The 113,455-nt window shown below is 66.8% G+C and carries 114 protein-coding genes, 6 pseudogenes and 1 other annotated feature (1 of these 121 cut by a window edge); of the genes and pseudogenes, 69 read left to right on the forward strand and 51 right to left on the reverse strand.

Annotated elements, in window-relative coordinates; genetic code table 11:
- The 12 genes from NL1_RS04245 to NL1_RS04300 all read left to right on the forward strand — a co-directional run.
- A partial coding sequence (locus NL1_RS04245; RefSeq protein ID WP_218024351.1) for a helix-turn-helix transcriptional regulator occupies positions 1–1,559 on the forward strand: 1,559 nt, incomplete at its 5' end.
- Positions 1,560–2,036: 477 nt separating this feature from the next.
- A complete protein-coding gene (locus NL1_RS39875) occupies positions 2,037–2,165 on the forward strand; it encodes a hypothetical protein (RefSeq protein WP_281180774.1) in 129 nt (42 codons plus the stop codon).
- A gap of 730 nt (positions 2,166–2,895) precedes the next feature.
- On the forward strand, positions 2,896–3,714 hold the full coding sequence (locus NL1_RS04250; protein WP_067834511.1) for an SDR family oxidoreductase: 819 nt from the start codon (positions 2,896–2,898) through the stop codon (positions 3,712–3,714).
- Positions 3,715–3,726: 12 nt separating this feature from the next.
- Positions 3,727–4,398, forward strand: coding sequence for a carboxymuconolactone decarboxylase family protein (locus NL1_RS04255; RefSeq protein WP_067834513.1), 672 nt, complete (start codon positions 3,727–3,729; stop codon positions 4,396–4,398).
- Between the two features lie 110 nt (positions 4,399–4,508).
- The gene (locus NL1_RS04260; protein WP_084510295.1) at positions 4,509–5,447 is read left to right on the forward strand and encodes an alpha/beta fold hydrolase; all 939 of its coding nucleotides are present in this window, start codon (positions 4,509–4,511) and stop codon (positions 5,445–5,447) included.
- A gap of 206 nt (positions 5,448–5,653) precedes the next feature.
- The gene (locus NL1_RS04265; RefSeq protein ID WP_067834517.1) at positions 5,654–6,799 is read left to right on the forward strand and encodes an FAD-dependent oxidoreductase; all 1,146 of its coding nucleotides are present in this window, start codon (positions 5,654–5,656) and stop codon (positions 6,797–6,799) included.
- 25 nt (positions 6,800–6,824) lie between these two features.
- Positions 6,825–7,595, forward strand: a complete 771-nt coding sequence (locus NL1_RS04270; RefSeq protein ID WP_067834519.1) for a hypothetical protein — start codon at positions 6,825–6,827, stop codon at positions 7,593–7,595.
- A gap of 1 nt (position 7,596) precedes the next feature.
- A complete protein-coding gene (locus NL1_RS04275; RefSeq protein ID WP_067834522.1) occupies positions 7,597–8,580 on the forward strand; it encodes a zinc-binding dehydrogenase in 984 nt (327 codons plus the stop codon).
- Positions 8,577–9,473, forward strand: coding sequence for an LLM class flavin-dependent oxidoreductase (locus NL1_RS04280; protein ID WP_067834524.1), 897 nt, complete (start codon positions 8,577–8,579; stop codon positions 9,471–9,473). The genes NL1_RS04275 and NL1_RS04280 overlap by 4 nt, the downstream gene beginning before the upstream one ends.
- Before the next feature lie 438 nt (positions 9,474–9,911).
- The gene (locus NL1_RS04285; protein ID WP_067834526.1) at positions 9,912–10,490 is read left to right on the forward strand and encodes a DUF5753 domain-containing protein; all 579 of its coding nucleotides are present in this window, start codon (positions 9,912–9,914) and stop codon (positions 10,488–10,490) included.
- A 181-nt stretch (positions 10,491–10,671) separates the two neighbouring features.
- Positions 10,672–11,274: a TetR/AcrR family transcriptional regulator gene (locus NL1_RS04290; protein WP_067834527.1), complete on the forward strand. Its 603-nt coding sequence runs from the start codon at positions 10,672–10,674 to the stop codon at positions 11,272–11,274.
- An 824-nt stretch (positions 11,275–12,098) separates the two neighbouring features.
- Complete coding sequence (locus NL1_RS04300) at positions 12,099–13,082, forward strand: site-specific integrase (RefSeq protein WP_067834531.1); 984 nt, start codon at positions 12,099–12,101, stop codon at positions 13,080–13,082.
- A gap of 23 nt (positions 13,083–13,105) precedes the next feature.
- On the opposite strand, the gene NL1_RS04305 is transcribed toward NL1_RS04300, so the two are convergent.
- Positions 13,106–13,312, reverse strand: coding sequence for a hypothetical protein (locus NL1_RS04305; RefSeq protein WP_067834533.1), 207 nt, complete (start codon positions 13,310–13,312; stop codon positions 13,106–13,108).
- 1,012 nt (positions 13,313–14,324) lie between these two features.
- A complete protein-coding gene (locus NL1_RS04315; protein WP_067834537.1) occupies positions 14,325–15,104 on the reverse strand; it encodes an alpha/beta fold hydrolase in 780 nt (259 codons plus the stop codon).
- A gap of 59 nt (positions 15,105–15,163) precedes the next feature.
- On the opposite strand from NL1_RS04315, the gene NL1_RS04320 reads away from it, so the two are divergent.
- Both NL1_RS04320 and NL1_RS37225 read left to right on the forward strand, forming a co-directional pair.
- A complete protein-coding gene (locus tag NL1_RS04320) occupies positions 15,164–16,930 on the forward strand; it encodes a GNAT family N-acetyltransferase (protein ID WP_067834539.1) in 1,767 nt (588 codons plus the stop codon).
- Between the two features lie 117 nt (positions 16,931–17,047).
- Positions 17,048–17,236, forward strand: coding sequence for a hypothetical protein (locus NL1_RS37225; protein WP_156094650.1), 189 nt, complete (start codon positions 17,048–17,050; stop codon positions 17,234–17,236).
- A gap of 222 nt (positions 17,237–17,458) precedes the next feature.
- On the opposite strand, the gene NL1_RS04325 is transcribed toward NL1_RS37225, so the two are convergent.
- The 3 genes from NL1_RS04325 to NL1_RS04335 all read right to left on the reverse strand — a co-directional run bounded on the left by NL1_RS04325 (position 17,459) and on the right by NL1_RS04335 (position 20,410).
- Positions 17,459–18,865, reverse strand: a complete 1,407-nt coding sequence (locus NL1_RS04325) for a selenium-binding protein SBP56-related protein (RefSeq protein WP_067834541.1) — start codon at positions 18,863–18,865, stop codon at positions 17,459–17,461.
- Positions 18,866–19,241: 376 nt separating this feature from the next.
- Positions 19,242–19,436, reverse strand: coding sequence for an FAD-dependent oxidoreductase (locus tag NL1_RS04330; protein WP_067834543.1), 195 nt, complete (start codon positions 19,434–19,436; stop codon positions 19,242–19,244).
- 56 nt (positions 19,437–19,492) lie between these two features.
- Positions 19,493–20,410: a LysR family transcriptional regulator gene (locus NL1_RS04335; protein ID WP_067834545.1), complete on the reverse strand. Its 918-nt coding sequence runs from the start codon at positions 20,408–20,410 to the stop codon at positions 19,493–19,495.
- A 193-nt stretch (positions 20,411–20,603) separates the two neighbouring features.
- Here NL1_RS04335 and NL1_RS04340 point away from each other — a divergent pair, with 193 nt between their 5' ends.
- Genes NL1_RS04340 through NL1_RS04355 form a run of 4 tightly spaced genes read left to right on the forward strand, consistent with a single transcriptional unit; the run spans position 20,604 to position 23,220 of the window.
- On the forward strand, positions 20,604–20,936 hold the full coding sequence (locus NL1_RS04340) for a hypothetical protein (protein WP_156094651.1): 333 nt from the start codon (positions 20,604–20,606) through the stop codon (positions 20,934–20,936).
- Complete coding sequence (locus NL1_RS04345) at positions 20,933–21,433, forward strand: nuclear transport factor 2 family protein (protein ID WP_218024352.1); 501 nt, start codon at positions 20,933–20,935, stop codon at positions 21,431–21,433. Before NL1_RS04340 ends, NL1_RS04345 begins: the two co-directional genes overlap by 4 nt.
- A 54-nt stretch (positions 21,434–21,487) precedes the next feature.
- Complete coding sequence (locus NL1_RS04350) at positions 21,488–22,405, forward strand: alpha/beta hydrolase (protein ID WP_156094652.1); 918 nt, start codon at positions 21,488–21,490, stop codon at positions 22,403–22,405.
- Positions 22,402–23,220, forward strand: a complete 819-nt coding sequence (locus NL1_RS04355; RefSeq protein ID WP_067834551.1) for an NAD(P)H-binding protein — start codon at positions 22,402–22,404, stop codon at positions 23,218–23,220. Before NL1_RS04350 ends, NL1_RS04355 begins: the two co-directional genes overlap by 4 nt.
- Before the next feature lie 381 nt (positions 23,221–23,601).
- Here NL1_RS04355 and NL1_RS04360 read toward each other — a convergent pair whose 3' ends face one another.
- The 4 genes and pseudogenes from NL1_RS04360 to NL1_RS40130 all read right to left on the reverse strand — a co-directional run.
- Entirely contained in the window at positions 23,602–24,042 is a 441-nt protein-coding gene (locus tag NL1_RS04360; RefSeq protein WP_084510296.1) for a peptidase inhibitor family I36 protein, read from the reverse strand.
- 66 nt (positions 24,043–24,108) lie between these two features.
- Entirely contained in the window at positions 24,109–25,077 is a 969-nt protein-coding gene (locus NL1_RS04365; RefSeq protein WP_067834555.1) for an AraC family transcriptional regulator, read from the reverse strand.
- Between the two features lie 165 nt (positions 25,078–25,242).
- Complete coding sequence (locus NL1_RS39255) at positions 25,243–25,470, reverse strand: GntR family transcriptional regulator (RefSeq protein WP_245673085.1); 228 nt, start codon at positions 25,468–25,470, stop codon at positions 25,243–25,245.
- A gap of 22 nt (positions 25,471–25,492) precedes the next feature.
- Positions 25,493–25,660: pseudogene (locus tag NL1_RS40130) on the reverse strand (FCD domain-containing protein); the annotation flags it as partial.
- A gap of 621 nt (positions 25,661–26,281) precedes the next feature.
- On the opposite strand from NL1_RS40130, the gene NL1_RS04375 reads away from it, so the two are divergent.
- The 3 genes from NL1_RS04375 to NL1_RS04385 all read left to right on the forward strand — a co-directional run bounded on the left by NL1_RS04375 (position 26,282) and on the right by NL1_RS04385 (position 27,814).
- Complete coding sequence (locus tag NL1_RS04375) at positions 26,282–26,641, forward strand: ArsR/SmtB family transcription factor (RefSeq protein ID WP_067834557.1); 360 nt, start codon at positions 26,282–26,284, stop codon at positions 26,639–26,641.
- The gene (locus NL1_RS04380; protein WP_067834559.1) at positions 26,638–27,120 is read left to right on the forward strand and encodes an SRPBCC family protein; all 483 of its coding nucleotides are present in this window, start codon (positions 26,638–26,640) and stop codon (positions 27,118–27,120) included. Before NL1_RS04375 ends, NL1_RS04380 begins: the two co-directional genes overlap by 4 nt.
- Positions 27,121–27,196: 76 nt before the next feature.
- Entirely contained in the window at positions 27,197–27,814 is a 618-nt protein-coding gene (locus tag NL1_RS04385; RefSeq protein WP_067834561.1) for a maleylpyruvate isomerase family mycothiol-dependent enzyme, read from the forward strand.
- Here the strand turns inward: NL1_RS04385 and NL1_RS04390 are convergent.
- Positions 27,803–28,087, reverse strand: a pseudogene (locus tag NL1_RS04390) (MFS transporter); the annotation flags it as partial. The gene NL1_RS04385 and the pseudogene NL1_RS04390 sit on opposite strands and share 12 nt — an antisense overlap.
- Before the next feature lie 131 nt (positions 28,088–28,218).
- Between NL1_RS04390 and NL1_RS39265 the strand changes: the two are divergent.
- Both NL1_RS39265 and NL1_RS04395 read left to right on the forward strand, forming a co-directional pair.
- A pseudogene (locus NL1_RS39265) lies at positions 28,219–28,516 on the forward strand (FAD-dependent monooxygenase); the annotation flags it as partial.
- 205 nt (positions 28,517–28,721) lie between these two features.
- The gene (locus NL1_RS04395) at positions 28,722–30,137 is read left to right on the forward strand and encodes a serine/threonine-protein kinase (RefSeq protein WP_245673088.1); all 1,416 of its coding nucleotides are present in this window, start codon (positions 28,722–28,724) and stop codon (positions 30,135–30,137) included.
- 732 nt (positions 30,138–30,869) lie between these two features.
- Here NL1_RS04395 and NL1_RS04400 read toward each other — a convergent pair.
- Together NL1_RS04400 and NL1_RS04405 are read right to left on the reverse strand one after the other, a co-directional pair.
- Positions 30,870–31,757 carry a hypothetical protein gene (locus tag NL1_RS04400; protein WP_067834566.1) on the reverse strand — a complete coding sequence of 296 codons (888 nt, stop codon included), beginning with the start codon at positions 31,755–31,757 and terminating at the stop codon, positions 30,870–30,872.
- A complete protein-coding gene (locus NL1_RS04405; protein WP_067834568.1) occupies positions 31,754–32,182 on the reverse strand; it encodes a hypothetical protein in 429 nt (142 codons plus the stop codon). The genes NL1_RS04400 and NL1_RS04405 overlap by 4 nt, the downstream gene beginning before the upstream one ends.
- A 30-nt stretch (positions 32,183–32,212) precedes the next feature.
- Here NL1_RS04405 and NL1_RS04410 point away from each other — a divergent pair, with 30 nt between their 5' ends.
- Positions 32,213–36,898: a CHAT domain-containing protein gene (locus NL1_RS04410; protein ID WP_067834569.1), complete on the forward strand. Its 4,686-nt coding sequence runs from the start codon at positions 32,213–32,215 to the stop codon at positions 36,896–36,898.
- Between the two features lie 96 nt (positions 36,899–36,994).
- On the opposite strand, the gene NL1_RS04415 is transcribed toward NL1_RS04410, so the two are convergent.
- On the reverse strand, positions 36,995–38,323 hold the full coding sequence (locus NL1_RS04415) for a hypothetical protein (protein ID WP_067834571.1): 1,329 nt from the start codon (positions 38,321–38,323) through the stop codon (positions 36,995–36,997).
- Positions 38,307–38,621, reverse strand: coding sequence for a hypothetical protein (locus NL1_RS04420; protein WP_067834573.1), 315 nt, complete (start codon positions 38,619–38,621; stop codon positions 38,307–38,309). Before NL1_RS04420 ends, NL1_RS04415 begins: the two co-directional genes overlap by 17 nt.
- Before the next feature lie 35 nt (positions 38,622–38,656).
- Between NL1_RS04420 and NL1_RS04425 the strand changes: the two genes are divergently transcribed.
- The gene (locus NL1_RS04425) at positions 38,657–38,968 is read left to right on the forward strand and encodes a hypothetical protein (protein WP_156094653.1); all 312 of its coding nucleotides are present in this window, start codon (positions 38,657–38,659) and stop codon (positions 38,966–38,968) included.
- Positions 38,929–39,057 (forward strand) — a sequence feature (AL1L pseudoknot). (Overlaps the previous gene by 40 nt.)
- 22 nt (positions 39,058–39,079) lie before the next feature.
- Here the strand turns inward: NL1_RS04425 and NL1_RS04430 are convergent.
- Complete coding sequence (locus NL1_RS04430) at positions 39,080–39,742, reverse strand: response regulator (RefSeq protein WP_067834577.1); 663 nt, start codon at positions 39,740–39,742, stop codon at positions 39,080–39,082.
- On the reverse strand, positions 39,739–40,854 hold the full coding sequence (locus tag NL1_RS04435) for a sensor histidine kinase (protein WP_067834579.1): 1,116 nt from the start codon (positions 40,852–40,854) through the stop codon (positions 39,739–39,741). Before NL1_RS04435 ends, NL1_RS04430 begins: the two co-directional genes overlap by 4 nt.
- A 216-nt stretch (positions 40,855–41,070) precedes the next feature.
- Here NL1_RS04435 and NL1_RS04440 point away from each other — a divergent pair, with 216 nt between their 5' ends.
- The 8 genes from NL1_RS04440 to NL1_RS38705 all read left to right on the forward strand — a co-directional run bounded on the left by NL1_RS04440 (position 41,071) and on the right by NL1_RS38705 (position 49,042).
- Positions 41,071–41,484: a DUF6223 family protein gene (locus NL1_RS04440; protein ID WP_067834582.1), complete on the forward strand. Its 414-nt coding sequence runs from the start codon at positions 41,071–41,073 to the stop codon at positions 41,482–41,484.
- A gap of 331 nt (positions 41,485–41,815) precedes the next feature.
- A complete protein-coding gene (locus NL1_RS04445) occupies positions 41,816–42,331 on the forward strand; it encodes a GNAT family N-acetyltransferase (protein ID WP_067834584.1) in 516 nt (171 codons plus the stop codon).
- A gap of 238 nt (positions 42,332–42,569) precedes the next feature.
- Complete coding sequence (locus NL1_RS38900) at positions 42,570–43,415, forward strand: hypothetical protein (protein ID WP_218024354.1); 846 nt, start codon at positions 42,570–42,572, stop codon at positions 43,413–43,415.
- 169 nt (positions 43,416–43,584) lie between these two features.
- Positions 43,585–44,775, forward strand: coding sequence for an NAD(P)/FAD-dependent oxidoreductase (locus NL1_RS04455; protein WP_067834588.1), 1,191 nt, complete (start codon positions 43,585–43,587; stop codon positions 44,773–44,775).
- Positions 44,776–44,785: 10 nt separating this feature from the next.
- Positions 44,786–45,724, forward strand: a complete 939-nt coding sequence (locus NL1_RS04460) for a sigma-70 family RNA polymerase sigma factor (RefSeq protein WP_067834765.1) — start codon at positions 44,786–44,788, stop codon at positions 45,722–45,724.
- Positions 45,725–46,112: 388 nt separating this feature from the next.
- Positions 46,113–47,303 carry an NAD(P)/FAD-dependent oxidoreductase gene (locus NL1_RS04465; RefSeq protein WP_067834590.1) on the forward strand — a complete coding sequence of 397 codons (1,191 nt, stop codon included), beginning with the start codon at positions 46,113–46,115 and terminating at the stop codon, positions 47,301–47,303.
- Between the two features lie 103 nt (positions 47,304–47,406).
- Complete coding sequence (locus NL1_RS04470) at positions 47,407–48,363, forward strand: RNA polymerase sigma-70 factor (protein WP_084510298.1); 957 nt, start codon at positions 47,407–47,409, stop codon at positions 48,361–48,363.
- Between the two features lie 166 nt (positions 48,364–48,529).
- Complete coding sequence (locus NL1_RS38705) at positions 48,530–49,042, forward strand: hypothetical protein (protein ID WP_174553390.1); 513 nt, start codon at positions 48,530–48,532, stop codon at positions 49,040–49,042.
- On the opposite strand, the gene NL1_RS37235 is transcribed toward NL1_RS38705, so the two are convergent.
- On the reverse strand, positions 48,997–49,221 hold the full coding sequence (locus tag NL1_RS37235; RefSeq protein ID WP_156094654.1) for a hypothetical protein: 225 nt from the start codon (positions 49,219–49,221) through the stop codon (positions 48,997–48,999). The two genes, NL1_RS38705 and NL1_RS37235, sit on opposite strands and share 46 nt — an antisense overlap.
- Positions 49,222–50,063: 842 nt before the next feature.
- On the opposite strand from NL1_RS37235, the gene NL1_RS04480 reads away from it, so the two are divergent.
- Together NL1_RS04480 and NL1_RS38905 are read left to right on the forward strand one after the other, a co-directional pair.
- Positions 50,064–50,831, forward strand: a complete 768-nt coding sequence (locus tag NL1_RS04480) for a hypothetical protein (protein ID WP_067834592.1) — start codon at positions 50,064–50,066, stop codon at positions 50,829–50,831.
- A gap of 166 nt (positions 50,832–50,997) precedes the next feature.
- Positions 50,998–51,126, forward strand: a pseudogene (locus tag NL1_RS38905) (IS21-like element helper ATPase IstB); the annotation flags it as partial.
- Between the two features lie 9 nt (positions 51,127–51,135).
- On the opposite strand, the gene NL1_RS37245 reads toward NL1_RS38905, so the two are convergent.
- From NL1_RS37245 to NL1_RS04495, 4 genes are all read right to left on the reverse strand, one after another.
- Positions 51,136–51,399: a hypothetical protein gene (locus NL1_RS37245; protein WP_156094655.1), complete on the reverse strand. Its 264-nt coding sequence runs from the start codon at positions 51,397–51,399 to the stop codon at positions 51,136–51,138.
- Positions 51,400–51,429: 30 nt separating this feature from the next.
- On the reverse strand, positions 51,430–51,960 hold the full coding sequence (locus tag NL1_RS04485) for a DinB family protein (RefSeq protein ID WP_067834594.1): 531 nt from the start codon (positions 51,958–51,960) through the stop codon (positions 51,430–51,432).
- Positions 51,961–52,498: 538 nt separating this feature from the next.
- Positions 52,499–53,458: a phosphotriesterase family protein gene (locus NL1_RS04490; protein ID WP_067834596.1), complete on the reverse strand. Its 960-nt coding sequence runs from the start codon at positions 53,456–53,458 to the stop codon at positions 52,499–52,501.
- Positions 53,455–54,966: an AMP-binding protein gene (locus NL1_RS04495; protein WP_067834598.1), complete on the reverse strand. Its 1,512-nt coding sequence runs from the start codon at positions 54,964–54,966 to the stop codon at positions 53,455–53,457. Before NL1_RS04495 ends, NL1_RS04490 begins: the two co-directional genes overlap by 4 nt.
- Before the next feature lie 398 nt (positions 54,967–55,364).
- On the opposite strand from NL1_RS04495, the gene NL1_RS36205 reads away from it, so the two are divergent.
- The 6 genes from NL1_RS36205 to NL1_RS04520 all read left to right on the forward strand — a co-directional run bounded on the left by NL1_RS36205 (position 55,365) and on the right by NL1_RS04520 (position 60,956).
- Positions 55,365–55,532, forward strand: a complete 168-nt coding sequence (locus NL1_RS36205; protein ID WP_307621937.1) for an MspA family porin — start codon at positions 55,365–55,367, stop codon at positions 55,530–55,532.
- Positions 55,533–55,614: 82 nt separating this feature from the next.
- Positions 55,615–56,574, forward strand: coding sequence for an ABC transporter ATP-binding protein (locus tag NL1_RS04500; protein WP_067834600.1), 960 nt, complete (start codon positions 55,615–55,617; stop codon positions 56,572–56,574).
- Positions 56,574–57,563, forward strand: coding sequence for an oligopeptide/dipeptide ABC transporter ATP-binding protein (locus NL1_RS04505; protein WP_067834602.1), 990 nt, complete (start codon positions 56,574–56,576; stop codon positions 57,561–57,563). Before NL1_RS04500 ends, NL1_RS04505 begins: the two co-directional genes overlap by 1 nt.
- Positions 57,560–59,092, forward strand: coding sequence for an ABC transporter substrate-binding protein (locus NL1_RS04510; RefSeq protein ID WP_067834604.1), 1,533 nt, complete (start codon positions 57,560–57,562; stop codon positions 59,090–59,092). The genes NL1_RS04505 and NL1_RS04510 overlap by 4 nt, the downstream gene beginning before the upstream one ends.
- On the forward strand, positions 59,089–60,066 hold the full coding sequence (locus NL1_RS04515) for an ABC transporter permease (RefSeq protein ID WP_067834606.1): 978 nt from the start codon (positions 59,089–59,091) through the stop codon (positions 60,064–60,066). The genes NL1_RS04510 and NL1_RS04515 overlap by 4 nt, the downstream gene beginning before the upstream one ends.
- Positions 60,063–60,956: an ABC transporter permease gene (locus tag NL1_RS04520; protein ID WP_067834608.1), complete on the forward strand. Its 894-nt coding sequence runs from the start codon at positions 60,063–60,065 to the stop codon at positions 60,954–60,956. Before NL1_RS04515 ends, NL1_RS04520 begins: the two co-directional genes overlap by 4 nt.
- A gap of 213 nt (positions 60,957–61,169) precedes the next feature.
- Here the strand turns inward: NL1_RS04520 and NL1_RS04525 are convergent, their stop codons facing one another.
- Complete coding sequence (locus NL1_RS04525) at positions 61,170–61,931, reverse strand: crotonase/enoyl-CoA hydratase family protein (RefSeq protein ID WP_067834610.1); 762 nt, start codon at positions 61,929–61,931, stop codon at positions 61,170–61,172.
- 279 nt (positions 61,932–62,210) lie between these two features.
- Here NL1_RS04525 and NL1_RS04530 point away from each other — a divergent pair, with 279 nt between their 5' ends.
- A complete protein-coding gene (locus tag NL1_RS04530; RefSeq protein WP_067834612.1) occupies positions 62,211–63,428 on the forward strand; it encodes an acetyl-CoA C-acetyltransferase in 1,218 nt (405 codons plus the stop codon).
- Positions 63,429–63,780: 352 nt separating this feature from the next.
- Here the strand turns inward: NL1_RS04530 and NL1_RS04535 are convergent, their stop codons facing one another.
- Entirely contained in the window at positions 63,781–64,596 is an 816-nt protein-coding gene (locus NL1_RS04535) for an enoyl-CoA hydratase-related protein (protein ID WP_067834614.1), read from the reverse strand.
- Positions 64,597–64,648: 52 nt separating this feature from the next.
- The gene (locus tag NL1_RS04540) at positions 64,649–65,302 is read right to left on the reverse strand and encodes an HAD family hydrolase (protein ID WP_245673089.1); all 654 of its coding nucleotides are present in this window, start codon (positions 65,300–65,302) and stop codon (positions 64,649–64,651) included.
- Positions 65,303–65,483: 181 nt separating this feature from the next.
- Here NL1_RS04540 and NL1_RS37250 point away from each other — a divergent pair, with 181 nt between their 5' ends.
- The 3 genes from NL1_RS37250 to NL1_RS04550 all read left to right on the forward strand — a co-directional run bounded on the left by NL1_RS37250 (position 65,484) and on the right by NL1_RS04550 (position 67,211).
- Complete coding sequence (locus NL1_RS37250) at positions 65,484–65,684, forward strand: TetR-type transcription factor C-terminal domain-containing protein (protein WP_281180775.1); 201 nt, start codon at positions 65,484–65,486, stop codon at positions 65,682–65,684.
- 109 nt (positions 65,685–65,793) lie between these two features.
- A complete protein-coding gene (locus tag NL1_RS04545; protein ID WP_067834616.1) occupies positions 65,794–66,690 on the forward strand; it encodes an SCO6745 family protein in 897 nt (298 codons plus the stop codon).
- Between the two features lie 11 nt (positions 66,691–66,701).
- Entirely contained in the window at positions 66,702–67,211 is a 510-nt protein-coding gene (locus tag NL1_RS04550) for a thioesterase family protein (protein WP_156094656.1), read from the forward strand.
- A 92-nt stretch (positions 67,212–67,303) separates the two neighbouring features.
- Here NL1_RS04550 and NL1_RS39880 read toward each other — a convergent pair whose 3' ends face one another.
- On the reverse strand, positions 67,304–67,429 hold the full coding sequence (locus tag NL1_RS39880; RefSeq protein WP_281180776.1) for an alpha/beta fold hydrolase: 126 nt from the start codon (positions 67,427–67,429) through the stop codon (positions 67,304–67,306).
- Positions 67,430–67,654: 225 nt separating this feature from the next.
- Between NL1_RS39880 and NL1_RS37255 the strand changes: the two genes are divergently transcribed.
- The 4 genes from NL1_RS37255 (at position 67,655) to NL1_RS04570 (ending at position 71,307) form a co-directional block, all read left to right on the forward strand.
- The gene (locus NL1_RS37255; protein ID WP_156094657.1) at positions 67,655–68,194 is read left to right on the forward strand and encodes a hypothetical protein; all 540 of its coding nucleotides are present in this window, start codon (positions 67,655–67,657) and stop codon (positions 68,192–68,194) included.
- Between the two features lie 391 nt (positions 68,195–68,585).
- A complete protein-coding gene (locus NL1_RS04560) occupies positions 68,586–69,527 on the forward strand; it encodes an NAD(P)-dependent alcohol dehydrogenase (RefSeq protein ID WP_245673090.1) in 942 nt (313 codons plus the stop codon).
- 279 nt (positions 69,528–69,806) lie between these two features.
- Positions 69,807–70,454, forward strand: a complete 648-nt coding sequence (locus tag NL1_RS04565; RefSeq protein WP_156094658.1) for a hypothetical protein — start codon at positions 69,807–69,809, stop codon at positions 70,452–70,454.
- A 268-nt stretch (positions 70,455–70,722) separates the two neighbouring features.
- Positions 70,723–71,307: an SDR family NAD(P)-dependent oxidoreductase gene (locus NL1_RS04570; RefSeq protein ID WP_084510302.1), complete on the forward strand. Its 585-nt coding sequence runs from the start codon at positions 70,723–70,725 to the stop codon at positions 71,305–71,307.
- A 256-nt stretch (positions 71,308–71,563) separates the two neighbouring features.
- Here NL1_RS04570 and NL1_RS04575 read toward each other — a convergent pair whose 3' ends face one another.
- A complete protein-coding gene (locus tag NL1_RS04575; RefSeq protein ID WP_218024355.1) occupies positions 71,564–72,031 on the reverse strand; it encodes a MarR family winged helix-turn-helix transcriptional regulator in 468 nt (155 codons plus the stop codon).
- Between the two features lie 88 nt (positions 72,032–72,119).
- Here NL1_RS04575 and NL1_RS04580 point away from each other — a divergent pair, with 88 nt between their 5' ends.
- Positions 72,120–72,443 (forward strand): rhodanese-like domain-containing protein, encoded by a 324-nt coding sequence (locus NL1_RS04580; protein WP_067834629.1) that lies wholly within the window; start codon positions 72,120–72,122, stop codon positions 72,441–72,443.
- Between the two features lie 340 nt (positions 72,444–72,783).
- On the opposite strand, the gene NL1_RS04585 is transcribed toward NL1_RS04580, so the two are convergent.
- From NL1_RS04585 to sigJ, 3 genes are all read right to left on the reverse strand, one after another.
- The gene (locus NL1_RS04585) at positions 72,784–73,419 is read right to left on the reverse strand and encodes a hypothetical protein (protein WP_067834631.1); all 636 of its coding nucleotides are present in this window, start codon (positions 73,417–73,419) and stop codon (positions 72,784–72,786) included.
- Positions 73,420–74,480: 1,061 nt separating this feature from the next.
- Complete coding sequence (locus NL1_RS04595; protein WP_067834635.1) at positions 74,481–75,263, reverse strand: cysteine hydrolase family protein; 783 nt, start codon at positions 75,261–75,263, stop codon at positions 74,481–74,483.
- Between the two features lie 241 nt (positions 75,264–75,504).
- Positions 75,505–76,395 carry an RNA polymerase sigma factor SigJ gene (gene sigJ / locus NL1_RS04600; protein WP_067834637.1) on the reverse strand — a complete coding sequence of 297 codons (891 nt, stop codon included), beginning with the start codon at positions 76,393–76,395 and terminating at the stop codon, positions 75,505–75,507.
- Between the two features lie 175 nt (positions 76,396–76,570).
- Between sigJ and NL1_RS04605 the strand changes: the two genes are divergently transcribed.
- The 3 genes from NL1_RS04605 to NL1_RS40135 all read left to right on the forward strand — a co-directional run bounded on the left by NL1_RS04605 (position 76,571) and on the right by NL1_RS40135 (position 78,402).
- The gene (locus NL1_RS04605) at positions 76,571–77,155 is read left to right on the forward strand and encodes an NADPH-dependent FMN reductase (RefSeq protein ID WP_067834639.1); all 585 of its coding nucleotides are present in this window, start codon (positions 76,571–76,573) and stop codon (positions 77,153–77,155) included.
- A 10-nt stretch (positions 77,156–77,165) separates the two neighbouring features.
- The gene (locus tag NL1_RS04610; RefSeq protein ID WP_067834641.1) at positions 77,166–77,801 is read left to right on the forward strand and encodes a DoxX family protein; all 636 of its coding nucleotides are present in this window, start codon (positions 77,166–77,168) and stop codon (positions 77,799–77,801) included.
- Positions 77,802–78,105: 304 nt separating this feature from the next.
- Positions 78,106–78,402: a hypothetical protein gene (locus NL1_RS40135; RefSeq protein WP_373862522.1), complete on the forward strand. Its 297-nt coding sequence runs from the start codon at positions 78,106–78,108 to the stop codon at positions 78,400–78,402.
- A gap of 45 nt (positions 78,403–78,447) precedes the next feature.
- Here NL1_RS40135 and NL1_RS04620 read toward each other — a convergent pair whose 3' ends face one another.
- Entirely contained in the window at positions 78,448–79,524 is a 1,077-nt protein-coding gene (locus NL1_RS04620; RefSeq protein WP_162272685.1) for an alpha/beta hydrolase family protein, read from the reverse strand.
- A 302-nt stretch (positions 79,525–79,826) separates the two neighbouring features.
- On the opposite strand from NL1_RS04620, the gene NL1_RS04625 reads away from it, so the two are divergent.
- Positions 79,827–80,036, forward strand: coding sequence for a hypothetical protein (locus tag NL1_RS04625; protein WP_156094659.1), 210 nt, complete (start codon positions 79,827–79,829; stop codon positions 80,034–80,036).
- 15 nt (positions 80,037–80,051) lie between these two features.
- On the opposite strand, the gene eutC is transcribed toward NL1_RS04625, so the two are convergent.
- The 6 genes from eutC to NL1_RS04655 all read right to left on the reverse strand — a co-directional run bounded on the left by eutC (position 80,052) and on the right by NL1_RS04655 (position 87,187).
- On the reverse strand, positions 80,052–80,843 hold the full coding sequence (eutC, locus tag NL1_RS04630; protein ID WP_067834648.1) for an ethanolamine ammonia-lyase subunit EutC: 792 nt from the start codon (positions 80,841–80,843) through the stop codon (positions 80,052–80,054).
- The gene (locus NL1_RS04635) at positions 80,840–82,252 is read right to left on the reverse strand and encodes an ethanolamine ammonia-lyase subunit EutB (RefSeq protein ID WP_067834650.1); all 1,413 of its coding nucleotides are present in this window, start codon (positions 82,250–82,252) and stop codon (positions 80,840–80,842) included. The genes eutC and NL1_RS04635 overlap by 4 nt, the downstream gene beginning before the upstream one ends.
- Complete coding sequence (gene eat / locus NL1_RS04640) at positions 82,249–83,682, reverse strand: ethanolamine permease (protein WP_067834652.1); 1,434 nt, start codon at positions 83,680–83,682, stop codon at positions 82,249–82,251. Before eat ends, NL1_RS04635 begins: the two co-directional genes overlap by 4 nt.
- A 25-nt stretch (positions 83,683–83,707) precedes the next feature.
- On the reverse strand, positions 83,708–84,265 hold the full coding sequence (locus NL1_RS04645; protein WP_067834653.1) for a DUF779 domain-containing protein: 558 nt from the start codon (positions 84,263–84,265) through the stop codon (positions 83,708–83,710).
- Positions 84,265–85,788 carry an aldehyde dehydrogenase gene (adh, locus tag NL1_RS04650; RefSeq protein WP_067834771.1) on the reverse strand — a complete coding sequence of 508 codons (1,524 nt, stop codon included), beginning with the start codon at positions 85,786–85,788 and terminating at the stop codon, positions 84,265–84,267. The genes NL1_RS04645 and adh overlap by 1 nt, the downstream gene beginning before the upstream one ends.
- A 91-nt stretch (positions 85,789–85,879) precedes the next feature.
- Positions 85,880–87,187: a sigma-54-dependent transcriptional regulator family protein gene (locus tag NL1_RS04655; RefSeq protein WP_067834655.1), complete on the reverse strand. Its 1,308-nt coding sequence runs from the start codon at positions 87,185–87,187 to the stop codon at positions 85,880–85,882.
- 1,049 nt (positions 87,188–88,236) lie between these two features.
- Here NL1_RS04655 and NL1_RS04665 point away from each other — a divergent pair.
- Complete coding sequence (locus NL1_RS04665) at positions 88,237–88,386, forward strand: hypothetical protein (RefSeq protein WP_174553391.1); 150 nt, start codon at positions 88,237–88,239, stop codon at positions 88,384–88,386.
- A gap of 125 nt (positions 88,387–88,511) precedes the next feature.
- On the opposite strand, the gene NL1_RS04670 is transcribed toward NL1_RS04665, so the two are convergent.
- From NL1_RS04670 to NL1_RS04680, 3 genes and pseudogenes are all read right to left on the reverse strand, one after another.
- Positions 88,512–89,225 (reverse strand): cutinase family protein, encoded by a 714-nt coding sequence (locus NL1_RS04670; protein WP_067834661.1) that lies wholly within the window; start codon positions 89,223–89,225, stop codon positions 88,512–88,514.
- 283 nt (positions 89,226–89,508) lie between these two features.
- Positions 89,509–89,766: pseudogene (locus tag NL1_RS39270) on the reverse strand (alcohol dehydrogenase catalytic domain-containing protein); the annotation flags it as partial.
- 73 nt (positions 89,767–89,839) lie between these two features.
- Positions 89,840–90,565: an SDR family NAD(P)-dependent oxidoreductase gene (locus NL1_RS04680; RefSeq protein ID WP_067834665.1), complete on the reverse strand. Its 726-nt coding sequence runs from the start codon at positions 90,563–90,565 to the stop codon at positions 89,840–89,842.
- 102 nt (positions 90,566–90,667) lie between these two features.
- Between NL1_RS04680 and NL1_RS04685 the strand changes: the two genes are divergently transcribed.
- The 3 genes and pseudogenes from NL1_RS04685 to NL1_RS40375 all read left to right on the forward strand — a co-directional run.
- Positions 90,668–91,510 (forward strand): LysR family transcriptional regulator, encoded by an 843-nt coding sequence (locus NL1_RS04685; protein WP_281180778.1) that lies wholly within the window; start codon positions 90,668–90,670, stop codon positions 91,508–91,510.
- A gap of 63 nt (positions 91,511–91,573) precedes the next feature.
- Positions 91,574–91,891 (forward strand): hypothetical protein, encoded by a 318-nt coding sequence (locus NL1_RS04690; protein WP_067834667.1) that lies wholly within the window; start codon positions 91,574–91,576, stop codon positions 91,889–91,891.
- A 92-nt stretch (positions 91,892–91,983) separates the two neighbouring features.
- Positions 91,984–92,115, forward strand: a pseudogene (locus NL1_RS40375) (IS982 family transposase); the annotation flags it as partial.
- Between the two features lie 182 nt (positions 92,116–92,297).
- On the opposite strand, the gene NL1_RS04695 reads toward NL1_RS40375, so the two are convergent.
- Positions 92,298–92,696: a DUF4870 domain-containing protein gene (locus NL1_RS04695; protein ID WP_067834669.1), complete on the reverse strand. Its 399-nt coding sequence runs from the start codon at positions 92,694–92,696 to the stop codon at positions 92,298–92,300.
- A gap of 424 nt (positions 92,697–93,120) precedes the next feature.
- On the opposite strand from NL1_RS04695, the gene NL1_RS36215 reads away from it, so the two are divergent.
- Complete coding sequence (locus NL1_RS36215; protein ID WP_218024358.1) at positions 93,121–93,333, forward strand: hypothetical protein; 213 nt, start codon at positions 93,121–93,123, stop codon at positions 93,331–93,333.
- 279 nt (positions 93,334–93,612) lie between these two features.
- Here NL1_RS36215 and NL1_RS04700 read toward each other — a convergent pair whose 3' ends face one another.
- The 5 genes from NL1_RS04700 to NL1_RS04720 form a co-directional block, all read right to left on the reverse strand.
- On the reverse strand, positions 93,613–93,858 hold the full coding sequence (locus NL1_RS04700; RefSeq protein WP_218024359.1) for a hypothetical protein: 246 nt from the start codon (positions 93,856–93,858) through the stop codon (positions 93,613–93,615).
- A 49-nt stretch (positions 93,859–93,907) separates the two neighbouring features.
- Entirely contained in the window at positions 93,908–94,318 is a 411-nt protein-coding gene (locus tag NL1_RS04705) for an arsenate reductase ArsC (RefSeq protein WP_067834671.1), read from the reverse strand.
- A gap of 15 nt (positions 94,319–94,333) precedes the next feature.
- Entirely contained in the window at positions 94,334–95,077 is a 744-nt protein-coding gene (locus tag NL1_RS04710; protein WP_067834673.1) for an aquaporin, read from the reverse strand.
- The gene (locus NL1_RS04715; protein ID WP_067834675.1) at positions 95,074–95,442 is read right to left on the reverse strand and encodes an ArsR/SmtB family transcription factor; all 369 of its coding nucleotides are present in this window, start codon (positions 95,440–95,442) and stop codon (positions 95,074–95,076) included. Before NL1_RS04715 ends, NL1_RS04710 begins: the two co-directional genes overlap by 4 nt.
- 69 nt (positions 95,443–95,511) lie before the next feature.
- Entirely contained in the window at positions 95,512–96,369 is an 858-nt protein-coding gene (locus NL1_RS04720) for a helix-turn-helix domain-containing GNAT family N-acetyltransferase (protein ID WP_067834775.1), read from the reverse strand.
- Between the two features lie 101 nt (positions 96,370–96,470).
- Here NL1_RS04720 and NL1_RS04725 point away from each other — a divergent pair, with 101 nt between their 5' ends.
- The 8 genes from NL1_RS04725 to merB all read left to right on the forward strand — a co-directional run bounded on the left by NL1_RS04725 (position 96,471) and on the right by merB (position 104,363).
- Entirely contained in the window at positions 96,471–97,823 is a 1,353-nt protein-coding gene (locus NL1_RS04725) for an NAD(P)-binding domain-containing protein (protein WP_067834677.1), read from the forward strand.
- A 4-nt stretch (positions 97,824–97,827) separates the two neighbouring features.
- On the forward strand, positions 97,828–99,045 hold the full coding sequence (locus NL1_RS04730; RefSeq protein ID WP_067834679.1) for an MFS transporter: 1,218 nt from the start codon (positions 97,828–97,830) through the stop codon (positions 99,043–99,045).
- An 18-nt stretch (positions 99,046–99,063) separates the two neighbouring features.
- Positions 99,064–99,600 carry an NAD(P)-binding domain-containing protein gene (locus tag NL1_RS04735; protein WP_084510308.1) on the forward strand — a complete coding sequence of 179 codons (537 nt, stop codon included), beginning with the start codon at positions 99,064–99,066 and terminating at the stop codon, positions 99,598–99,600.
- Between the two features lie 111 nt (positions 99,601–99,711).
- Positions 99,712–100,638, forward strand: a complete 927-nt coding sequence (locus tag NL1_RS04740) for an ABC transporter ATP-binding protein (protein ID WP_067834681.1) — start codon at positions 99,712–99,714, stop codon at positions 100,636–100,638.
- Positions 100,635–101,447 (forward strand): ABC transporter permease, encoded by an 813-nt coding sequence (locus tag NL1_RS04745; RefSeq protein ID WP_067834683.1) that lies wholly within the window; start codon positions 100,635–100,637, stop codon positions 101,445–101,447. The genes NL1_RS04740 and NL1_RS04745 overlap by 4 nt, the downstream gene beginning before the upstream one ends.
- A 476-nt stretch (positions 101,448–101,923) precedes the next feature.
- Positions 101,924–102,553 carry a sigma-70 family RNA polymerase sigma factor gene (locus NL1_RS04750; RefSeq protein ID WP_067834685.1) on the forward strand — a complete coding sequence of 210 codons (630 nt, stop codon included), beginning with the start codon at positions 101,924–101,926 and terminating at the stop codon, positions 102,551–102,553.
- Between the two features lie 413 nt (positions 102,554–102,966).
- Entirely contained in the window at positions 102,967–103,368 is a 402-nt protein-coding gene (locus tag NL1_RS04755) for a MerR family transcriptional regulator (protein ID WP_067834687.1), read from the forward strand.
- Entirely contained in the window at positions 103,365–104,363 is a 999-nt protein-coding gene (merB, locus tag NL1_RS04760) for an organomercurial lyase (protein ID WP_067834689.1), read from the forward strand. Before NL1_RS04755 ends, merB begins: the two co-directional genes overlap by 4 nt.
- Here the strand turns inward: merB and NL1_RS04765 are convergent.
- Positions 104,349–104,882: a DinB family protein gene (locus tag NL1_RS04765; RefSeq protein ID WP_067834691.1), complete on the reverse strand. Its 534-nt coding sequence runs from the start codon at positions 104,880–104,882 to the stop codon at positions 104,349–104,351. The genes merB and NL1_RS04765 overlap by 15 nt on opposite strands.
- A 539-nt stretch (positions 104,883–105,421) precedes the next feature.
- On the opposite strand from NL1_RS04765, the gene NL1_RS04770 reads away from it, so the two are divergent.
- The gene (locus NL1_RS04770) at positions 105,422–106,945 is read left to right on the forward strand and encodes an FAD-binding oxidoreductase (RefSeq protein ID WP_067834693.1); all 1,524 of its coding nucleotides are present in this window, start codon (positions 105,422–105,424) and stop codon (positions 106,943–106,945) included.
- Positions 106,946–107,092: 147 nt separating this feature from the next.
- Here NL1_RS04770 and fxsT read toward each other — a convergent pair whose 3' ends face one another.
- Positions 107,093–109,372, reverse strand: a complete 2,280-nt coding sequence (gene fxsT, locus NL1_RS04775) for an FxSxx-COOH system tetratricopeptide repeat protein (protein WP_084510309.1) — start codon at positions 109,370–109,372, stop codon at positions 107,093–107,095.
- 17 nt (positions 109,373–109,389) lie between these two features.
- Here fxsT and NL1_RS04780 point away from each other — a divergent pair, with 17 nt between their 5' ends.
- The gene (locus tag NL1_RS04780) at positions 109,390–109,839 is read left to right on the forward strand and encodes a hypothetical protein (RefSeq protein WP_067834697.1); all 450 of its coding nucleotides are present in this window, start codon (positions 109,390–109,392) and stop codon (positions 109,837–109,839) included.
- A 447-nt stretch (positions 109,840–110,286) separates the two neighbouring features.
- On the opposite strand, the gene NL1_RS04785 is transcribed toward NL1_RS04780, so the two are convergent.
- The 4 genes in view from NL1_RS04785 to NL1_RS04800 are tightly spaced (at most 29 nt apart) and all read right to left on the reverse strand, a layout consistent with a single transcriptional unit that may run on beyond the window.
- Positions 110,287–110,829, reverse strand: coding sequence for a cytochrome P450 (locus tag NL1_RS04785; RefSeq protein WP_067834699.1), 543 nt, complete (start codon positions 110,827–110,829; stop codon positions 110,287–110,289).
- A 16-nt stretch (positions 110,830–110,845) separates the two neighbouring features.
- The gene (locus NL1_RS04790; protein WP_218024360.1) at positions 110,846–111,970 is read right to left on the reverse strand and encodes an MBL fold metallo-hydrolase; all 1,125 of its coding nucleotides are present in this window, start codon (positions 111,968–111,970) and stop codon (positions 110,846–110,848) included.
- A 29-nt stretch (positions 111,971–111,999) separates the two neighbouring features.
- Positions 112,000–112,779, reverse strand: a complete 780-nt coding sequence (locus NL1_RS04795; protein ID WP_084510310.1) for an acetoacetate decarboxylase family protein — start codon at positions 112,777–112,779, stop codon at positions 112,000–112,002.
- A 1-nt stretch (position 112,780) separates the two neighbouring features.
- Positions 112,781–113,455, reverse strand: the 3' portion of a protein-coding gene (locus NL1_RS04800; RefSeq protein ID WP_067834700.1) for an SDR family NAD(P)-dependent oxidoreductase. The gene runs 126 nt beyond the window's last position; 675 of the gene's 801 nt are visible here — the last part of the coding sequence; the start codon falls outside the window, past its right edge; the stop codon is at positions 112,781–112,783.

Below are 113,455 nucleotides of genomic sequence, written 5' to 3' on the forward strand. Positions count from 1 at the left end.
TGGCGCGCGCGGCGGAGCTGTCCACCGATCCCGGCCGGGCCGTGCGCCGGTGGACCGCCGCGGCCGAAGCGGCGATCGAGGCGGGGCTGTGGCAGCGTGCGGGCGACCTGGTTGACTGCGCCTGGGACCGGGCCGGGTCGACGCCGTTGACGGGGGCCGTGCCGGCCGAGCTCGCCTATGTGCGCGCGAGGTTGGCGGTCGAGGCGGGGCGGCCCTTGCAGGGTGTGCGGCTCCTGCTCGAGGGAGTGGAGGCGGCCGGCGGCCTGCCGATGGAATTGCCGCTGCTCGGTATGGCCGCCTACTACGCGTGGGCCAGCGCCACGCACCCGGACCAGCTGGAATTGGCCCGCCGTGTCGAGGAACTGTGCCCGGACGGCGAAGGACTTCCGGCGTTGGTCCGGGCCATCGTCCGTGCGTTCCGCCTGATCCTGGAGGGCGACGAGGTGACCACGGTCGTCTACCCGGCCCCCGGCAGTGTCGGACATCTGCCGCCCGAGCTGCGATTCCTAATCAACTTCCAGGGCTTGGCCCGCGCCGATATCGAGGGGATGCGCGACGACGCAACCGAGCTCGTCGAAGAGTACCGAGAGGAAGGGCGGCTGGGGCGTATGCCACAGGCCATGCTGCTGCTGGCCATTGCTCAACTTCTCGACGGCCAGCACCGGTCCGCCCGCGCGACGGTGACAGCGGGCCTTGCGTTGGCCTCCGATATCGGCCAGCCCATGTGGCGGGGTTACCTGGCGGGTGTGCACGCCTGGCTATCCGCGGTGGGTGGTGCGGAGGCGGAATGCGAGGTGATGGCCGAGCAGGCGATCCGCTATGCCGATCCGCACTGGTGGATGCCGGGCGTTTGCTGGGCCGAAAGCGCGCGGGTGATGCGCGATTTCGGTGTCGGTCGCTATGGCGCGGTGCTCGAGCGGATGGATCGGGCGCTGACCGGCCCCGCCCGGCATGCTTTCCTGTGGCGGTACCTCTGGCCGGACTACATCGAGGCCGCGGTCCGGGTCGGAAATCCGCAGCATGCCTGGGACCGGCTCGGACGTTACTCGGAGTGGGCCGAGGCCACCGGCCGGACAGTGCAACTCGCCGTACTCCATCGGCTCCGCGCGCTGGTCGCCTCCGGCGAGGAGGCCGAGGGACTGTATGAGCGGGCCCTGGCATTGCATGCCGAGGGGCGACAGCCGTTCGAAGAAGCACGCACCCGGCTGGTCTACGGGGAGTGGCTGCGCCGCCACCGGCGTCGCGCCGAAGCGCGTATCCACCTGCACGCGGCCCTGGAAACGTTCGACCGGCTCGGCGCCGCGCCATGGGCCGCCCGGGCCGCCACCGAGTTACGCGCCACCGGTGTGGCCGTCCACCCGCCCGGCCCCGGTGACCCGCTGGCCGCCCTCACACCGCAGGAACTGCAAGTGGTGCGGCTGGCCGGAGACGGAGCCTCCAACCGTGAGATCGGCGCCCAGCTGTTCTTGAGCCCGCGCACCGTTGCTTCCCACTTGTACAGAGCCTTCCCCAAGCTGGGCATCTCCTCCCGTGCCGAGCTGAGCAAGCTCTTGGACTGAGCTGACCGGCGGGTATTCCAGCCCAGGGAGACACGCAGTGGTCGCAGTGCAAGGATCGGCGACTATCCGCGAGGGTTGCGGACACACTGTCCAATTCGAACCCGGGGCGGATCTGCGGACGACGCAGATCACCGTAAGCGTGCCGGTATGACCGTGAGGTCGTCCCCACGTGTCCCACAAGCGATCACGAGACCATCAACGGCGGGCGGGGGTCCCGTGGAGACTGGGTGCCCGGCGGGAGATGATCGGTTGTGCGGCAACGCCGTCGCCTCGGAATCGCCCGTTACGAAACTGGGAGACCGGGCCGGAAGATCGGGCTGGGTGGGAATGTCGGTCCGACGTGAGCGGCGCCGCGAACCGCAGCGCGCTCGGCTCGACGCGCCGATCGCCCTACGTCGGGTGACTGATGCGCTCCCTACGTCGATGCGCCTAGCTGGACGCCGTTGGCCGAGCGGCTGGGGATCTCGGGCCCGATCGGTGGCGCGCGGCCACGAGATCGTGGCCGCGTACACCCTGGCCTTCTTCGATCGCTTCCTGGCCGGCAACCGGGGGGCGCTGCTGGATGAGCCGCCCCGGTGGGGTGAGGTCCGCGTCGAGCGCCGGTGAAGGCCACCCGGATCTCGTCAACTCCTGCCACCTCTCCCCAGCGATGGTGGGTGTGCGACGGCCTCGGTCCGGACTGGTCGTCACTGGCTGGCGAAGGTCCTTGCCGGCCGCATGGACGAACTCATCTCCTTCCACGCGAGCCCCCATCGGACCGGAATATCGTTGTGCCCCGGCTATTTCCAGGTGAGCCGCGCGCCGGGAGCCCGGTGACGATCGAGATCGGGACCGATGGCCCGCACCGCCCTGGCTGGACATGCCCGGCCATCTGGTGGTCAGGAGCAGCGACGGCGCGCATCCGGCGCATGTGCACGCGACAGCAGCCGGTGCCGCCCTCCTGCGATTCACCTTCGCCCTGCCCGAGCCCGGCCACTACCTGCCGTGGCTCACGCGATGCCGTCCGTCGTGATCGAAATGCCGGCTCGGTGCGGGCGGAGAACCGCAGCCCGCTCGGCTCGATGTGCCCATGCCCATGCCGGGCGACTCATGCGGCACCTACGTCATTGAGTCATATGACGGAAGCGGCCGGCTGCGCGATCTCCCTACTGTTTCCAGCCGTACACAGCGGATCCGAACCCGCTCGGGCGGCACCGCCCCTGCTGCCCGTCGTCGATTCGATGCGTATGCCGCCGCTCAGCTGGTACAGGCGAACGCCGGCAACCATGTGCCGGACTCACGGCGGGACGGTGGACTGTGTCGACGACTGCCGTAACTGGACCGAGGGAGATAAGGGATGTCGAAAACTGTTCTGGTGACAGGTGCGTCGACCGGAATCGGTCGGGCCGTCGCGCTGCTGCTGGCCCGGGAGGGCTGCACCGTCTACGCGGGGGTGCGTAAGGAGGCCGACGGTACGGCGCTCGGTCCAGCGGTGACGCCGATCGAGCTGGACGTGACCGATGCCGGCCGGATTGCCGAGGTGGCCGAGAGTCTCGGCCGGCTCGACGCGCTGGTCAACAATGCGGGTGTCGGAGTCACGGGCCCCGTGGAGTTCGTTTCGCTGGAGGCGTTGCGCTGGCAGTACGAGGTCAACGTGTTCGGGCAGATAGCCGTCACGCAGGCCATGCTGCCCATGTTGCGTGCCGCCCGCGGACGCGTGGTCACCGTCGGCTCGGTGGGGAGCTGGATCACCCTGCCGTTCGGCGGGCCGCTGTGCTCCTCCAAACATGCCATCCGCTCGCTCGACGATGCCCTGCGGATGGAGGTCAAGCCGCACGGAGTGACCGCGGTGCTCATCGAACCCGGTTCGACCCACACCGCCGCAGTGGACAAGCTGGAGGACGAGGTCGAACCGCGCTTGGCCGCTATCGGTGCCGAGGGCAGGAGGCTGTACGGCGACGCCTATCGGGCCATGACCACCGCATCGTTGAAGGAGGAGCGCACCGGCTCCAGCCCCGATGTGGTCGCCCGCGCCATCCTGCACGCCGTCACCGCTCGCAAACCCCGCGCTCGCTACCCGGTCGGCAAGAAATCGCGGCTGATGAGCACCCTGGGCCGTGTCCTTCCCCAGTACACCCTCGACGCCGTGCGCCTGCGCGCGCTCGGCCTTTCCTGAACGGATCACACCATGACCCAGCTCGCCGGAGCCGATGCTCTGACCGCCCTCGATCCTGTTTTCGCCCAGCTCGCCGTCGGAGTGGGCCACAACCTCTGGGGCCTCACGCACCTGACTCCGCGGGAGAAGGTCTTCACCTGTCTCACCGCCGACCTGTGCCACCCTCATCTGGATCTTCCACTGGCCATGCATGTCCAGATGGCGTCGGCCCATGGGGTCGAACCCGAGGCCATCCGGGAGCTGTTCCGGCATCTGGCCCCGTATGTGGGCTATCCCATCGTCGTTCCCGCCTTACAGCGTCTGGCCGAACTCGGGCTCCCCGAAGCGACGGACACCGATCCGGTCGCGCCGATGCCACCCGACTGCGCCCTCGCCCGCGCGGTCCGCGCTCTGCATAACGTGGATCCCGGACTGGCCGCTTTCACCGAGGACCAGTTCGCCCAGCGCTGGTCCCGCCCGCATCTCAGTGTCCGGGAGCGGGCGCTCGCCTGCCTGGTCGTGGACATCTTCTACCAGACCCTCGGCGAGTCGCTACACCTGCATGCGGAGCTGGCGCGTGCGGACGGTGCCACCGACGGCACCTTCCGCGATCTGATCCGCGGCGTGGCCGAATTCGGGCTCGCCCGAGCATGGGCCGCCGCCACGGCCCTGCTGCCCGCGACCGAACCGGTCGGCGACCGGTAGGCGAGACCGCAACCACGCGGGCCGCGATGTGATCTGCCTCATGACCCGTCACACCGGCACACGAAAGCTCGTCCAAGGGATGTCAGGTCCCACTGATCGGAAAGCTAATCATGACATCGAAACCGGCATTCAAAAGGGTGGCCGCGATCGCCGCGGTGCTGGTCGGCGTGCTCACCGCTCTCGTCGTTCCCGTGGCGTACGGACAGCCGCCGACCTCGGACTACCAGTCGCAGTACCTATCGCGGGTGGAATCCCACTACGTGGATACCGACCTCGCTCGTTTCCACTACACCCGGACCGGGACCGGATCACCCGTCGTGCTCGTCGCGGGTGGCGGGCTGTGGGGGTACTCCTGGCGAGACATGATCCCGGTGCTGGCGGCCGAGCACACCGTCTACGCCGTCGACCTGCCCAGTCAGGGATTCACCGATCTGTATCGCGGTGACTTCGCCTACGACCTGCCCGCGATGTCGCAGGCGCTGGCGAGTTTCCTCGATGCGGTCGGCCTGCAGCGCACCGCCTTGGTGGGCCACTCGTGGGGTGGTGCCTGGAGCCTGTACTTCGCCGAGCAGAACCCCGACCGAGTCGAGCGTCTGGTCCTGCTCGACTCGCCCGGTCTGGACGCCGAAAAGGCCCCTGTCACACCGTTGTTCACCACACCGCTGGTGGGAGAACTGGCAACGAATCTCACGACCCGGTCGTTCTACGCCGACAATATCCGCGGCACTTTCCAGAACAAGCACCTGGTCACCGACGAGGTGATCGACGAGCTCTATGCGCCGTTCTCCCGTCCCGCCAACCGCGGCGGATTCCTGTCGCTGTGGCGCAATCTGGACTACCGGCTCACCGATGCCGGTCTGGGGCGGGTCAGTGCGCCCACACTCGTGCTGTGGGGCGGCGCGGACAGTTGGCTGCCCGCATCCCAGGCCGGTCGTCTGGCCGAACGCATCCCGAATGCCACCGCAACGGTCCTCCCGGACTGCGGGCGCACCGTCCACGAGGACTGCCCCGCGCAAACCAACCCGCTGATCGCCGCATTCCTGCGCTGAACCGCGACGATCCGGCGAGCGGGCAGCTTGTGGTGACGAACCGTGCCGACTGCGGAGCGCCACCACGTTCGCTTGCGCGTATGTCGCGGTCGCCCGCCGGTGCTCAGCGAAAACCGATCCGAACGACGCAGGCCAACAACCGTTGACAAACGCGAACCCCGCCTTTTACCTTTGATGACAACAAGCGTTGACCTGAAGGAGTAGTCATGAACAACCACATCGCGGACGTGCTGATCGTCGGAGCCGGGCCGGTCGGCCTCACCGCCGCGGTCGTGCTGAAACAACTCGGCCACGACGTCGTGGTCATCGACCGGCAGGCCGAGGGTGCCAACACCTCCCGCGCGGCGGTGGTGCATCCGCACACCTTGGAAATGCTGGAGCCCTACGGTGTGGTCCCGGCACTGGTGGACCGTGGTGTGCACACCCCCACGTTCGCGATCCGTGACCGTGACCGCCTGCTGATGGCAGTGCCGTTCAGCGAACTGCCCACCGCCTACCCGTACACGCTGATGATCTCCCAGGCTGACACCGAGAAATTCCTGCTGGAACGGCTCACCGCACTCGGCGGGAAGGTCACCCGCCCGGCCACGGTCACCGGCATCGCGCAGGAATCGGATTCGGTCACCGCGATCCTGTCGGAGGGCGCGCCGCTGTGCGCGCGGTATCTGCTGGCGGCGGATGGTATGCACAGCTTGGTACGGGAGCAGTCGGGTATCGGGTTCACCGGCGGCGCCTATGCCGAATCGTTCACTCTCGCTGATGTCCGCCTCTCCGGTGGAGTGCCCACCGATGAGGTCATCCTGTACTTCTCGCCGGCCGGGCTCGTCGTGGTGGCGCCGTTGCCCGACGATATGTACCGGATCGTGGCCACTGTGGACGAGGCACCGCACGACCCGGATATCGCGTTCGTGCAGGGCCTGCTCGACGAACGCGGCCCGCAGGCGCACCCGGTCGTGGTCGAGGACCTGGTGTGGGGCTCGCGTTTCCGCGTCCACCACCGCATCGCCGACACCTTCCGGCACGGCCGGGTCCTGCTCGCCGGGGATGCCGGTCACGTGCACTCGCCGGCCGGTGGGCAAGGGATGAACCTCGGTATCGAGGATGCTGTGACGGCCGCCACGACCCTGTCCCGCGTGCTGGCCGGTGAGCCGGAGGCCCTGCTCGACGAATACGCCGAGAGCCGCCACCGCACAGCCGGAGCGGTGGTGTCCATCGCGAGCCGGCTCACCGACCTGGCGACCGCGTCGGCGCGGGTGCGGCCGATGCGCAATACCGTCATGGCGCTGGCGGGTAAGGCCGCGCCCGTCCGGAATCGGCTGGCATGGCGCCTGTCCGGACTCGACCGCCGCTGACCCGCTCCCGCGAACGGAACTCGCCGTGAAAATCGTCAATGAGCACCTGGCCGTCAAAGCGCGCCTGACCACCCCCACCGACAACGGATTCCTCCTGCTGGCCGCCGAAACAGGCGGCTGGGCCGGACCGTTCCCGCGTCCCGCACGATCGCGACGCCACGTCTCGGCTCATCTCGGCCCGCTCTGCGCGCGGCTGGGCAACCGAGCCGATGTCCTCGAGGCGACAGCTTTCCGGGCGGCATTACGGCCTCCCGGCGAGGGCGGCGCACTGCTGCGCCGGGCCGGAGTTCGCCCGGCCCGCTACGACATCGTCGTCCTCGTGCGCACCCGCACAGTCGCCGATCTGGACGCGGTGCGAGCCGACCCGGCCTGGCCGGAACTGGTGGCGCTGCTGACCGGTAACGCCCGGCACGTGCACCGGATCGCGGCGAGCAGCCCGGCCCGGATCGCCGATGTAGACCACGATCCGGGTAATTGGTTCCTTTTCAACTACTTTCACTGCGCGGACCAGGACACCGTCTTCGACGTCTGGCGCTACACCGCGGGCTGGTTCCAGCGCAAAACCGCACTGCCCGACTCGGTGCCGATGCGCCCGCTGCACGGCGAGCCCGGCGACTACACCCTCGTCAACCACGCATCCTGGCCCACGGTGCGCGCATTCCTGCCGAGTTTGCTGTTGCGGCCGAGCTTCCGCACCTTCGTGCTGGCCAACTTCGCCGCCAACGAGATCGCAGCTCAGCCGATCATCTACCGGCTGATCGGTTCGACAGCTACCACCGGGAACACGAGGAGCTGAGGTGTACGCGATCCGGCAGTACGAGTTCGGCGCGCCGGAACAACTGGTGTACGAACTGGTGCCCGACCCGGCACCGGGCCCGCGGCAGGCGCTGATCGAGGTGCGTGCGGCAGGGGTGCACCTGGTCGATACGGTGCTGCGCGCCGGAGACACCCGGGGCCCTGTTTCGCCGCCACGGCTGCCGATGACGCCAGGGCGGGAAGTAGCAGGAGTCGTCACCGGACTGGGCGACGAGGTCGATGAGCGCTGGCTGGGCCGGCGTGTGGTGGTCCACCTCGGCGCCGGTGCCGGAGGTGGCTACGCCGAACTGGCCGTGGCCGATACCGCTGCGCTGCACGAGATACCCGAGGGCACCGGATACGAGGCCGCTGTCGCCATGGTCGGCACCGGCCGGATGGCACTGGGGGTACTGCATCACGCCCGGCTCGTCGCCGCGGATGTCGTGCTGGTGAACGCGGCCGCCGGTGGGATCGGAAACCTACTGGTGCAGGCGGCGATTCGGGCCGGGGCAACAGTTGCCGGGGCGGCGGGCGGAGAGCGCAAGGTCGAGTGTGTCCGGCGGTCCGGGGCGGTGGCCGCGGTCGACTACACTGCCGCGGACTGGCCGGATGCTGTGCGCGCCGCGCTGGGGGATCGTTCGGTGACAGTGGTTTTCGACGGTGTGGGCGGGGCGGTGGGCCGGGCGGCGTTCGACCTGCTCGGCGCCAGCGGCCGGGTCGTATCGTTCGGCTGGTCGGCGGGGGAGCCGCTGCGGTTCACCTCGGCAGAACTGTTCGAACGACAGCTGACCGCCGTCGTGGCCCTGGGCGCGAGTATCACCGGGATCCCAGGCGGGTTGCGCGGTCTCGAGGAGCGGGCGCTGGCCGAGCTCGCCGCCGGGCGGCTCCTCCCGGCGGTACAGACGTTTTCCTTGCGGGACGCGGCGGCGGCGCAAACGGCGTTGGAACGGCGCACCGCCACCGGCAAGGTGGTGCTCGTCCCGTGAAAATCGGTGTCATCCTGCCCTCGATCGAGACTCAGGCGGCTCAGAAACTGGATATCGCCACTGCGGCCCGCCACGTCGAACAGCTCGGGCTTTCCGGGGTGTGGCACGGCGATCACCTCGGCACCGGCGCGCCCACCCTGGACGTCACCGTCGCGCTGGCCGCCGCTGCCGCCGTGACCGAGCGGATCCACATCGGCACCAGTGTTTTCGTTCCGGCGCTGCGGCCCCTGGCCTGGGCGGCCGAGCAGATCGCCAGCCTCCAGTGCCTCAGCGCGGGCCGGCTACTGCTGGGCGTCGGATCCGGCGGCGGATCGGCACGGTGGGCGGCGGCAGAAATGCCTTACGAAGAGCGCGGCCCGCGCACCGACACCGCGTTGCGCCTGCTACCCGCACTGCTCTCCGGTGCACGGGTCACGCTCCCGGATGCACGCGGGCGCGCCGAGTTCGAACTGGCACCGTCCGTACCGGTCCCGCCGATCTGGGTCGGCAACTACTCCGCACCCGCCCGCCGCCGCGCCGCGCTACTGGGCGACGGCTGGTTTCCGTCCTTGATACCGCCCGCGCGGGTGGCAACCGGACTCGCCGAAATCGCCGAAATCGCCGCCCGGCGCCAGCGACCGGCTCCCACGGTCACCATCGGCGCCACCGGAGTCCTCGGCACCGGTACCGACCTGCCCACCCGCGCCGAGATCGCCGCCGGAATCACCGGGGCCTACGGCCGATCACTCGAGGAAACCCTGCCGATCCCGATCACCGGTTCCCTCGCCGAGGCAGCCGAACGCATAGCCGCCTACCAGGACGCCGGTGCCCACCATCTGGTCTTCGGCATCGCGGGCGGCGACTGGCGCAACCAGTGCGAACTACTGGCCCGTGCCCAAGCCGCACTCACCTGAACGGCGGTCGCGGACAGGAAAGATCGGCCGGGACTCCCAGCTCAGAGCCCCGTGAGGCCGGATGCTCGGCGCTGCTCGCCACTGACCGAATGTTCTCGGCAGCCTCTTCGTCCAGTACCCGGCCGAGTTCCGGCTCGACCTCGAACTGGGACGGAGCCGCCCCGCACTGGGCGATCATCGCGTGTGCCTCCGGACGGATGCGTTCTTTGTCCGAGACGAAGCGGGACACCCCGAACGCCGGAGCACACAGGTACCACTGCGATCCACAGCAACTCACCCTCCCTCGCACGACGGTGTCGCCGCATACTGCCGTGAGTGCGACGCGCCAGATCAGCTGGCGGACCTGGTGGCGACCCGGCAGAGCATCGACTCCGCTTCCCTCGCATGGCGCAAGATTCTCGGCACCGGCACCAAACGACGCCAGCAAGCGTCGATCGAATGGAATCCGAGGCCCGGATACTCCGATGGTACGAACCGACACTTGTCCCCGGCCTTCTCCAGACCGCCGACTACGCGACGGGAATCCTTCGGAAGGTGATCGAATTCCACCGGCCTCCCGACGACCTGGACGCCGGGGTATCGAAACGTATGGAGCGACAACGGGTCCTGTACCATCGGGACCACTTGTTCCACTTCGTCATCGCCGAGCAGGCTCTCTACACCACTGTGGGAGATGACGAGACGACGATCGGTCAGCTGGACCGGTTGTACGCGGTTCAGGGCATGCCGCGAGTGACCTTCGGAATCGTGCCGTCGACAGCACCATTCGAAACGGCGACGCTTGGGTTCATGATGTTCGACACCCGGAGGGTGCTTGTCGAAGGCATAGCCGCAGAACTGGCCATCACACAGCCACGCCAGATCCAGATCTATCACCGGACGTTCGATATCCTCGCCCGCCAGGCAGTAACCGGTGACGCTGCCCGGGATTTGATCCAGGCGGCGATCAGCAGTCGCGCGACCGGCCCGGGACGCTTTTCCCCGGCGGGGGCGCGAGGGAGCGCACGGGGGTGCTAGCTGCATGATCCGGTGCCGGCCGGATGGTCGGGGCGGTCACGGACCGACCCCCTACGCCGCCGCGAATAGTCGAGGTGTCCACCACCATGCAGTTCTCGGCAGCCTCGGTCCAGGACCCGTTCTGCTCATTTGCCGGATAACTTTCCGGCGATGTCAACGTTTGTTGTCTACACTTGTTGGCATGAGAAGGTCCTCGACGGAAACCAAAGCCGCCATCCTGTCCGCGGCCCGGGAGCGATTCGCCGCCGACGGCTACGACCGCGCCACCATCCGCTCTATCGCCGCCGACGCGGCCATCGATCCGGCCATGGTGATGCGCTACTACAGCACCAAGGAGCGGCTGTTCGCCGCGGCGGTCGAATTCGATCTGGAGCTGCCGGATCTGGCCGCGATCGAACGTGAACGCATCGGCGCCGCGGTGGTCACCCACTTCCTCGAACGCTGGGAGCGCGACGAGGCCCTGTTGATCCTGTTGCGCGCCGGGGTGACGAACGACGCGGTGGCCGAACGGATGCGCTCGATCCTGGCCGCGCAGCTGCAGCCGGTGATCACCCGGGTGAGCGACGACCCCCGCGACGGGCCGGTCCGGGCCGCACTGGCGGCATCGCAGATGCTGGGCATGGCACTGTGCCGGTACGTACTGACCTTCCCGCCACTGGTCTCGATGCCGCGCGAAGAGGTCATCTCCTGGCTCGCCCCGGTCATCCAGACATACCTCACAGGTGAACGCCCCGACCCGATGCCGGCACGCCGCCGCGACCTCGCCCGGCAGGGCGGCGCGTAGGACTGAACTGAACCGTCACGGGTTTGGGGCCGCTTCCTTTCTTGAGGAAGATGGTCTGCATCATGTCGAAGCGTTACCCGCCTGAGGTTCGTGACAAGGCCGTTCGCTTGGCTTGGAGCGCCTCGATGAGTTCGAGTCCCCGTATGCCGCCGCAAAGGCGATCGGCCCGCTGGTCGATGTCCACTATGAGCTCCTGAAAGATGTTGCCCAGGTACGTGACACCATCCGTTGGATCGACGAAGCGAGAATTTGTCAGCCAGGTACTCGACATCGGTCACGCCATGGGCGACCAGCTTCCAGAACACAGCCTGAGCGAACTGTTCCCGATCCATCGGTGCACCCCCACCTTCTCCAATCACCTTGACGCCTACCACTTTGCCGCCACCCACTGACAAGCGCACCGTTTCCGTATGGTGAAGCCGAGGCCGGTGGTGCCCGACACCCCCGCGCCGACCGGTCGCACGAGCCACATGCTTCGAGCCGACGCGGCCCACCGGGGTGGAGTCGTAGTCGATCATCGTTTCTGCAGGTCGATCTCTGTGGTTAAGGCTTGTGTCCCCCTCCGGACACAGAAAAACAGCAGGTCAGGGGCGTAATCGCGAGATTGCGCCCCTTCTGCGTCCACATTGCGGTCCACAAACGGGAATCTGAGGGGATTCGGCCCGAGTCAAAGGACCACGCCCCGATGGCACAACCCCGCAAGACGACACCTCGCATCCGCGTTCGCAAGGACGGCAGCACGGTAAGCCAAGTGCGCTACCGCATCACACGCCCCGGCGAACCCGAAAACCATTGCCAACAAACACGGACTGCTGTGCGCGGCGATGGGTGCGGCGGCTCGCCGTCGGCCGACGCCGCTCATCGCATGGAATCCGTGCGCGGAAACCAAGCTGCCCAAACGGATTGCGCGCGAGGTCGACCACCTCAGCGAGGACGAGTTCGAGCTCGTCGACGAGCTGCTGGCACCACGCTGGCGCGCGTGGTGGGAGTTCGGCGTGATGTCGATGGCGAGGCCCGGTGAGCAAGGCGCGCTCACCGTCGGCGACATCAATCGGCACACGGGCGCGGTGTCGATCACGAAGGCGTGGAAGTGGGCCAACGGCAGGCTCGAGCTCGGCGACCCGAAATCGGCGCGCGGTATCCGCACGACGTTCGTGCCGCTCGAGACAGTGGCACGCCTCGACCTCGACCGCGACGCCAGCGAACAGCTGTTCTTGTCGCACACCGGACGGCCGGTGACCTCGATCCGGTTCTGGGATGAGGGATGGGCGCCGATGATGCTCCGGCTGCGCGCGTTGGCCGCTGGCGACCCAGCCCCGTTCACCGGCCGAAGTGGCTGGGAGGGCCTGCGGTACGGCGTGCTGCGGGACCGGTACGGCCACCTGGCTAAGCGGCTGGTCGGCAAAAAGCTCACGCCCTACACCAGTCGCCACACCGGGATTTCGTGGCGCCTACAGGACGGCGAGCCGATTTGGGTCGTGTCCCGCGACGCCGGGCACTCATCGATCGCGATCACGGACGCGCGCTACGGGCACATTTCCGCGGCGGCGAGTGCAGCCAGCGCCGCGGCGATCGCGGGCAGACTGCCGCGCTTGCGTGCTCACGTCATCGACTTGGAGCAGGCGCGCCGACGGCGGCTCGTGCGGCTCGGGCAGCTCGGCGAGATCGAGCGCGTGCCCGGCGGTTTCGAGGCGATCTGGATGGACGCGCGCGGGCTCGTGCACTCGCGCGTGTTCGGCACCTACGACAAGGCCGTCGACCACATCGCCCATCACGAGGCCGGCGAGCTGGTCGCCGACGCAGCCTAACCGGCAATTTTCATTTCATGGCGTCACTCGAACGCGGCGGACCGCCTAGCGGCCATCTGTCGGCGGACGGTCGCGGCCGGACTGGCCGCGCCGACCGCCGACAGCAGCAGCCAAGCGGGCACACCCCATACGGCGACCGCGGGGGCGTGGTGCTCGTCTAGCGAGGCGGTAGCGAGCAGCACGGCGGCGGTCACCACGTAGCCGACGCCCCACAGGCCGATCGCGATCATGACCGAAACCGCCAATCGGGGGGGAGCGTGGATCGCGCAAGCCGATAGCCCCAGCCGTGACCACAAGAGCGCTCGTCACCGCCAGCCATACGAGAGGCGCCAGCACGACCACCCGGGCTACCCGCGTCGGACAACTCGCCCGCGTCGGCTACCTCACGAGACGGCATCGCCCCGAACGCCCACCCGGACGCCAAAACGAGCGCCGCGCAGGCGCTCCCGATGGTCCACCATCGTATGACGCTCGCCCTGAGCGTCCGCCGCCCGAACGCGGCGCGCGCACGAGGATGTCCACCGAAGCGCTCGACCGCGGTGTCCCGCTCGAGGACGTCATGGCACTGACCCGGCACAAGAACCCGGCCACCACGCTGCGCTACGACCGACGTCGCGAACAGCCTAGTGCCCGAGTCGATCTCGGTCTGTGGCCGACAAACCAGGATGAATTGCGTTCAATGCAACTTGGATAGTCAACTCCGAGTAGATGAACCCTGGACCGACTAGCGGCCCAGGGCCGGACGTCACGCCTTGCTAGTCGGCATCGCCGCGCCGTGGGGGTAGAGCAGGGCGACTGATACGCGGCGGACTATCGATGGCTAGAGCCAGTTGACATTTCGATTTCGCCGTCCGACTGACATTTTCATGTCGTCTCGCAGTTTGCCTGCGACGCGACGACCGACACTCGAATGTCAGTTGCTGACCCGTTCGGTGATCCGCCACCGGCGGAGCCGGCCATAAGCGCATGGCAACGAATAGTTCTGTGCCGCAATGTTGTTCGCGACGCCAGTGGTGGCATCACCGGCGGGCGCGGGGCGTGCGGCCTGGCGCTGCGCCACACGAGATCCGGCTGGCGCTCGGCTGTTATGCACCCGTCCTGGGACCGATTCGATCAGTTCCGTGTAGCCAGAGCGTACATTTGGGCGCTCGGGCCCCCGTCGGACCGGCCGACGGCGAGCTGTGGGGCACGGGCGATCGTATCGGGCGGTTGGCCCCAGAACGAATCGCTAGGGCGTCGTGCCTACCCGTGTCGTGCTACGTCCTCGCACAGGATGCTCGGCCAGCGTGCGAGATCGGCCGATGTGTGCGCCACCTCCAGTGTGGCCGTCGGCAGCAGGTCCACCAGCGCCTCGGCGGTCGACACCGGATGGGCGGGGTCGTCGATCCAGGCCAACACCGTGGTCGGCACCTCGATCGCGGCGATCGCCTCGGGGGCGGGCAGGTCGCTCATCGCTGCCCCGCGGAACAGTGAGGGCAGTAGGTGCTCGGCGACATCCGGCACGGTTTCCGGCGTTCCGACGGTGGCCGGCGGGCGAGGCACGGTGAGATCGGCACCGAGGAAGGCGTCGAGTCCCTGTTCCTCGATCAAGCGAGCATTCTTCCGGTAGAGGTCGGCCTTCGCGGCGCGGGTGCGCCAGGCGGTCGCGGGCACCAGCAGGGTGAGGCCGGCGAATCGGGCAGGATCGCGGACAGCGGCATGCAGCAGTGTCCCGGTGCCCATCGAAGGACCGACACCGTGCACCTGTTCACCGGGGAACCAGTGGTCGAGCAGTTTCAGCAGGTCATCGGCCAGAACCGGCCACCGATAGTCCTCGGGGACGGTACGGCCCGTCGAGTGGCCGTGGCCGCGCGCGTCGTACCGCAGCAGTCGGGTTCCGCTGAGTCCGCGGCCGAGATCGAGGTCCATCAGACGGTCGCGGTGGCGGCTGGAGGTGAGGCCGTGGAGTTGGACGACGGGGTGGCCGCCCTCGTCGCTCAGTTCCACGGCGAGGTCGGCGCCGGGAACACGGAAGGTCGGCACGGCGGCTCCAAGGTGCTGGTGAGACGGCGATCGCTCGGGAAGAAGCCTAGGATACCGTCATGCGGCTGACCAATGTCGCGCACTTGCGCCTGCCGTTCGGCCGCCTGCTGGGCTTCGACGTCATTGCGGGTCGGGTGGGCCGGTCACTTCCCGTGTCCTTCGACCAGCGGCGCCACGTCGGCGCCGGCGACCGAGCGGGATCCTGGATGGCGTTGTCCTTCAGGCTCTCCGCGCCGGTACCGCCCGACGAGCTCGCGACCTGCTGGCTGGCGGTGATCGAGCGGCACGGCACGCTGCGGTCGGTCTTCGTGCCGGGCGAGGACGGCGAGCCTCGGCTGCACGAGGTCGATATCCGCCCCGGCGGCTGGGTCGAGCATGTGATCGCTCCGGGGCAGGCGGTCAACGATGCGCTCCGCGCCGTGCTCGACCGTGCTTGTTCACCGTACGGTCGTCCGTCGTACCGGCTCTGCGTGCTCGAGACCGCGGTAGGGCCGACCGTGGTGGTCGCCGCCGACCACGCGCATGTCGACATGTGGTCGATGCTGGTGATCGTGCGCGACCTGCTCACCGCGCTGGCCGCGGTGCAGAAGGGTCGTGCACCGTCGTTGCCGCCAGCACCCGCCTTCGCGGAGCACACCCGCGCGCTGCGGGACCGCCCGCCGGCACCCGACGAGGTGCACCGCCGCTGGGCAGAGGTGCTGGCGGGCAGCGGCGATGTGATGCCACGGTTCCCGCTGCCGCTGGGTGAGGCGACGTTGCAGGAGGAGCGCGTGGAGGTGCGCGATGTCCTCGACGTCGACGACAGCGCCGCGTTCTCGGCGCAGGCCCGCGACGACGGCGTCTCGACCTTGGCGCTGGTGGTGGGGGCGATGACCGAGGTGACCCACGAGTTGGCCGGCACCGCACTGCGGGCCGTGTTTCCGGTGCACAGTCGGTACGACACCACCTGGCACGACTCGGTGGGGTGGTTCATCACCAACTCGGTGCTCGAGTCGGCCGACTCCGATCCCCGTGCCAGCGCGGAGGCGGTGAAGGAGGCCGTCCGGATGGGGTCCTGGCCACTGGAGGACATCCTGCGTCCGTGGGGCGGGATGCCCGAGGCGCCGGGGATGTTCGCGATTTCGTGGCTGGACCTGCGTCGGCTGCCGGTGCGAGTCGACGCGACCGGATTGGAGGCGCAGTACGTCGGCGCGACGATTCGGACCGACGGCGTGATGCTCTGGTTCATCCTCGACGAGGCGGGGCTGCACCTGCGCTGCCGGTATCCGGACACTCCCGAAGCCCGGCGGCACGTCGGCGCCTGGCTGGACACGCTGATCGCCCGACTGCAGTCACGGGCACGGGCTTCGGTCGGTGGTCGGCTCCGACTCGGCGACCGGATCTATCGTGTGCAGCGGGCGGGGCGTGCCGACGTGCCAGCGCTGGTCGCGCTGCTCTCCGACGACGAGATCGGCCGTACCCGCGAAGGTTTCGAAATTGCCCGCTACGAGGAGGCATACGACGCCGTCACCAGGGACCCGTCGCACTATCTGGCCGTGGTCCGGGACGAGGGCGACCGGATCGTCGGCACCATGCAGCTCACCATCATTCCGGGGCTTTCCCGCGGCGGCGCCACCCGCCTCCAGATCGAGGGAGTCCGGGTCGCTGCCTCGGAACGCTCTCGCGGCATCGGAACCGCGATGCTCGAGTGGGCACACGACCACGGCAGGCACCGAGGTGCGACGCTCGCGCAGGTCACCACAGACCGTGTCCGCGAGCGGGCTCACGCCTTTTATGCGCGGCTCGGGTACGACAACAGTCACGTCGGGCTGAAGCGGGCGCTCTGACCGATTCCCGGCGCTCGCTCAGGGGCGCGAGAGGGGCGCCTCGTCCAACGTCCGGTGGTGACTGAACCGGCCGTGGCAAGCCGATCAGCGGGGCGACGAATTCCGGTGGCGGGCCGCGTGACCGAAGCGATCGAGTTGCTCGACCAGAATCTCGTCGACCGGATGCGGGTGCTGGCCGCTGACCACCCCGACACGGGGGGACCCCACGGCACGGTGGTGACCGACGACATGCAGATGGCTCTGAATAATCCGGCTCGAGATCACGGGCGGCAGAACAGAACAACCACGTCGACTTCGCGTTGCTGACCACCCCGGAAGCAGCCCGGCCGAGCATGCCAACCGACACGACGATCGTCCCGCTACGCCGACGAGGCTGCTAAGTTCAAACCCCAAGCCGCCTGGGGCTTTCGGCGAGCACCTCTGGGGACGATCTCCTAGCGCCAACAGCGTGTCCGAGGTTGGACGTGTGCGGACACTTCGCCGACCGGGCATACGCGGTAGAGATCCAGTGGTCCCCGCTCGACCCGACTACCGGTAGCAGTAGGAGTCGGAGGAGGCGTCGCCGCCCTGGAGGCGCACCTGGTGCACCCGCAGACCTCGAAAGTCCTCGTCGTGCGGGAAGAACGACTCGTCGATGGTCATTCCGCGGTCGGGATCGATGCGCATCACGGCCATCCAGGCGCCAACCCCATCCGGGTAGAACTGGTCGTCCCACGCGCCATAGAGCGAGTTGGTGACGTAGACCCGCCGACCGTTACGGCTGATCTCGACCATCTGGGGGCCGCCGACAAGCGGCTGGTTCGGCGCGGCCGGGTGGGCGGTGCGGCCCACGATCCCGCCGAGCCGGACCGACCCGGTCTCTTTCGGGTCGGCCGGATCGTGCACGTCGAACTGTTTCAGCTCCCCGGTACCCCAGCACGAGACGTAGAGGTATGCGTCATCGACCGACAGGTCGATGTCGGTGACCAGCGGCGGCACCGCGCCGAACGGTTTCAGCGCCGGCGGCAGCAGGTCGGGATCGGCCGGCTCGGCCGGGATGGTGATCACCTTGTCGACCGCCCACACGCCGCCATCGCGGTGCCAACGCCACACGGAGGCCGACAGATCCTCGGTCGAGATCACCACGCCGACGAACCCCCAAGCGGCGTCCGGATCGTGCGACGGGCGCAGCTCGAGTGCCATCTGGTACTGCTCGCCGAGATCGATCCGCTGCTGGTGCCGACCGGCGCTGAGGTCCCAGAAGTGGATCGCGTGGCCGTACTTGTTGGCCAGCAGCAGCTCCGGGTTCAGCCCGTCCTCGATCATGGCTGGGGTGCCCCACTCGCTGCTGATCAGCGTGTTCTGGTTGAGATGCCACCAGGCGTCGTACGCGAGGTATTGCGGCCCACGGTCGGTCTCCCATTGGCGCAGCACATCGAACGTGCCGTGATCGAGCAGCGCGATCCCGCCCGGCCCGTCCGATCCGTCTGCCCCGCCGAGGCAGGTCATGAACACACCGTCCGGCCCGCAGTGCAGCGTGTGTGGACGGGAGTAGCCGGCCTTGGCCGCGAGCTCGGAGCTGTCCACGATCTTGGACAGGGTGGGCTGGCGTGGGTCGGGCTGGGTGTCGAACACGTACAGGCGCGACGAGCGCAGACCCGGCACGATCAGGTACCGCCGAGTCAGCCCCTCAATCTGGTGGCCCTTGTGCTTCAGCGCGCTGCTGCAGGCGTTCCAGCCGAAATGGTGCAGCTCGTTGCCCAGGTGGGGTACCTCGGTCCAGCCCACCACCCGGCCGTAGGTGGCCGAGCCCGGATCCACATCGATTACTGACAGCGCATCTGGCTTCTGTGCCGCGCGGTCGAACGCAACAACGTATGCGAGCCGCTCCGGTGGCGCGGCCGCCGCCTCCGCTGCGCTCCGATAGAAGGTCGGGTCCAAGTCTGAGTGATTCATTTCCAGCCTCCTTCATGTCGATAGGCGGAGACCCACGCACCTCGCCCGATCTGGCGGTTCCGAGGCGAGCGCGACCCGTGTGGTCGCGTGCCGTATGGCGCGGGCAGGCAATAACAGTCTCGGCCTATCGACGCAGATCCACCAGCTACCGCCAGCGCGGCGGCAGAGTGCGCGGTAGGGCGCAGTTCCGTCGAAGAGCGTTCGCCGGAGAATCTGGATGCATCGTCACCGTGCAGCCCACGGATTGCCTTACCCATGTCCGGATGGGGGCTTCGAGGTCAGCCAGAGTCAGCACCTTCGGTTTCTGTCAGGCCGGTTCTGTCTGCGGGGCGATGGCGGGCAGCGCCTCGAGGCCGAAGCGGACGGCCTCGGCGCCTTATTCGAACATCTGGCGCTCGTAGTCGCCGTTCGCGCCGAGGAGGTCGCGGCCTCCGGTGAGGCAGCGGCGGAGCAGGTCGGCGTCGCGCAGGGCGGTGTTGGCGCCGTTGCCGCCGGTCGGTGGGGTGGCCTGGATGGCATCGCCGAGCAGCGTGACCGGACCGGACGCCCAGCGTTCGCCGGGCTCGACCACTCGGATGGAGAGCGGCGCGACGACACAATTGCCCTCAGTGATCGACAGCGTCGGCCTTATGCAGCATCCCGTCGCCGATCGTGACCGACAACGGCACGGACCTCGGCTATCAACCGTGTAATCAGGGGCTGGGGTGCCTGGTCGGTCCATACGACAGCCAGGTCGAAGGGTTCGGCGTCGGTGAGCTGGACCCAGCGCAGATCGCCGATGGGCATCGCGGCGCCGAGCGGCTGGGGCGCGATCCAGATACCGCGGTTGCGGCCGACCTCGAGCAGGCAGTCCTCCACGGTGGGCACTACCGGGCCGGCCGGAGCTGAGCGGCCGTCGGGTCTCGGGTCGGCGATCCAGAACCGTTGTGCCTGTTCGGAGGTGAGGACATCGGGACGCAGGACAGGATCCTCGGCGATGTCAATGAGCGTCACAGTCGTGCGGTGGGCCAGAGGGTGGCGCGGCGACAGCGCCACGGCACGGGTATCGCGGCGCACCGTCGCGTGGTGCAGACCGGCGTCAGCGATCGGCAACCACATGAAGGCCGCGTCTGCGCGCCCGGTGTGAAGAAGTTCGAGTTCGTGCTTGGGGTGTCGGGCACTGCTCAACATCACTCGCAGCCCGTGAACCTGCGACTCGAGTGCATCGGCCACGGCGACGGCGAACAGCGCGGTAGCGGCTGGGCAGCAGGCCAGTCGGAGAGTGCCGGTCTGGGCGTCGGCGACCGCGCGCACTCGTTCAACCAGACGGGTGAGGTCGTCGATGACCGTCGCCGCGCCGAGCGCGAGTTCCTCACCGGCAGAGGTCAGGAGAACACCGCGCGAGGTGCGCACCAACAGCGCGACCCCCAACGAACGTTCCAGCTGTTGCACATGCGTTGACACCGCCTGTTGTGTCAGGTGCAGCGCTACACCGGCGCGGGTGATGGACCGCTGCTGCGCCACGGCCAGAAACGAACGCAGATGCCGAAGATCGAGCTCGCTCACGGCATCACCCTAGCTGTCACAACGATTCGTGGTGCCCTGCCACAGAGGATCGCTGTTTCCGTCCCGCCGCTGGCGTCGCCAAGATCATTCGCAGGCAGTGCAACACATTCGAACCGGGGCAGCGTGAGCGTCCGCCCAGCGCACGCGGATGCGCCGACATGCCCGGTGTGACTCAAAAAGAACAGGATGAGAAGTGTTCGAAGTGACCATGAAGGCGGTCGGCGCGTCCGACGGTGAACGAGTCGGCTTCCCCAGCGGTGGCGAGTCCCTGGTCCGCAGACTGTATCCGGCCGCGTTCGCGACTGAACCCGCGGCGGCACTTACGATTATCGGGCCGATGACATACGGCCAGCAACAGGCGCCGAGGCTCTACGCGCGGATGCTGGCAGGCAACGGCTTCACTGCCATGGTTTTCGACCCCCGTTACCGCGGGGAAAGCGACGAGCCTCGCAAGCTCGAGGATCCGGTGCCGAAGATCGCCCTCCCGTCAACGTCGGCCGTGCGGCCAACAGGAGTGGCTCGATGAGCGTGATCGACGAATCCTGTGTCGCGGCAGACATGCGGCGCCTGACCGATCGCCAGGCCGTGATGGAGGTGTGCACGCAGATGGCCTGGCACACCGACGAGCGTGAGTGGGACATGCTGAAGACGGTGTTCGCCGATGAGGTACGTCTGGACTACACGAGCCTCAACGGCGGAGAACCCGCGACACTCTCACCGGAACAGATCGTCGAGGGCTGGTCACGGGTACTCGGCGGCTTCGCCTCCACTCAGCACCTGCTCGGCAACCCAGTGGCGAGCGTCATGGGTGACACCGCGGTGTGCACTGCGCCGTTCCAGGCCACGCACCGTTTGGCCACCGAGTACGGCGACTCGTTGTGGACGCTTGGCGGCACTTACCGATTCGACCTGAGGCGCGCCGGCGACAACTGGCGGATCACCGGGGTGGTGATGTGCGCACGCTGGGGTGATGGCAACGAAAAGCTGATGGAACGGGCCTCCAGTAGACAAGCCAGAAACTGACCGGCGAATGCATGCAAATTCGATATCAACGGGCGATGGCGCGCCCACCGTGCATTGCGCCATTGTTCGCATGAAAGGCATTTCGTGACGACTCAACACAAGGTCAGCTTCCCCAGCGGGGACGCCACCCTCACCGGCACGCTGTTTCTCCCTGACAGCAAAGACCCAGCTCCGGGAATTGTGGTGGCTGGGACTTGGACCAGTGTCAAGGAGCTCATGGCCGACCGCTACGCCGAACAACTTGCCGACCGCGGGTATGCCGCGCTGTCGTTCGACTTCGCCGGCTTCGGCGAATCCAGTGGCAAGCCGCGCGAGGTGGAGAACCCGGCACTCAAGGTCGACGACACCCACCACGCCGTGACGTTCCTGGCTTCACAGCCGTCGATCGACGCCGACCGGCTGGGCGCGCTGGGAATCTGCGCGGCCGCGATGTACATGGCAGGTACGGCCGCCCGTGACCCGCGCATCGGCTCCCTCGCCCTGATCGCGCCATGGCTGCACGACGCGGCCATCTGCGAGCTCGCCTACGGTGGTGCGGACGCGGTCGCCGAGAAGATTCAGATCGCCAAGCAGGCTCGGGCGCATTTCGATGAGACCGGCGAGATCGACTACGTCCCGGTGGTCAGCGCGACCGACGCACGCGCGGCCATGCCCTACGACATCGACTTCTACCTCAACCCGGCCCGCGGCGGGATTCCCGCCTGGCCCAACCGTTTCGCTCTCATGGCCTGGGAGGGCTGGCTCAGCTACGATTCCATCGCTTTGGCGCCACAGATCACCCAGCCCACCCTGCTCGTGCACAGCGAGGACGCCGCAATCCCCGACGGTGCCCGCCGTTTCCACGCCGGACTCGCCGGCCGCAAGGACATCCTGTGGACCCAGGGCAGCCAGTTCGACTTCTACGACCAGGAGCCCCAGGTCACGCTGGCCGCAGACACCGCCGCCGCACACTTCGGAAGGACCCTTCGATGATCCTCGTGACAGGCGCCACCGGCAACGTCGGCGGCGAAGTAGTCCAGGCACTCGTCCGGGAGCAGCAGCCGGTCCGCGCGTTGGTACGCGAGCAGACCGACCTGCCGGTCGAGCAGGCCGTCGGCGATCTGAACGAGCCGGCCTCGCTCGCCACCGCCCTCGACGGTGTCGGTGCGGTGTTCCTGCTGCCCGGCTACCGCGACATGCCGGGCCTGCTCACCGCGATGCGGCAGGCAGGAGTGAAACGAGTTGTGTTGCTGTCCAGTCTGGCCACAGTCGCCACCGACACCCGAAACGCTGTCTCGGAGTTCATGATCCGGTCCGAAAGCGCAGTCCGTGAGTCCGGTCTGGCCTGGACTTTTCTGCGTCCCAACGCTTTCATGTCCAACGCACTGCGCTGGCTGCCCCAGCTACGGTCCAGTGACGTCGTCGAAGATGGTTTCGGTGATGTGCCCATCGCATCCGTCGACCCCTATGACATCGCGGCCGTCGCGGTGCGGGCACTGCTCGACTCCGGACACGAGGAACGCATCCACATGCTGAGCGGCCCGCAACGGCTGTTGCCGGCTGAGCGGCTGGCCATTCTCGCGCAGGTGCTCGGTCGCGATCTGCGCTTCCATCCGCTCACCGATGAGCAGGCCCGTGCCGACATGAGCGAAAGGATGCCGGAGGAATATGTCCGCGCCTTCCTCAGCTTCTACAGCGACCGGACACTCGACGAGTCCCTGATCTACCCCACGGTGGAGGAGGTGACAGGCCATCCACCTCGTACTTTTCATCAATGGGCAGTGGCTCACGCAAACGACTTCCGCTGAATCTTCTGTGAGGTGCAAAGACTCCAGATGAACCAGGCATTGCGGCGTTGTCTCGTTGCGGGCGCCGCTGCCGCAGGGGGTCGGTGAAGATCTGTGGTCGGTCAACGATCTGGTGATAGGCGCGGGCGTACGCGGTGATGAGCGCTGTCCGGCTGGGTCCGTCGTTATCCATATTCGAGAACCTACTTGCGAATGTGACGCGTGCCTTACGAACTCACTCACGCTCACTCCGCAAAGGAGCACCTCCACGTCGTAGTCCAGGTCGCAAGGGACGCCCGACAACTCGCGGCAGTTGAACAGGTGACGTCGGCGGTCTTCAGCGCGACAGACAGAAAACCCTCCCGGTGGTGCGCCGGGAGGGTCTACCGAGTACTGCAAGCCTCAGCCGCAGACCCACAGGGCATCGGCCTTGTTGTCACCGTCGGCGGGCACATTGCCCTTGCTGTTGTCGGGGACCGAGACGAGCAGTTGCCACTTCTGACCAGTCCAGTTGTAGACGCCGACCGTCTTTCCGGTGCGGTTCCAGTACGAGCTCAGACGATCTCCCATTCCTCCGTTGCCGATGTCGTGCAGCAGGCAGTTGTTGTCGACCTGCACGAACATGCCGGTGCCGTCGCGGTGGTCGTAGCCGCAGAACAGTCCGCCCGGGCAGTCGTAGGCCGCCGATGCCGGCGCCGGCGCGAGGGCTGCGCCGTACCCGGCGACCGCGATGGTGGCTGCCGCCGCGACGCTGAGACGGCTAAACAGTCTGAGTGACAACATGATTGACCCTTCAAAGCCGGTGGGATCGAGTATCGGTGGGCGGAAATCCGCCGCACTCATGATGGGTGGTCCGGACCGTCCGCGACTATCCACCTCGCGCGAGTTCTGTCCGGGCTGCGCGGTGCGTCAGGCGCGCAGCGTCACTGACGGCGGCACACCCCATCGCCGCCGGTACAGGGCCGAAAAACGGCCAAGATGCCAGAACCCCCAGTCTGCGGCCACCGCGGCGACCGTGGTCATAGTGGGGTCCGCGGCGACCAGCGCGGAGTGCACGCCCACCAGCCGGGCTTCACGCAATCGCGCCGTCGGTGTGGTGTCGAGGTATCGCCGGAAGCCCTCCTGGAGACTCCGCACCGAAAGTCCCACTGCCTCTGCGATATCGGTGACGGTGAGCATTTCGTGCGCATGGTCGGCAATGAGTTGCTCGGCCAGGCGGATGGGTCGTGGCGTCGACCTTCCGGGGGCGTCGTCGAGCAGGAGCTCCGAACAGCTGTTCGGCTGGGCCAGCAGGAATTGCGACATCATCAGCTGCTCGACCTGCGGCCGCAGCCGCGGATCCAGAAACAGGCCCGGACCTTCGGCGTCGGTCTGCAGCATGCGCAGCGATTCGAACCAGGTCCGGGCGGCCGGTGATCGCAACTGCATGGCGATGGCCATCCGCAACGGACGATCTGGCGGCCGGCCCAGCATCCGCCGCAAATGGTCGTCCAACGCGGCACGGTCGAATCGGACCAGGAGTTGCCTGCTGCTCTCGTGCCAGTTCATGTCCAGGGGCGCATCCGGGTCCGGAACCGAGGCCACCGCCGGGTCGCAGGCAATATCGGCGGTCCCGTCGAGCACCCGGACCCACCCGGCCAGTGGTATTTGAATCAGGCGGAAGGTTTCGATGGGGTCGGTCCGGATCCGAACCTGAACCCCGTAATGCTTGTAGACCAGGCCGATATCGCCGTACCGGACGATATTGCAGCTGGCCTCCATGGTGGAGGCGCCCGGGTCGAGCCGGTGCTCACGCAGGATGCCGGCCATCCCCGCTCGGGCCACCTCGGGGTCGTCGGTCCGAAAATAGCGATGCCCCGACAGCGGTTCGACGAACATTCCGACTGCCCTCCCGGCAGCAGGCGCCGCGCGAACGGGCCTGGATCAGTGGATGTCGACGGTATTGTCCGTCGGACACCCGGGGCACACAACTTCTGCGGGAGTTCCTCACCGACAACCAGATCGACGAGAACTTCGACACGTCGTCATCGACAGGTGAACGTTCTAGGCGCTGGACTTGGCGTCCTCGGCCCAGAGCCCGTGCTCGTCGAGCACGGCCACCAGATCGTTGGTGCCGGACATGATGTGATCGCGCATCAGCGTGGTCGCCGTCTTGGCGCGGCGCTTGCGCAGCGCCTCGGGGATCGCCGGATGGAAATGGCGCGTCTGTTCGGTGTGACCCTCGATATCGCCGAAGAACCGGTCGGGTAACTGTTTGACGATCGAACCCAACAGCCGTCACCAGACGGTGCGAATCGGCGGCGAGGTTGATCCGGCGATGGAACTCGCGGCCGAGAGTCACGATGCGGTCGGTATCGCCCGCGGTCATGGCCCTGCCGTACTCGGGGACGACATCGCCGAGCTGCTCGAGTTCCCGGGCCGAGATGGTCCTGGCCGCCCGTCCCGCCAGTTCACCGGCCAGCGTCGCCTGGGCCCAGACAGATCACGCACATCCTGGCGGGTGAAGGCCGAGATGAGGTTCTCCCGCTTTCTCGGAGGGGCTTGGTCACCCGACCTGTGGGGCAAGGTCACCGACGCGATCGAACGCGCCCCCTATTTCATCGTGGTGCTGGCCCCGCACGCTGCCGCCTCGAAATGGGTGAACAAGGAAGTCGACTACTGGCTGCGTGCCCACGGCCCGCACTGGTTGCTGTTCAGGCCACCGCATTGGACCGTCGCTCAGCGGCCGCCTCAACCCGACGGTGAAGACGGCGTGTGTCCCCCTCCGGACACAATAAGGTCACCCGCTTTACCTGCGGTTATGCAGGAGGGCGGGTGACTTTTTCGAGCCGAATCATCGCAAAACCGCAGGTGGTGGCCTGCGGGGTTCAATACGGGTTGAGCTGAGAGAGCCCGAGAAACCAGCATGTCGACCCGGCGGATCGTCGACCGTCATCTCACGGATGTCTTTCCAGCTTTGCGGATACCGTCGAGGCCCTCCCCTCGCGATGCAACCCCGCTCGTCACACCGATCAGAAGGTGGCGGCATTCAGACCGTTCGCCCGCGCTACTCCTCGGTCGCTCGGTGGGCTTGCGCCACCGCATGGGAAAGCGCAGACTTACGTACGTGGCTGCTTTCAAAGATGTGGATCTGGCGATTCTGGGGGATCCGATGCGGCAGGCGATCTTCGAGCGTCTGGCGCGGCGGCCGTCGTCGGTGGGGGAGCTGGCCGAATCGTTGCCGATCACCCGGCAAGCGGTGTCGCAGCATTTGCGGGTGCTCAAGGACGGCGGGTTGGTGGTGGCCACACCGGACGGGACGCGGCGGATCTATCGGATCAACCCGGATGGGCTCGCCGCGATTCAGGCGTATTTCCAGCGGATCTGGGATGACGCGCTGACCGCTTTTCAGAAGGCCGCCGACGTGGCGGCAATCGATCCCGAACAGGAGCAACCTTCATGAGCACACCCATCCTGCCCGTCTTGCAGGGCAAAGCGACCGTGGCCATGTCGCTGGACAAGGCGTTCGCGTTCTTCACCGAATCGTTCGGCAGCTGGTGGCCGGCGGCCTACCACATCGGGCAGGCCGAGATGGCCGACGCGATCCTCGAACCCCGTCAGGGTGGACGCTGGTATGAGCGCGGGGTCGACGGCACCGAGTGCGATTGGGGCCGCGTGCTGGTGTGGGAGCCGCCGACCCGACTGGTGGTGACCTGGCAGATCAACGGCCACTGGCAATACGACCCGGATCCCGCCAATGCCAGCGAGATCGAGGTCCGTTTCACTCCGGAAGGTCCTGAGCAGACCGGCGTCACCCTCGAACACCGTCACCTCGACCGGCTCGTCGACGGCAAAGCCATCCACGACACCATCGTCGAACAGGGCGGCGGCTGGAGCACCCTGCTGCAACTGTTCGCCACGACCGCTGAAGCCCAAGGCTGACCCCGCTCCGGCTACCGCACGCCAACCACGAAGACATCGCCCCGGCGGCCGACGTTCCACGCTCGGGAGGACAACGATGAATGACATGGATATGGCCGAGGCCGAACGCAAGGACCTCGCGGCGTTTCTGGCGATACTGACCCCGCAGCAGTGGCAGGCGACGACGTTGTGTGATCGCTGGCGGGTGAAAGATGTTGTCGCCCATATGCTCAGCTACGAGGAGCTCGACACGTGGGGGCTGGCCAAACGCTTTGCCAAGGGGCGGCTGCTGCGGGCCAACCAGGTTGGTGTCGACGAGCTCGCGACGAAAACCCCTGAGCAGCTGCTGGATTTCCTGCACGCTCATCTGCGCCCGCGTGGGCTGACCGCAGGGTTCGGCGGCATGATCGCTCTGGTCGATGGCACCATTCACCATCAAGACATCCGCCGCTCACTGGGCATGCCGCGAACCATCCCACCCGAACGGCTGCACCGGGTGCTGACAGCGGCCCACACCAACCCCAGGCTGGGTCTGCCTTGGCGCATCCGCGGGCTGCGGTTGCAGGCCACCGATCTGGACTGGTCGACAGGCAACGGGCCCACGGTGGCGGGCGCGGGCGAAGCACTGCTCATGGCCATGGCCGGACGCCCCGCGGTGATCGGCGAACTCAACGGCCCCGGCCTACCCACCCTCGCCGCACGGCTAGAGCGCTGACCGCCCGTCTTCGCACTTCGACGGTGGTCGGTGGGTTTCGTACATGCGGGCGCCGACGGCTATGGCGGTGGCGGCGCTGACGATGGCGGCGGCCCAGACGGCGGCGTGCAGGCCCATCAGGTCGGCGACCACTCCGCCGAGGATGGCGCCGACGGCGTAGCCGAGGTCTCGCCAGACGCGGTAGACGCCGACGGCGCGGCCTCGCCGGATGGGGTGGGCGACATCGCCGATCACAGCGAGCAGGGTGGGATAGACCACGGCGGTGCCCGCGCCGCGCTACCCGTGCCGTCGAGATCGGGGCCCGATTCGCATGGGCCACCACTGTCGTGGATCTGCGTCAAGACGATGACGGGGTCGAGGTGTTCGTCGAAGGGCCGTCCGGTCCGGTCATGCGCGACGGCCTGGGCACCGATTACGGCCTGCGCCAGGCACGGTGGATATCACGATTCTCTGACGGATTCCGCCAGATCACCGACTACCGCCACAGGCGCCTTCCTGGCCGAAGATGCCGGACACATCCATTCGCCGATCGGTGGACAGGGCCTGAACCTCGGAATCCAGGACGCGGTGAAATTGGGCTGGAAACTGGCCGCCGTGCTCAACGGCCCCGCACCCGACACACTGCTGGACACCTACAACCACGAGCGGCACCCAGTCGCGGCCACCGTACGCGCATCCGTACCCGTCCCGGCGGCAACGCCGACCCGGTTTCGACCACAGCGCGTTCGCGGCGGCTGGCGGTGCTCAACGCGCGCGCCAGCACTCGTGCGGCGGCCCGTTTGAGCATCTGGCCTAGCTGAATCGACTAGTGTGAACCTATCTTGCTCGCGGGCGCGGGTTGGATTGCAAGCGAGTACGCCGTTAGCCAGACGAGTGGTCACGGGACGGCACAATGGATGACATACCAATGGGTGGCGAAGACACCGCCCGGGCGTCGGGGCCAGCGGTGGCCTTCGGGCGCTATCGGCTGTTATCGGTGCTGGGTCAGGGCGGCATGGGCCAGGTGTGGCGGGCGCATGATTCGCTGACCAACCGGGTGGTGGCGCTCAAGCTGTTGCCCGAGCGCTTCGCCGATGACGAGCAGCTGCGCGAGCGGTTCCGCCGGGAGTGCCGGGCGGTGGCGCAGTTGACCGAGCCGCATGTGATCCCCATCCACGACTTCGGCGACATCGACGGTCGGCTCTATCTGAATATGCGCTTGATCGAGGGCACCGACCTGCGCAAGGTGATCACGCAAGAAGGGGCCTTGTCGCCGCAGCGGGCAGTGGCGATCGTCGCGCAGGTGGCCGGCGCGCTGCAGGCGGCCCACGACGCCGGGCTGGTCCACCGTGATGTCAAACCCACCAATATCCTGCTGGGGACCGATGAGTTCGCGTCCCTGATCGACTTCGGGATCGCCCACGCCGCCGACGACCGTACGCTGACCGCGACCGGCGAGACGATCGGCACCGTCGCCTACATGGCGCCGGAGGAGATCGGCGCGGAGGTCAAGGCCGATGCCCGTGTGGACGTGTACGCGTTGACGTGTGTGCTTTATGAGTGCCTGACCGGTCGTCCGCCGTTTGCGAGCACATTGGGGATGCAGGGTGTGATCGCCCATCACCTGCACACCCCGCCACCGCGTCCCAGCACCACTACACCCGGTGTACCGACTGCGTTCGATGCCATCATCGCCAAGGGAATGGCCAAAAATCCCGACGATCGTTACCAGACCGCTCGCGAGCTGGCCGCGGCGGCCCGCGCCGCGGTGGGCGATTCCGCGGTCGGCACCACCGGGGGCGTGGCTGCGCGCCGTGGGCGGCGAATCAGATTGTCGCCCAAGACCGCCGGGCTGCTCGCCGCCGCAGTCGCGGTCGTGGTGGTGTCCATCGTAGCTGTCGTCCTCGGTGTCCAACGGGAATCAGGCGGCGGTGGTGACCCGCCCACATCTATCGCCTCGGGTTACTCGTCACAGATTCCGCTGCCGTTTACCGGCGTCAGCCTGGCCACCGGTGTGGCGGTCGACACGGCGGGCAACGTATACGTGACCGACATGGGTAGCGATCGGGTGCTGAAATTGGCGGCCGGCGCGTCGACGCCGACCCCGCTGCCGTTCACCGGCCTGAAGAATCCCCAGGCCTTGGCGGTCGACACGGCTGGAGATGTGTACGTCGTCGACTGGGGTAACAAATCGGTGGTGATGTTGGCGGCCGGCGCGTCGACGCCGACCCCGGTGCCGTTCACCGGCCTGAAGAATCCCCAGGGTGTGGCGGTCGACTCGGCGGGCGACGTATATATCACCGATCTAGGCCCCGATCCGGTGGTGAAACTCCCGGCTAGCTGACCCCCAGATGTGCTCGGTCCATTACTCCTTCAGGCTGTCGTCATCGTTCTCGATTGGCGTGTCGGGACACACCACCACGTCATTCCGTTACCGTGCGGGGGGTCGACCACAAAAGACTGCCCGGCGGCCAGCGGGTAAGAGTTCCCTTGGCAGCCCGGTACTGGCGTAGACCGATTGAGAGGATCTGAACTTTGAGCGATCTTTCTCGCCGTGACTTGCTCAGGACGTCGGCGGCCGCGCAGGGCGCGACGTCTTGTCGAGCGACGTCGTCATCCCGGTATGGCGGTCGCTGCGAGGGCGATCGCACGCCGGTGACGAGCGTCGGTGCGCCGCCAGAGGTGAAGGCGCACAAGGCGTGCGAGCCGGGGTGGACCTGCGGCCAGGGAGGGCGTGTACCTGTTCGATGACTTGGCCGAGCGCGGACGCGCCCGAGCCCGCCCCGGCCGAGACGAGCGGAAATCCGACAAGAGGAAGGCGAGCGACGAGGTTCCGGTGAACTGGGTAGTCTGCTGTTCCAGGCGAATTCGCAGCACGTGCGTGTCCACCGCTCGCTCGTGTCCCAGATTCGTCCCCGCGATGACCGACGCTACCCATAGTGCGCCGGGCAGCACGAGCAGCTGGAGCCAGCGTTCGGCGAGCTTTTCCCGAGTTCGGCGACGAATCCGCTCACGGGTCGACCGTGAACTCGGCCATGGTCGTCCAGCATCGATTCACGCGAGTGCCGGAGCAGTATCAGCGCAGGGCGTTCATGATCCATTCGCCGACCGCCCGGTCCGGCGGCCGAATCGTGCTGAGTCCTAGATGTTCCGCCAGGTCGGCCAGATGCAGGTCGACCGCGGTGACAGTCAGCTCCGCGAGGGTGCGGGCCGCGGACCGGGATCGCACGGAACCGGTGACGACGGCGACGGCACCGACCGCCAGCGCGGGCCACCAGGCACAGCCGAGCAGCAGATACAGCACACCCCATCCGATGAGACGGCAACCGGCGGAATACGCGTCCCGGGCGGTGCCGAGATCCGCGCGCAGGGCGTCGGGCAGCAGCGTCCACAGCCGAGGCCAGACGACCGTCGGCGTCACACCGTATTTCGTGTCGAGATGGGAATCGGCCGCCGCGAACCGGTCCGCGACCCAGGTGGGGCGGGTGGGCATCGCGTCACCGAGGTGCTGTCGCCGGGCAAGGGCGCGGAAAACACGACGATTCGCCGCCCTCCGCACCCGTGGGGACGTGGCCCGTGCGGCGGCGGCCAGTGCGCGACGGTAGCAGCGATCCGCCCTGCGCCACAATCCGATTCGCACGTCCCGGAGCTGCCGAGGCGCCCCGTAATGGCCGACCAGGGCGTGTGCCCGCTCCACCAGGCCGCCAAGGGCGGACGCGAGCAATCCAGCGGCCGCGGACACCAGCAGAAACGCGACCACGAGTAGCAGTAGCGTTGCGGCGCTCCTGGATTGCGCGGCCTGCTGATCGAGTCGAGCCCGCAGCAGAGGCACATCCACCGCGTGCGCGTGCCCGAGATACCCGCCCGCCACCGTCGCCGCGACCCACAGCGCACCGGGCAGCACCAGCAGCTCCAGCCAGCGCTCCGCCAGCTTCTTGCCGAGTTCGGCGAGGAATCCGGTCACGAGTCGACCGTGAACTCGACCATCGCGGTCCCGGCCGGACCCAGGGCACACCGTGGGACCGCCTCGGATTCCCCGGGAAGAACAGCCTTGTCGCAACACTGGAACGGGCACACCCACGCCGTGATATCGGTGCGCTGCTCGAATCCCGCGGGCAGTGGCCGATAGCCCTTGGTTCCCGTGGTGACGCCTTCCAACCCGATCACCAGGCCCGCGCGATCGACGGCATCCAGCAGCTCCCGCGCCTCGGCGGAGTCGATCGGCGTATCCGGCAGCAGTTCGCGGATACGCCGCAGCGCCGGTCCCGCGCCCGCGTCGGACAGCAGGTTCTCGGTCTCCGGCCACTGCTCGAATGTGCGGCACAGATTCGCGAAGCGGACGCGACAGGCGTTGTCCAGCTGATCCTTTCGGCGAAAGAACCTCACCATGTGATCTACCCTAGGGCCAAAGTCCACCAAATGCGGGCGTTCCGGAGGCTGCCGGTGAATGTGTGGGTGCCAGGGGAGTTCGACGCCGACAACCTGGAGTCGGCGGCCGCAATGCTGGATGAGCTGTTCCGGCGGTCCCCGACGCGGGAAACGGCCGCCGGAACAGCGGGATTCCTGCGGGGCCGAACTCGTGAGAAACCCGGCACCGTCTGGTGGATCGTGGATGCCGCCACCCGTCTGTCGGCCGCACTGTACGAGGCGGCGGTGGAGCAGCGCGATTACAGTCTGCGGCTCATGGTGGCGGACTTTCTGCGCATCGCGATCGATGCTGTGCCCGAGCATGTTTCGGTGCGCACGCGGCTGCAGTACGAGCTCGCCCACGAGCTCCGGCTGCTCAACCTCATCGACGGAGAGGTCGGCGCGCGTGCCGCGGAAATCGTGGCGGTGGCGACCGCCGCCGCGGCGCAACCGGTCCCGGCAGGACTGTCGCTCAGTACCTTGCTCGCCGAACTCAGCACCGCCCACCAGGTGCTGTACCGGACGACAGGCCGACCCGACCACGTCGAGGCCGGGGTGACGGCGGCCCGGCGCGCGGTGCAGGCGTTGCGCGACGGCGACGATGCCCCGGGCGCGCACTCCGCGCTGGGACTGGCGCTGTTGCGGCTTTACGAGGCCGAGGGGGACGTCGGCGCGCTGCGTGCAGCCCTGGACGCGCAGCGCACCGCCTCCGATCTCGCCGCGCCCGAGAATCCCAACAGGCCGAGGTTTTTCGCTAATCTCGCCGCCACGATCACGATGCTGGCCCAGGAGACGGGCGACCTGAGCGGATTGGACGAAGCCGTCGACCTCGGCCGCGCCGGTGTGGCGTCGGCGTCCGAGGACAATCCCCGGCGCTATCTGTACCTGGCGCAACTGGGCAAGGCGGTGGCGGCCGTGGCCGCGCGGGATCGCGATCCGGGCGGATTCGACGAGGGGATCGCCATACTGCGGCAGGCGGTTTCGGCGGTTCCCGAAGACAGTCCGGACCGCGACGCCGTCATGTACGAACTGTACGAGGCCATGTCCGCGGCCCAGGAAATCGGGGATGCCGACGGGGCGCGGCTGGCCCAGACCGCCGACATGGCGCGATCGGCCCTCGCCGCGCTCGCGGCCGATACCAGCCCCGCAGGCGAGCAGTCCTATCTGGGCACTGCCGTGGAACAGATGCTGGTCCTGATGCGCATCCATGCGCGCACCGGCGCGAAAGAACTAATGCGCGAAGCGGTTTCGCTCGGCCGAGACCTGCTCGTGCGACTGGATCGGCGGCCCGCCGACCAGGATGCGCGGCCGATCATCGAGACTCGGCTGGCCAACGCGCTGGCGGAGCTGGGAAGGGCGGAGGACGATCGGCGGCTGCTGGACGAGGCCGCGGAATTGGTCGTGCACGCAGTGAACAGCGCGTCGGCGGCCGAGATTCGCAGCCTGGTAGTGCGTGATGCAATGGAGACCATGCGGCTCATCGCCGACACGGTCGGCGATGCCGGGCCGCTCGATTGGACGGCGCAGGTGCTGCGCAGCGAACTCGCCGACGCGAACCCCCGCCCGGTCGAGGCGGCGGGCTATCGCCTCGAGCTGGCGCTGTCACTGGCGCGGCGGTTCTCGCTCACCCGGGATGCCGATACCCTGGCCGAGTTCACTGCCGCCGTGCGTGATGCGGTCGATGCGATCCTGGCGGAGCGGTTCCAGGACGTCCTGACCGCGAACCGATGCCAGGTGCTGCTGGAAGCGCTGCGCGAACTCGCGGACGACGGAGACGAACTCGGTCTGCTGGGCTGGGCGGCGGAGGTGGCGGCGGTGATCGCGGCCCTCACGCCCCGGGACGATCCCGGCTACTACCTGGTGCTGTCCGACTTCGTGGCTGCCGCAGAGACCTACCTCGACCACAATGTCGATCGCGAGATGGAGTCCATGGCACTGGACGCGGCACGCGCGGCCGTGACGGTCGCACCGGTGAACGAGCGCGCACGATGCTGGTCCAGACTGGCCGGTGCGCTGCGGCGGCAGTTCGACTCCACGGGCGAGGTGGCCCTGCTCGAGGAGGCGGCCGCCATGGACCGGGCGGCCCTCTCGCATGAGCCCGCGAGCCTCGCGCACCTGTCCGGGTTGTGTACGGATCTGACCCTGCTGGCGCGGAACCGATATCCCGAATCACTCGACGAGGCCATCGAATTGGGGCAGCGTGCCGTCTCGTCCGCGCAGGACAACGATCCTGAGCTGGGTGCCCTGCTCAATGTGCTCGGCACCGCGCATCAGGTGCGGTTCGAGCACACCGACGATCCGACCGCACTGGCCGCGGCGAGCGAGGCCTTCCGCGCCGCGGTCGCGGCTACCGCGCCCGGACGCGATCAGCATGCCGGGTTCGGCTACAACCTCTGCCAATCCCTGCTCCAGCAGTATCGCCGGGAGGGGGATTCCGTGGTGCTGGCCGAGGCCGTCGAACTCGGCAGGCAGGTGAGTGCCGGTACCGCAGAAGGGCATCCGCAGTACACCAATCGGCTGAGCGCCCTCGCCGGTGCGCTCTACGAACAGTACAAGCGCAATGGAGAGCCGGGCGTTCTCGAGGAATGCGCACAGGTGCACGAGCGGGTGCTCGCCGGGCACGAGGAGACGGAATCGAGCTATGCCGCTGCGCTCGGGATTCACGCGGCCATCCTGAACAGCCTCTTCGAACTCGCGGGTGACCCGGAGGTGCTGGCCGACGCTTTGGCTTTGCAGGAGGAAGCGGTCGACCGGACCTCCGCGGATCACCCACGCCGGGCGCTGCGGCTGACCAACCTCGCCACACTGCTGATCCGCGCGGTGTCGCAAGCATCGGTGGCGACTAGGGATGCCCTGTTCGACAGAGCAATTCGTGTCGCGAAGGAAGCCGTCGAGGCCACCGCGGCGGATCATCCGGCGCGGACGCACAGGCTGTACGCGCTCGGCCGCGCCGCCGCTCTCTCGGCGCTGGACCTGGAACCGGGTCCTGGACGGTTCACGGAGCTGCTGAGGACAGCAGTCGACGCCCTCGATATGGCGGCGCGACATGCCCACGCACCGGCGGCCGATCGGATGCGGGCCTACGCCCTGCTGCTGGGGCTCGGTGCCGAGCGTGCCTTCGACTATCTGGACGATGCGGTCGCGTTGTTCCCGCAACTGGCCGATCGCGCACTGTCTCTGGAGGACAGGACGTTTCACTTGGCGGCGCGGCGGGCGTCGCTCGCCGAGAGTTTTGCGGATACGGCGCTGTGGCGGGCCGGGCCCCGGCGCGCGGTCGAGGTACTGGAACAGACGCGCGGCATTCTGGTGGCCGACCGTCTCCATCTGAGCGACCCCGACCTGACCCGGCTCGAGCTGGAATATCCGGAGCTGGCACGGGAATTCCGGGCCATACTGGCCCGGCTGGACATCCTGGAACGTGATCTCAGCGAAGACGTGGACGATCCGGATGGCGCGGACGACAGTGAGGCGCTCGCGCCACGACGGGCGGACCTACGGCGCACTGTACTGGCCGAGTACGAGCGCGTGCTGAGTGGAATCCGTGCGCACGAGGAGTTCCGGGATTTCCTGAGCCCGGCATTCGACCGGTTGGTCGGTCGCGCAGGCGCGGGCCCTGTCGTATACGTATTCATGGGTGTTCGGCACGGACAGGCCATCGTGGTCGACGCGCACCGCGACCCGCAGGCACTGCACATTCCGCTGGAGCGACTGACCGGGGATGACCTCGAGCGGCACGTCCGAACACTGCTCGGAGCCGTCACCGACACCACTACGGAGGACGCGGCGCCCATCGCCCGCATCCGCGCGCAGCAGCGCATTCACGAAGTGCTGGCGTGGATGTGGGACAGCATTGCCGAAACCGTCTTGAACGCACTCGGTTTCGGTGAAGCGCTCGCACCAGGCGGTACGCCTCGCCGAATCTGGTGGTGCCCGGTCGGATTGCTCGGATTCCTGCCGCTGCACGCGGCGGGTGTGCACGCCGACGCGGGATCGACGGATCCAGCGGTGCGTGCGCGGCCACGGACCGTCCTCGACCGGGTCGTGTCGTCCTACACTCCGACGCTGCGCGGCCTCGGACTCACCGAGGCCGCGCCAACGGACTCCGGGCCGCGCGGAACCGTGGTGGTTGCCGTGCCCGACGCACCGGGAATGCCACTACCCGGTGCGCTGGCCGAGGCCGGGGCGATCGCCGAGATCGTCCCCGGTGCACGGGTTCTGGACGATCCGGTGCGTGCGACGGTCGCGGCGGCGCTCCCGGAATTTCTGGTGGCGCATTTCGCCTGTCACGGGGTGACGAATGCGATCGACCCGGCGTCGAGTCGCCTGGTGCTGCGCGACCACGAGGAGCGACCGCTCACCGTGACTTTCCTGAGCAAGCAGCGACTGCGGGCCGGGCTGGCCTACCTGTCGGCGTGTGAGACCGCGGTGACCAACCTCGAGCTGGTGGACGAGGCGGTGCATCTGTCGGGCGCGCTCTACCTGGCCGGGTACCGGCATGTGATCGGAACACTATGGCCCATTGGCGAATTCGCGTCGAAGCAGGTGGCGTGCGATGTCCACCACGCGCTCGCGGCGGATGACCAGGCTCCGGCCATCGGTGATTCCGCCTTGGCACTGCATTCCGCGGTCCGGCGTCTGCGCGACGCGTACCCGAATACGCCCTCCGCGTGGGCGGCCTACACCCACACCGGTCCGTAGTCGTGACAAAGCATCTCCATAGCAGTGATGTGTATCACTGATGACCGGTAGGGGCCACGATGACACGTCACACGCGCCGCGGCACGTACAGGTGGCTCAGTACGTTACCGGGTTGCCCACTTGCTCGATCACCGGGGGCGGTGCACCGTCGATAACCTCGCGTAATGCGTCGAGGAGCGGAGCATCGAGATGTGCTGCGACACGCAAAAAATCTCGCGCGAAGAAGCTCGTGGTGCGGTCAGTGGCCACTGCCTCGAAATAGGTCTGCAGCAGGCCCGCATCGCGCATTTCCGGTGACGATAGAAAGGCTCGTGCACGACCGAACGGCTCGGACAGTTGATTCGAGCGTGACTGCAGCCACACCATGGCACGGTGGAAAGCGGAGTCGTCCAAGCGCAGGAACGTACCGAGGCTCGGATATCGTGCCGCGAGATGATGCTGGATGTCACTGTCACGCAATGTCATCGCAAGCAGATTCGTCCGCGCTTGAAGTGCCACCCGCGCGAGCGCCAGTGACTGTGTCTCGAGTACATAGGACATGCTCGAGAACCATCCAGCCATGATTCGGCACTGCTCGATCGTCAGCACCGACGACATCGAGATCATCGATTCGAGCAGGAGGTGGTGCGGCAGGTAGTCACGGCCGACCGCATTCGCGCAGAGCGCATTCCACGATTCGCTCATGCAGATCACCGAGAACAAGTCTGCGATGCTCTCCGCGCGCACCACGTCGGTGGCGGCGTGCGATTTCGGGAGGCTGCCGTCATCTCCGCGACCAATGATCTCGTTCAACCGGCGGGCATCGTCGCTGTCGAACTGCATGTCGATGACCGCATCGACGACTCGCGCCACGGTAGAAGGGGCGAAGTACGGCAAGTCCGCCAGGCTGTTTTGCAGCTCAGGGCGGATATGGTGGCCGATCTCGTGTCCGAGAGCGAAGAACCACTCGACCATGTAGCGTTCGTCGCGAGGCAGCGCCGTCACATCGGTGATCCTGGGCGCGTACACGTGGATGCCGCTCTGGACTCGGTGGGATTTCGCAAGAGTCGCCAAAGCTTGATCGGGGTGTCCACTTTGTAGCAGGAATTCAGCGACGAGCAATAGAACCGTGCCTTCGAAGACCGAATCCATCAGACCGCCGTCGAATCGCTGCTCGAGCCACACACCATGCATGTGTGCGCACACCTCGAGCTGCCGCTGGTGAAATACCACCGTATGGTCGTGACGTCCACGCAACCCGAAGTGGCCGGGTATGCCGTCGGAGACGGTCACCAGTTCGATGCTGAGGCCTCCGATTCGCTCTGCTACTGCGCGGAATTCGCTGAGGATCGACGGAGATCCTTCCGTGATCCGCGTGATTGTCCCGGGCACGCCGACACGTCGCCGTATCGACTGCTCCAAGAGCAGATCATCGAGTCCCGTCACCTTCTGACTCTCCGAGAGCCCTGAGCACCTCCTGAAGTTGCTCGGGAGTGATATCGCGGAACTCCAGATCACCGATCTTGATGTATTTGATCTTTCGCTGTGCGATCAGGGTGCCTACGGTTTCGCGCAGAGCGGCAAGCGCGAGCGGCACCATCTGAGCCACGAACATCCACGTGTCCGGATCGCCGACCTGGGCCTGGACCTCGCGTGTATCGAACACCACTTCGGGTTGCTGCCGAACGGCCGCTTCCAGAGTCGCCGCCCCGGTCGCATCTGTTTCGATCGAAACCAGTTGCATAGGTACATCGTGACACGCCAATCCACCCGCTACCGGTGAATCGATCGATCACTACCGAGCGCGGGATGCGGCCTCCGGCCTGCCAGCGGGCTGAGTCCCCGTATGCCGCTGCCAGGGCGATCGGCCCGCTGGTCGATGTGCACTACAAGACGCTGCGGGTATGGGTGAAAAAGGCGCTCGCGCAGGGCAGTCGGCCGCGCGGCAAGGGCAGATCGGTGTTGTCGTCGGCCGAGCGTGACGAGCTGGCACGGCTGCGCAGGCAAGTGCGAGATCTCGAGCAGGCCAACGAGATTCTAAAGTTGGCGTCGGCTTTCTTCGCGCGGGAACTCGACCCGCGACACCACTGATCGTCGGATTCATCGACGAATACCGCAGGATCCACGGCGTCGAGTCGACCTGCCGCGCGCTGTCCGCGCACGGAATCCAGATCGCGCCCACAGCGAGTTGGTCGGATGGCGTCAGAGGTTGCGCGGGGTGACCAAGCCGGATTCGTAGGCGAGGACGACGAGTTGGGCGCGATCGCGGGCGTGGAGCTTGGTCATGGCTCGATTGACGTGGGTTTTCGCGGTCAGCGGGCTGATGACCATGTGATCGGCGATCTCGTCGTTGGACAGTCCCTGGGCGACGAGGGTGACGGCCTCGCGTTCGCGGGTGGTCAGTTCTTTCAGCCCCGTGCCGGTGAGGGTGCCGAGCGGTTGGGCGACATACCGGGTGATCAGTCGCCGGGTGATCGACGGTGCGAGTAACGCGTCGCCGCGGGCGGCGACGCGAACCGAGTGCAGGAAGTCTTCTGGCCGAATGTCTTTGACGAGGAATCCGGCCGCCCCGGCGCGCAGCGCGTCGAAGACGTATTCGTCCAAGCCGTAGTTGGTCAGGATGACGACATGCACCTCGGCCAGCGCCGGGTCGGCGGCAATGTGCCGGGTTGCCTCGATGCCGTCCATGCCCGGCATCTGAATGTCGATGAGCGCTATATCGGGCAGGTGCTGCCTGGCCAGCGCCACGCCCTCGCTGCCGTCGGCTGCCTCAGCCACTACCTCGATATCGTCCTCGAGGTCGAGGAGGGCGCGGAATCCGCTGCGAATGAGCGGTTGGTCGTCGACCAGCAGAACACGGATCATGTCGGGTCCAAAGGGAGTTCGGCTCGGACGGAGAAGCCGCCCTCCCTGCGCGGTCCCGCCTGCAAGCGACCGCCGAGGGCGGTGACTCGTTCGCGCATTCCGAGCAGGCCGACGCCGTGCACCGGCCCGGTGTCCGGCCGGGTCTTGCCCTCGTCGTCGACGCGCACGACCAGGGCGTCGGGACGGTAGTCGATGCGGACCGATGCCGTCGCGGCGGCGGCATGCCTGGAGATATTGGTCAGCGACTCCTGAACGATCCGGTAGACGGTTCGGTCCACCGCGGCTGGTACGTCGTGGCGTTGTCCTTCGATCGTCAGCGTTGCGTCCAAACCCGTTGTGCGGGCCCGTTCCACTAGGTCCGGGACGTGCTCGAGCCCTTGCCGGGGGGCGACCCCGTCGTCGCGCAGCGCTTCCAGTGTCGCGCGCAGTTCCCGGGCCGCCTCACGTCCGGCTTCGCGGATCGCGAGCAGGGCTTCCGACACCTCTTCGCCTCGTTTGCGGGCTACATGGACGGCGGCCTCGGATTGCACCTTGATCACCGAAATCTGGTGGGTGAGCGAATCGTGCAGCTCCCGCGCGATATGCAGGCGCTCCTCGTCGGCGCGGCGCAGCGCGGTCTCCTCGCGGGTGCGCTCGGCTTCATCCGCGCGCCGCTCGGCCTGTCGCAGCGCTTCCCCCGCCGCACCGGCCGCGATCAGCCAGGCCAGTGGGAGCGCATCCCGGGCCTGCGTGAACGCTTCGCCCACTGGCCAGTCGGGGTGCGCGACCACCATCGCGAACGGAACCGCGGCCACCATGAGCACCGAACCGGCCACCGCGATGCGACGGTGTCCTGCGCGTACCGTGGCGTACACCGCGACCAGATAAGCGATAGCGGGTACCTCGAAACCGATTGCCTGATAACCCAATACGCACAGCCCGGTCACGGCCAGCACCGTGCACGGAGCCCAGCGGGCCGCGGCGAGCGGGAGGCTGCCGAAGATCAACAACGAATAGCCCAGCGCGTCGAGATTCGTGGCGGAGTGTTGCACGGACAGCCCGGTGACCAGCAGGATGGCCGCCACCGCGACGGCGACCGCCCAATCGCCGATGCGGATCCGTGCCCTGCTCATGAGTGCACCCTAGCCGGAATATCGCGTGAGCAACTCCTGCTCGTAGACGATCAATCGACTACCGCGGACGCGGTAGTTTCTCGGCTTCTACGGCATCCGCAGCAGTCCGTTACGGCAGCGGCGGCAGCGGGAATTGTCTACGCCCGCACGATGATCGGCGGTGGCACCGGCGGACATGATGAAGCGATATCGAGCCGTTCGACGAAGGAGTACCTCATGTCCGTCCGTCATCTGCCTGCCGTCGCAGCAGCCGCCATGCTCGGAAGTATCGCGCTGGCCGCACCAGCCGCGGCCTCGGTCCAACAGACCGCCGCTGTCGCCGGAATGACCTCCGGGCGACTCGGGCCCACCCTGACCGCGCTGGTGGGACTGGTCGGCGTGGCTATCGGCGGCCTTGCCCGCGCCGGACGAATCGGCACCGACAACGGGCGAAGAGGGGCCCAGGTAGCGCTGGTTTCGGGGCTGATCAGCACGGTCCTCGGCGGCCTGTTCGCGGCCACCGCCGACGGTGGTCCCGGCACCGGCAACGGGATAGTCGGGGCTTTCGCGGCCGTGATGTTGGGGCTGATCGGCATGGTCCTCGGCGGGCTGACCCTGAACCGCTCGCGCCGCACCAGCCGCACCGGCTGACCACGGCGACCGCTGACGAGACTTCACGGGGTGGGGGAACCTGTGGCGCACGGCGTAGATCGCGGCACCGAGCGGTGAGAGTGGAGCGGGCGATGTCGAGTCGGGGGGAGGCTCTGGTGAGTAGCTGGATCAGACGCACGTCGAACATGCCCGCTGAGCTTGTACCGGCCGCTGCGCGAAGGGGCGTACCGGAAATTCGGTACGCCAGAACCCTAGCGCTCCAAGGCCTTTCGTGGGTTGGATTGAAAGGCAAGTTCGAACCGCTCGAAAGGAAACAATCTTGGACCCTTCGTGATTCTCGGTTGGAGATCTGATCGGCAGACTTGGCGGCATGGCAATCGTGATCAGGCCCGGCCGACCCGACGAAGCGACTCTGCTCAGCGACCTTGCGCTACGGTCGAAAGGTCTGTGGGGCTACAGCGAACAGCTGCTCGACTCATTCCGGGGCGAGCTCACCCTGACCCCTGACGCTGTTGTAGTCCGGCGCACGGCCGTTGCCGAGCTGGGTGGCATGGTCGTCGGATTCGTGACAGTCGACGGCGCTGCGCCGGTTGGTGAACTGGGGATGCTGTTCGTCGTGCCCGAGGCGACTGGCGAGGGGGTAGGCACCGAACTGTTCCGACATGCGGTCGAGACTGCTCGCAGCGCCGGATTCCACAAGTTGGTCATCGAGTCGGATCCGAACGCAGAGACGTTCTATCTGGCTAGGGGCGCGGTCAAAGTTGGCAGTGTCGAGTCCGAGTCGATTGCTGGACGCAAGCTGCCGCTGATGGAAGTCGACACGGCCCCGCCCACTGGATCGACTTGCCGGTCGTTGGATACGTCAGATCCACAATCCGCCAACTAGATCTGGACACAACCACCACGCGCCGTCCAGGCCGAGATGGCGAACCGCAGGTCGGAAATCCCAACTGCACCAGCAAGAGTTCGAACGGACAATGTGTGTTCTGTCCGGGGATAGTTTGCGGTAGTGGTTGCGGAGTTCGGACATAGGTTGCGGGTTCTGAGGACATAGGACTGCTCCGGCGGGCAGACTGCATGCCCGTGCGAAGGCTGAGCGTGGTCCGCTGGACTTCGATCCCGATGTGATCGGTATTGCGGCGCAGCCGTTCTGGTTGTTCTGGACCACGCCGGAGGGCAAGCGGCGCTCGCACGCTCCGGACTACTTCGCCCGCTCCGCGGACGGCGGAGCGTTGGTGATGGACTGTCGGCCCGCTGATCGGATCAAACCGCGGGACGCCGAGGCGTTTGCCGCAACTGGTGCCGCATGCGATGCGCAACAAGACTGCTGGCGGCCCCCGAGCCTGCCCATCCTGGACTATCGAAGCCTGCGCACATTCGGTGGTCCGAGTTCACTCTCACCGGTCATCCTGCGTGACTGGTCGCAGCGGCGGCCCGGCCGCCGATGCGTCGGGTTCATCCGGCCACACCCGGCACCCTCGGACTATCTCGACACCGCGGTCGAACCCGTTCCCTGGCCACAGCGATCACAGCCACGGCCAAACCTGAACACGAGGCCATGGTCGGACAGCGAACGCCAATACTTACGCCCAGCCCCCGCAGACGACGACAGTTCAGGTTCAGATAGATCCGATGCGCACTGCCGTTCGCTTGCGGCGACCTCGGCACGGCTATGTCGCGAACACACTGAGTTATTCGGCGTCGTTCTGTTCCTCGGCGAGTTCGGCCAAGACATCGGCCGCATCCTGGTTACCGGCCGCAGCCAGGCGACGCAACTCATCGACGTCGCCGAGCTCGCCTGCCAACTCGACCAGTTGGTCCACAGCATCACGGCTGCCGTGGTCGGCCATACGTCTCAACTCGGTCGTATCGCCCCGCTCAACGGCGAGTTCGATGAGCTGATCGACCGCATTGTTGTCACCATTCGCGGCCCGTTCCCGCAGCTCGGACAAATCCGAATCAGTCATTAGGCATACCCTTTCAGCCGTTCAGCGCCGGGCGCCTGCTGCGCCAGGCATGTTCGGAATGGAGTTCGTCCGCTGAGCGAGCTTGGAGGGTGATCCACGTCACTGGTCGATGCTGTCAGGAATTCGGGGGCTGTCTCGTTCAGAGGGCACGCGAACCAGACAGGAGCGAATCATGAAGCACCGCATCGTCGTCCTCGGAGCCGGATACGCCGGGGCCTACTCCGCCGGATACCTGGCCCGCCAACTGCACTCCGACGACTTCGAGATCATCGTCGCCAACGCCGAACTCGATTTCGTCGAGCGGCTGCGCCTGCACCAGCTCGCTGCCGGACACGAACTCCCCCACCGGCCGCTGGCAGAAGTGTTCGCGGGCACCGACATCCAGCTCCGACTGGCGCGGGTGACCAGCATCGACGCCGAGCGCCGGACCGTCACGATCGCGGACGGCGCAGACACCGACCGGCTCGAATACGACACCCTCCTCTACGCGCTCGGCAGCACAACCGCCGACAACGGCATCCCGGGCGTCGCCGAGCACGCCTTCCACGTGGCCGCGCGGCCGTCCGCGCTGCGGCTGCGCTCCCGCCTGGACGAGTTGGGCGAGGGCGGGCGGGTCCTGGTGGTTGGCGGCAATCTGACCGCGATCGAGGCCGCCACCGAGATCGCCGAAGCCCGTCCGGGACTTCGGGTCAGCCTCGCCACCAGCGGCGAACTGGGCGGTTGGCTGGGCCCCAAGGCACGCCGCCACGTGCTGGGCGCCTTCGACCGGTTCGGCATCACCGTCCACGAGCACACCAAGATCGAGCGGGTCGAGGAGACCGGAGCTGTCGCCGCCGACGGCACCGTCTTCGCCGCCGATGCGACCGTGTGGGCAGCTGGGTTCGCTGTGCACCCGATCGCTGCCGCCAGCGGTCTCGCGGTGGAAGCCAACGGCCAGATCACCGTCGACCGGCAGATGCGGTCGATCTCGCACCCGGATGTCTACGCCGCCGGCGACAGCGTCTTCGTCATCGGCGATAACGGCCGACCGCTGCCGATGTCCTGCGCTTCGGCGGGATACACCGGCACACAGGCGGCGGCGGCGATCGTCGGAGACCTGACCGGGCGCAAGATCAAAGCGACCGCGCTGTCGTATGTCGGCAACCACATCAGCCTCGGCCGCAAGGACGGGATCTTCCAACTGGTCGACGGCGACGCGCACTCGAAGCCCGGCGCCCTGCGCGGCCGTTCGGCGGCACGAGTCAAGTCGGCGATCGTGGCAATCAGTGCCTGGGCGGTCAGCCGCCCGACCTTCGGGAAGCCGAATCACAAGTACCGCTTGGCCACCACCCGTGAAGTCTCGCCCAAGTTGGTAACCGCATAGAGTCGTGCTCGTGAACACGGCCGCAGTGGAGCAATTCGAGGCCAGCCGGAATCGGCTGGCCTCGCTTGCGTACCGCTTGCTGGGCTCGGCCGCCGACGCCGAGGACACCGTGCAGGATGCGTACCTGCGGTGGCAGGCCGCCGACCAAGAGTATGTCGAGGTACCCGAGGCATGGCTCACAAAGATCGTCACCAACCTGGCGCTCGACCGACTCCGGTCGGCACAGCTACGGCGCGAACGCGCGGTCGGCGCCTGGATGCCCGAACCGCTGCTCGATGGCGACCCCATGCTAGGCCCGGCCGACACCGTCGAACAACGTGAATCGGTGACCCTGGCGGTGCTGATGCTCATGGAGCGGCTGTCACCGGTCGAACGAGCCGTCTACGTACTGCGCGAAGCCTTCGCCTACAGCCACGCCGAAATAGCCGAGATCCTCGAGATCACCGAATCCGCGAGCCAGCAGCATGTCCACCGGGCCCGGCGCCGTATCACCGCCGAGCGAAACTCCCGGGACATCGACCGCGCCTCCGCACGGCGGATCGTCGAGGCGTTCGTCGATGCCGCTTCCTCGGGCCGGACCGAACAACTGGTAGCGCTGCTGACCGACGACGCAACCGGTGTCTCCGACGGTGCGCTCGGGCTGGCCGAGACGCTGATCCGGTACTCGACCCCGCAGCGGCTCGCCGCCGCGGTGCGGACCGGCCTCAAATCGTCTGCGGCCAAGCGGCGACTCGCCGGTGGCTCGCCCTCGATCCATGCCGGCGTGGTCAACGGCTGCCCGGCCATGCTCGTCACGCTCGACGACCGGGTCCTGGGTGTCACGATCTTGGAGATCCGTGACGACAAGATCGCAGGCGTGCGCGGCATCGCTGCTCCGTACCGACTCGATCGCCTCACCGCGGAATGGCAGCGGCGCGAGCATGATGTCCCGCTGATCGAATCGTGGTAACCGGCCGTCCGACATTCGATCTCATGTTCGTCCGGCTGTCGATGCTCTGTGCCCTGCCGCGTTGTGCAGTGCCGTGCAAGCGGCGCTGATGGCGGGATGGTCCCTGGTGCCGCGGGTCCACGTCCGCCGCAACCGATCGGCCCCGCCGACACTGCCCGCCCCGCAGAACTGATCGAATAGTTCCTGACCGTGGCGACCACCGGCGACCTGGACGGCGTGCTGGCGATCCTTGCCCCGGACGTCACCTGGACCCTCCGAGCGATTGCTCCTCGAGAACGTCGTGTGGCTACGGACACACACTCCACGAGTGATCTGTATCACATGGCGTCAGGATTTTCGGTGATGCGGTGTCTTGTGCTCGAGCCCCTCGGATCGAAGGAGAGAAACCATGAGCAAGAAGATCGATGTGATCGTGATCGGCGGCGGATACGCCGGGGTGATGGCGGCCAATCGGTTGACCCAGCGCCACGATGTGACGGTGACCGTGATCAATCCGCGCTCGGTCTTCGTCCCGCGGCTGCGGTTGCACCAGCTCGTGGGCGGGACGCACGATGCGGTCGTCGACTACGCCGACGTTCTGGCCGAGGGCGTCCGGCTGGTTGTCGACAGCGCGACGCGGATCGACGCGGCCGGGCGCAGTGTGACGCTGACCGAGGGCGACACGATCGGCTACGACTACCTGATCTACGCGGCGGGCAGCGGCAGCCCTGCCCCGCAGGTGCCAGGTGTGGCCGAGTTCGCTTACTCCGTCGCGACTTTGGAGGCGGCGCAGCGGTCGCGGTCGGTGCTCTACGACACGCCGATGACCGCGCCGGTGACGGTGGTCGGGGGCGGTCCGGCCGGCATCGAGACTGCCGCGGAATTGGCCGAGCAGGGCCGCACCGTCACCTTGGTGTGCGGCGGTGACCTCGGTCCATACCTGCACCCGCGGGCTCGCCGCACGGCCCACAAGTACCTCGCCAAGCTGGGGGTCAGCGTCGTCGACGGCCCCGATTCGGTGGTCACGGCGGTGAAACGGAATCACGTGGAACTCGGCGGCGGCCGCACGCTGGCCAGCGCAGTCACGATCTGGGCGGCGGGCTTCGGCGTGCCCGACCTGGCCGACCGCAGCGGGCTGCGCACCGACGCCGCCGGACGGCTGCTCACCGACGAAACCCTGACCAGCAGCGATGACGAGCGCATAGTCGCGGCGGGCGATGCGTCGGCGCCGTCGGACCTGCCGTTCCGGATGAGCGCCTACGCCGCGGGATGCCTGGGCGCCCACGCCGCCGACACCGTGCTGAACCGGATCGCGGGTGAGCAGCCAGCGCCGATCGACCTATCGTTCGCCGCCATGTGCCTCAGCTTCGGCCGGGACGCCGGGATCTTCCAGCTCGGACGCAAGGACGACACCGCGCTGCCGCTCTACTTCACCGGCTCCGCCGGCAAGAAGCTCAAGGAGTTCGCCTGCGAAGCCAGCGTCAAGCACCTGGTGACCGAAGCGCAAAAGCCCGGCTCGCACCACTGGCCCAAGGACGGCAAGCACAGGCCACAGCTGTTGCAGGCCCAGCGTGATGTCGCGGCGGCATCGGTCGCATAGCGCAGCGAAGTCGCGGTCATCGGTCCGGTCGCCGATGACTTCGGCAGCACCACGTGCGGCACGCGGCGGGCCGGATCGAACAGCTAGGACGGAAGAGGACTCCATGAATACAACAAGTGAAGCCGGTAGGCGGGGGCAGACCGCCAGCGAGGCGGCTGGCCTCGACAGCAACGACGCCGCCGTCGAGGCGACGGAGACATTCGTCGCGCACCGCAATCTGCTGTTCACCGTCGCCTACGAGATGCTCGGATCGGCGGCCGACGCCGAGGACGTATTGCAGGAAGCCTGGCTGCGATGGGTGCGGGTCGACGTGGGGCAGATGAGCGATCAACGCGCCTATCTGGTCCGCATCACCACCCGCCAAGCGCTCAACCGGCTGCGCTCGATGAAACGCCGCCGCGAGTCCTACATGGGGTCGTGGCTGCCGGAGCCCCTGCTCACCACTGCGGATGTGGCCGCCGACGTCGAACTGGCCGAAAGCGTGTCGATGGCGCTGATGCTCGTGCTCGAGACCCTGACCCCGATCGAACGGGCGGTGTTCGTGCTGCGCGAAGCATTCGGGTTCGGCTACGACGAGATCGCGGCCGCGGTCGACAAGGCTCCCACCGCCGTCTACCAGATCGCCCACCGCGCGCGCCGCCACGTCGAAGCCCGCCGCCCGCGCCGCACGGTCACCGCACGCCAGGCCCAAGCGGCCACCGAGGCGTTCCGGCGCGCGCTCGAGACCCGCGACCTGCGAGGCCTGCTCGACGTCCTCGCCCCCGACGTCGTCGCGATCAGCGACGGCGGTGGCATCAAACAAGCCACACCACGGCCGATCATCGGCGCCGACAAGGTGGCCCGCTTCATCGTCGGCGGCCTCACCAAAAATCGCGTCGCGCTCATCGTGGAGCCGACCACGGTCAACGGTGGTCCCGCCCTGGCACTGCACGTCGACGGCGAACTCGACGGTGTCATCGCGATGTGCGTCGAGGACACCCGAATCACCGGCCTCTACTTCGTGCGCAACCCGCAGAAGCTGACCCGTGTCGAATCCGAGACGCCACTCACCCTCCGATGAACAGCCAAACTCTTCGAGGAGAAGACATGACCACGCGGGCACCGCACCGCACACCACTGATGCGCCGCTGTCACAATGGCCGACAGTAGCCGGAGCGGTTTTCCTGCTCACGGCGCTCACCAGTGTCCTGCTGACCGCCTTCGCCTGGCCATCGGTACGGTCTTCCGTGCACGACCTGCCGATCGCCGTCGCGGGCCCGGCTACCGCGGTCGCGCAGATCCGCACCGCACTCGATCAACGACTGCCGGGCGGATTCGACATCACCGAAGTCACCGAAACGGCAGCGGCGGAACAACTTATCCGCGACCGGCAGGTGTACGGGGCGATCGACGTCAGCTCCGGCACCCTGCGGGTCATCGTCGCCTCCGCCGCCAGCACCGTTGTGGCCCAAACGCTACAAGCCATCGCGACCGATCTCAGCCAGGCAGACGCCGCCGGGTCGCCGGTCGCAGTCCGTGACCTCGCCGCACTGCCCGCCGACAGTGCGGACTACGGCGCGCGCGGCCAGACGGATCGTGCCGCTTCAACGTTGATCGTCAAACCCCAAACCGCTGCGGCTGAACACGAAACGGCCGCAGCACCAGATCGGTGCGGCGGCCGTTGTGCGCGGATGGCCCTACTTCGCCCAGAGCCTCAGGACACCTTCGATCCGCCGCTGAGGCTGGACGATCCGGTATGAAGCAGTTCCAGAAGGACATGGAAGGGGTTGAAGTCGGGCGGCAGGGCAACCGGTTCGGCTGCGGCGGGGGTGGCCGCAGCCTTTGCGGGGGCCGGGGCAGAGGGCTGTGCGTTCGCGGTGGCCATCGGGGCCAGCATGAGCGCGCCGGCCAGAGTGACCGCGGCGAGTGATCGCTTCATCAAAAGATTCCTTCTGCTCTAGTTTTCGAACTGCTCAACTACCCCGAAAGCAGCCAAGATCACGCTATGCGCCGCATCGCCCCAGTCCACAGCCCCAGGTTCCGTCGCCCCTGACACCAGGGGTGCTCGCGCGGTTTTGTGCTCTGCACAAGGCCAGATTGTGGCGTCTGTTTTCCGCAGGTCGCCGAGGCCCTGATCGTCCCACGTCCGAGCACAGGCACTGGGCCGAGAGCGGAGTCGTCGGTAATCGAACACACTGCATTGCCGCATAGCACGCGGTTCGAAACGGCCGCGGTCGACCGTCAAGCCCGATCGCGACGTCAGCTTTCACCGATACGGCAGCCAGCTCGCGCCGACCGCCGTTGAGATTCGCCGATGAACGACGTCGTGGTTCACCGATGTAGCCAGCGCGGCAGAGCAAATCATCAAGCACGAACCCGCCCTGCATCCGCTGCCCCCAATTCTCACCATCAACCCCAAATGCTGATCCGGCTCGACGAGATCGCATCCGACCTTTTCGACCGGCGAGACCGGGGCAGAACGAGAAGCATGGCTCGGTGCGATCGAGTGCATCGACCTCACCGTGACCTACCTGCGCCAGAAACGCGAGCAGACCCATCGACTCACCCCCTCGCCTCTAGCACCGACGGACCGGTGCTGCTGACTCTCGAGCCGCCGGCCCAGCGCAGCCCACCAGACGCCGAGTCAGGTCGGCAGCCGCTGATCGCGTGAGCGAAGCAGCGAAAGACCCGGCACGGTCCGGCTGCCCCGGTGGGGCGGCTGTTGGTTATCACTGTGGCTCGTGCCGGAGGCGGCGTCGAGGCTGGGTACGCTCGCCTGCTGTGAACTGGACTGTCGCCGATCGAGAACTCGTTTCGTGGCTCGGTACGCCCGAAACCGATCTCGGGTGGTGCGGGTACGAGATCGACCCGCGACCTGACGCGGTGTGGTTGCTGCATGCGATGTACGAGCACGACGCGGGCGCAACGGAACTCACCTACGACGAACAGCGGCGGCAGCGACTGGCCGCCGGACTCGCGCAACCGACGATCATCCCCGGCCTCGACCTCGAGGCCGAGTCGGTCGTGATCGGCAACGAACTGGGCCGCTCCGAGCACCCCGGACCGGGCTGGAAAAGGCTGCGCTGGACCGAGCTCGCGACTCGGCTCGACGAGCCGGTGGTCGCAGAGGGCCAATACCCCAGTTACCGCAGCCTGTCCGGCGCACACCCGAGCGGAAGCTGGCCGGTGAGCATCCGCCCGCCCGCCGAGGGCTCCCTCGACCGGGAGTCGTGGCAGACGCTGATCGACGTTCTGATCGGGTGGTCCCCGGGCGGTGCCGACACCGCGTGCGTGGCCTACTTCGGCCCGGCTGTCAGCGGTGAGTTCGACACCGGAGTCACCATCTCGGGCCCTCTCGGCGGCGCCGCGGGGCTCTACGACCATCCCAGCGGCGTCGGCTCACCCTCGAACATGTGGGCCGCCGACCGATCATGGATCACCTGGTCGGATTGGGACCTCTGCGCCACCAAGGTAGCCGGTCCCACCGAGCTGATCGAGGCGCTCCAGGCAGCGCCGGACCTCGAAGCAGTACGCCTGCACTGGTGCTGACAGGCTCGATGGCGGCAGCCGGGACCCGCGGCGCTGATCTACGAACTCGGAAGCCGCGCATCCAGTGCTGCGCACAGCTCGACAGTGAACTCATGCGCCTGCCGGTCGGCGGCTTCCTCCTGGGGGACTGCTATCGGCCGCTCTAGCTCGTGTCTCGCTTTGCGGGACTCGAAGACGGCTCTGCGCTGCCATCGTCGACCGACTCACCGTCGGCGGCAACATAATCGAGACCGGCACCGACTCCTACCGACTCGCGCGCGCTCGCACCAAAGCCGCAGTAGCAGGCCAACATTGACGCATGCCGCTATCGAAGGATCCATAGAACCTTCGTCGAACCCCCATAGCACTGCAAGCCATGCTGCTTCGCCAACTCAGCGACTCCGGAAGCCACGTCGACCGCCCGATCCCAGTCGATATTGAGTCGCAATGCTGGGCCGTTGAGATCCGCGCCGACGCTACTGGTCCAGGGACTGCCCTCCTCCCCGATATTCGGCCAGCGCCGCAGCAACGCTTCGATGAAGTCGGTGATGATCTGGGGCGGCGGCCATTGCCAATGAATCTGAGCCACGCAGGTCAGCCCTTCCTGAGTTGTGCTACCTCACTCGTCGTTTCGGGCTGCACGCAGCAGTCGTAGCTGCCCAATCTCGGCAGCGTTCTTCATCAGCTCGGCGTTCACCCATGCGATCGTGTGGGCGACGGACTTGGTGGGGTCGTCCTGCCATGGAAACCTCGTCGGCGCATCGAGATCGGTGTCAGTGATCTGATCAAGGACACGCAGCCATCGCGTGCGCAGGCCGCGCAGCCAGTCGACCGAGGTCGATCCGGGGCCCGGCCACACGATCTGGGAACGGTCGTGGGGAAGGCTTTGTCGCAGGTGGTCGATGGCGACGGTCCACCACCACCCGATGTGCCAGCTGATCCAGCCGATAGTTGGGACCGGGATAGGTTCGGGCTCGGACTCGGCCCAGTCGGGCACCCAGATACCGCGTTCGTCCCGGCGCAGCGTCCAACACAAATCAGCAGGTTCCCACAGGAAGTCGTCTGTCTCCAGCTGCTCGAGGTGGTACTCGAACAACGACCAGATCAGATCGAACTGCCAGCGCAGCAAGGTGGAAGGCGACGTATCCATGCGCCGAATCCTGCCCCGCACCCCCGGGCCGGACAATCGATTTACTGGCCGCCGGATCGATCGCCGGAACCCTCGCGGGCGGCCTGGTTCTCGGGGCCATCCCTAGCGCCGCGCTCATCCCCGCACTCACCGCCCTTCCCCTGATCTCCTCGATCAAAATCTGGCGACACCAATAGGACCCGGCCACAACCGCACGGTGATGTCAAGATTCACCGTCCGACCAGCCCGCCCCGCCTTGCCCTGACGCCCAAATTCACCCATAGGCAAATAGCAGTGCCGGGCGGGGCGTGGTGGTCGCTCCCTGCTCCCCTCTGTCCATGGCGGCCGGTCTCGCGGCTAGTGGGACAGAGCCGCTGCGCGCGTCAAGGTTCGGGCCCGTCGGTATCGGGTCGATCGTCCTCCGTGTGGCCGGTGCTGCGTGGACAGGGTGGTGGTTCCGTCGCACCGGGTGCGGTGGTTCGCGCGGCTGCGGCGGTACGAAGGCCGACGTATCCGGCTGCGCCGTGGCGCGCCGACCACCCGGAGCAGGCCGCGCCGCTCATTTCTCGAAGTAGCGACGCGGATTGCGGACCAGGATCGCGTCGATGTCGTCGTCGGTGAGCCCTTTCGCCAGCAGCGCGGGGATGACGTCGTCGCTGATGTGGCGATAGTTCCACTTGGGCGCCATCTGAATTTTGGCGTCGTGCGGAAACCAGTCGATGAAGCAGGCGGCGTCGTGCGCGATGACGACCTTGTCGCGATACCCGCGGCGAACCAGCTCGACGATCGTGTTCACCCGGTCCTCGAAGGGCAGCAGAATATCGACGCCGAAGCGGTCCATGCCGAGCAACGAACCCGCGTCGGCCAGTTCGGTCAGGTACTCGAGATCGGTGGAGTCACCGGAGTGCCCGATCACCACGCGGCTCAGATCCACTCCCTCTTCGGCGAGCACCCGCTGCGCGACGAGACCGGATCGGGTGTGCGGGTTGGTGTGCACGGTCACCGGAGCCCCGGTGCGGACCGCGGCCTGCCCGACCGCGCGCATCACTCGTTCCACGCCGGGAGTCAGGCCGGGTTCCTCGATGGCGCACTTGAGGAATCCGGCGCGGACGCCGGTGCCCGCGATGCCTTCGGTCAGGTCACGGACGAACAGGTCGACCATCGGCTCCGGCTGGTCGAATATCAAACCCGGTCCGCTGTAATGGAATTGGAACGGCACATCGTTGTACGTGTACACCCCGGTCGCGACGACGATCTGCAATCGCGTTCTGGCCGCGATCCGCTGGATGCGCGGAATGTAGCGGCCGAGCCCGAGCACCGTCGGGTCGAGGATGGTGTCGATGCCGAGCGAATGGAGTTCCTCCAACTGGGCGACGGCGTCGTCGATGCGCGCGTCCTCGTCCCAGTCGCCGTAGTTCTGCTGGAACTCCGTACCGAGCACGAAGACGTGCTCGTGCACGAGCACGCGGCCGAGCTCGCTCGAGTCGATGGTTCCGGTCACGGTGGGTACGAGTGTCATCGGGAGGCCTTCTCCGGCGCGGCGGTGAACACGCTGACATCGAGCGCGCGCTTGAGGATCTTGCCGGTGGCGCCCTTGGGCAGCTGGTCGACGAAGGCGAAGCGGTGCGGGACCTTGTAGGCGGACAGGCGTTCCTTCGCCCAGGTTCGCAGCTCCTCCGGATCGAGTCGCGTTCCCGCCGCGGCGGCGACGACAGCCCCGACCTCCTCGCCGTAGTGGTCGTCCGGGATGCCTATGACCGCGACTTCCACGATCTCGGGGTGCTCGTAGAGCACCTCCTCGACCTCACGCGGATAGACGTTGTATCCGCCGCGAATGATCAGGTCCTTGGCGCGGTCGACGATATAGACGTAGCCGTCGGCGTCGACGCGCCCCAGGTCGCCGGTCTTCAACCATCCACCGGACAGTTCGGCGGCGGTGGCATCGGGGCGGTTCCAATACCCCTTCATGACACTGGGCCCGCGCAGGAAGAGCTCACCGACGGTGTCCGCGGGCAGCACGTTGCCTTCCGGATCGCGCACTTCGATCGAGGTCCCCGGCAGCGCGGTTCCCACCGATCCGACCCGCTGCTCACGATCGAGCGCGTTGTAGGTCGCGGCGCCACTGGATTCGGTGAGTCCGTAGCCCTCCAGAATGGCGCAGCCGAACCGATCCGAGAACGCGCGGATGACCTCGGCGGGCAGCGACGCCCCACCGGAGGCGGCTAGGCGCAGGCTGGCGAAGTCGTCCGGTCCGTAGTCACCGTCGGTGTGCAGCATGGCGTTCCACATCGTCGGCACGCCGGACACCACGGTGAGTCGGTGGTCTCTGATCATCTCGATCATCGCCTGCGGATGGAAGGGTGACACCATCGAGAACGAGCATCCCGCGTGCAGCGCCGTGATCAGGCATACCGCTTGGCCGTACACGTGGAACAGAGGCAACCCGGTGCCGAACCGTTCCTCCGGTGTGAGCCGCAGCTGGTCGATAAAGATTCGCGCGGTCTCGATCAGGTTGGAGACGGTGAGCTCGACGCCCTTCGGCTTGCCCGTGGTGCCCGAGGTGTACAGCAGGATCGCGGTGTCGTCGGGGTCGCGCCGGACCGGTTCGGCGACCACCCGCGTCGGCTCGGCGTGCGCGCCGGGTTCGAGCACGAGCAGCGGGATGTCGCGCTCGGCCGCCGCCTGCCGTGCCGCGGCCTGCGCTCCGTGCCAGGCGATGGCGAGCCGGGCGCCGGAATCATCGAGCACATAGCCGATTTCGGGCGCGGTGGCCATGGTGTTCACCGGAATGGCGACGGCCCCGACGAGGTGGGCCCCGAGGTAGGCGACGACGAACTCCGGGACGGTCGGCGCAACGAGCAGCACGCGGTCGCCGGCTGCCACGCCGGAATCGATGAGGAGGCCACCGAAGGCGGCGCTGCGATGGGCGAGGTCGAGATAGGTGATGCGCTGGTCCCCGATGCGCAGCGCGATGGCGTCGGGGCGCTCGGAGGCGTGCTGCCAGAAACGGTCGGCGACATTGGTCATGGCACATCCAGACAGGTAGAGACCGGCTATGGAAAGACGTGTGACGGGGGTCACTTCCGAAGGCACTCTATCTGAATTTGGTGTCAACTTCAATCACGGGGAGCGAGGGAAGCGCGGGCGATGGCGCCGGAAGCACGCGGCGAAAGCTCTATTGAACTTGACGCCGAATTCAATTAGAGTCCGGCCAGCCGATGTGTTGGCCGTCACATACTGCACCCTCCGGCGGGGCAGGCAGGCGACCATCGCTCGCGGTGTACGACGCGGGCGATGCGATGAGAGATTCGCGATGACATCGGTGACGTGGTGTGCGGGTATGTCGCACCGCGCGAGGGGTATCTCGATGCCCGCCACCGCATTTCGACCGAGATGAGGGTCAATTCTGATGACACCTGCCCTACATCGGGTTCCGCGGCTCGAGCGGCAGCGTGACCTGGAAGAACTCGACCATCGCACTGAGTGGGTGCGCGGGCTACGCGCAAGCTCGCTCGTTCGTCCGGGTGGACGTCGACACCCCGCGCGCCAGGGAGATCGTCGTCTTCTGGGGACAGCCCTTCAGCCTCGGCTGATCCCGCGCCGCGGGCCCGGCGGCGATCGGCTGATCCCGCGCCGCCGGAACATCCTGGCCGACAGGAAGATTGAGAGAAGAATATGGCCGCCTTGCTGAGGGTGGAAGAACTGTCGCTGTCGTTGCCCGCGGTGGGCGGCCTGCTCCGCGACGTCGGGTTCGAAGTGGCCCGCGGTGAAGTCGTCGGGCTCGTGGGGGAGAGCGGCAGCGGGAAGACACTGACGGGGCTCGGCGTCCTCGGGCTCCACCCTCCGGGTGCCCGGGTGACGGGCCGCATCGACTTCTGCGGCGAGGATCTCCTGACGGCGACGCCCGACAGGTTGCGTGCCCTGCGCGGACGCGAAGTCGGCATGATATTCCAAGAGCCGCGGTCGTCGCTCAATCCGGTCATGACTGTCGGGCGTCAGATCGCGAATGTGCTTCGGGCGCACGAGAAGATGACATCCTCCCAGATCGGCGCACGGACCGCGGAGTTGCTCGAAAAGGTCGGTCTGGCCGATTCGGGGCGCCTGATTCGCTCCTATCCCCACGAGCTGTCGGGTGGCATGTGCCAGCGGGTCATGATCGCGATGGCATTGGCGTGCAGGCCCAAACTGCTGATCGCCGATGAACCGACGACCGCGCTCGATGTCACCATCCAGGCGCAGATCCTCGAGCTGCTCAGGGGGCTCACCGCTGACGAGGATCTGGCCGTGCTGCTGATCAGCCACGACATCGGTGTGATCACCGAACTCTGCGATCGCGTCGTCACCATGTACTCGGGAGAAGTCGTCGATATCGCCGCCCGCGACGAGTTGCTGCGCCGTCCGGCCCACCCCTACGCACAGGCGTTGCTCCAGGCATCGAGTCGCGAGACCACGCCGACGGTCGTGCGGTCGGCGCGAGAGTCCCCACCCGACGGGAACGGGTGCGTTTACCGAACCCGGTGCCGGTACGCCATAGATGCCTGCCGGACGACACATCCGGATCTGATCGGCGACGCTCGCTCGGCGACGCGCTGCCTGCGCGCCGGCGACCTCGAACTGGCCGGGTTGGTGGCCTGATGACCGAGATCCTGATGAACGTCCGCGATCTGGTCGTCGACTACGGCGGCGGCGCCGACCGGTTGCGCGCGGTCGACACTGTGAGCTTTTCTCTGCACCGCGGCGAAACGTTCGCCGTGATAGGCGAATCCGGATCGGGAAAGACCTCGCTGGCCCACGCTCTCGCCGGACTCGTCAAACCGGCCGCGGGATCGATCGACCGCGTCCCGGGCGCGAACGACCGCACCGCGGGGAGATCCCACGTGATCTTTCAAGATCCGCGGTCGGCGCTCGACCCTCGGCTCACGGTCTGGCAGTGCGTCGCCGAGCCGATGGCGCCGCGCCGGTTGCGGATACCGCGATCGACGCGCCCGGCCGCGGTCGAGCTGCTGGGCCGGGTCGGCCTCGGCGAGGAACTGGCCGACCGCAAGCCCGCGCAGCTGTCCGGCGGTCAACGGCAGCGCGTGACCATCGCCCGGGCGGTGGCGTCGCGCGCGGAGCTGATCCTGTGCGACGAACCGGTCGCCTCGCTGGACGTTTCCCTGCAGTCCGAAGTGCTCGCGCTGCTGGCCGAACTGCGCGACGAGCACGGGCTGACCTACGTATTCATCTCACACGACCTGGGTTCGGTGGCGCGCATCGCCGATCGAGTCGGCGTCATGTACATGGGCAGGCTGGTGGAGCTGGGACCGACCGCGTCGGTGCTCGAATCGCCACGGCATCCCTACACCCAGGCCCTGCTCGCGGCCGTGCCCCGGCCGACTCGGGTGCGCCGGGAAAGGCGCGGGCTGCTGCTGCGGGGCGAGATTCCCGATCGACGTAACCCCCCGTCGGGCTGCCGATTCCGCACGCGGTGCCATCTGGCCACCGATCGCTGCGCGACGACCACCCCCGCACTGACCGACGACACCGAAAGCCATTCGGCAGCATGCCATTTTCGCCAGGAAGCCATCGAGGCGTGGCAATCCGCGCTTGGTCCCGCCGCGGACCGGAAAGAAGAATCGCGATGAACCGAAAACTGATCGCCGCTGGGGCGGCGGCCGCACTCGCTCTCGTGCTCGGCGCTTGCAGCGGCGACCCGTCCGCGTCCGCGCCTGACCCGAACGCGAGCATCAAGGTCGCCACGCGGCAGACGCCCAGTTCGCTCGACCCCTGCCGGGGCAATTCGGGTTACGACCTGACCTATCTCAAGTTGCTCTACGCCCCACTCATCGACACCGACCCGCAAACTCTCGCACCCCAACCGGGGATCGCCACCTCGTGGGAGTTCGCCGGAGCCGACAAACTCACCTTCACGATGAAACTCCGATCGGGCCTGACTTTCCACGACGGCACACCCGTGGACGCGGAGGCGGTGAAGGCCAGCATGCAGCATTGTCTCGGCACCGGTCTGGTGTCCGTTCCGTCGATCAAGAGCATCGACGTCCAAGGCGCGGACATAGTATCGATCAAGTTGAGCAGCCCGACTTCTGGGCTGCCCGGCTACCTGAGCACCCGTCTGGGTTTCGTCGTCTCGCCGACCGCGCTGCGACAGTACGGTGACGAATTCGGTAACCATCCCGTCGGCGCCGGGCCCTACCAGTTCGCGCGCGCGGTGCCCAACAGCGAATACTCCTTCACGAGGTTCGCCGGTTACCAGCCTCTGAGCGACCCCGCACCGCGAGCGGCGGGCATCGATATCGCGATCATCACCAGTGACACGGCACTGACGAACGCCTTGACCTCCGGGACAGCGGATTTCGCGTTCGGGATCGGCGAATCCGCGGCGCCCGCGCTCGAGCGCCTGCCGGGCATCACCGTTGACCGGCATCGGCAACTCGGCTTCACCGCGGTGGTGATCAACACCAAGAACCACCCGGTCGACAACCCGAAGGTACGGTTGGCGATGGAGTACGCGTTGGACCGCAAGGCGATCGCCACGGCCGCGCTGAACAGCGACGCGGGCACCCCCGCCTGGTCGGTCTACCCGCCGGGGGCGACCTTCCACGATTCCGCCACCGACAACGCCTGGCCCTACGATCCGGACAAGGCGCGGCGGTTGCTCGCCGAGGCCGGCTACCCGAACGGCGTGCAGGTGCGAGGCATCTCCGCCGCCGCGCCGCCGTTCTCCACCAACGCACTGCTGGTCGCGGAGCAGTGGAAAGCCGTCGGGATCAACGTCGAATTCACCAATGTTCCCGGTCCGCAGGCTATTTCACAGTTCGTAGCGCACAACGGCGCGGACGTCTTCAGTGTCGGATGGCCTTCGCAGGCGTCGGCGCCGCTCAACTACAGCGCCCTGCTCGGTCCGACCTCCTACTACCGGCAGAATGCCGCGCCGAATCCGCAACTCGACGAGCTCATCGCGCAGCTCAACAACACCTACACCGACGGCGAACAGCTCGAGGTCGCAAAGAAGATCAACCGGATCATCGTCGAACAAGCCGAATTCATCCCGCTCTATCACGGTCCCGCAGTGGTCGCCTACACGCAGCGCGTGCAGGGAGTAGTTCCCTCGCTGAGCGGATCGCCCGAACTCGCGTACCTGGCCGTGTCATGAAGTGGATCCGTCATCGATGGCCGGTCGCCCCGGTACTGGGGCGATCGGTGGCGATCCTGATCACCGCGTTTCTGACGACGGTGATGACCTTCGGTCTGATCCATCTCGTGCCGGGCGGGCCCGCCGAGGCGCTGATCGGAGTGAGCAGCACCGATGTCGATCCCGCGGTCATCGAGCAGCGGCTCGGTCTCGACAAACCGCTGTACGAACAGTACTTCCGGTGGTTGAGCGGCGTGGTCCACGGCGACCTCGGGACCTCCTTGGTCAACAACGCGCCCGTCGCCGATCAGGTGCTGCACCGCTTGCCGGTCAGCGCGGAACTCGTCGGGCTAGCGTTGGCGCTGTCGGCCGTTGTCGCGGTGCCGCTCGGTGTCTGGACCGCGTATCGGGCGGGCCGCCGGTCCGACGGGGTCGTGCGCGCGGCGTCCGGAATCGGCCTCGCGGTCCCGGAATTCTTCTTGGCCATCGTCTTGATCGACGTGTTCGCCGTCGGCCTCGGGTTGTTTCCCGCCTTGGGTTATGTGCCTTTCGGCAAGGATCCGGTGGCGAATCTGCGCCACCTTGCTCTCCCCGCGGCGGCACTGGCGGCGGGCGCGAGCGCGATCGTGGTGCGTCAGGTACGTGCCGCGATGATCGACGCGCTGTCGAGCGAATACGTGCGCGCCGCGCGGGCCATGGGATTGCGCGAGCGCACGATCGTGTGGCGTTACGCGCTGCGCAACGTGTCGACGACCGTCGTGACGGTGTACGGGCTGCTCGCGATCGGCTTGCTCGGCGCCACCGTGGTGCTCGAGCAGATCTTCGTGCTGCCAGGCATGAGCGGCGCACTGGTCACCGCCATCGAGACCCGCGATTATCCGATGCTGCAAGGCATCGTGCTGACCTACGTCGTGATCGTGCTCGGCATAAACCTGGTGGTCGACGCGGCCACCGGATTCCTGGATCCCCGGCTCCGGGTGGAGGCGAACGCATGAGCACCGTGACACTGGCCGCCGGAACTCGCTCGACCGGTGACACCCGGCGGCGGTCCCGCGCCGGGTTCTGGCTCGCTCTCGCGATTCTCGGCACGCTGATCGTGCTCGCGGCGCTGGCGCCGCTGGTGACGCCGTACAGCCCGACGGACCAGGATCTGACGAACAGGTTCGCCGGGCCGGGCGGTGCGCATCTGCTCGGGACCGACAGCTACGGCCGGGACGTGCTGAGCAGGCTGATCTGGGGCGGACGGTCCTCCTTCGTCGCGGTGACCATCGCGGTCGGCGTCGGGCTCACGGTCGGGCTGCCGTGGGGACTCGGCGCCGGATATGGTCCGGCGTGGTTGCGAATGTTGTTGCTGCGCGCGGCGGATGCGTTCCTGGCGTTCCCGGCGCTGGTACTGGCTGTGGCCATCACCGGCGTGCTTGGACCGGATCTGGTGACGGCCATGTGCGCGGTCGGCATCGTGTTCGCTCCCGTCATCGCACGGCTGACCGCAGGGGGAGTGGCGCAGGTCAGGCGTTCGGAGTACGTGCTCGGTGCGCAGCTGGCCGGCTGCCCGACGCATGTCACGCTGCTACGGCACGTCCTGCCCAACGCGGTGGGACCGGTGATAGTGCAGGCCACGCTGTTCTCCGGACTCGCCTTCATCATCGAAGCCGCGTTGTCGTTCATCGGCCTCGGCATCCAGCCGCCGACGCCGAGCTGGGGTGGCGATTTGAACAACGCCTACCAGCACATACTCAGCGCCCCGAATCAGGTACTCGCACCGGGTGTACTGATCGCGATCGTGGTCATGGCCACTTATCGGATCGGCGACGAAGTTCGAGATCGCTTGTCCGGGCTGGGCTCGGCCCCGGCGGCCGAACAGTCCAGGCGCAAATCCGAATAGCACTGGTACGGGCCTACTTCGCGCGCATTCCGCAGGTGCATCCCACACTGCCGGGGCGACGTACAAACGCAACGCGAAGCTGATGGCCATCCTCGATCAGGTGGCAGCCATCGATCCGAAGTTCCGTGCGGCTCGCCGGCGAGCTGGTACGCACCGCCACCCGGTTGTGGGTGAACGCGGCGCGCATCGGAGCCGCGGCCGGCTGAGCGCGGATCAGGCGCCGCGCCAGACAGGCGGGCGCTTCTCGGCGAACGCGCGCGCTCCTTCGAGCGCGTCCGCCGAGGTGTTGACGGTGCGGACGATCTCCAGCTGGGCTCGGAACGCGTCCGCGTCGGTGTATCGAATGGCTTGGGAGAGAACTTGTTTCGTCCCGCGAATGGCGAGCGGTCCGTTCTCGGCGATGCGGGCGGCCAGCGCCTCGGCCGTCCGGATGGCCTGTCCGGGTTCGGTGATCGCGTTGACGAGGCCGAACTGGTGCGCGCGGACCGCGCCGAGGGTGTCACCGGTCAGGGCGATCTCCATCGCCAGCTGGTAGGGGAGCGTCTTCGGCAGCCTCAGGACGCCGCCGCCTGCCGCGATCAGGCCTCGTTTCACCTCGGGAAGACCGAACTTGGCGTCGGTGGCCGCGACGATGAGGTCGCACGCGAGCGCGAGCTCGAAGCCGCCCGCCAGTGCCCAGCCCTCCACGGCGGCGATGAGCGGTTTCGTCGGCGGTCGCTCGGTGAGGCCGCCGAATCCGCGTCCCGGCAAGACCGGATGCTCGCCGTCGGCGAAGGCTTTCAGGTCCATCCCGGCGCTGAACGTGCCGCCTGCGCCGGTGAGGATGCCGACCGCGACGTCGGGCCGGGCCTCGAATTCGTCGATCGCGTCCGCCAGTGCCTGGGCGACCGCGCGGTTCACCGCGTTGCGCGCCTCGGGGCGGTTGATCGTGATGGTGGCAATGCCGTCGGCGAATTCGGTCAGTACGACGCTCACCGCTGACTCCTCTCGGGGGTCTTCGTGGCCGCCGCGGCGCGGCTCGGCCGGGTGAGGCCCACCGCCCGCGTGGTCGGCCGTGTCGCGGTGACGCTAGCGAAATCTGAATTCGAGTTCAAAATCGGGTCTATATCCGCGATATAACCTGGTCTTTCACATCTTTCGTGAGGCAAGTCACAGGTGGTTTCCGGGGTGGTCGGTATTGACGCGGCGGCACCCGTCCCGCAAGGTGGCGGTAGAAAGTAAGCGCTTAGTAAGTTCCCGCAGGAAGGTTGGGCCATGCCCGAAGCCGTCATCGTTTCCATCGCCCGGTCGCCGATCGGGCGGGCCGCCAAGGGCTCGCTGAAGGACATCAGGCCCGACGACCTGGCCGCTCAGATCGTGCGGGCGGCGCTGGCGAAGGTCCCCGAGCTGGATCCGGCCGCGATCGACGACCTGATGCTCGGGTGCGGCCAGCCCGCGGGCGAGTCCGGCTTCAACCTGGGACGGATCGTCGCGGTGCTCGCCGGCCTCGACGGGGTGCCTGGCACCACGGTCAACCGCTACTGCTCGTCGAGCCTGCAGACGACCCGCATGGCGCTGCACGCGATTCGCGCGGGCGAGGGCGACGTTTTCGTCTCGGCGGGTGTCGAGACCGTCAGCCGCTACAGTAAGGGAAGCGCGGACGGCTTGCCCGGCACCCAGAACCCGCTGTTCGACGACGCTGTCGAGCGAACCGCGAAACTCGCTGCGGGAGGCCAGGAGTGGGCCGATCCCCGGCTCGACGGCCTGCTGCCCGATGTCTACATCGCGATGGGCCAGACCGCCGAGAACGTGGCGCAGTCCGAGGGTGTCACCCGCGAGGAGCAGGACGCCTTCGGCGTGCGCAGCCAGAACCTGGCCGAGATCGCCCTCGTCAATGGCTTCTGGCAGCGCGACATCACGCCGATCACCCTGCCGGACGGCACCGTCGTTTCCGCCGACGACGGCCCGCGCGCGGGAGTCACGCTCGACAAGGTCGCCGCGCTGCAACCGGTGTTCCGGCCCGACGGGACGGTCACCGCGGGCAATTGCTGCCCGCTCAACGACGGCGCCGCGGCCATCGTCATCATGTCGGACACGAAGGCCGCCGAACTGGGGCTGACGCCGCTGGCGCGGATCGTCTCGACCGGCGTCAGCGCGCTGTCGCCGGAGATCATGGGACTCGGCCCGGTCTCGGCGTCCGAACAGGCGCTGGCCCGCGCCGGGATGACGATCGGCGACGTCGACCTGGTCGAGATCAACGAAGCCTTTGCGGCACAGGTCATTCCGTCCGCCAGGAGGCTCGGCGTCGACCTCGACAAGCTCAACATCAACGGCGGCGCGATCGCGGTCGGCCATCCCTTCGGGATGACCGGCGCGCGAATCACCAGCACGCTGGTCAATTCGCTGCAATTCCACGACAAGCAGATCGGCCTGGAAACGATGTGCGTCGGCGGTGGCCAGGGCATGGCCATGGTGCTCGAACGACTGTCGTGACCGCCACATCGCGGCGGGACAACTCGGCGAGAATGATCCCGGCCTGATAACCATTGGCGCCGTAGACGGCGATGACCATGTTCACTCCTGATTCGTGACGAAGTGCGCAATCTGCGACGAATCGAACCAAGAACCGATCAACTGAGACGATCAAGCAGCTGCCTTCGGTGGATGCCCGCCAGGGAAATTCCGGAAAGTGAGTCGGGCTGCCCGAGAATCGGCGCCAGACGGCCGGGCGTGATCGTTCATCTGTTCGCGGATGCTCGCCGCACCGCAGTGAACTGTCATGGCGCCGAGGGGGATCCGGCTCCCGCGTCGCTGGTCGATAGCTCGGGAGCCGGGTCTCGAGAGTTCAGTCGGTCGACACGGGGCCGAGGGGCGCGAAGGCGGGCGGCCTGCGGTCGAGGTAGCTCGTGACGCCTTCGGTCGCGTCCGGGTGGGCGAACGCCGCGAGCATCAGATCGTCGGCGACTGCCACCGCGGTCGCGAAGTCGGAACCCATTGCCCGATGGACCTGGCTCTTGACGATGCTCATCGAGGTGGGAGAGCAGAAGTCCGCCAGGTCGGTCGCGTAGTCGATCGCGGATTGCAGCAGGGTCTCCTGCGGGCAGAGGCGGTCGACGAGTCCCATCGCATGAGCCTCGGCGCCGAGAATCACCCGGCCGGACAGCAGCAGGTCCAGCGCCCGGCTGCGGCCGATCACGCCGGGGAGCAGCCAGGCGATTCCGTACTCCGCGATCAGGCCGCGGCGGACGAACGACGTCGTGAACTTCGCCTCGGGCGTGCTGAACCGCAGGTCGCAGTAGAGCGCCTCGACCAGCCCGAGGCCGGCGACAGCGCCGTTGATCGCCGCGATCAAGGGTTTGCGCACCGAGAGCGGGAACTCGCGGGGGCGCTGCCGTTCCGGAGCGCTGAGATCCGTCGCCGAGCTCGCCGCGGCCAGATCGTCCATGTCCGCTCCGGCGCAGAAGCCCCGTCCCGCCCCGGTGACAACGATGGCCCTGACTTCCGGGTCGTTCTCCGCGTCGTCCAGCAATGCGAAGTAGCGGCGTTCGAGCGCGTCGTTCCATGCGTTGAGCCGGTCCGGCCGGTTGAGCGTCAATATCAGCACCGGACCGCGTTTCTCGGCCAGAACGGTCTCGGTGGATTCCTGGGTGGTCGAGCTCATGCCCGTGTCCCTTCGTGGTTCTCGCTGACAAGTCTTTCGGGCAGAGCCGGGCTCACGACCGGCCCAGAGCCGCCCAGAGCCGCCGAGCGGTGTCCGCCGCATCGCGGTGCAGCACGGCGGTGAGCCCCGCGCGCTCGGCCGCGACGACGTTCTGCGGCAGGTCGTCCACCATGACGGCCGCTCCGGGCTCGACATCCAAACGGGCGCAGGCGATGTCGTACGCACGCCGGGACGGCTTGCGCACGCCGACCTCGCCGGAGATGGTGACGGCGTCGAACATCGCGGCGAGATCGAAACCGGCGTAGCAGTCGTCGCCGAGCGAGTTCGACAGCAGCCCCACGCGGAATCCGGCGTCCCTGACTTCGGCCACCAGCTCGATCATGGCGTCGTCGGCGCGCAGGCCGGACTGAATGCGGCGCACGAGCCCGGTTCCGTCCACCTCGATGCCGTGTGCGTGCAGCCGCGCGGCGAAGCCTTGTTCGAACTCGCGCTCGCGCATGCGTCCCTCCTCGTGCTCGACCAGCAGCGCCTTCGCCTCCGCGTCGTCGCTGAACAGGCGCAGCGGCAAGCGGGGATCGCAGCCGAGCGACTCGCCGAATGACTGGAACGCGTCGAAGACGCTGGACGTCAGCACACCCCCGAAGTCGAACAGCACGGCGGTCGCCCGGACGTGCTGCTCGGTGGGTGCGGTTGTCGGACTGGTCACGGGGATTCCCTTTCGCTCCGTGTCGCCGGGCGCGGCCGGACGAGGCGTCACGTGCAGCTGTCGGCGGCACGGCCGAGCGCTGAATGCACGTATCCGGCAGGTCGAGTACTGCTGCTCGCAGCCGAGCGTAGTTGAATTCGAGTTCAGATTCAATACCCATCACCGCCCGTGAGCGGGCGTTTTGCTCGGCGGTACGACCCGGCGGACCACGGGCGTCTTCGACAACCCGAATCCGCGCATGGCGGCGATCGCGCTGCTCTCACTCGGCATCGACCTCGCGCGGTGGTACCGGGACGACGGCCGGTGGTCGTCAGAGGAGATCGGCGACTACTACGTCGACCTCGGCCTGCGCATCGTCGGCGCGCGGAAGCAGGACGGCTGACCTTTCGGCGTGGCGCTGTTTCCTCCGCTCCGCACTATTGAACTTGACATCGAATTCGGGTAACTATCGAAGGCGAGTTTCCAGCACGATCAGATATCGGAGCAGTCTCTTGACAACGGTCTCCCCGCACAGTGCTCGCCTGACCTTCCGCGCCCTCGAGCCGATTCACGGCATGATCTACTTCACCCCGCACGGCCTCGGCGCGTATCGCGACCTGGGCATCACGGATCCTCGGATGATGTACTTCGCCTCCAGGTCCGCTGCCTTCGGCCCGGTGGCGGCCGATGTCACCGTCGCCGCGTTCTTCAACTTCAATCCAGCCGCGGTGCATGCCGTCCTCCCCGCCGCGTGGGAAATCGCCTCTCCCGAAGCTATTCTGCGCGCCCGGTTTGCTGCCGCCGATCGGTCGCTCCGGCAGGTATGGGGCGATGACGTCACCGGCGCCGACGTGCGCGAGGCCGCCGATCTGGCCCGGCGCGCCGCCGAACGCGCCTGCGAGCGGCCCCAGGGGCGTCCGCTGTTCGCGGCCCACGCGGCGCTGCCTTGGCCCGACGAGCCGCACCTGGTGCTCTGGCATGCGCAGACATTGCTGCGGGAGTACCGAGGTGATGCCCATGTGGCCCTGCTCGCTACGGAGGGGCTCGACGGCATCGAGGCGTTGATCACGCACGCTGCGACCGGGGAGATCGCGGCGGAGGTGCTGCGGGCGAGCCGATCCTGGAGCGAGCAGGACTGGGCTTCCGGCGTGGACCGGCTCCGTGCCAGGGGCTGGGTGACGGACGAGGATCTGGCGCTGACCGAGCACGGCGCCGCGCGGCGCAAGTCGATCGAGGATCGGACCGACGAACTGGCGGTCCATCCGTACGAGGCGATCGGCGAAGACGGGTGCGCACGCCTGCGCGCGCTGGTCTCGTCGCTGGCGATCCGGGTCATCGAAGGCGGCCTGGGATTTCCGCCGGTGCTGTCGGAGCGCTACCGGCAGGCCATCCAGACCGGATCTCGGTGAGGCGGGTGAACATGGCGGCGGTGCGACCGGAGATCACCCAGGTACTCGCGGTTCCCGCCGCGTTCACCAAGGAGATCCCGCCGGATTTCGAAGACAGCAACGGGCACATGAATGTGGCGCACTACTTCCGGCTGCACGGCGAGGCGATGTGGCAGCAGCACCGTGCGCTCGGCTACGGACGGTCGGGCAGGTTCGGGATGTTCGCGATGGAGCAGCACGTCGCCTACTACCGGGAAGTGCTGGTGGGTCACGAGGTTTCGGTGCACGTCTGCGATCTGGGACGCACCGACAAGGTGATGCGCGGCATCTCGTACCTGGTCAATCGCACCCTCGGTGAGGTCGCGAGCTCGTTCGAGTTTCTGACCATGAACGTCGATCGGGTGTCTCGGCGCCCGGCGGAGTTCGAGGCCATCGTCGCCGCGGCCCTGGACGAATCGATCGCGCGAGCTCGGTCGCTTGGATTCGGACCCGAGTACGGCGTGCTGGAATTGCGTCCGACGACGGCCCGCGTGCGGAACTGAGCGGCTTCCTGGCGGCGGCGTAGCGATTTCGCGACGACGCCGCCCGAGCGGACCGGCCCGCCGAAAGCTGTTGCCGATCCGATCGATTCGATTCAGCCGAGGCTGCGGGCGAAGTCGATCAGGGCGGCGTTCACTTCGGCCACGCGTTCCTGTTGGATCCAGTGCCCCGCACCGTCGAGGATGATCGACCCGCGCAGGTCGGGCAGCACCGCGGTCATTTCGGCGGTCGGGGTGAATCGGATGACCGGATCCTCCGATCCGGCGATGAACAGGGCGGGCTTGTCGATCTTGGCGTCGCTCTCGCATGTCGGTGTTCACGAAGATGTCCCCCTTCGGATTCGTCCTGTGAGTTCCACCATAGTTCGCGGTTGTAATGAAATCTTCACGCGCTCAGATGATCTGGAAGCGGCCGCCAGTTGGGCGGCCTCTAGTGCGGAGGAAATATGACCCGATCTGTTCTGCTCGCGACCGCGGCGGCCACCCTCGCGGTGGCTCTCACGGCGTGCGGTGGCGAGGGCGCCTCCGATGCCGCCCCTTCGGCATCGAGCACCATTTCCACATCCGCTCGGGGCACAGCCCTCGCCCCCGGAACCGTCGCGCCCACGACCGACACCACATCACCTGCCGACGAGGAGCCGGAGCCGGCTACCTCGTCGGCGCCGGAGACGACGGCCGCACCGACGACGGCCGCACCGACGACGGCCGCACCTTGCGCGGTGGTTACCCGCGAATACCTCATCACCACGCTGCGAATGACGGCATCGCCCGACATTCCCTTGGCCGATCTCCAGAATGCGCGGTGCAGCGGGAACTATGCGACGGCGCTGAGCCAACCGAAAGGCACCCTGCACCCGGTCGTGTACATGTTCAAGTACTCCGCACCGGTGGGGTGGCGCCTGATGGGGGTCGACGACGCAATCGACTGTGTGAACAGGCACGGTGTTCCGCTCGAGGATGCCCGTGTGATCGGCTGCGCCCTCTAGCAGCTCCGCTATTCGACCAGCTTTTCGCTGCGGAGCCAGTCGTAGGCGACATCGGCGGGGTCTTCTCCGTCGATGTCGACGCGGCAGACCGATAACACCGCGAAGAAGCGCTTCGAAACATGCACTGATCGCACCCACATCGGCATTTCAGTGCGTTGGTGGATGTCGAGATAGTCTCGGCCCGTTAGATCCTTGGGGTGTTTCGCGTGGCCTGTCGGACCTGCGCGTCACGCGGTAATGCAGGACGTTGCTGGTGTGCGGGAGAGGGTTCGGCGAGTCGCGCCGAATGCCGACGCACAGTTCGCCGGTCGCGGGGCGGCCCGCCGACTAGAGTTTGTCGTGTGTCAGGCTGTCGCTCGATCCTCGGTGCTGGAATCGCATGAGGGCCGTCGTGTATGACCGCTATGGCGGCCCCGAGGTGCTGTCGATCGCGGAGGTCCCAGCGCCTTCCCCAGGGCCGAAACAGGTGCTCGTCCAGGTGCACGCGACGTCGATCAACCTCTCCGACTGGGAGACACTGCGGGGGACGCCGCTGTATTCGCGCATCGGCGGGCTCCGGGCACCCAGACGCCCGGTTCTCGGATCCGATATCGCCGGACGGGTCGAAGTCGTCGGCTCCGAGGTCACACTGTTCGCACCGGGTGACGAGGTCTACGGTGACAATCTCATGCTCAAGGGCGGGTTCGCGGAATATGCCGTGGTTCCTGAATCGGCGCTGGCCCACAAACCGGTGTCGCTGAGCTTCGCCGAGGCGTCGACGCTGCCACAGGCGGGGGCGATAGCACTGCAGGGCACCGCCGGCATCGCAGCCGGTATGTCGGTGTTGATCAACGGAGCGGGCGGCGGGTCCGGAGCGTTTGCGATCCAGTTGGCCAAGAGTGCCGGGGCTCATGTGACCGGGGTGGACAACGCCGCCAAACTGGCGTTCATGCGCACGCTCGGCGCCGACGAGGTCATCGACTATCGCGCTGAGGACTTCACCCGAACCGGACCGTACGACCGGGTACTCGACCTCGTCGCCCACCGGTCGGTCTTCGCCTATCGCAGGTCGGTCGCGCGTGGCGGCCGGTACCGCTGCGTCGGCGGCACCACGCGCGCGTTGCTGCGGTTGACGACGGTCGGAGTGGTCGCCGGAATGGTGACCGGCCGCGGGCTCGGGGTCCTCGCGGTGAAGGAAGGGCCCGCGCACTTCACACCCCTCGCGGAGTCGTGTGTCGCGGGACGGATCGGTATCCACATCGACCGCAGTTTCCCCCTCGACGAGACCGCGAACGCGCTGGCCCACGTCGGTGCGGGACGCGCACTGGGCAAAGTGGTGGTCGAGATCCGCTGATCGGCACCACCGGATGTTGTGAGCCGCAACCGGTCTGGCCCGCCGGCTACCACGACGTGGCCGCTTCGCTCAGCGCGGTAGGCGGCATTTCCGGACGTTGGACTTCCATCGAGCACCGCAACAGCCCGGCGCGTGGAACCGGCTTGTCCGCCGGAGTGGCCGTCGCTACCAGACGACGGTCCCGGGCGGGCCCGGTCATGGATGTCGGTGGCTCATGGCAGTGTCAGCCGCTGTGACTGCTTCAGCTGATGACGACGCCTGGCTTCATGATCATGGACTGTGTTTCCCGATCTTGATCGCGATCAACGAACCGGGGGCGTCGTGAACATCACGACCGGTGGCCTGGGGTGGATGTACGACACGGATCTGCCGCTGGTCAGCCTCACCTTCGCCCGTCAGATCAACGCCCGAGAGCTATTGGAGCGGATGGGCGTCGACCAAAACACCGTGGCGATGCGCGGGCCGGATGACTTCCACCACGAGCTGGGCAACCTTCTCCACGTACACGGCGGATATGTGGTCAGCGCAGGGCATTACGGAGCCTGGGCCTGGGCTGAGGAGCACGGCAGTCGGAAATCCATTTATGACCGAGGACTGGTGCTGCGCGCCTCGATCGGAACCGCGGCACTGGAGCTGCACGCCACCATGAAACCGGGAGTGGTGTTCCAGTACGCCGAGGACGGCCGCCTCATCACCGGACTCAGCACCACGGACAGCAGCCTCGCACGGACAGGCAGCGACCCGCACCGCTTCGACCCCGAGATCCAGGCACTCGGCGCCCGACCCGAAGAATACGAATACGGCCCCTGGGGGTCCCGCGGAATGTTCTACAGGCTTGCAGAAAACCTCGGCGTCGGGGTGCCTCGGTATTACCTGGACGACCGTCCCGTCCTCAGCGGCCGGCTCCTGCCCCCAGCCTCGCGGTAGCTGCCGAGTCGCCCAACACGCGTGCCGACGTTTCGTGTGATGCAGACGAACCATCACATAATCGGCTACTTAGAGACTGGTAGTAGGGCTCGGTCCCGGCCAGGATCGGGTCCAGGTACCCGGTGGAAGGCTCCCTAATCGGCTGCCCCCGTCGGTATGCGGATGTTCGCCACCGGTAACGGCCGCAAAACCGATCCGGTCGACGCCCATTCGGTCGCACTGGCCGCGCTGCGATCACCGAATCTGCGCCGGGTGCAGGCGGATCCGGATGGGTCTTCGCTCGTTCGAGCCGGTGGGTGGCGTGCGCTCCGCGCATGGAGGGCAATTCGACGGCAGGCGTATTCTGCTAACAGGTGTCCACCGGCGTTGGCCGGGCAGCATCGGTCCGTCTAGCCGAAGCGGGTGCCGAGCTTGTTGTGGTGGCGCGCCGGGCGAGGAGTTGGAGCGGTTGAGCGACGAAATCGCCGCCGCGGGAGGCAAGGCCGAGTGTCGCGTCTGCGATATGTCCGACACCTCGCAGGTTGACGAGCTTGTTCGGTGGGTGGTCGACACTTACGGTGGCGTAGATGTGTTGATCAACAACGCGGCCCGGTCGATTCGTCGGCCACTGATCGAATCCTTCGATCGGCTGCACGATTTCCAACGCACGATGGCGGTCAACTACTTCGGGCCGGTGCGGCTCACTCTCGGCCTGCTGCCGGGCATGGTGGCCCGAGGTGCTGGGTACGTGATCAACGTCGGCACCTGGACGGTTGCCGCTGACACCTCACCGAGGCTCGCCGCATACCACGCCTCGAAGGCTGCGCTGGCTGGTTTCGCTCGCAGCGCCGATGGTGAGCTTGCCTCTAGATGATCGATTCCAAGGGGTGTTTTTACACTGTGCTGGCGCCCGCCGCTGGGCGCTCGGTCGGCGCTGACCGGTTACGGCGTGGCAGCGAAGAGTGTAAAGCGGCCGGTGCATTCGCAGGCCAGTACGGAAATCCGGGACGGTGTGCGCGCCACTTCGGATATAGGCTCCGTACCACCGCGCCGCGTCGCATTGTCGGCCGCGATCCCGAAAGCGTCGTCTGACATGCGGCGATCTGCGACCGGTCGAGGGCGCCGGCAGCTCAGCCGCGCGCGGCCGGATCGGGCAAGTCGGCCAGGCCCAGCACCTTGTGCAGTGTCCCAGCCAGCGCGTTCAGGTCGTTGGTGCACACCGCGGCGAAGCGTTCTTCGATACCGGACAGGTAGTGCGGAGCGGCTTCGCGCAGCCGCTGCCTGCCGGTATCGGTGATGCTGACGAAGGCCGAGCGCCCGTCGTCCGGGTTGGATTCCCGGCGCACCAGGCCCTGGGTCTCCAATTCGGTGACCAGCCGGCTCACCCGGGTGCGGCTCAGCACCACCCGTTCGCCCAGGTCGCTCATCCGAAGGCGTTGTGGCGCATCCAGTTCCAGCAGTACGTCGTACCAGCTCAGCGGCAGCCCGGTGGCGCGGCGCAGGGCGGCGTCGAGTTCGGGCACCAGCGTGGCGTGTACCTGCAGCAGCGCCGCCCAGGCGGCGACCGCTGGGCGAGTTCGGTTCACGGACGTCGGCACAACACGATCATAACTGGTTGCGTGCACGCGCACATATATAGTAGCGTGCACACGCACATAAATTCGTGTTCGAGAAAGGCATTACGTCATGACGACGCTGATCACCCGCGACGAGCTCGCCAAGGAAATCGAAGCCGGATCGGTGACCGTGATCGACGCGCTCGGCGCCGAGTATTACGCCAAGGCACACCTGCCCGGCGCGTTGAACCTGGTCGAAGCCGACGCGGAAACCACAGCACCGCAGCTTCTTCCGGACAAGTCCGCCGCGATCGTCACCTACTGCTCAAACGCATCTTGCCCCAATAGTCAGCAGGTGGCCACCAAGCTGGAGGCCCTCGGCTACACCAATGTGCGCAAGTACCGCGACGGCATCCAGGACTGGACAGACGCCGGGCTGCCGGTCGAGAGCTGACCGTCCCGCCGCAGATCGTGCCCGGCCGCTGTCTGTCGAGCAGCTCCGACGTGCTCGGCCGGGTGGCACATCCTCGTGCGATGCGATCGTGGACATGAGCGCAAGCATCGAGCTGTCGGCTGGCTGGGAGGCTAAGGTTCGCGGCGCGCTGGTGCGCTCGGCGGAACGATCGCGCGGGGCGTCGAGGCAAACAAACTTGGCTGTCGGCTTCGCTGTTGACGCTGATTGGTGTGGTTGTTCATATGTACCGGAGGCTGCTGAGCGACAGACACATGTCGCTACAGGCGGGCCAGAGGGTGGGGCTCGCCGGTGAGCGCGACCGGCACCTCGGCCACTGGGGCTAGGCGAGGTCCTGGTACTCGATGCCGTCGGGGCCGAGCTTGGTGTTCTCGACGTGCTCCCGAATCCGGGGACCGTACTCCGGGTGGTCGGCCAGCGAGGTGTAGGTGTCGAAGTCCAGGTCGATAACGCCGACGAGGTCGGCGAGGTAGACGTCGAGGCCCGGGTACATGACGGCGACGTACGGCAGGTCGTCGGTGTCGGTGACCAGCACCGGGTACTCGCCGGTCGAGTCGGGCCAGCCGAGGTAGAGCAGGCGGCGGGAGTCGCTGCCGCCGACGAGCGGGAGGCAGGGCGAGGGCAGCAGCTTCTCGAACTCCACGAACATCGTGGCCATCATGTCCCCGGGGCCGTACATCCACTCGGCCGTCGCGCCGAGCGCCCGACCGTCGAAGACGGGGTCGCCCGCCTCCTCGTACCAGCCGACGGAGCTGAGCCAGGAGCTGTCGAAGGCCAGCCAGCGGCGCAGGCTCGGCGGCAGCTGCCGGTCGCCGGGAAGCCGCAGCCGGTCGATCACCTCGGGCGCGAGCGGCACCGGGTCGTCGATGTCCGGCGCGTCGGAGCCGGGCACGCCGTCCTGCTGGACCTTCGCGATGACCAGCTCGATCAGGGCTGCTCCGTGCATACTCTCGTTCATGGGCCACACCGTCCCACACGGCACCGACAGCGCATGCACCGGCGCCGGGTGGGATGGTGCGCGGTGTCAGGGCACCAGCACGTGGAGGGCGTTGCGTGCCACACCCACCTCCACGGGCAGGTGGGCGACGAACTCAACCAAACGTGCGGTGCTCCGGCTTACCGCTCCGCCCGAGGCAGGGGCCGGTCGAAACGCTGTGCCGTAACGGGTTTTCCGTTGCGGTAGCGCAGCAATTGCACCGACTGCAGGGATTTCTGTCACGTTTGACGTGGATCTGTGCGCGAGAGGGGACTTGATTACGGATTTGCGTCATCCTTGACGCAAATCCGTGTTGGAGGCGCTCTATTTCTAGATCGCCACTGGATTGCAGTCAACCTCGCAGCGCTCCGAAATTGCTGTAAGTTGCTGTAGGTGAACCATTTTCGGTGACTTCTGCCGGTTGCTGTGCGGGGTTCAACCACTCGGTGTGCGTATTGTGCTCGGTGTCGGGCGTCTGACCGATCCCGACGTGACAGCGCAGTCGGCGGACTTGGTGACCGCCGGGAACGCTTTCCATCGGCTCGACCGTCCGGCGGTGGCTGCGATGGTAATGCGGTGGCTGGCGCCGGGGTGCTGTGTTGCGGTGGTCAGCAGCAGTGTGTGGAGCGGGCGCGCGCCGTGGCAGACCACGGCGGTGGAGATCTTGGATCGGTGGACGCGCGGTATCCACGACACCGTGGCCTCGTCGGGGCCGCGGCTGACGCACGAGCGGTACTTTCCGAGGCGGGCTTTCTCGACGTCGCCGAATTCCAGTTCCCTGTCGAGCATCGGTGGGTAAGCCTCGACGGCTACATCGGGTATCTGCGGTGAACGTCGGCGGCCTCCGCGCTGAGCGATCCGGCGGTCTCATCGCGCGGGCGGCATCGCTCTCGTGTTCGTTGTGGGCGCAGGCGATGTAACGCGCCCCCTACATCTACACAGCGAGGTTCTTCCAGCTCATCGCGACGCGCACCGACATCGCCGATGGCGCCACGCCAGCGTGAGGCGAGCCCGCGCTGCCCCACCGGGATGGGGGCTGTAGTTCAACAGTTCGGTGAGGATTTCGATCCCGTCATGCCGTACTGCATCGACCCCGACGTGCTGCTATTACTGCGGGAAGCACTCGCCACTGGACTTGTCGATGCGGCGCCATCGGGTCGTTGGCCCTCGAGTGCGGAGATGGTCGGGTCGGACCAGTAGCTGGGATCCCGTCCGTAGTCGGGGGTCTGGTAGGCATGGCTCCACGTGGCTGTCGGCTCGATCAGCTCCTGCCACGGCGCGACCTCGACGTATATGACTCGCATCGAGTTCAGCGATCCGGTGTGTAGCGCCGGGCCGTCGGTCGATACGGCATTCTCGGCGACGGCGACCTCGTAGTTGCGTTCCAGGGCCGCCCGAACGGTGGCTTCGACGCAGACGTTGGTCTGGAGACCGGCCACGATCAGTCGTGCAACGCCGAGCGTCCGCAGGATCGGGTCGAGCTCGGTGTAGGCGAAGAAGCTGTGACGGGTCTTGTCGAGCACAAGATCGCCGGGTTGCGGCGCAACAGCGTCCATCACCTGACTGCGCCACTTCCGCTCTGCATCGGGCAGATTCGGAATGACAGACGACCGAGCCCTGAAATGCCGCGCCGCACGGGGATTGAACGCCAGATGACCTGCGGGAGTCGTCGTTTGACGCGAATACACCACAGGAACGCCGAGATCTCGGGCGACGCTCAGCAGTGACTGGCATTCGTCGGTGACTTCCGCAAGCCGCCAGATCGGCGGCCACCCCAGCGCATCGCGCACGTCCTGGCGCAGATAGGAGTTCTGCATGTCGATCACCAGTAGGGCAGTCGATGACATCAGCGATCCCCTCCTTGTGTCGTTCCCATTCTCGGATTCGGCTGCCATCGCTGTGGCGGATTGGCCCAAACCGTAGGCGCGAACGTCCGCAGCGAGTTGTCGGCGGTCGGGGTGATACTCGGGGGAGGGTCGATCGACTCGAATCCGATTGCAGGGGTGATGGTCTCAATGATCTGGCGTGATGGGCGGGGTGTGTTCGAGGCTGAGGTGCTCGTTCAGTTCAGCTGGCTGTCCAGGGGCGCAGTTTCTCGGGGTTCCGGATTGCCCAGATGCGTGTGATGCGGCCGTCGGCGATGTCGAAGGCGTAGACCGAGACGATGGTGTCGTCGAGCTGTGCGACGAGGCCGGGCTGGCCGTTCACCGTGCGCTCGAGCAGGGTTATCGCGGGGCCGTGTGCGGCGATTTGCATCCAGGTGTGGGCGATCTGCTCGCTGCCGTTGATCGGAACGCGGAAGGCTGGTGCCAGGCCGCCGCTGTCGGCAGTGGCGATCGCCTGCGGGTCGAGCAGGCCGATCAGGGCCTCGATATCCTTTGTCTCCCAGGCTCGTTTGAAATCCCGGACGACCTCGGTGCGCTCGGGGGTCGATGGCTCCTGCGAGGTCTGGATACGGCGGCGGGCGCTGGAGGCGAGCTGGCGGCAGGCCGCGGGGGTGCGCCCGACGATGTCGGCGACCTCGGCGAAGGAGTAGCGGAAGACGTCGTGCAGGACGAACGCCACCCGCTCGGCCGGCGTCATGGAATCGAGCACGATGAGAAAGGCCATGCTGATCGACTCGTCGAGGGTGACCCGGTCGGCGGGATCGACGGGAGCGGGGCCGTCGAGCCATTCGGACCGGATGGGTATCGGCTCCGGAATCCATTCGCCCACATAGCGTTCCCGCCTGGCGCGCGCCGAGCCGAGCAAATCGAGGCAGATCCTGCTGGCGACCGTCGTCAACCACGCACCGGGCGCCATCACTTCCCTCCGCTGCCGCTCGGACAGCGCGTACCAGCGCGCGTAGGTCTCCTGCATCACATCCTCGGCCTCGGCCAGCGAGCCGAGCAGCCGGTAGGCCAGATTGATCAGCTGACGGCGTTCACCGATCACCCCGGGCAGGTGTGGGTCGGTCATGGTCGGCTCCTTCGGTTTGTGCGTCCCTCATCGAATTCGACGAATCAGCGACCAGAAATGTGAGCGACGCGATGAGTCTCGATGAGGGGTGATGGGCGGGCGAGGCGGCCTGACATTCCGGACGGCTGTGTCGTCGGAAGGTCGTGACACTGTCAGCAAATCAGGAGTTCGGAAAATGATCAGAATCGGCGTCATTCTGGGCAGTACCCGGCCCACTCGCAGAGGCCCGCAGATCGCACAGTGGGTTCTGGACTCGGCATCGCGGCGCGGCAACGCCGAGTTCGAACTGATCGATCTGCGCGATCACCCGCTGCCGCATCTGGAGGAGGCTGCGCCGCCGATGTTCGGCCCCTCGGCCCATGAACACACCCGCGCCTGGGCCGAGCGGATCGCCCCGTTCGACGGCTTCGTGGTCGTGACACCGGAGTACAACGGCGGCGTCCCCGGGGTGCTGAAGAACGCCATCGACCACCTGTGCGCGGAATGGGCCGACAAGGCGGTCGGCTTCGTCTCCTACGGCGTGCACGGGGGCGCCCGGGCCGTCGTGCAACTGCGGACGGTCTGCGGCACGCTGGGCATGGCCGACGTGAGCTATCAGGTCGCGATCTCGCTGCTCACCGACTTCGAGAACCACACGACCTTCACACCGCGCGACCATCATGTCGCCGCCTTGAACAAGACACTGGATCAGCTCATCGCCTGGAGCGGCGCCCTCGCACCGCTACGGGCATGCATCGACACCACTCTTGTCGATTCCTGAGGAGCCGATCATGGCCATGACCAACGTTTTCCAGCACGCAGCCGATGAGAAGTCGGCCGCCGTCACACGAAACAACCGGAACTCGAGCCGGATCCGACCCATCGCCTTTTGGGTCACCACGCTCGTCATCGTGTTCGAACTGGTTGCGGGATCGGTATGGAACCTTCTGCCGATCGAATGGATAGAAATCCAGTTGCAGCACCTGGGATACCCGCACTTCTTCGCCTACGTATTAGGTGCATGGCAGGTCGGCGCCGCCGTCGCGATCATCGCGCCCGGGCTCCCCCTGATCAAGGAATGGGCGTACGCGGGTTCCTTCTTCCTGTGGTCGGGTGCCGTTGCGTCCCATCTGGCAGTCGGCGACGGTATCGAGTCGTGGTCGGGGGCAATGATATTCGCGATCTGCGCCATCGCGTCGTGGATGCTGAGGCCGGCCGACCGGCGGCTCCCGCGGATGCGGCTGCGTCGGGACCACACTGCCGAGGCTGGACAGGACGGGGCTGGTCTGCCGGGAGCCAGCCTTCGAGGTTGGGCCGTTGCGATTGGGCTCCTCGCTGTTCTGTATGCCGTTTCGTTCCTCACGCTGCCCGTAGTCGAAGACGTCATGCACGAGAACGCAGTTCAGCTCGGCTGGATCGAGGAGTAGCGCTGCCCGCCGCAACCGGTGGTCCGTCCACTCCGCCGGGTGAGCCGCAGGAACCTCACCCGTCGTCCACCTTGGAAATGAAACACAAGGAATCCGAAGGCAAATCAACGAAACACGCGTCAAGGCAGGCCTCCTGAGGCTCGTCGCCGTGGCGCTCGTCACCGCCACGGTCGGCGGCTGCAGAGCAGCCGGGAGCGAGACGGAGAGACCGGCACAGGAACAGGTCGAAATCCTCGAACTCAGGGTTGAGAACACCCAGTACCAGGCTCTCGATCTCGGCCCGGCGGGGGTGAGCCTGGGCGACATGGATGTCTACTCCGGCAACGCGATAAGGGATGGACGCAAAGTCGGACAGGGCGGCGGCTCGTGCCAGACTTTGCATGTCGATGGCGATAGAGTCGCGATGCAGTGCTTGATCACGATGGAACTCGAGCGCGGCTCCGTAACAATGCAGTCCATCTGGATACGGCGACCATCGCTGGGTCGGCCCGGCGCGCGGCTTCGCGAAGTGGTTCCACCCAGGCGCGCCGGTGGCAACGGCGTCGCTGAAAGCCGATCTCGTCAACGCCCGAGCCCGCATCGGCCGATTGGCCAGCTATGAGCGTGGCCCGGCTCCGCGACCACGGGTCGCCGAGGAACCGACTTATCAGCGGACAACGACGATCTCTGAATCTGTCGGCTGCTGGTCGATCGGGGTGTCGGTGTGGTTGCGCAGGAATTTGTCGAACATGGCCGCCACGTACTTGCGGGTCAGGGTTGTAGCGCGGTCCGCAGCGATGGGTCCGATGTATCTCTTGGCGGCTGGTCGCGCGATCGTGGGCGCCAGCGCGGGGAAATCGGTGTAGTCGTAGTGCGCCGAATCCTTCATTATCAGGTGGCGTTTCCAGCCGGTGCCGTGTTGCCAGAACGCGTTCAACGATGGGTTGGCGTCACCGACCTCCTCGGCCTGCTGGCTGGTCATCACCAGCACCGGCCGGTCGACACCTTCGGTCGCCGCCCGCCCGAAGTCTTCGTCGACACCGATCTGCCCGTCGAGATCGACGCTGGCGTCAATGCGACGGTCGTCGTGCATCGATTCGACTGCGGTGTATCCGCCGGAGGAGTGTCCCACCATGCCGACGTGTTCGAGGTCGAGGGCACGGTCGAGCCCGGCAGGAAGGGTGCGATGGTCGGCGTCCGGGTTCTCACCATGCGCCAGGCGGGTGAGCGAGTCCAGGACGAACCGGACATCGGACAGCCGGGCCGCGATGTATTTCTTCCGGATCTTGGTGTCGAAGCCGTCCGGAGCGGGGGCGGGCCGGACGATCCTGCCGCCGGGGAATTCCACGATGGCCTCGTAGGTGGGGTCGACGGTGACCACCACATAGCCACGACTGGCCAGATCCTCCGCCAAGCCGGTGCCGTACACGCGGGTGTCTCCGGCCCCGGGTGAGTAGAGGACCACCGGGAAGGCCGCCCCCGCCAATGCGGGTGCGTCGGTGTAAGAGTTGGTCAACAGACCCGGCAGTCCGACACCCAAGCGCTTCTCCAGATCCGGGATCAGCGTCTTCGATATGTAGTGGGCCCGAGGATATTTGCCGACGTCAGTGGCCGGATAGAACACCGACACCATCAGCTCACGCTGCCGGTCGGCATAGAACGGGTCCTGCCTCGACGCATCGACCAAGTGCAGAACGGTTTCACCCACCGCGTACTGACCACCCGGCCGGGGAAGAACGGTCACACCAACAGGCGATGCGTCGGCCACCGTCGCGCCCCCCGCTACCAGTGCGAAAGCAGACAGACAGACCACAGTCATCCGACGGATCAACGTTCCCCCCAAAAAATGACTCAATTGCCATTCACATGCCGCGCAGACGCTACCAATGAAACCGCTGCCCCACAACGGAACTCGTCGCTGCGAGCATTCTGCGCCGGAGATCTAGCGGACAGATCACGCACGCTCGTCGGCATCTCGTGCCTTGATCGGAGTGGTCCTGACGGGACCCCGTGATTATTCAGGCCTCCAGCAACTTGGAGGAGAACATGGAGCATCCGCTGGGGCCGGGGCTGTGCACCCTCTCCACGATGCACTGTATGACGGTGTCGCTGGCGCTCGGCGACGAGGGGCTCGGGACCATGTGGGGCGAGCAGGTCGTGACGCGGATGCTGCGTGAAGCGGGGTTCGCTTCCACAGCTATCGAGCACATCGTTGCGGATATCTTCAACAGCTACTACATCGCACGGAAGACGTGACAGGCTCGTAGCCCACTATCCGGTTGGCCCTGGAATCGTTAGCGCCGCATGGGAGACCAGCTCGTCGGTGCGAGAGGTGTCCTTGAGGTCCACGCCGGATCTGCCCAGCCTCCGTGCGCCGGAGACCAAGCTGGACACCACCCTCGCTGCTTGCTGGTAGCCGAGGCCTTCGGGCGGATGGATATTGGAGATGCAGTTGCGGTCGGCGTCGGTTCGCCCCGGTTTCGGTAGGTGGGTGAGGTAGATGCCGAGGCTGTCGGCCACCGAGAGTCCGGGGCGTTCGCCGATGAGGACGATCAGGGTCTGGACGCCCAGTGCGGCGGCGATATGATCGCCCAGCGCTACCCGGGCTTGGGTGGCGATTACCGGTGGCGCAATGGAATACGTGTCGGCGAGTTCCGTCGCGAGGGCGGCCAGTAGGGGTGCGCCGTGGTCCATGAGGGCGCGTGGGGAGAGTCCGTCGCCGAGTACGAAGCCGAGATCGGCCCCGGTCCGGGGGACGGCGGTCAGGTCGGCGGGGAGCCGGCCGAGGTCGGGGCGGCGCAGGTATTCGGGGCGGCTGGTGGCCCGGCTGCGGACGGTCACGGGGGTGCCGAGGCCGACCGCTTCGACGCGAGTCGCCAACGCTGACACGTCGAGTGGCAGGTGTACCGCGTCGCGGGCCGCGGCGTGCGCGGCGCGGAATTCGAGCACGCTCGTGGTGGGCAGTGCGTCGCCGACGCGGCCGAGGCCGATCCTGGATTGGGTACTCGAGCGCAGGCTGTTCCAGAAGTCCTGTGGCGCTCGAGCTCTCCGGTCGATGCTCATAGAGCTCCCGTCAATTCGCGCAGCGGGGAGGAGGTGATCTCCACCGGCAGTATCCGGCCCGCCGCGTCGGCCATGCCCAGTCCTTGCAGCCATGTCTCGAATTCCGGTGCGGCGCGCAGGCCGAGGACGCGGCGCGCGTAGAGGGCGTCGTGGAAACTGAGGCTCTGGTAGCCGAGCATCACGTCGTCGGCGCCGGGGACTGCGATGACGAATGCGGCTCCGGCCGCTCCGAGGAGGGTGAGCAGGGTGTCCATATCGTCTTGGTCGGCTTCGGCGTGGTTGGTGTAGCAGACGTCCACGCCCATGGGCAGGCCGAGTAGTTTGCCGCAGAAGTGGTCTTCGAGGCCCGCGCGGATGATCTGTTTGCCGTCGTAGAGGTATTCGGGGCCGATGAAGCCGACGACGGTGTTGACCAGTAGCGGGTCCAGGTCGCGGGCTACCGCGTAGGCGCGGGCTTCCAGGGTTTGCTGATCGACCGGTTTGCCGCCGGTGCCCAGGTGCGCACCCGCCGAGAGCGCGGAGCCTTGACCGGTTTCCAGGTACATCACATTGTTGCCGACGGTGCCGCGCTCTAGTGATCGGCCCGCTTCGTTGCCCTCGCGTAGCAGTGAAATATTCACGCCGAACCCGGCATTGGCACCCTCGGTGCCCGCGATGGATTGGAACACCAGGTCCACCGGAACGCCCGCCTCGATCAGTCCGATGGTGGTGGTGACGTGGGAGAGCACACAGGACTGGGTGGGGATATCGAAGCGCAGCCGGATCTCGTCGAGTAGGTGCAGCAGATCCGCGGTGGCCTGTGGTGAGTCGGTGGCCGGGTTGATGCCGATCACCGCGTCGCCGCAGCCGAGCAGCAGCCCGTCGAGGGTTGCCGCGGCGATACCGCGGGGGTCGTCGGTGGGGTGGTTGGGTTGCAGCCGGGTGCCCAAGCGTCCGGGCAGCCCGATCGTCGTGCGGAAGCCCGCGGTCACCACGGCGGCACGTGCGACCGCGATGAGATCCTGATTGCGCATGATCTTGCTGACCGCCGCCACCATTTCCGGTGTCAGCCCGGGCGATACCGCACGCAGCCGTGCGGCGGCATCGTCGCGCGCCGCTGTTTCCATCAGCCAGTCCCGCAGTCCACCGACGGTGAGATGCGAGATGGCTTGAAAGGCAACGCGATCGTGCGAATCGATGATCAGGCGGGTGACCTCGTCATCCTCATAGGGCACCAGCAGTTCCCGGAGAAACCATTCGAGCGGTACCTCGGCGAGCGCCCACTGCGCGGCCGCCCGCTCGGCGTCGGAGGCCGCCGCGCATCCGGCCAGTTCGTCGCCACCGCGCCGCGGCGTCGCCTTGGCCATCAGTTCGACGAGGCCGTCGAAGGTGTAGTTGGTGCCGCCGATCTGCTGGTGATAGACGGTCATTCGAGTTCCTCTTCCGCCTTGGCAAGGGCGGCGAATTCCTCGTCGGGCGAGCTGGCGACCAGGTGATGGCGGCTGTAGAGGCCGAAGTACGCCATGAACCCGGCGAAGGCGACCAGGGTCCAGGTCGCGGCCGTGCGGTCGACGAGGAAGGTGGCGATGACCGCGGCGCAGGCGATGACGAGGGCGAAGGCCGTGGTGAGGATTCCGCCCGGAGTGCGATAGGGCCTCGGCATCTGCGGCTCGCGGACGCGTAGCACGATGTGGCTGATCATCATGAGCACGTAGCTGAGGGCTGCGCCGAAGACCGCCATATTCAGTAGCATCGCGCCCTCGCCGGTCAGCGAGAGTGCGAATCCGATGACGCCCGGCACGATCAGCGCGAGCATCGGCGCCTTGCGAGCGTTGGTGACCGACAGGCTCGTCGGCAGGTATCCGGCCCGAGACAGGGCGAATGTCTGCCGCGAGTAGGCGTAGACGATCGAGAAGAAGCTCGCGACCAATCCGGCCAGACCGATGTAGTTGACGAGTTTGGCGGCGCTCGAATCACCGAGCGCTTCGACCAGCGGGTTGCCGGAGGTCGAAATCGCCTGGGCGCCGAGCGCACCGGTGGCCAGGAACAGCACCGCCGCGCCGGTGACGATCAGCACCAGCATGCTGATGATGATCCCCTTGGGCACGTTCTTCTCCGGTTCCCGCGCTTCTTCGGCGGCCAGCGGCACGCCTTCCACCGCAAGGAAGAACCAGATCGCGAACGGCACCGCGGCCCAGATCCCGAAGTACCCGAACGGCAGGAACGACGAACTGCCCACGGCCGCAGGGTCGGCCGGGATATCGGTCAGTTTTCCGGCGTCGAACAAATCCCACGCCGAAACAGCGAAGACGACCAATCCGACCAACGCGATGACGGTGATGACGAACATCGCCTTGAGCGCTTCGCCGGCCCCGGTGAGATGAATGCCGATGAACAGCGCGTAGACGGCGAGATAGACCCACCAGCCGTCGGTGATGCCGAACAGATTCAGCGATTCGACATACGCGCCGATGAACGTCGCGATGGCGGCGGGGGCAATGGCGTACTCGATGAGAACGGCCGCGCCGGTCGCGAATCCGCCCCAGGGGCCGAGTGCGCGCCGGGCGAAGGTATATCCACCACCCGCCGCGGGCAGCGCCGAGGACATCTCGGCCATGCCGAGCACCATCGCGAGGTACATTCCCGCGATCACTACGGTGGCGATGAGCAATCCGCCGAAACCACCCTGCGCCAAGCCGTTGTTCCACCCGGCGTAGTCACCGGAGATCACATAGCTGACGCCGAGACCGGCGAGGAGTAGCCACCCCGCGGACCCCGACTTCAGGGTTCGCTTCGCGAGGTACGCATTGTCCTCGTTGTGGAAGTCCTCGTGTGAGGACTTATCGGTGGGGATCGCCATCGCGACCTCCTTCTTGCTGAATGAATCACATAGAGTTCTGAGATGTCCCGCGACCGGGAACAGGGCAGGCATCGGCCGCCTCGGCGACGACCTGCGGTTCGGTGGAAGCAGCGGGACGCTCGCCGCGCTCCCAGCCTTCGCCGGTTACGGTCTCGACCGTGGCCAGCGCCATGAGTTCGGCATGGTCGAAAACCCTTCCGCGACTGAGGAACCGACACCCCTCGGTCGATTCCAGACTGAAGCCGGAGCCGCGTCCGGGCACGACATCGAGTACGAGCTGGGTGTGCTGCCACGCGGCGAACTGCGGACCCGAGATCCACACCGGCGCGATATCTCCCGGCTCGGGAGCGGATTCGGGTTGTTCGCCGGCCCGCAACCGCAGGTCGAGCAGTCCGAGCAGCACATCGTGATCACCGATCACGAATTCGCCCGCGGGGTAACACATCGGGGCCGAACCGTCACAGCAGCCGCCGGACTGGTGCAGCATCAGCGGCCCGTGCAGACCACGGAGGCGACGGAGCAGATCCATCGCCGCCGTGGTAGCACGCACTCGCCGGGGGAGCGCCGGGGTGGCGTCGACCATCAGAAGAAGCCTTGCGCCTTCGACGCGTAGCCGACCAGCAGGTTCTTCGTCTGCTGGTAGTGGTCGAGCATCATGTGGTGGTTCTCGCGGCCGATCCCGGACTGCTTGTAGCCGCCGAACGCCGCGTGCGCGGGGTACTGGTGGTAGGTGTTGGTCCACACCCGCCCGGCCTGAATGTCACGGCCGGCCCGGTAGGCCACCGCGCCGTCGCGCGACCACACGCCCGCGCCGAGTCCGTAGAGAGTGTCATTGGCGATCTTGATGGCGTCGTCGTAGTCCGCGAACGAGGTCACCGAGACGACGGGTCCGAAGATCTCCTCCTGGAAGATCCGCATGGCGTTGTTCCCCGCGAAGACCGTCGGCTGCACGTAGTAGCCGCCGGACAGGTCGCCGCCGAGGTCGGCACGCTCACCACCGGTGAGTAGCGTGGCGCCCTCACCCTTGCCGATCTCGATGTAGGACAGGATCTTTTCGAGCTGATCGTTGCTGGCCTGCGCGCCGATCATGGTCTCGGTATCGAGCGGATCGCCCTGCCGCACGGCCTTGGTGCGCACCACGGCCGCGGCCAGGAAGTCGTCGTAGATATCGGCCTGGATGAGCGCGCGCGACGGGCAGGTGCAGACCTCGCCCTGATTGAGCGCGAACATGGTGAAGCCTTCGAGCGCCTTGTCCCGGTAGTCGTCATTCGCGGCGAGTACATCGGAGAAGAAGATGTTGGGGCTCTTGCCGCCGAGTTCCAGGGTGACCGGAATCAGGTTCTGGGAGGCGTACTGCATGATCAGGCGGCCGGTGGTGGTCTCGCCGGTGAACGCGATCTTCCTGATCCGCGGGCTCGACGCGAGCGGCTTGCCCGCCTCGACGCCGAAGCCGTTGACGATATTGACCACACCGGGCGGCAGCAGATCGCCGATGAGGCTGATCAGGAACAGGATCGAAGCGGGGGTCTGCTCGGCGGGCTTGAGAACGACGGCATTGCCGGCGGCAAGGGCGGGCGCGAGCTTCCAGGTGGCCATCAGAATCGGGAAGTTCCACGGAATGATCTGGCCGACCACGCCGAGCGGCTCATGGAAGTGGTAGGCGACGGTATCGGCATTGATCTCCGACAGCGAGCCCTCCTGGGCGCGGATGGCGCCGGCGAAGTAGCGGAAGTGGTCGATCGCGAGCGGGATGTCGGCGGCCAGCGTCTCGCGGATCGGCTTGCCGTTGTCCCAGGTCTCCGCGAGGGCGATCGCGTCGAGGTGCTCCTCCATGCGGTCCGCGATCTTGTTGAGGATGACGGCTCGCTCGGCGACCGAGGTCTTGCCCCAGGCCGGCGCGGCGGCGTGGGCGGCGTCGAGGGCGAGTTCGATGTCCTCCGCGGTGCCGCGCGCGACCTCGCAGAACGGCTGACCCGTGATCGGTGTCGGATTTTCGAAGTACTGGCCCTTGACGGGCGCCACCCATTCGCCGCCGATCCAGTTGTCGTATCGGGCCTGGAACGACATCGCTGCATCGGGTGTTCCGGGGCGGGCGAAGACGGTCATCGAATGCTCCTCGTTCTGCTGACATTTCTGCATCGGGTGTGATCCGGAACACTAGGAGCGTTCATGTTGCACGACAGTTGCAAGTAACTGGTCAGATGCCCAATTTCCGATCGAGAAGCCTCAGCTGCGTTTCGACCTGGGCATACATCGAAGACTGCCGGTCGAGGGAGGCGAGGTACGCGGTCCATGCCGCGAGGTCTTCGCGCCCGTCGACCGAACGGGTCCAGCGGGCGAGCAGCCGACGGTCACCCGCCCTCAGCAGTGCGGCGCGCAGGCGGCCGCGCAACTCGGCGCGGAGTTCGTCGATGCCGGGTGCGAGCGAACGCGGCAGGATCGGACCCGGATAGGCGCGCAACGCTGCCGCCGTATCGCCGCGGGCGAGCGCGCGGCGAACCTCGTCCACATCGGTGTCGAGGTCCATCAGCAGTCGGTACGGGCGCGAGCCCAGGCTGTTGGCGCCCAACATCTTTCGAACCCTGGACAGCTCCGCCCGTATCGTCACCGGATCCAGCTCGGATTCGTCGAGCAGCATGGCGAGGTGGTCGGCGCTCAGGCCCTCCGGGTGGTCGGCCAGCAGCAGCAGGATCTCGGCATGTCGCTGCGACAGCCGGATTCGCTCGCCGTTGCGGGTCAGGGTCGGTCGGTTCGAGCCGAGCACCTGTAGACGCGGGGTCGTGAGGTCGAGTGGTTCGGGCGAGTTGAGCAGGTGTAGTCGCAGCTCGGACTCCGCGGCCAGCACCGTCGCCCGGATCAGTGACAACGCCTCCATCGCGGCGACTCGTGGACCGCCGGTGATGTCGATGGCGCCGATGATCCGGCCGCTGAGTGGATCGTGTACGGGGGCGGCGGAGCAGCTCCACTCGTGCACCACGCGGCTGAAGTGTTCGGCTCCGAAGATCTGCACGTGGTGATCGAGGGCGAGTGCGGTGCCCGGCGCGTTGGTGCCGACCCGGTCCTCGCTCCAGTCCGCGCCCTCGACGAAGTTCATCGCCAGCGCCCGGTCCTTGGCCTTCGAATCACCCTCGATCCAGAGCAATCGTCCCTGGGCATCGCTGATCGCGACGAGTAGTCCGGCCTCGGCGGCGTCTTCGACCAGCAATTTCCGCACCACCGGACGGATCAGCGCCGTCGGATGCCCGGCCCGGTACCGCTGCAGTTCCAGACCGTCGAGATCCACCGCATCGCCGAAGCCGTCCGGGTTGACGCCGCTACTGCGGCTGCGCCGCCAGGAATCGAGGACCACCGGGCGCACCGAGTCGCCGTCGGGGCGCAGCGTCGGCAGGCGGTCGATACCTTCGAGAAAGGAGTGGTGCGCGGACGATATTCTCCGCGCCAACTGTGTGACATCGTCATCCGGTCGAACGGCGACCCAGGGGTTGGCGTGCGCTGCTGTGCTCAATCGGTTTCCTTCGTGTTTGCTCGGCAACTACTGTAACGCCGGTCACATGTCATCTCATGCAAGGGTGACAAAGATCGGCCGCGGGCGGTGCCGTCCGAAGCTGTCGTGTCTGTTCCGCCGCCTAATACCCGGTTGTCGTCCTCCGCGCCGCCGACACCGGCGACGCCGCGGCCGGCGCGTTACGCCTGTCCGCTACCGCGGGGCGGGGCTCGCTCACGCACAATCGGTCGTTATCGGATGTGGTGATTTCGTTCCAGGCACCGCGGGCATTCGACACCGCGCTTCCAGCACCTTCGCGATGTGCGAACCGCCGGATCCCTCGTCGGGGTGGGAGCCTCTTGCCTGCTCAGGGGAATTCGGTATCGGAAATCTGACGTCATTGTTCGGCTTGACATCGGAGTGTGGCCGATTCGGTCAGCGCGCCATGCGGCAAGAGAGGGTGTTGCTAGCCGTGGCAGCAGACCCGAACAAGCACTGTGTCGTCGGGCAGTGTCTCCAGGTAGTTTTCGATGCCGCCCGGTGGTATCGGGCAGTCGGGTCGGTCCTCATGGGACGTGGTCTCGCCCCAATCCTTATGTCGGCAAATGCCGCTCGGCTCGACCCACCAACCGTCCAGGGTGAGTACATCGGGCCATGACAGGTTGTGCACCGCGACGTTCAGCAAGGACTTCGGGCCGCCCGCGCACTCGCCTCGCTTGGGGGGCAGTACGATGCCGAATTGGTTGGGGCCGTCGTGAATCAGCCGAGGATCGTCCTCATGACCCGGTCGGACGTAGAATCCGGCTCCTTCTCCGCCACCCCGAATCCGCCACGTGTCCCACATATCTCGCTCCGGGAATCCTTGCCGCATCTCGAATGGAGCGAGAGCTCGCGTGATCGCGGCTTCCACGTCATCGGTCGCATCCGGCGGCAGACAGATCGTCACCCAGCGTTGCGCCAAACCACATCCCTCCCGCAGTACCGCGCGCCCCAGGTTACCTCTCGGAATCGACGAACGCAGATTCCTGACCGCTGTGACCGATCCGCCAGAAGAGTGCGCTGCCATCGGCATGAGCGGGCGTTCGATCGGCGCGCGGGCCGAGGAATTGCTGTCGGCGATGCAGGGCGACGAGGATCCCGGCCAGCAGTTGATCGCGGTGGTGCGCAAGGGATCCCGGAACCTGCAGCACTTGCCTGCGTCGCCGGACGCGTTCGTGTGACTGCGGTTGTATCAGGAGCAGGTGTGGCGGGCGGGCGCCCCTCGGGGGCGATGTCATCCGATCACCGCGCGTATCGCGGTGTGATCGGTCGGACGCGTACCAGCCCGGGCTGCGGGAGGGGACGACTACGAGCCGAGCTGCTCGCGGACGAATGCCGCCGCCTGGTCCCGGTAGTCGTTGACGAAGTATGCGAAATGCCCAGGACTCAAGGCATTTCCGAACCCGGCGGCCGGATCGCCGCCCTGGCAGACGCGGTCGGCGGCATCGCAGTAGGAGCGCACGCGGTCGGTGAATTCTCCGAGGGCGCCGACGGGCAGCGCGGCGGTGCCCGACAGGGCGGGATCGTAGTTGCCGCGGTTGAAGGGGTCGGCGCCGTTGAACAGCGGACTGCCGAACAGGGCGATCGCGTCGATCTGCGCGGCGGCCTGGTCGGTCAACGCGGTTCGCGTGCGAAGGGTGTTGCCGATGACGCGGGTGCCCTGTGAGTAGCCGAGGAGGACGAGCTGCTGATTCGGGCATTCGGCTGCGGCCTTGTTCACCAGTGCCGTCAGGTTCTCGACGCCGCGCACGGGGCTGTCCGGGGCCATCGAGGCGGGATACTCGAGTTCGGTCACTGTGGTGCTGCGGCCGGATTCCTGGGCGATCCGCCCGGCCAGCGGGGTCAGCAGCAGACTGCCGATCTGCGGTTCGAGCGTGCCACGGACGGTGACGACGCGGACCTCCGCGCAGCCGGTGGGACTGGGGGAGGGCTCAGCGGACGCGATCGGGAGGACCGGCAGCGCCAGCGCCGCGGCGACGGTGGTGGTGGCGCACAGCAGGATTCGAGATCGTTCACGCATGCGCCCCAATGTATTGCGCCCAGCGGCCACAGCGCCAGCTGTCGCACACTAGTTCAGAGAACGGACGGCGCTCCGATGACGCAGGCCAGTGGGCGATAGAGATGAAATGGGACGGCATGCGAACCATTTGCCGCACCCAGGGTGGGCGCGTCGACTTCTACAGCCGCAACCGCAACAACGTCACCTTCTCTGGGGGTCCCGGATGCGTGATCCGCTTCCCACGAAGGTTTGTGCAGCTCAGCGGCTTTGATGGGGACTGTAGCAAATCGCGACAGGTGTTGTGCTCGCCGGCCGAGAATCGGTCGGCTCCGGCGCCGATCTCGGCGACAACTCCGGCGAGATCGCTGCCCTGCCCGGACGGAAAGGTCGAGGGAAAGATGTCCGCCATCGCGCCGGTGCGTATGGCCGCCTCACCGGGGTTGATGGCTGCCGCTCTTACCTGCACGAGGACCTGCCTGGCCGCGGGCACCGGGCGGTCGACCTCGTCGATCCGCAGGACGTCGATTCCGCCGAATTCGTCGTACCTGACTGCTTTTGTCATTGTCTTGCTTCTCCTCCGGCGTGCGATGCGCGGCTGATTTCGGGAACGGGAATGGTTCGCACCGGTGTGCCGGTCACCAGGGCACTGTTCCGGCGTCGTCGAAGAATCCGCCGGTCGGCCCGTCGTCGGGCAGGGTCGCGAGGTGAATCGCGATCGCCGCCCCCTGTTGGGGTGTGCGGACGCCTCGGAAGCCGTTGAGGTCGGTGGCGGTGAAACCGGGGCAGCCGGAGTTGATCAGGATGTTGGTGTCGCTCAGTTCCTTGACGTATTGGATGGTGACGGCGTTGAGGAAGGTCTTCGACGCCAAGTACGCAGTGGGAATCGGGCCCATGTCGATGTCGGGCGTGGTTTGCAGGGCGAGCGAGCCCACGCTGCTGGACATGTTCACGATTCGCGGTGATGCCGAGCGGCGCAGCATCGGCAGCATCATGTTGGTGACCCGGACGACGCCGATCACGTTGGTTTCCACGACAGCTCGCACGGTCGCGGGATCGACCGTGGTGGGTGTCTGTGGCATACCGCCGGTGATCGCGGCATTGTTGACCAGGACGTCGAGCCCTCCGGCATGGTCGGCGATCAGCTCGGCCGCGGCGGCGACACTTGCGTCGTCGTCCACGTCGAGCGGCACGCCGAACGCATCGGTCCCGGCCGCGCGCAGCTTCTCCACCGCGGTCTCGCGGCGTTGTCGATCCCTCGCGCCCACACCGATTCGCCAGCCAAGGGCGCCCAAGCCCGCCGCGATCTCGTATCCGATTCCTTTGTTCGCGCCGGTCACCAGCGCAATCGTCCGATCACTCATGCCGTCGAGGATGCTGCGGACTCGGGTGGGGCGTCCAAGACCGATTGGGTGGGCGGCGATACCGCACGGGTATTGGTCGTGGTAGGCGCCGGATACGATGACATGGTGGAGACGCGGGAGTTGCGATATTTCGTCGCCGTCGCCGAGGAGTTGCACTTCGGGCGGGCGGCACAACGGCTCGCGATGGCGCAACCACCGCTGTCGCGGGCGATCCAGCAGCTCGAACGGCGGCTCGGAGTCGTTCTGCTGCACCGCACTGCTCGCGCAATCACTTTGACCGAGGCCGGGTCGGTGCTTCTGCGGGAGGCCCGGATCGCTCTCGAAGCGGTCGAAGCCGCCGAGCGCCGCACCCGCCGCGCCGCTGCCGACCGGCCCGGTGTGGTGCTGGCCACCAAGGCAGGAGCGTCGAGCGAATTGTTGTCGAAGCTGCTGGACGCCTACGCCGCCGACCCCTGCGCAGTCGCAGTCGAGGTGGTGCTGTGCGGGCCCGGCGAACCGGAAAGCCTGCTACGCAACGGGCGTGCCGACGTTGCTCTGCTCCACCAGCCCTACGACACGACGGCCGGATTCGACACCGAGGACCTGCACACCGAACAGCAGATCGTGGTCCTGCCCGCGGGGCACCCCCTCGCCAACCGACCCCACATGTCGATGGCCGAGGTCAACGCCCTGACGGACCTGCCCCTGCCGCGCTGGCCTCGACGGGATGGAAGTTATCCGGACGGCCCCGGCCCGCAGGTTCGCGACCATACCCAGTTGACCCAGCTGATCATGCTCGGACGGGCCTGTGCGGTCATGCCCGAGTCGCTCCGAGCCCAGCTACGCGACGATCACGCCATCGTGCCGGTGCCGGACGCACCGGCCGTCACCACCGTCATCGCCTGGCCACCACACAGCAGATCCAAAGCCGTCGCCGACCTCGTCCGTACGGCGATACGCCTCTAGATGAGTAATTCCCAGGGGTGACGGGTCATTTCGCGGAGCTGGTTTCTGGGGGAAGATTGCTCGGTGAGACCTGAAGTACAGGCTTTTGTCGCTGAGGGCGCCTTGCCGGATTGGGATGGCGATGAGGCCGAGATCGATCGGCGGGCCGCACAGCTCGAGGCGATAACGGCGCCGGTGACAGCGGAGGAGGCAGCGGCACTCGCCGCCTGCTTCGGACCCGACGACTACTACGGCATGGCTTGGTCGCTGTTGCACCTGATCGAGACAGGCCCCGGCTCGGTGTTCACGACTCGACCTTGCCTTGGCGCCAACGAGTGGCACCACAGGCTCTGGGCGCGGGCCGTGAACGGCGGATTGGTGCCCGACGAGCCGACGGTCTGACAAATGTAGCCGTTGCGAGTTCTGCTGCCAGGTAAAGGATCTCGCCGCGCATCGCAGCACCGAAATGAAGCGAGGGTGTTGAAGATCGAGGTGTGAACAACGAGATCGACACCCTCGCGACTGCACTGTATGCCAATACCGACGACCTGGTGAAGGCTGCGCCCGATATGGCTCCATGGCGTCCCGCGGTCGGGTTCGCGCCGCGGCTGACCGACGCCGAACTGCCCTGGCCTAAGCAAGGCCGACGAGGTGCACGATGCTCGGCATTGTCGGACGTTCCGCGCGGACGCCAACGGCCCGAGATAGCCTCGGGCCGTTGATCTTTGGACTGTAGCATCTGGCCGCCGACTGGGGTGCCGACAGCATCCTCGATTGCGAAATCCAGCTGGGGACTTCGAATATGCCGCTACTTGACCGAGTTGGCCAACTGATCGGCATATGGGGCAGTGAATTTTCCGACAATGGGAAGCTCTGCACGGACACCGCCGGTGTTGTTCGCCTGGATCATGGCCATGATCCAGACGACGACTGCGAAGACCGCGACTGCGAGTCCGGCGAGGCTGAAGATGATCCCCAGGACTCCGAGGAGCGAGCCGGCGATGCTCAGAACAATATTGACCACCGAAACCGCCCCGAAGAAGACGATCGATTGCGAGGCATGGAATTTCACATCGGGATCGTTCTTTCCCACAAATAGGAAGATGATTCCCGTGAGCCACCCCAGTGCGTACGACAGGATCGCGCTGGTCTTTTTGTCCAGGCCAGCGGACTGCGGTTGGTTCGTGGGAGGTTGAGAAGATGTCATGGGGTCAGTAGATGCCGCGCGCGCCACCTACCGATCCCAGGTTTCAGCACGAACCCACAGGTCGCGGGCCGGCCGGCGACCGGGATCCTGGACGTGGTTCTCTCGACGAGATGACTGCCAACGACCTCGAAATGCCTGGGTGATGGCTCATTACACAATCGAGCACCGAAAAGCCGCAGAGTAGCCAAGTCGGTCTCCGAGCAAGGGCCGCTGCACGGTCATCGTCATGCAGCGGTGTGTTCGGTCGGTCTCGAATCAATACAGCCACCTGAAGGTCGCCTGCCCCGCGCCGGCCGATTCGCTCAGCGGGGTATGCGGCATTTCAGTGCGTTCGGCGGGCTTCGGATAGTCACGGTCCGTTGGTTCTGGGAAGCCTGCATCCGATGCCCAATGCTCAACATCAACCCAAAAAATGCTGTCACGCTTGGGCAAGATCGAAGAAGACCTGGTTGCGCGCCGGGCGCGCGCCGAACACGAGGCCTGGCTCGGCGAGATCGAAGGGATCGATCGGACGTTGTCCTTCTTGCGGCAAAAGCGCTCGGAGACAGAGCGATTGGCCCGGCTGGCACCGGCCGGGCCAATCGTGATCACCGCGGGGCCATCCACGGGACTGCGTTGTGAGCAAAGCTCTGCTTGACCGGCACCAGGTCGGCATGATCATCCAAGGCCGTGATCGTGACCCCACCAAGCCAGCGCATCTTCCACAGGCTGACGACGCCGGCAGCCATGCCTCGGGCTTAGTTCGCTGGAGCGCTGCGACGGGCATCCCGCCCCAACCAACGTCCGTATGCCGCCGGGCGCGGTGCCCAACGGTCACACGACCGCACCTGGGGTTCGACGGTCGCCGGCCGTGTCGCGGGGTTTGGGGCGGACCCCGCGACCAGCTACCGGCTGCACTGCGCCGACCACGCACTCGTCAAGCGGCGTCGAGGGCCGCAGTGATCTTGCGGGCCATCGCGGCCACGGCGGGGCCAGGCTCGCCCTTGCCGGGTCCGGTGGTGGCTTCGATGGCGATCAGGACGGTGTCGCGGAAATTGTCGGCTTCGCCTGGATGCTGGTCGCGGAGCAGGTTCATGGCGGTGGTGAGGGCGGGCAGTACCTGGTCGGCGAGTTCGGCGACGGACTTGCCGTGCAGGTGGATGTCACACCGGTGTTGCAGCACAGCGCGGGTTCGAAGATCTCTACGGTCGGCACAATGACTTCCCTGGGGATCAGGCGTGAGTGGGCAGCAGTTCGGCGATGAGAGCCTCGACGCGTGAGCGGATCTCGTCGCGAATCGGGCGCACCGCTTCGACGCCTTTGCCTGCCGGGTCCTCGAGTTGCCAGTCGCGGTAGCTCACGCCGGGCAGCACCGGGCAGGTATCGCCGCAACCCATGGTGATCACCACATCGGAGGTCTCTACCGCGTCGTAGGTGAGGATCTTCGGGAACTGGGTGGTGATGTCGATCCCGAGTTCCTTCATCGCCGCCACGGCGGCGGGATTCAACGACTCGGCCGGAGCGCTGCCCGCCGAGCGCACCTCGATCGCCCCACCAGCCAGATGTGCCAGGAAGCCGGCGGCCATCTGCGAGCGTCCGGCGTTGTGGACGCAGACGAACAGAACACTGGGTTTGGATGCCATGTGAGGGTGTTCCTTTCAGACCTGAGAGAGCTTTTCGGACTCGGCGTTCTCGTGGGGAACGACGACGTTGTCCGCGGTCGCGGCGCTACCGGGATACAGCCACACGATCAACGCCACACCCAGCACCGCGCCGAGGACTTGTGCGCCGATGAAGGCGGGCACCGAGCCCGGAGCGATACCGGCGAAGGTGTCGGAGAACATCCGGCCCACCGTGACCGCAGGATTGGCGAAGGAGGTCGAACTCGTGAACCAGTACGCCGCCCCGATATAGGCGCCTACTGCTGCCGCCGACATCGCTGCCCGGCCTGTGCGTGCCAGCGCGAAAATCACCGCCAGCAACCCCGCCGTGGCCACCACCTCACCGACTACATGACCATCGCTGACGCGGTCATGGGTGGAAACTTGGAACGCGCCTACCTCGAACATGACATTGGCCAGCACCGCCCCGACCGAGCACCCAGCAACCTGCGCGACGATGTAGGCCAAGACCTCCCCGCCACGGAGGCCGGTACCGCTGTGGCACCCGATCCACCAATCTGCCAGCGAGACAACGGGATTGAAGTGCGCGCCCGAGACCGGCCCGAATACCAGAATCAGCACGCCGAGACCGAACACCGTCGCCGTCGAGTTCTCCAGCAACTGCAAACCGGTATTGCCGGGGGAGAGCTGTTGGGCGGCGATCCCGGAACCGACGACTACCGCGACCAGCAACGCGCTGCCCACGAACTCCGCGACCAGCCGCCGCGCCAACCCGGTCACCGCGCATCCTCCGGCGTCATCGCGGCCAGGAACGCCGAAACCTGCTCCAAGACGGCGGGCTCGACGCGGTAGTACACCCACGACGCGCGACGTTCGCTGCTGAGCAGACCTGCTTCACGCAGCACTTTCAGGTGATGCGAGATCGTCGGCTGGGTTACGTCGATGCCCTCGGACAGGTCGCACACGCACGCTTCGTGATCGGCGCGGCTGGCGACCGCGCTCAGTACCCGCAGCCGAACCGGATCCGACAATGCCTTGAATGCGGCTGCCAGGGGAACCGCGGACTCGGCCGACAACGGTGGGCGCAGCACCGGGGACGGTGCGCACTCCTGCACCGGCGTGATCGCCAGCTGCGATTTAGACATAGGTCGATATTGACCGATGTCTAATCGATGGGCAAGCAAACTTCGGGTGAACTTCCCTCGCCGCCGTGATCAGGTGACGGGACTGCGGCGTTCGAGCAGGACGGTGTCGCGCCAGGTGCCGTGGTGTTGGGCGATGCGTTCGCGTACGCCGATGGTGCGATATCCGGCGGAGTGGTGCAGGGCGATGCCGGCGCGGTTCTCGGGGAATATCGAGGTCTGCAAGGTCCAGAGTCCGGCTTCGTCGGCGGCGATGACCTGCTTGTGCAGCAGCGCCTTTCCGACACCGCGTCCGCGCATGTCCTCGGCGACGTAGACGGAGTTCTCCGCGACCCCGCCGTAGTAGTCACGCTGCGAGACCGGGCGCAGCGTCGCCCATCCGACCACGGCGCCGTCGATCTCGGCGACCCAGCGATGTCCGGGCAGCCATTCGGCGTCGAGGGCGTCGCGGCCGGGGACCTCGGTGGCGAAAGTGGCGTTACCGGTCGCAATGCCTTCGCCGTAGATGCGTAGGACGGGGTCCCAGTCGGCGTCGGTCATCGCACGCACGGAGACGTCCTCGGGGAGGTCGGTGGGGCAGCAGGGCCGCTGGGTGAGTACGCCCATGACAGCGTCGGCGGCATGCGGCAGGCCAGTGCAGCAGGCGGGGTTGACCATCACCACGGTGGAGGTGCGGTCCTTATGGACGCTGACGAACCCGACGTCGGCGAGCTTGCGCACGTGATGCGACACCGTGGGCTGTCCGATGCCGAGGGCTTCGGTGAGTTCGCCGATGGTGATCCCGGCCGGGCGGCTGGCGACCTGGTGCAGCAGCCGTACCCGTGTCGGGTCGGCCAGGCAGGCGAACCACGCGGCGTACGTGCTCGCGTCGCTGGTCGAGAGCGCATCGAGGCGCTCGGTGCGCAGGACGGGCATCTCGAGATCGGTCATCACACGATTGTATCGACGATCATCGATGGTTGCATTCATCGATGACCGTCGATACAGTTCGAAGTTGATTGATCGATGACCGTCGATGAAAGGATCGGATCATGAACGAACTGCCTGTCGTCGTAGTAGGAGCAGGACCGATCGGCCTGGCCGCCGCCGCTCAACTCCGCGAACGTGAGCTCCCTGTTGTGGTATTCGAACGCGGTGCCGCCGCCGGGGCCGCGGTGTCGCAGTGGAACCACGTGCGCGTGTTCTCCCGCTGGGGCGAACTCATCGACCCCGCGGCGCGCCGCCTCCTCGACACCACCGGCTGGAGCGCCCCCGCCGAGAACAGCTACCCGACCGGGCAGGACTGGGCCCGTGACTACCTGATTCCCCTGGCCACCGCGCTCGGCGACATCGTGCGCGTGGGCACCGAGGTCGTCGGCGTGGCCCGTCGTGGGCGTGACCTGGTCGTGGACTCCGGCCGCGACAGCGAACCGCTGTCGGTGCACATCCGCGACGCCGACGGCACCGAGGACCGGGTGCTGGCGCGTGCGGTGATCGATGCCTCCGGCACCTGGGGCACACCGAATCCCCTTGGCGGTGAAGGACTTCCGGCGCTCGGGGAAGCCGCTGCTGGTGAGGTGATCGAGCACCGGGTGCCCGACCTCGACAATCCACAGGTGCGTGCCCGCTACGCCGGACGCCACATCGTGATCGCCGGAAGCGGGCATTCCGCGCTCACCGCCATCGTTGCTCTGGCCGGGCTCGCCGAGAGGGAGCCGGGGACCCTCATCAGTTGGGTGCTGCGTCGTGGGGATGTCGCCGACACCTTCGGCGGCGGCGCGGCCGATCAGTTGCCCGCGCGGGGCGCGCTGGGACAGCGGGCGAAGGCAGCGGTGGAGGCCGGGCATCTGCGGGTGGTGACCGGATTCCGCACCGCCGCGATCGAACCCGACACCAGCGGCCGCTACTCCCTGGTCTCCGACACCGGGCAGCGCCTCGAGGATGTGGATCGGGTGGTGGTGTTGACCGGGTTCCGGCCCGACCTGTCGTGGCTGTCGGAGATCCGCCTCGGCCTCGATCCAGTCCTACAAGCCCCAACCCAGCTGGCACCGTTGATCGACCCGAACGTGCACTCCTGCGGCACCGTCTACCCCCACGGCGTCACCGAACTCTCCCACCCGGAACCGAACGTGTATCTGGCCGGGATGAAAAGCTACGGCCGCGCCCCGACCTTCCTGGCGATGACCGGCTACGAACAGGTCCGCTCCATCGCCGCCGCTCTGGCCGGTGACCACGAATCGGCCACCCGCGTCGAACTCAGCTTGCCCGACACCGGCGTCTGCGGTGGTGCCGGAGTCTTCGACGACCCCAACTCCGCCACCGCGGACAATGCCGACAGTGGTGGTGGCTGCTGCGGTACATCGCAACCGGAGTTGATCACCCTGACCGCCCCCGCGCGGGTGTGACCCGTTGAACGACATCACTGTTGCCCCGCAGACCGGTGGCCTCACCGCTGCCGGTCTGCGGCGGGTGCTGACGATCCTGTGCCTGACCGAGATCACCAGCTGGGGAATCCTCTACTACGCCTTTCCCGTCCTGTCGGTCTCGATCACCGAGGACACCGGCTGGTCGGCACCGACCATCACCGCAGCCTTCTCCCTGAGCCAACTCGCGGCCGCGCTCACCGGAATCCCGGTCGGACGCCTCGTCGACCGCATCGGCCCCCGCGCCATCATGACCCTCGGATCCATCCTCGCCATCCCCTCGCTCGTCGTCGTGGCGACCGCACCGAACCTGGTGCTGTTCTTCATCGGGTGGATCGCCGCCGGGATCGCGATGGGCGCGGTGCTCTACCCACCCGCCTTCGCCGCGCTGACCCGCTGGTACGGGACCGGGCATGTGAAAGCGTTGATGATCCTGACCCTGGCCGCCGGACTTGCCAGCACCGTCTTCGCGCCCCTGACCGCCGCACTGGTGCAGCACGCCGATTGGCGCGCAACCTATCTCGTCCTCGCCGCAGTTCTGGCCATGGTGACGATCCCCGCCCACTGGATCGGCTTGCACGGACCCTGGCCGGAACCGCCCCCACCGGCCAACAGCTTCCACGCCGACCACAATGCCGTGTCGCGCAGTCCCGCGTTCCTGGCACTGGTGATCGCCCTGAGCTTGGGTGCGTTCACCGCCTTCGCCGGGGTATTCAACCTGGTGCCGCTGCTGATCGAACGCGGATTCTCCCCGGCGCTGGCCGCGCTCACCCTCGGTCTCGGCGGCGCCGGACAAGTCCTCGGCCGCATCGGCTACCTCCCACTCGCTGCCGCCACCGGCCCCCGCCCCCGCATCGTCGCGGCCTTCGCCGCGACCGCCGCCACGACCGCACTGCTCGGACTCGGCACCACCGTCATGGTCCTGATCGGCGTCTCTATCGGTGCCGGGCTCGTGCGCGGGATCATGACCCTCATCCAGGCCACCGCGATCACCGAACGTTGGGGCGCAACACATTACGGCCGCCTCAACGGACTCATGTCCGCGCCGGTGGTCATCGTCATGGCGTTGGCGCCGTGGGCGGGCACCGCCCTCACCCGCGTGACGGGCAGCTACGCCAACACCTACCTCGTTCTCGCCGCCCTGGCCGTCGTCGCCGCGACCGTCGCGCTCGCCTCCACACCCCGCCACGACCTACCCATCTGATCCTCGAGGACACAACCAGTGACCACCGGCTACGACGCCCTCGTCATCGGTGGCGGCCAATCAGGACTGGCCGCCACCCACCACCTGCGCAAACACGGCCTCACCGTCGCCCTGCTGGAAGCAGGACCCGAACCCGTCGGGTCCTGGCCGCACTACTACGACAGCCTCACCCTGTTCTCACCCGCCCGATACAGTGCCCTGCCCGGCCTGCTGTTCCCCGGCGACCCCGACCACTACCCACACCGCGACGACGTCATCGACGATCTACGCCAGTACGCGAAAACTCTCGACGCCGACATCCACACCCACCAGCGCGTCGACACCGTCACCCACAACGGCCACCTGTTCACCGCCCACACCGACACCGGGGCCAGCTTCACCGCACCCAGCTGTTGCGTGGCGCGAGCACCACGTCCGAGATCGACGTCGCCGCCCGGTCGAACCCGAAGATCCGCCCACAGCTTCAGTTTGCGAGACGAGATCGTCTGCCGGGTACCGGCCCGCAAATCCGTGGTGTCGAGGGTTTTGCGTCCAATTCGAGGCTGGTTCGTCTGAGGAAGCGGACTCCCATCCACTCCGGGTGTGAGCACACCTTCTTCCGAGAGGAATCCTTGCGATGGCCATCTACCTGTTCAACCGCTTCGCCGATCACCTCGGGGGTGTGCGATGACCGCGCCAGCCGTGGTGGTCGAGGATCTGCACGTCGCCTACGGCAGAACCTGGGCACTCGACGGTGTCGATCTGGAAGTTGCCGCGGGGACGACGCTCGGGGTGCTCGGCCACAACGGTGCCGGTAAGACCACCTTGATCCGCGCTCTCACGACCCTGGTGCGTCCCACGGTGGGGCGTGTGGAGATCGGGGGCCGTGACGTGGTGGCCGATGCTACCGAGGTCCGCCGCCGGATCGGGGTGACCGGTCAATACGCCGGACTCGACGAATTCCTCACCGCGCGCGAGAATTTGGAGCTGATCGGACGCCTGGCCGGGCTGCGTCGCCGCGCACGCCCGCGCGCTGAGGCGTTGATCGACCGGCTCGGGCTGCACGAGTACGCGGCCCGGCGAATCGGGGAACTCTCGGGCGGTTCCCGACGCCGCGTCGACCTGGCCGCGAGCCTTGTCGGTGCCCCGTCGGTTCTGTTCCTCGACGAGCCGACCACCGGTCTGGACCCCCTGGCCCGCGCCGGACTGTGGGACGTCGTCGACGAGCTCACCACCGCGGGCACCACCGTGGTGCTCACGACCCAATATCTGGAGGAAGCCGACCGCCTCGCCGATGACATCGTGGTCCTGAACCGCGGCCACATCGCTGCCCGCGGAACCCCCGCCGAGCTGAAACAGATCGTCGGCGGCAAGGTTGTGCACGTCACCGTCCCGGTCCACCAGGTCGCGGAGCTGCCGTTCACCCCGGACACCGACCGGGCCGACGGCACCCGAGCACGGGTGTCGGTCACCGTCGAGGACGCCCCCACCGCGACCGCGCTGGTCGCTGATCTCCATCGCGGCGGTCTCGACGTCACCGATCTGGATGTGACGTCCCCGAGCCTCGACGACGTCTTCACTCATCTCACCCACACCACCGGAGCCCACCGATGACCACCACAACCATGACCGCCCTCGGGCGTTCCCCGATCGGGAACCAACTCGCCGCCCTGACTGTCCGGAACCTGCGCACCAGCGCCCGCGTCCCGCAGCTGCTGATGTTCTCGCTGACCATGCCGATGGCGATGCTCGTGCTGTTCAGCCAGGTCTTCCGCAGCGTCGCCGCCGGACCCGGCTTCCCGCCCGGAGTCAGCTACATCGACTTCCTCACCCCGGCCATGCTCGCGGTCTCCACGGTGATGGCCGGCACCAACGCCGGAGTTTCCGCCGCGATCGACCACACCAACGGCCTGCACGACCGCTTCGCGGCCCTGCCGATGCGAGCGACGTTGCCCGGGATGGCTCGCACCATCAACGAGGCCGTCTTCACCCTCGCTCGAGCTGCGCTGCTCGGGATCGCCGCGGTGCTGCTGGGTTTCGGCTTCCACGGCACCGCCGTGGATGCCGTTGCCGCAATCGGGGTTCTGGTGGTGCTGGCGGGGGCGATGAGCGCTCTGTTCGGGCTGATCGGGGACCGGCTACGCCGCCCCGATGTGGTGCAGTTCGCCGGGATGATGGTGATGATGCCGCTGATGTTCGTCTCGAGTGCGTTCGCGCCGATCGAGACCATGCCCGGCTGGATGCAGGCCATGGCCACGGTGAATCCGGTCGCACACGCCACCGACGCCCTGCGCGGGCATGTACTCGGCACTGCCACCTCCGCGGACACTGCCACCGCTCTGATCGCGGCGATCGGACTGTGGGCCATGGTCACCGTTGCCCCCGTCCTACCCCGCCTGGTTCGGCCGACCCGTGCTCACTGAACCAACGACACACCTGTCCCGTCCTTTCTCTTCGGCAGGGGAAGGACGGGGCGGGCTTGGTGGGTGCGCTGTTCAGCCGGGGCCGGGCACGCCGATGGCCTCTACCCGTGAGGGGGTAGAGGCACGGCTGCGGTGCTGGATCAGCGGATACGCCCGCTGCGGGCGTCGGCGGCGCTCATGCGGCGGCGTCGAGCAGATGCAGTTCCTCCGCCACGATCAGATCGACCTCTTCCTCGGTCAGATCCGACAACAGATGTGTGGTCAGCATCGCTCTCTCACCTCCTCACCGCGCTTGTTGATTCGTCGAATCGGAGAACCCGACATCGACATCGGCACCCATACAGACGTGACACCCCGCAGATGGACGCAGGACGGGCCCGGATCGCGGTCGACGTCTTCGGTGCTGTTGAGCAGAAATGCAGGCTCGCGATCGTGACGGCAGGCGAGGAAGCTGAAGGCGGACAGGAGGCGAGATGATGAACGAGACAGTGGCAACCACCGCGACCACGCCCCAGCACCAAAACAGTGATCTCGAGCAGCTGTGGCGCGACTTTTCCAGCGACCTGCGGGCCTTCATCGCCCGCCGTGTCCCGCGCCCGGAAGACGCCGACGACATCTTGTCGATCGTGTTTCTGCGGATGGCCAAAAACCTGGACAATCTGCGTGATCAGGACCGGCTGCTGGGGTGGATGTATGCCATCACCCGCAACGCGATCACCGACTACTATCGCTCAGCGCCTCACCGCCGCGAACTGCCCGTCGACGCCATCCCGGACAACCCATCCAACGCTGCACTCGACACCGACGAAGCGGCGCAGAAGGAACTCGCCTCGTGCCTGGTGCCGATGCTGTCCGCGCTGCCCGCAGATCAAGCTGCCGCGGTGAAGATGGTCGACCTCGACGCCCGCACCCACGCCGCCGCCGCCAAGCAGGCGGGTATCTCGGTGTCCGGGATGAAATCCCGCGTCCAACGCGGCCGCGCCGCTCTGCACGCCCAACTACACGCCTGCTGCCAGATCAGCCAGGACCACACCGGTCACGTGCACGACTACCAACCCCGCAGCGGAGAATGCGCGTGCGGGGACACACCACCCTCGGAGCAATAGACCGACACACCGGCCTGGGAACAGCGACCGGTCATCGGCATCCCCACGACCAGACAAAGATGCGGTGCGAGCCACGTGGCTCGCACCGCATCTTGGCAGGTAAGGGCTACTGGCAGCCGCACCCGCCCCCGGCCGTTGCCGCCGGAGCGCAGCACGACGCCTTCTCGCTGTGATCGCAGCACGTGGTCTGCCGTTCGGTACTGCAACACGTCGGCGCCGCAGACTGCGCTGGCGCATCGGTTCGATCTGCCGCCTCGAACTCATTCGGGTTGGTGCTCATGGTGACTCCTTGATCCGTGGGGATGGGCACCAGGACAGACGAAGCAGAACAGGAAAGGACGCACCGCTGCCCTGGAATTTTCGTGGTCGTTGGTATTGACCCTGTAGGTGGGTACAGGGTTGAGAATGGTGGCATGCGAACCGGTGAGCTGGCCGCGCGAGCGCGGGTGAACGCGCAGACCCTGCGCTATTACGAGCGGCGCGGTCTGCTCACGCGCCCGCCACGGTCGCCGGGGGGCTACCGCAGCTACCCCGACAGTGCGGTGGAGACAGTGCGATTCGTCAAGCGAGCCCAGGAGTTGGGGTTCAGCCTCGACGAGATCGCGGAACTGCTGCAGCTAGCCGACGGCGGCCCCGACGACTGCGACAGCGCTCGCGCTCTGGCCGAGGCCAGGATCACCCAGCTCGCGGAGCGGATCGCGGATCTGCAGCGTATGCAGCGATCGCTGACCGAGCTCATCGCCACCTGTCAGCTTCCGCCGGCCCGCCGGTCGTGCCCGATCCTGACCTCGCTACACCAGGGAGAGCATCCATGAAGCTGGAGATCCTGCAGGTCCCGGACTGCCCGAACGTCCCGGTACTCGAAGACCGCATCAGGCAGGCCGCAGCCGGCGCACCGGTCGAAATCGTGCATCGCGTCATCACCGATCCCGACCAGGCTGCCGCAGCCGGAATGGCAGGGTCTCCGACTCTGCTGATCGACGGGCGCGACCCGTTCGCCACGGCAGGGCAGGTACCGAGCCTGTCGTGCCGCCTCTATCCCACCGCGGACGGCGGCTTGGACGGCGCCCCCTCGGTCGGCGCGCTGTGTACGGCCCTGGGCCTGCCAGCGGTTACCGAATCCGACAACGTCTCCGGATCGGTATCGTGCTGTACCCCCTCGGCTGAAGGTCGAATGCCAGTCGAGGCGCTGAGCTCCTGGCGCGCGAAAGCCCTTCCGGCCGAGCCGGCGGAAAAAGCGGTGCACCGTGCGATCCTGCTTGCTTTCGCCGCCCAGGGGCGCCCTCCCACCGCCGATGAACTCGCCGCCCCGGCTGCCGGGGGTGGTTTTTCGGTCGAGCAAGTGCTGCGGGGCCTACACGATGCCGATGTGATCCGGCTCGACGCAGCCGGGGAAATCGCCTCTGCCTATCCCTTCGCGGCAACACCGACCCGGCACCGGGCTCGAATCGCAGGCGGGGCAACCGTTTACACCATGTGCGCTATCGACGCCCTCGGCTTGGCCGCCATGCTCGACACCGAGGTGTACGTCGACTCCAGCGACCCGGTGACCGGCGAACCGATCACCGTCGCCATCGAACCTCGATCCGCCCGTGCGCAACCGGCCACCGTGGTGGTGTTCGTGGGCGGGCGAGCCGTTCGGGGACCCTCGGCAGACACCTGCTGTAACTACCTGAACTTCTTCACCAACCGTTCCGGCGCCGAAGCATGGGCAGCCGAACATCCCGAGATCGGCGGCATCGTGCTGGATCTCGCCCCCGCGCACGATCTGGGCAACCAGATCTTCGCGAACCTGCTACCCCCTGAGTGAGGAGAGGGTGAGTTGCTTCCGGTGGAAGTCGTAATGCTTTGCAGGGTAACGAAATACCTCTTCCAAGGTCATGTACTCGGTGAAACAGGGATCCCACCGGGTGGGGAAATACATGCCGCGGGCTAGGTCGGCCTCGGTAGCGGCGGCCAGACTGCAGCGCAGCGAGGCGATGACGCGGTCGAGTTTCGCACCCATGCGCCGGCGGTTGTAAACCCTGGCGGCGGCGCATGAACCGCGGTAATTGATCCAGTCGAACGGGCGAGTTCCGGCGTCGAGGAGCCGCGCGTAGCCTCGGCTCACGCCCGGAGGTAGCCAGCCGAACAGACGCACCAGGAACAGCAGCCGTTGCACCACCATGTAGCCGAACACCATGTGGAACAACAATTGCTCGTTGGTCCACCTCGTGCCGTCGGAGCGCCGCTCCAAGTCGGCGGGCGTTGCGGAATCGAGGAGCTGATGCAAGTCGGCGCGGACCCGTTCCAGCTCGGTGCGGATCTCGGGGCGGGGGAGCTTGGCCATTGCGATGTCACCTCCTCGGACGATCTGCCTCCATTGTCGACCGAGAATCCGCGAACAACTGGGCATCCGACCATCACAGGTGATGCCGTCGAAGTTGGTGGACAACCGACGTCAGAGATGGTGGACAAAGCCACCCAGTCCTTGCCTTCGATAGCGCGGCACACGGTAGTCGGCATTTCCAGACATCCACGGAGGCGGTCGGGTGACGATTGAACCGGAAGAGACGGGTTACGGTTGGACCGGAGTTGACAACCTCCTCGGAGTTTTGACATACGTTCGAGATCATCCCGACCCATTCGGTGGCCGACGGTATGCACTCGGCGATCGTGAAAGCCGTTAAACCCCACTGCGTAGAGGGTGTGCTCGGTCCATTAGTCCTTCAGGCTGTCGTCATCGTTCTCGATTGGCGTGTCGGGACACACCACCACGTCACCCCTTACCGTGCGGGGGCGACCACAAAGGACTGCCCGGGCGGCCAGCGGGTAAGAGTTCCCTTGGCAGCCCGGTACTGGCGTAGACCGATTGAGAGGATCTGAACCTTGAGCGATCTTTCTCGCCGTGACCTGCTCAGGACGTCGGCGGCCGCTGGCGTCGGAGCAGTCGTTGTCTCGGGCCTTACGGCCGCAGACACGCCGGATGTTGCGGACGCAAGCGCCCCGGGAATTGTGGCCGCGGACCACCCGAGTAAAAGCCCGGGATGCCCGCCCGCGACGCTGACCGGCCACATAGTCCGTCCGGGTGACGCGTCGTACACGGATGCGCGACTCGGCTGGGACCAGCTCTTTTCTCACTATCCGCTGGTCATCGCCTTCGCACAGGAAACCCAGGACGTGGTGAACGCCCTGACGTGGGCGCGGCAGCACGACATCGCGCTGCGGGTGCGGAGCGGCCGCCACGCCCTCGAAGGCTGGTCGAACGTCGACAACGGCATCGTCATCGACGTCAGCCAGCTGAAGTCGGTCCAGATCGACCCTGGCGCTCGTATCGCGACGGTCGGTGCCGGGCTGAACCAACTGGAAGCGGTGACTACGCTCGCGAAGCAGAACTTTGCGGTCACCACCGGGAGCGAGGGCAGCGTGAGCTTGTGTGGTGCGACGCTCGGCGGTGGCCTCGGGCCCCTCAACCGCTGGCTCGGCATGGCCTGCGACAGCCTGATAGCGGCCGAGGTCGTCGTCCCGTCGGGTCACGACTGCGCTGAGGTGATCAACGCGGACTTGCAGCACCACCCGGACCTGCTCTGGGCGCTCCGTGGGGCGGGAAACGGCAACTTCGGGATCGTCACACAACTCACCTATAAGGTGTATCCGCTCGAGCATCTCGCCTATGTGCAGGCGACATGGGATGGACTTGGGGACCTGTACGGGGTCTTCGAAGCGTGGCAGCGTACGGTACCGTCCGCCGACAGCCGTCTGGGATCCGAGCTCGAGATCCACAAGTCCCAGATCCTGCTGTCCGCGTGGCTTGCGGACGGGGCAGCGGCACAGGCCACAGAGATGCTGGCTCCGATCCTGTCGGTCGGCACGCCCGATGTCACGGTGCAGGTCGGTAACTGGGGCGACATCTTTGCAGGAGCCCAGGACCCGCTCGCGCAAGAGCCCGCGAACTGGAAGTTCTTCTCGCAGTTCGTCAAAGAGCGGTTCCCGAAGAAGGCGATCGACATCATCGGCGACTTCATGCGAAACGCTCCCACAGAGGAGAGCAACTACTTCGTCGATGCCTTCGGTGGGGCGATCAAGCGGGAGCCCCCCGGCGGCACGGCGTTCGCACATCGCGACGCGCTTTTCTACGGCGAGATCGGCGCAGCCTGGGGGACTCGTTCAACACAACCAGGCGTCGGCGACCCGCTGACCTCGCAGGCCCAGGCCTGGACCGCTGAGTTCAGCCAGGCGCTGCGGCCCTACGCGGACGGCGCCTACGTCAACGTGCCGAACGTCGGAATGCAAGAGTGGGCGACCGCCTACTGGGGGAGCCAGCGCTTCGAGCGGCTGCGCAGGATCAAGGCGAAGTACGACCCCCACAACGTCTTCCAGTACGAACAGAGCATCCCGCCCGCGTCACAGTGATCGACCACTGAGGATCGGCTTCGATCACCAACCGCCCACCTGAAAACCGCAAGTCGTCCGCGTTCCCGTGTTCGACGCGCCCGCTGGGGGCACGAACCTACGGCCAGCGGAGACGCGGCCGAGCCGGCACCAGCGGTTCCGTGGCCATCACCGACCGGCCGACCTCGAGGCCATCGCGAGGTTGCTCGCCGCGAGCAAGGTGTCGGGATGGCGATCACCCTGCGAATTCCTGCGCTTGTCGAGAGTGTCCCTGAGCAGCGCTGTCGCCCGATCACGATCCCCCGAATAGTGCAGGGCCACAGCGAGATTGTTGGCTGTTGTCAATGTGTCGTGATGACTGTCCCCGAGCAGCCGCGTGCGGCGGGCGAGGAGATCCTCATGCATTGCCACCGACTCTTCGTATTCCCCCGCCGCTCGCAGGTATACCCCCATATTGTTCGAGGAGGTGAGGGAATGTGGATGATCCCTTCCCAGGATCTCGCAGCGCTGAGCCAACGTCTCCTCGTGGAGCCGACGAGCGGACGAAAGATTCATCGTAACGCGATAACTCACGGCCAAATTGTTGGCCGAGGTCAGCGTGCAGTAGTCCCGGGGACCCAATACCCGCCGCCGTATTTCCAATGTCTCGTTGTCGAGGTGGATCGCGCGTTCGGGATCACCACAGGCGAGCAGGTCGAAGGCCAGATTGTTGGCGGCAGCAAGCGTGTCGGGATGTTCTGGCCCCTGCACTCGGCGACGTGTCTGCCAAACCTCCTCGTTGAGTTCGCGAGCCGCGGTGATGAAGCCGCGCGCATGCAGATCGATCGCCAAATTGTGCCCAGCGGCGAGCGTGTCGGGATGGTCTCGGCTCTGTAGCCGACATCGCCGGGAATACACATCCGCGTCCAGCTCGTGAGCGGCCTCGAAGTCGCCGAGGCCACGGTGGGCGAAGGCCAGACTGTTGGCGACACGCAGCACGAAGGGATGGTCGGCGTGGCGCACTCGGCGCCAGCGGTCGTGCAATCGCGAGGCCAGGTGCATGCTCGGTTCGCAATCACCGCGCGCGGCCAGATACCACGCGGTGTCACACAACATTTTCGCGAGCCGCTCATCAGTGTTGTTGTCCGCTTCGGCAGCCAACAAGTGCGGCAACAATGCCGCCCAGTGCACCCATGTGGTGGCATCGCACGGATCTCCCGGATGTGCCGCCGAAAGGGCTGCGCATATCTGGTCGCTCAACTCCGTCGATCGGGTGTCGGTGATCATGTCACGGAGGATCGCCTGAGTCAGTCGATGCAGTTGCAGTCCTGATCCGTCGATGCGCGCGAGGCCGTAACGTCCGATCGATGTTGCCAGTTGCCACCACGTATCCCGTTGTGACCGCGCATTTTCCTCGCCCTGGCACAGCACTGCCACGATGGTCACGAGCAGCGAACGAGGAATCGGTTCGGGCGCGATCAGCGCGCACATCGAGAGCAGTTGCCCCGCAGCGGAATCGGCGGCGGCGAGTCGGCCCGCCGACAACCGTGTGGCAGCCGCGAGAGACCGACCGTAGCCCGCGGGCGCTCCTCCCTCGAGCAGACCGGCTGCCCGGTCGTCCAGAATCGACAGGTATTCGGATGCTGACATCCCCGTCTCCGAAAGGGTTCCCGCCGCTTGTGCCAATCCGAGCGGGAGGTATCCCAGCGCACGACTCAGGCGCTCCGCCTCGTCCTGACTCAGGCTCGGACACTGTCGGCGGAGCAACGCCACCGAATCGGATCGGGTGAGTACGTCGAGCGCGACGGGCACGGCAAGTTCGTTCCAGGCACTGCGACGCGAGGTGATCAAGACATGTACCGGCGATCCCGGCAACCACGCTAGAATCGACGCCGGTTCCTCGACGTTGTCGAAGACGATCAGCGAGGCTTGTGAGCGCATGTGTGCCAACGCGATATGCGCGGCGACGGAGGTCTCGGTCTCCAGTGTGACCAACTCCGCCCGCACGGCCAGTGTGGCAAGGTGACCGGCGACGAGATCACAATTCTCGGCATCCACCCACCAGATCAAGGTATACCGGTCCGCGAATCGGTGCGCGTACTCGATGGCCAACTGTGTCTTGCCCACTCCGCCTATCCCGCACAGCGCGACGGGAAGTGGCGCGGTCCCGGCCAGTCGCCGTTCGATTTCGGCCAACTCGGCTTCGCGACCGGTGAATACCGGATTTCGAGGAGGCAACTGGGTCAGCTGCTCGGTCCACCTAGGAGCGGAGCGAGCGGTGCTGCGCATCTGTAGCTCGACATAGGTAACACCCCCGATGAGTAGGGCAGCGGCACCCGCAGACGACAATTGTATCCACCCGATCCCCGCGGTGGAAGCCCAGCCGGCAGCGGCAGCGGCGAAGGCCCCCGCCCCGGACGCGGCCGACCAGGCGGCACTCCACAAAATGCGCCGTACCCCGTCGCTCATCCACTAACCTTCCATGCGTGACCAGCCCGGACGAGTACACCCCGGAAATTCCACTCGACAGTTGGACCATCGACGATCTGGACGTCATCACGACCGAGGACATCCGACTCCCGCTGCACGAATCCGTCCTGGTCGAACTCGCAGCCCGGATCCGCCGAATCGCACCCGCCACGGTTACGGTCACGACCGAGGCGACACCACCTGAGTTGCGCGTCACCGGGGCGAACTCGACGCCGATCCTTTCGATCGAGATCGCCGTCGACACCGGATTCATGCCACCACTCGTTCCAGCCCCGCACTATTGGCGCATCGGCTTACTTCCCCTCGCGGTGGCCGTCTACGTGAAGCTGCCGACAGGTGAATACGAGCTGACCGACCGATCGACTCGAGAAATCCGCGTGACCGAACCCTTCGCGTTGTACCTGCCATTGCCCGAGTTGTGGACCCGTGGATCAGACCTGCGGTAGCCGACTCGATTCCCTTGCCCCCCTTCGACCGGTCCATTGTAGACCGCCACTCCGCCTTGGGATCAACGAAACATCCACTCGGACAACAATTTCCGATCGGAACCGTCACATGCGGCACTGGAGCGCCACGTGCCCCGGACAGCACCGCCGCGACATCGCCGATCGTGATCGGTTGTCCCGAACGCACATTCAGGGCCGTGGAACCCGGTAGCGGCTGCTCGATCGCGGCCAGATTGGCCGCCGCGACATCGCCGTCGCATCAGGTTGGCGTACTGGCCGTGTCCCCCCTCCGGACACCAGTGCAGATCGGCCCCGGCAATTCCAGTTGCCGGGGCCTTTCGTATGTGGAGGTGGAGGGCCTGACAGAGGCCTTGCCGCCGCCTTGTCCGCTTGGGCAGTGTTCATCGCGGCGACGAGGGCTCGCGGGTCCACGCCCGCGCGACAGGGTCAGCGGCTGCCGCAGTGGCCGGCTTGCGTGGGGATGATTTCGGTGTAGGTGAGTGGAATTGCAGCGGGTCCGCGGAGAGTGACGTGGTCTCGGTATGGCGGGTCACCGTCGAGTCGTGGGTCGCGCACACGGCGGGCGAAGCGAGTGATGGCGATCGTCGCTTCGAGGCGGGCGAGTGGGGCGCCGAGGCAGAAGTGCTGGCCGAGACCGAAGGCGAGGTGACGGTCGGCGCGAGCGGGGTCGAATCGCGTGGGATCGGTGAAGACGGTTGGGTCGTGGTTGGCGGCGGCGATCAGCATGATGGCGAGCTCACCGGGTGCGATGTCGATGCCGGGGAGCTGGATGGTGTCGCGAGCGATTCGTGGGACCAGTTGGACTGGTGAGTCGTAGCGCAGACTTTCCTCGATCACCGATTGGGCGAACGCTGGGACAGGTGGTCCGCGTTGACGGATACGGGCGTAGAGCGGGTAAGGGTCGGCGCGCTGTGCCGGATCCAGCAACTGCGCGAAGAGACCGGGGCTCGGTGCGGGTGTGGTGGTCATGGTTCCGCCGGGGCGTTCAGCCGTGCCGGATGGCGCGGTGGGTGAAGGTGGGCGAGGTGCCGGGATTGAGCAGCGCCCCGGTCAGCTCGCTGGAGGGGAAGAACTGCAGGAACCGTGAATCCTGCTGGGACACATCGACGACGGTCTTCTCGATGACGAGCGAGTTGTACTGCTCGTAGGTGGTCTCGAGGGTGTTCGCGTTGAGCACCACTTCATGTCCCCAGAACTTCGCCGCGCGTGCCAGACCCGGGATGCGGGACCGCTCCGGCGTGAGACATTCGGTGGCGATGGCGTTTTCGCTGATCGCCCAGATCCCGGTATCGGTGTTGAGCAGCAGCGATTGATTGCCCATGGCGTGGCCGGGTGTGCTGATCAGCGCGACACCGGGGCCGAGCAGCACGCTGCCGTCCAGCGGCAGGATCTTCTCGGGCGGCAGGTCGACGAAGGTGGTCGGCTGGTACCAGGGCCGTTGGAACGGATGCAGATCGGCCATGGCCTCCAGTTCGTCGCGCTGGGCGAGCAGCTTGGCGTTCGGGAACGCCGCAGTCACCGGCTCGTCCGGGCTGATGTCGGGTTGCGGTCGGGTGGTGCCGAGCCAGCGCCGCACGTCCTGGGTGTGCAGGTGATCGAAGGCCAGGTAGTCGACCGCTGCGGGATCGACACCGGCGCGACGGCAGGCGCTCAGGACATCGGTGTGCTCGTGCACGAAAAGTCCGCGCAACGGCCCCGGCGTCATGCGGTCGAGTTCGGCGAAATACGGTGTGTAGGAGTCGAGTTCATGATCGCTCGGTTCGAACAGCAAGGTTCGGGAAGTGCCGTCGGTTTCGGTCCAGCGCACGATCAGCATGCGATTGCAGATGGTGACGAACGGCGTCGGACTGATCGCGGCCCGGAACAACCCGTAGCGGGTTGGATACGGGAGCGATATCAGGTCGTAGGTGCGCACCGAGTCGGGCGTGCCGGTCGCGGCGAACTCGCGGCGAAAGTCCAGTGCGGCGGTGCGACAGGCGCGCAGGCGCGGACCGAAGCCGCCACGGGCGGTGAGCGCCTTGTCGAAGGTATCGACGCGGGGGAACGGCGCGGTGGTGGCGGGTCGCGGGATGGCGATCGGGTCGGTGATGAGACGTTCGGCGATACTCACGGGAGCCTCCTGGGAGCGACGGTCGAGAATCACAGAATTCGGGGGCGCATCCGGGTCATTGTGAACAGTGGCGTCAGCGGGCGCAGCGGAATCGGCGGGACCCACACGCCCAGCAGGTCTGCCCGGTGCAGGCGTGCCTCGACCACCCGCCCGATACCCATCTGGTCGAGCGGATCACGTTCGGAGCCACGGACTTCCAGCGTGAAGTCCTCGATCCGCCGCACCTCGATCACGCTCTCGCGTGGGGTGAAGGCCACCAGCCAGGACGGGAACAGGCCACCGAGTCCAACGACATTGCGGTGCGGCCGGGCCAGGATCGGCGGCGGTTCCGCGATGACATCGCCGAGTCGTCCACCCATGCCGAGTAGCTTGTGCCCGCGCCGGGTGGCCTCGGCGCGGATCTCGGTGTCGGTCAGCGCCCAGTCGATCTCGCCCAGTTTCTTCGGGTAGCCGAGCAGCTCACGCCCGATGATCAGGGCCACGTCGTCATCGAGAATCATCCACGGGCAATGGATTCCGGTGCCCTGCACGGTCTTGACATGCACGAAGAGCCCGGCCTCGTGGTAGCCCTGCGACTCGAAATTGTTGTCTGGGAAGTAGGCGGTGAACAGGTCGGCGCGGGCCGGTTCGGTGAGCTGCACCCCGGCGGGCAGCCACTGCTTCATGGGTTCGGGATCGATTTCGACTGTGGCGCTGAAGTAATGGGCATCTCGGTAGAGGCTGTGTCGCGGATCGCCCAGCGCGAGCATGCGGCGCAGATCCGAGCCGAGCGAGCGGCCCACCGTCCGGATAGCGGGTTCCCAGCCCATGTCACTTGACCTTTCGATAGACGATGCGCAGGATCGGACCGACCAACGCGCGCGGGGTGTATTGGCCGCCGACGGTCTGCACCTTCGCGAAGACTCCCGGGATTACACGGCGGCGACCAGCGGCCATTCCCGCGATCGCCTCCGCCGCAACCTTTTCGGCACTCACCCACAGCGGGCCCGGCACCAGGCGGTCCAGGTTCGGGACCTCGGCGGCCTCGGCGTATTCGGTCCGTACCGGCCCCGGCGCGAGCAGCGTGCACTCGACACCGGTCCCGGCCAATTCACCGTGCAGCGACTCCGCGAGCGCGTTGGCGAAGGCCTTCGACGCGGCGTAGGTGGCATTGTTCGGGCCGGGCTGGTTTCCCGCGGTGGATCCGGTGATCAGGATCGCGCCCGCGGCGCGCCGCATCATACCGGGCAGTGTTGCCAGCGTGAGGTCGTGCACAGCAACGGAATTCAGCTCGACCTGTTGACGCTCCCGGTCCGGGTTCGCGGCCGCCAGTTCGCCGTAGGTAGCGAAGCCGGCGTTGTTGCACAGCACGACGATCTCGCGCGCGGCGAGTTCGTCGCACAGCTTCGCGCGTGCATCACGGTCGGACAGGTCGACGGCGCGGATCTCGGCCTCGACTCCGTGGCGAGTGGTCAGACGGCCGGCCAGTTCGCGCAGCCGGTCCTC

It is taken from the genome of Nocardia lijiangensis NBRC 108240, from assembly GCF_001613045.1.
GTDB classification, from domain to species: domain Bacteria; phylum Actinomycetota; class Actinomycetes; order Mycobacteriales; family Mycobacteriaceae; genus Nocardia; species Nocardia lijiangensis.

Coding starts and splice junctions, on each gene's coding strand:
- NL1_RS04250 (WP_067834511.1), top strand. CDS start 2,896: ATGTCGAAAACTGTTCTGGTGACAGGTGCGTCGACCGGAATCGGTCGG.
- NL1_RS04255 (WP_067834513.1), top strand. CDS start 3,727: ATGACCCAGCTCGCCGGAGCCGATGCTCTGACCGCCCTCGATCCTGTT.
- NL1_RS04260 (WP_084510295.1), top strand. CDS start 4,509: ATGACATCGAAACCGGCATTCAAAAGGGTGGCCGCGATCGCCGCGGTG.
- NL1_RS04265 (WP_067834517.1), top strand. CDS start 5,654: ATGAACAACCACATCGCGGACGTGCTGATCGTCGGAGCCGGGCCGGTC.
- NL1_RS04285 (WP_067834526.1), top strand. CDS start 9,912: ATGGAATCCGAGGCCCGGATACTCCGATGGTACGAACCGACACTTGTC.
- NL1_RS04290 (WP_067834527.1), top strand. CDS start 10,672: ATGAGAAGGTCCTCGACGGAAACCAAAGCCGCCATCCTGTCCGCGGCC.
- NL1_RS04300 (WP_067834531.1), top strand. CDS start 12,099: ATGGGTGCGGCGGCTCGCCGTCGGCCGACGCCGCTCATCGCATGGAAT.
- NL1_RS04305 (WP_067834533.1), bottom strand. CDS start 13,312: ATGATCGCGATCGGCCTGTGGGGCGTCGGCTACGTGGTGACCGCCGCC.
- NL1_RS04320 (WP_067834539.1), top strand. CDS start 15,164: ATGCGGCTGACCAATGTCGCGCACTTGCGCCTGCCGTTCGGCCGCCTG.
- NL1_RS04325 (WP_067834541.1), bottom strand. CDS start 18,865: ATGAATCACTCAGACTTGGACCCGACCTTCTATCGGAGCGCAGCGGAG.
- NL1_RS04345 (WP_218024352.1), top strand. CDS start 20,933: ATGAGCGTGATCGACGAATCCTGTGTCGCGGCAGACATGCGGCGCCTG.
- NL1_RS04355 (WP_067834551.1), top strand. CDS start 22,402: ATGATCCTCGTGACAGGCGCCACCGGCAACGTCGGCGGCGAAGTAGTC.
- NL1_RS04360 (WP_084510296.1), bottom strand. CDS start 24,042: ATGAGTGCGGCGGATTTCCGCCCACCGATACTCGATCCCACCGGCTTT.
- NL1_RS04365 (WP_067834555.1), bottom strand. CDS start 25,077: ATGTTCGTCGAACCGCTGTCGGGGCATCGCTATTTTCGGACCGACGAC.
- NL1_RS04375 (WP_067834557.1), top strand. CDS start 26,282: ATGGGAAAGCGCAGACTTACGTACGTGGCTGCTTTCAAAGATGTGGAT.
- NL1_RS04380 (WP_067834559.1), top strand. CDS start 26,638: ATGAGCACACCCATCCTGCCCGTCTTGCAGGGCAAAGCGACCGTGGCC.
- NL1_RS04385 (WP_067834561.1), top strand. CDS start 27,197: ATGAATGACATGGATATGGCCGAGGCCGAACGCAAGGACCTCGCGGCG.
- NL1_RS04395 (WP_245673088.1), top strand. CDS start 28,722: ATGGGTGGCGAAGACACCGCCCGGGCGTCGGGGCCAGCGGTGGCCTTC.
- NL1_RS04405 (WP_067834568.1), bottom strand. CDS start 32,182: ATGGTGAGGTTCTTTCGCCGAAAGGATCAGCTGGACAACGCCTGTCGC.
- NL1_RS04410 (WP_067834569.1), top strand. CDS start 32,213: ATGCGGGCGTTCCGGAGGCTGCCGGTGAATGTGTGGGTGCCAGGGGAG.
- NL1_RS04420 (WP_067834573.1), bottom strand. CDS start 38,621: ATGCAACTGGTTTCGATCGAAACAGATGCGACCGGGGCGGCGACTCTG.
- NL1_RS04430 (WP_067834577.1), bottom strand. CDS start 39,742: ATGATCCGTGTTCTGCTGGTCGACGACCAACCGCTCATTCGCAGCGGA.
- NL1_RS04435 (WP_067834579.1), bottom strand. CDS start 40,854: ATGAGCAGGGCACGGATCCGCATCGGCGATTGGGCGGTCGCCGTCGCG.
- NL1_RS04440 (WP_067834582.1), top strand. CDS start 41,071: ATGTCCGTCCGTCATCTGCCTGCCGTCGCAGCAGCCGCCATGCTCGGA.
- NL1_RS04445 (WP_067834584.1), top strand. CDS start 41,816: ATGGCAATCGTGATCAGGCCCGGCCGACCCGACGAAGCGACTCTGCTC.
- NL1_RS04455 (WP_067834588.1), top strand. CDS start 43,585: ATGAAGCACCGCATCGTCGTCCTCGGAGCCGGATACGCCGGGGCCTAC.
- NL1_RS04465 (WP_067834590.1), top strand. CDS start 46,113: ATGAGCAAGAAGATCGATGTGATCGTGATCGGCGGCGGATACGCCGGG.
- NL1_RS04470 (WP_084510298.1), top strand. CDS start 47,407: ATGAATACAACAAGTGAAGCCGGTAGGCGGGGGCAGACCGCCAGCGAG.
- NL1_RS37235 (WP_156094654.1), bottom strand. CDS start 49,221: ATGAAGCGATCACTCGCCGCGGTCACTCTGGCCGGCGCGCTCATGCTG.
- NL1_RS04485 (WP_067834594.1), bottom strand. CDS start 51,960: ATGGATACGTCGCCTTCCACCTTGCTGCGCTGGCAGTTCGATCTGATC.
- NL1_RS04490 (WP_067834596.1), bottom strand. CDS start 53,458: ATGACACTCGTACCCACCGTGACCGGAACCATCGACTCGAGCGAGCTC.
- NL1_RS04495 (WP_067834598.1), bottom strand. CDS start 54,966: ATGACCAATGTCGCCGACCGTTTCTGGCAGCACGCCTCCGAGCGCCCC.
- NL1_RS04500 (WP_067834600.1), top strand. CDS start 55,615: ATGGCCGCCTTGCTGAGGGTGGAAGAACTGTCGCTGTCGTTGCCCGCG.
- NL1_RS04505 (WP_067834602.1), top strand. CDS start 56,574: ATGACCGAGATCCTGATGAACGTCCGCGATCTGGTCGTCGACTACGGC.
- NL1_RS04510 (WP_067834604.1), top strand. CDS start 57,560: ATGAACCGAAAACTGATCGCCGCTGGGGCGGCGGCCGCACTCGCTCTC.
- NL1_RS04515 (WP_067834606.1), top strand. CDS start 59,089: ATGAAGTGGATCCGTCATCGATGGCCGGTCGCCCCGGTACTGGGGCGA.
- NL1_RS04520 (WP_067834608.1), top strand. CDS start 60,063: ATGAGCACCGTGACACTGGCCGCCGGAACTCGCTCGACCGGTGACACC.
- NL1_RS04530 (WP_067834612.1), top strand. CDS start 62,211: ATGCCCGAAGCCGTCATCGTTTCCATCGCCCGGTCGCCGATCGGGCGG.
- NL1_RS04535 (WP_067834614.1), bottom strand. CDS start 64,596: ATGAGCTCGACCACCCAGGAATCCACCGAGACCGTTCTGGCCGAGAAA.
- NL1_RS04550 (WP_156094656.1), top strand. CDS start 66,702: ATGGCGGCGGTGCGACCGGAGATCACCCAGGTACTCGCGGTTCCCGCC.
- NL1_RS39880 (WP_281180776.1), bottom strand. CDS start 67,429: ATGACCGCGGTGCTGCCCGACCTGCGCGGGTCGATCATCCTCGACGGT.
- NL1_RS37255 (WP_156094657.1), top strand. CDS start 67,655: ATGACCCGATCTGTTCTGCTCGCGACCGCGGCGGCCACCCTCGCGGTG.
- NL1_RS04570 (WP_084510302.1), top strand. CDS start 70,723: ATGGGTCTTCGCTCGTTCGAGCCGGTGGGTGGCGTGCGCTCCGCGCAT.
- NL1_RS04580 (WP_067834629.1), top strand. CDS start 72,120: ATGACGACGCTGATCACCCGCGACGAGCTCGCCAAGGAAATCGAAGCC.
- NL1_RS04585 (WP_067834631.1), bottom strand. CDS start 73,419: ATGAACGAGAGTATGCACGGAGCAGCCCTGATCGAGCTGGTCATCGCG.
- sigJ (WP_067834637.1), bottom strand. CDS start 76,395: ATGACCGACCCACACCTGCCCGGGGTGATCGGTGAACGCCGTCAGCTG.
- NL1_RS04605 (WP_067834639.1), top strand. CDS start 76,571: ATGATCAGAATCGGCGTCATTCTGGGCAGTACCCGGCCCACTCGCAGA.
- NL1_RS04610 (WP_067834641.1), top strand. CDS start 77,166: ATGGCCATGACCAACGTTTTCCAGCACGCAGCCGATGAGAAGTCGGCC.
- NL1_RS40135 (WP_373862522.1), top strand. CDS start 78,106: ATGGATGTCTACTCCGGCAACGCGATAAGGGATGGACGCAAAGTCGGA.
- NL1_RS04625 (WP_156094659.1), top strand. CDS start 79,827: ATGGAGCATCCGCTGGGGCCGGGGCTGTGCACCCTCTCCACGATGCAC.
- eutC (WP_067834648.1), bottom strand. CDS start 80,843: ATGAGCATCGACCGGAGAGCTCGAGCGCCACAGGACTTCTGGAACAGC.
- NL1_RS04635 (WP_067834650.1), bottom strand. CDS start 82,252: ATGACCGTCTATCACCAGCAGATCGGCGGCACCAACTACACCTTCGAC.
- eat (WP_067834652.1), bottom strand. CDS start 83,682: ATGGCGATCCCCACCGATAAGTCCTCACACGAGGACTTCCACAACGAG.
- NL1_RS04645 (WP_067834653.1), bottom strand. CDS start 84,265: ATGGTCGACGCCACCCCGGCGCTCCCCCGGCGAGTGCGTGCTACCACG.
- adh (WP_067834771.1), bottom strand. CDS start 85,788: ATGACCGTCTTCGCCCGCCCCGGAACACCCGATGCAGCGATGTCGTTC.
- NL1_RS04665 (WP_174553391.1), top strand. CDS start 88,237: ATGAGCGGGCGTTCGATCGGCGCGCGGGCCGAGGAATTGCTGTCGGCG.
- NL1_RS04670 (WP_067834661.1), bottom strand. CDS start 89,225: ATGCGTGAACGATCTCGAATCCTGCTGTGCGCCACCACCACCGTCGCC.
- NL1_RS04680 (WP_067834665.1), bottom strand. CDS start 90,565: ATGAGTGATCGGACGATTGCGCTGGTGACCGGCGCGAACAAAGGAATC.
- NL1_RS04685 (WP_281180778.1), top strand. CDS start 90,668: ATGGTGGAGACGCGGGAGTTGCGATATTTCGTCGCCGTCGCCGAGGAG.
- NL1_RS04695 (WP_067834669.1), bottom strand. CDS start 92,696: ATGACATCTTCTCAACCTCCCACGAACCAACCGCAGTCCGCTGGCCTG.
- NL1_RS04705 (WP_067834671.1), bottom strand. CDS start 94,318: ATGGCATCCAAACCCAGTGTTCTGTTCGTCTGCGTCCACAACGCCGGA.
- NL1_RS04715 (WP_067834675.1), bottom strand. CDS start 95,442: ATGTCTAAATCGCAGCTGGCGATCACGCCGGTGCAGGAGTGCGCACCG.
- NL1_RS04720 (WP_067834775.1), bottom strand. CDS start 96,369: ATGACCGATCTCGAGATGCCCGTCCTGCGCACCGAGCGCCTCGATGCG.
- NL1_RS04725 (WP_067834677.1), top strand. CDS start 96,471: ATGAACGAACTGCCTGTCGTCGTAGTAGGAGCAGGACCGATCGGCCTG.
- NL1_RS04740 (WP_067834681.1), top strand. CDS start 99,712: ATGACCGCGCCAGCCGTGGTGGTCGAGGATCTGCACGTCGCCTACGGC.
- NL1_RS04745 (WP_067834683.1), top strand. CDS start 100,635: ATGACCACCACAACCATGACCGCCCTCGGGCGTTCCCCGATCGGGAAC.
- NL1_RS04750 (WP_067834685.1), top strand. CDS start 101,924: ATGAACGAGACAGTGGCAACCACCGCGACCACGCCCCAGCACCAAAAC.
- NL1_RS04755 (WP_067834687.1), top strand. CDS start 102,967: ATGCGAACCGGTGAGCTGGCCGCGCGAGCGCGGGTGAACGCGCAGACC.
- merB (WP_067834689.1), top strand. CDS start 103,365: ATGAAGCTGGAGATCCTGCAGGTCCCGGACTGCCCGAACGTCCCGGTA.
- NL1_RS04765 (WP_067834691.1), bottom strand. CDS start 104,882: ATGGCCAAGCTCCCCCGCCCCGAGATCCGCACCGAGCTGGAACGGGTC.
- fxsT (WP_084510309.1), bottom strand. CDS start 109,372: ATGAGCGACGGGGTACGGCGCATTTTGTGGAGTGCCGCCTGGTCGGCC.
- NL1_RS04785 (WP_067834699.1), bottom strand. CDS start 110,829: ATGACCACCACACCCGCACCGAGCCCCGGTCTCTTCGCGCAGTTGCTG.
- NL1_RS04795 (WP_084510310.1), bottom strand. CDS start 112,779: ATGGGCTGGGAACCCGCTATCCGGACGGTGGGCCGCTCGCTCGGCTCG.